The 110,462-nt window shown below is 64.9% G+C and carries 105 protein-coding genes (1 of these 105 only partly in view); 44 read left to right on the top strand and 61 right to left on the bottom strand.

Going from position 1 to position 110,462, the window contains the following annotated elements; genetic code table 11:
• The 3 genes in view from ACYQ01_RS07135 to ACYQ01_RS07125 are tightly spaced (at most 20 nt apart) and all read left to right on the top strand, a layout consistent with a single transcriptional unit that may run on beyond the window.
• Positions 1-275: the final stretch of an NADH-quinone oxidoreductase subunit H gene (locus ACYQ01_RS07135; RefSeq protein ID WP_459933141.1), read on the top strand. The gene continues 544 nt to the left of window position 1, outside the view; only the last 275 of its 819 coding nucleotides appear in the window; its start codon lies off the left edge, out of view; the stop codon is at positions 273-275.
• A gap of 20 nt (positions 276-295) precedes the next feature.
• On the top strand, positions 296-745 hold the full coding sequence (locus ACYQ01_RS07130) for an NADH-quinone oxidoreductase subunit B family protein (protein WP_459933140.1): 450 nt from the start codon (positions 296-298) through the stop codon (positions 743-745).
• 20 nt (positions 746-765) lie between these two features.
• Entirely contained in the window at positions 766-2,136 is a 1,371-nt protein-coding gene (locus tag ACYQ01_RS07125; protein ID WP_459933139.1) for an NADH-quinone oxidoreductase subunit D-related protein, read from the top strand.
• Positions 2,137-2,378: 242 nt separating this feature from the next.
• Here the strand turns inward: ACYQ01_RS07125 and ACYQ01_RS07120 are convergent, their stop codons facing one another.
• Positions 2,379-3,548, bottom strand: coding sequence for a geranylgeranyl reductase family protein (locus ACYQ01_RS07120; RefSeq protein WP_459933138.1), 1,170 nt, complete (start codon positions 3,546-3,548; stop codon positions 2,379-2,381).
• Between the two features lie 65 nt (positions 3,549-3,613).
• Here ACYQ01_RS07120 and ACYQ01_RS07115 point away from each other — a divergent pair, with 65 nt between their 5' ends.
• On the top strand, positions 3,614-4,300 hold the full coding sequence (locus ACYQ01_RS07115; protein WP_459933137.1) for an HAD family hydrolase: 687 nt from the start codon (positions 3,614-3,616) through the stop codon (positions 4,298-4,300).
• Positions 4,301-4,348: 48 nt separating this feature from the next.
• Here the strand turns inward: ACYQ01_RS07115 and ACYQ01_RS07110 are convergent, their stop codons facing one another.
• The 6 genes from ACYQ01_RS07110 to ACYQ01_RS07085 all read right to left on the bottom strand — a co-directional run bounded on the left by ACYQ01_RS07110 (position 4,349) and on the right by ACYQ01_RS07085 (position 13,041).
• Positions 4,349-4,999 (bottom strand): class I SAM-dependent methyltransferase, encoded by a 651-nt coding sequence (locus ACYQ01_RS07110; protein ID WP_459933136.1) that lies wholly within the window; start codon positions 4,997-4,999, stop codon positions 4,349-4,351.
• On the bottom strand, positions 4,996-6,516 hold the full coding sequence (gene malQ, locus ACYQ01_RS07105; RefSeq protein WP_459933135.1) for a 4-alpha-glucanotransferase: 1,521 nt from the start codon (positions 6,514-6,516) through the stop codon (positions 4,996-4,998). Before malQ ends, ACYQ01_RS07110 begins: the two co-directional genes overlap by 4 nt.
• Before the next feature lie 79 nt (positions 6,517-6,595).
• On the bottom strand, positions 6,596-7,555 hold the full coding sequence (locus ACYQ01_RS07100) for a YkgJ family cysteine cluster protein (protein ID WP_459933134.1): 960 nt from the start codon (positions 7,553-7,555) through the stop codon (positions 6,596-6,598).
• Positions 7,556-7,566: 11 nt separating this feature from the next.
• A complete protein-coding gene (locus ACYQ01_RS07095) occupies positions 7,567-10,143 on the bottom strand; it encodes a DHA2 family efflux MFS transporter permease subunit (RefSeq protein ID WP_459933133.1) in 2,577 nt (858 codons plus the stop codon).
• A 12-nt stretch (positions 10,144-10,155) separates the two neighbouring features.
• Positions 10,156-12,072, bottom strand: coding sequence for a 1,4-alpha-glucan branching protein GlgB (gene glgB, locus ACYQ01_RS07090; RefSeq protein WP_459933132.1), 1,917 nt, complete (start codon positions 12,070-12,072; stop codon positions 10,156-10,158).
• 99 nt (positions 12,073-12,171) lie between these two features.
• Positions 12,172-13,041 (bottom strand): M48 family metallopeptidase, encoded by an 870-nt coding sequence (locus ACYQ01_RS07085; protein WP_459933131.1) that lies wholly within the window; start codon positions 13,039-13,041, stop codon positions 12,172-12,174.
• A gap of 120 nt (positions 13,042-13,161) precedes the next feature.
• Here ACYQ01_RS07085 and ACYQ01_RS07080 point away from each other — a divergent pair, with 120 nt between their 5' ends.
• From ACYQ01_RS07080 to ACYQ01_RS07065, 4 genes are read left to right on the top strand one after another with little or no spacing between them, the layout of a single operon-like run.
• Positions 13,162-14,412: an EAL and HDOD domain-containing protein gene (locus tag ACYQ01_RS07080; RefSeq protein ID WP_459933130.1), complete on the top strand. Its 1,251-nt coding sequence runs from the start codon at positions 13,162-13,164 to the stop codon at positions 14,410-14,412.
• 24 nt (positions 14,413-14,436) lie between these two features.
• Positions 14,437-14,787 carry a hypothetical protein gene (locus ACYQ01_RS07075; RefSeq protein ID WP_459933129.1) on the top strand — a complete coding sequence of 117 codons (351 nt, stop codon included), beginning with the start codon at positions 14,437-14,439 and terminating at the stop codon, positions 14,785-14,787.
• Positions 14,788-14,845: 58 nt separating this feature from the next.
• Positions 14,846-16,030 carry a GNAT family N-acetyltransferase gene (locus tag ACYQ01_RS07070; RefSeq protein WP_459933128.1) on the top strand — a complete coding sequence of 395 codons (1,185 nt, stop codon included), beginning with the start codon at positions 14,846-14,848 and terminating at the stop codon, positions 16,028-16,030.
• Positions 16,027-16,950 carry a tetratricopeptide repeat protein gene (locus ACYQ01_RS07065; RefSeq protein WP_459933127.1) on the top strand — a complete coding sequence of 308 codons (924 nt, stop codon included), beginning with the start codon at positions 16,027-16,029 and terminating at the stop codon, positions 16,948-16,950. Before ACYQ01_RS07070 ends, ACYQ01_RS07065 begins: the two co-directional genes overlap by 4 nt.
• A gap of 393 nt (positions 16,951-17,343) precedes the next feature.
• Here the strand turns inward: ACYQ01_RS07065 and ACYQ01_RS07060 are convergent, their stop codons facing one another.
• On the bottom strand, positions 17,344-18,153 hold the full coding sequence (locus tag ACYQ01_RS07060; protein WP_459933126.1) for a LysM peptidoglycan-binding domain-containing protein: 810 nt from the start codon (positions 18,151-18,153) through the stop codon (positions 17,344-17,346).
• Between the two features lie 82 nt (positions 18,154-18,235).
• A complete protein-coding gene (locus tag ACYQ01_RS07055; protein ID WP_459933125.1) occupies positions 18,236-19,270 on the bottom strand; it encodes an OmpA family protein in 1,035 nt (344 codons plus the stop codon).
• 428 nt (positions 19,271-19,698) lie between these two features.
• On the opposite strand from ACYQ01_RS07055, the gene ACYQ01_RS07050 reads away from it, so the two are divergent.
• The 3 genes from ACYQ01_RS07050 to ACYQ01_RS07040 all read left to right on the top strand — a co-directional run bounded on the left by ACYQ01_RS07050 (position 19,699) and on the right by ACYQ01_RS07040 (position 23,897).
• Entirely contained in the window at positions 19,699-22,608 is a 2,910-nt protein-coding gene (locus ACYQ01_RS07050; protein ID WP_459933124.1) for an insulinase family protein, read from the top strand.
• A 150-nt stretch (positions 22,609-22,758) separates the two neighbouring features.
• Entirely contained in the window at positions 22,759-23,499 is a 741-nt protein-coding gene (locus ACYQ01_RS07045) for a substrate-binding periplasmic protein (RefSeq protein WP_459933123.1), read from the top strand.
• 38 nt (positions 23,500-23,537) lie between these two features.
• A complete protein-coding gene (locus tag ACYQ01_RS07040; RefSeq protein ID WP_459933122.1) occupies positions 23,538-23,897 on the top strand; it encodes a tRNA-binding protein in 360 nt (119 codons plus the stop codon).
• A 189-nt stretch (positions 23,898-24,086) separates the two neighbouring features.
• On the opposite strand, the gene rpsI is transcribed toward ACYQ01_RS07040, so the two are convergent.
• Positions 24,087-24,479, bottom strand: a complete 393-nt coding sequence (gene rpsI, locus ACYQ01_RS07035) for a 30S ribosomal protein S9 (protein WP_459933121.1) — start codon at positions 24,477-24,479, stop codon at positions 24,087-24,089.
• A 29-nt stretch (positions 24,480-24,508) separates the two neighbouring features.
• Entirely contained in the window at positions 24,509-24,934 is a 426-nt protein-coding gene (gene rplM / locus ACYQ01_RS07030; protein WP_459933120.1) for a 50S ribosomal protein L13, read from the bottom strand.
• A 123-nt stretch (positions 24,935-25,057) separates the two neighbouring features.
• Here rplM and ACYQ01_RS07025 point away from each other — a divergent pair, with 123 nt between their 5' ends.
• A complete protein-coding gene (locus ACYQ01_RS07025; protein WP_459933119.1) occupies positions 25,058-26,311 on the top strand; it encodes an HD domain-containing protein in 1,254 nt (417 codons plus the stop codon).
• A gap of 149 nt (positions 26,312-26,460) precedes the next feature.
• Here the strand turns inward: ACYQ01_RS07025 and ACYQ01_RS07020 are convergent, their stop codons facing one another.
• The 17 genes from ACYQ01_RS07020 to ACYQ01_RS06940 all read right to left on the bottom strand — a co-directional run bounded on the left by ACYQ01_RS07020 (position 26,461) and on the right by ACYQ01_RS06940 (position 46,038).
• Complete coding sequence (locus ACYQ01_RS07020) at positions 26,461-26,790, bottom strand: hypothetical protein (protein ID WP_459933118.1); 330 nt, start codon at positions 26,788-26,790, stop codon at positions 26,461-26,463.
• 202 nt (positions 26,791-26,992) lie between these two features.
• Positions 26,993-28,702 carry a radical SAM protein gene (locus ACYQ01_RS07015; protein ID WP_459933117.1) on the bottom strand — a complete coding sequence of 570 codons (1,710 nt, stop codon included), beginning with the start codon at positions 28,700-28,702 and terminating at the stop codon, positions 26,993-26,995.
• A gap of 93 nt (positions 28,703-28,795) precedes the next feature.
• The gene (ftsZ, locus tag ACYQ01_RS07010; RefSeq protein ID WP_459933116.1) at positions 28,796-30,217 is read right to left on the bottom strand and encodes a cell division protein FtsZ; all 1,422 of its coding nucleotides are present in this window, start codon (positions 30,215-30,217) and stop codon (positions 28,796-28,798) included.
• 64 nt (positions 30,218-30,281) lie between these two features.
• Complete coding sequence (ftsA, locus tag ACYQ01_RS07005; RefSeq protein WP_459933115.1) at positions 30,282-31,514, bottom strand: cell division protein FtsA; 1,233 nt, start codon at positions 31,512-31,514, stop codon at positions 30,282-30,284.
• Between the two features lie 38 nt (positions 31,515-31,552).
• A complete protein-coding gene (locus tag ACYQ01_RS07000) occupies positions 31,553-32,485 on the bottom strand; it encodes a cell division protein FtsQ/DivIB (RefSeq protein ID WP_459933114.1) in 933 nt (310 codons plus the stop codon).
• Positions 32,482-33,366 carry a UDP-N-acetylmuramate dehydrogenase gene (gene murB / locus ACYQ01_RS06995; RefSeq protein ID WP_459933113.1) on the bottom strand — a complete coding sequence of 295 codons (885 nt, stop codon included), beginning with the start codon at positions 33,364-33,366 and terminating at the stop codon, positions 32,482-32,484. Before murB ends, ACYQ01_RS07000 begins: the two co-directional genes overlap by 4 nt.
• Entirely contained in the window at positions 33,356-34,732 is a 1,377-nt protein-coding gene (gene murC / locus ACYQ01_RS06990; RefSeq protein WP_459933899.1) for a UDP-N-acetylmuramate--L-alanine ligase, read from the bottom strand. Before murC ends, murB begins: the two co-directional genes overlap by 11 nt.
• Positions 34,733-34,781: 49 nt before the next feature.
• A complete protein-coding gene (murG, locus tag ACYQ01_RS06985; protein WP_459933112.1) occupies positions 34,782-35,846 on the bottom strand; it encodes an undecaprenyldiphospho-muramoylpentapeptide beta-N-acetylglucosaminyltransferase in 1,065 nt (354 codons plus the stop codon).
• Positions 35,843-36,967, bottom strand: coding sequence for a putative lipid II flippase FtsW (gene ftsW / locus ACYQ01_RS06980; protein ID WP_459933111.1), 1,125 nt, complete (start codon positions 36,965-36,967; stop codon positions 35,843-35,845). The genes murG and ftsW overlap by 4 nt, the downstream gene beginning before the upstream one ends.
• Positions 36,964-38,280, bottom strand: a complete 1,317-nt coding sequence (murD, locus tag ACYQ01_RS06975) for a UDP-N-acetylmuramoyl-L-alanine--D-glutamate ligase (protein ID WP_459933110.1) — start codon at positions 38,278-38,280, stop codon at positions 36,964-36,966. The genes ftsW and murD overlap by 4 nt, the downstream gene beginning before the upstream one ends.
• A 2-nt stretch (positions 38,281-38,282) precedes the next feature.
• Complete coding sequence (gene mraY / locus ACYQ01_RS06970) at positions 38,283-39,359, bottom strand: phospho-N-acetylmuramoyl-pentapeptide-transferase (protein WP_459933109.1); 1,077 nt, start codon at positions 39,357-39,359, stop codon at positions 38,283-38,285.
• Complete coding sequence (locus ACYQ01_RS06965) at positions 39,356-40,753, bottom strand: UDP-N-acetylmuramoyl-tripeptide--D-alanyl-D-alanine ligase (RefSeq protein WP_459933108.1); 1,398 nt, start codon at positions 40,751-40,753, stop codon at positions 39,356-39,358. The genes mraY and ACYQ01_RS06965 overlap by 4 nt, the downstream gene beginning before the upstream one ends.
• Positions 40,744-42,195, bottom strand: a complete 1,452-nt coding sequence (locus tag ACYQ01_RS06960) for a UDP-N-acetylmuramoyl-L-alanyl-D-glutamate--2,6-diaminopimelate ligase (protein WP_459933107.1) — start codon at positions 42,193-42,195, stop codon at positions 40,744-40,746. Before ACYQ01_RS06960 ends, ACYQ01_RS06965 begins: the two co-directional genes overlap by 10 nt.
• Before the next feature lie 11 nt (positions 42,196-42,206).
• On the bottom strand, positions 42,207-44,186 hold the full coding sequence (locus tag ACYQ01_RS06955) for a penicillin-binding transpeptidase domain-containing protein (RefSeq protein ID WP_459933106.1): 1,980 nt from the start codon (positions 44,184-44,186) through the stop codon (positions 42,207-42,209).
• Complete coding sequence (locus ACYQ01_RS06950) at positions 44,183-44,653, bottom strand: hypothetical protein (RefSeq protein WP_459933105.1); 471 nt, start codon at positions 44,651-44,653, stop codon at positions 44,183-44,185. Before ACYQ01_RS06950 ends, ACYQ01_RS06955 begins: the two co-directional genes overlap by 4 nt.
• Positions 44,650-45,621 (bottom strand): 16S rRNA (cytosine(1402)-N(4))-methyltransferase RsmH, encoded by a 972-nt coding sequence (rsmH, locus tag ACYQ01_RS06945; protein WP_459933104.1) that lies wholly within the window; start codon positions 45,619-45,621, stop codon positions 44,650-44,652. The genes ACYQ01_RS06950 and rsmH overlap by 4 nt, the downstream gene beginning before the upstream one ends.
• Before the next feature lie 6 nt (positions 45,622-45,627).
• On the bottom strand, positions 45,628-46,038 hold the full coding sequence (locus ACYQ01_RS06940; RefSeq protein ID WP_459933103.1) for a division/cell wall cluster transcriptional repressor MraZ: 411 nt from the start codon (positions 46,036-46,038) through the stop codon (positions 45,628-45,630).
• 333 nt (positions 46,039-46,371) lie between these two features.
• Between ACYQ01_RS06940 and ACYQ01_RS06935 the strand changes: the two genes are divergently transcribed.
• Complete coding sequence (locus ACYQ01_RS06935) at positions 46,372-47,379, top strand: HD-GYP domain-containing protein (RefSeq protein WP_459933102.1); 1,008 nt, start codon at positions 46,372-46,374, stop codon at positions 47,377-47,379.
• A gap of 265 nt (positions 47,380-47,644) precedes the next feature.
• Here the strand turns inward: ACYQ01_RS06935 and ACYQ01_RS06930 are convergent, their stop codons facing one another.
• Entirely contained in the window at positions 47,645-48,127 is a 483-nt protein-coding gene (locus ACYQ01_RS06930) for a CBS domain-containing protein (RefSeq protein WP_459933101.1), read from the bottom strand.
• 149 nt (positions 48,128-48,276) lie between these two features.
• On the opposite strand from ACYQ01_RS06930, the gene ACYQ01_RS06925 reads away from it, so the two are divergent.
• Together ACYQ01_RS06925 and ACYQ01_RS06920 are read left to right on the top strand one after the other, a co-directional pair.
• Positions 48,277-48,717, top strand: a complete 441-nt coding sequence (locus ACYQ01_RS06925) for a chemotaxis protein CheD (protein WP_459933100.1) — start codon at positions 48,277-48,279, stop codon at positions 48,715-48,717.
• Positions 48,714-49,562: an HDOD domain-containing protein gene (locus ACYQ01_RS06920; RefSeq protein ID WP_459933099.1), complete on the top strand. Its 849-nt coding sequence runs from the start codon at positions 48,714-48,716 to the stop codon at positions 49,560-49,562. Before ACYQ01_RS06925 ends, ACYQ01_RS06920 begins: the two co-directional genes overlap by 4 nt.
• Positions 49,563-49,689: 127 nt before the next feature.
• On the opposite strand, the gene ACYQ01_RS06915 is transcribed toward ACYQ01_RS06920, so the two are convergent.
• The 5 genes from ACYQ01_RS06915 to ACYQ01_RS06895 all read right to left on the bottom strand — a co-directional run bounded on the left by ACYQ01_RS06915 (position 49,690) and on the right by ACYQ01_RS06895 (position 53,497).
• Positions 49,690-51,084 (bottom strand): protein kinase domain-containing protein, encoded by a 1,395-nt coding sequence (locus tag ACYQ01_RS06915; RefSeq protein ID WP_459933098.1) that lies wholly within the window; start codon positions 51,082-51,084, stop codon positions 49,690-49,692.
• Positions 51,081-51,827, bottom strand: a complete 747-nt coding sequence (locus ACYQ01_RS06910; protein WP_459933097.1) for a metallophosphoesterase family protein — start codon at positions 51,825-51,827, stop codon at positions 51,081-51,083. Before ACYQ01_RS06910 ends, ACYQ01_RS06915 begins: the two co-directional genes overlap by 4 nt.
• A gap of 22 nt (positions 51,828-51,849) precedes the next feature.
• On the bottom strand, positions 51,850-52,236 hold the full coding sequence (locus tag ACYQ01_RS06905; protein WP_459933096.1) for a response regulator: 387 nt from the start codon (positions 52,234-52,236) through the stop codon (positions 51,850-51,852).
• A gap of 116 nt (positions 52,237-52,352) precedes the next feature.
• Positions 52,353-52,697, bottom strand: coding sequence for a DVU0772 family protein (locus ACYQ01_RS06900; protein ID WP_459933095.1), 345 nt, complete (start codon positions 52,695-52,697; stop codon positions 52,353-52,355).
• Positions 52,698-52,783: 86 nt separating this feature from the next.
• Positions 52,784-53,497: a DVU0298 family protein gene (locus ACYQ01_RS06895; protein WP_459933094.1), complete on the bottom strand. Its 714-nt coding sequence runs from the start codon at positions 53,495-53,497 to the stop codon at positions 52,784-52,786.
• Between the two features lie 280 nt (positions 53,498-53,777).
• Here ACYQ01_RS06895 and ACYQ01_RS06890 point away from each other — a divergent pair, with 280 nt between their 5' ends.
• The 4 genes from ACYQ01_RS06890 (at position 53,778) to ACYQ01_RS06875 (ending at position 55,429) form a co-directional block, all read left to right on the top strand.
• Complete coding sequence (locus tag ACYQ01_RS06890; RefSeq protein ID WP_459933093.1) at positions 53,778-54,263, top strand: transglycosylase SLT domain-containing protein; 486 nt, start codon at positions 53,778-53,780, stop codon at positions 54,261-54,263.
• Between the two features lie 14 nt (positions 54,264-54,277).
• Positions 54,278-54,832, top strand: a complete 555-nt coding sequence (locus ACYQ01_RS06885; RefSeq protein WP_459933092.1) for a thermonuclease family protein — start codon at positions 54,278-54,280, stop codon at positions 54,830-54,832.
• Between the two features lie 77 nt (positions 54,833-54,909).
• Entirely contained in the window at positions 54,910-55,167 is a 258-nt protein-coding gene (locus ACYQ01_RS06880) for a hypothetical protein (protein ID WP_459933091.1), read from the top strand.
• A 4-nt stretch (positions 55,168-55,171) separates the two neighbouring features.
• The gene (locus ACYQ01_RS06875; RefSeq protein ID WP_459933090.1) at positions 55,172-55,429 is read left to right on the top strand and encodes a hypothetical protein; all 258 of its coding nucleotides are present in this window, start codon (positions 55,172-55,174) and stop codon (positions 55,427-55,429) included.
• Positions 55,430-55,548: 119 nt separating this feature from the next.
• Here the strand turns inward: ACYQ01_RS06875 and ACYQ01_RS06870 are convergent, their stop codons facing one another.
• Complete coding sequence (locus ACYQ01_RS06870) at positions 55,549-55,845, bottom strand: hypothetical protein (protein WP_459933089.1); 297 nt, start codon at positions 55,843-55,845, stop codon at positions 55,549-55,551.
• 328 nt (positions 55,846-56,173) lie between these two features.
• Between ACYQ01_RS06870 and ACYQ01_RS06865 the strand changes: the two genes are divergently transcribed.
• Positions 56,174-56,926, top strand: coding sequence for a TetR/AcrR family transcriptional regulator (locus tag ACYQ01_RS06865; RefSeq protein WP_459933088.1), 753 nt, complete (start codon positions 56,174-56,176; stop codon positions 56,924-56,926).
• Positions 56,927-57,002: 76 nt separating this feature from the next.
• Here the strand turns inward: ACYQ01_RS06865 and ACYQ01_RS06860 are convergent, their stop codons facing one another.
• Complete coding sequence (locus tag ACYQ01_RS06860; protein WP_459933087.1) at positions 57,003-57,557, bottom strand: hypothetical protein; 555 nt, start codon at positions 57,555-57,557, stop codon at positions 57,003-57,005.
• A gap of 331 nt (positions 57,558-57,888) precedes the next feature.
• On the opposite strand from ACYQ01_RS06860, the gene ACYQ01_RS06855 reads away from it, so the two are divergent.
• Together ACYQ01_RS06855 and ACYQ01_RS06850 are read left to right on the top strand one after the other, a co-directional pair.
• The gene (locus ACYQ01_RS06855; RefSeq protein WP_459933086.1) at positions 57,889-58,104 is read left to right on the top strand and encodes a hypothetical protein; all 216 of its coding nucleotides are present in this window, start codon (positions 57,889-57,891) and stop codon (positions 58,102-58,104) included.
• 157 nt (positions 58,105-58,261) lie between these two features.
• Positions 58,262-58,837, top strand: a complete 576-nt coding sequence (locus tag ACYQ01_RS06850; protein WP_459933085.1) for a flavodoxin family protein — start codon at positions 58,262-58,264, stop codon at positions 58,835-58,837.
• Positions 58,838-58,987: 150 nt separating this feature from the next.
• Here ACYQ01_RS06850 and ACYQ01_RS06845 read toward each other — a convergent pair whose 3' ends face one another.
• The 3 genes from ACYQ01_RS06845 to ACYQ01_RS06835 all read right to left on the bottom strand — a co-directional run bounded on the left by ACYQ01_RS06845 (position 58,988) and on the right by ACYQ01_RS06835 (position 61,786).
• Complete coding sequence (locus ACYQ01_RS06845) at positions 58,988-59,467, bottom strand: RT0821/Lpp0805 family surface protein (RefSeq protein ID WP_459933084.1); 480 nt, start codon at positions 59,465-59,467, stop codon at positions 58,988-58,990.
• Positions 59,468-59,531: 64 nt separating this feature from the next.
• On the bottom strand, positions 59,532-60,422 hold the full coding sequence (locus ACYQ01_RS06840; protein ID WP_459933083.1) for a DUF2156 domain-containing protein: 891 nt from the start codon (positions 60,420-60,422) through the stop codon (positions 59,532-59,534).
• Entirely contained in the window at positions 60,419-61,786 is a 1,368-nt protein-coding gene (locus ACYQ01_RS06835; RefSeq protein ID WP_459933082.1) for an MATE family efflux transporter, read from the bottom strand. Before ACYQ01_RS06835 ends, ACYQ01_RS06840 begins: the two co-directional genes overlap by 4 nt.
• A 113-nt stretch (positions 61,787-61,899) precedes the next feature.
• Here ACYQ01_RS06835 and ACYQ01_RS06830 point away from each other — a divergent pair, with 113 nt between their 5' ends.
• Positions 61,900-62,283, top strand: coding sequence for a winged helix-turn-helix domain-containing protein (locus ACYQ01_RS06830; RefSeq protein ID WP_459933081.1), 384 nt, complete (start codon positions 61,900-61,902; stop codon positions 62,281-62,283).
• Complete coding sequence (locus ACYQ01_RS06825; protein WP_459933080.1) at positions 62,276-63,895, top strand: FmdE family protein; 1,620 nt, start codon at positions 62,276-62,278, stop codon at positions 63,893-63,895. Before ACYQ01_RS06830 ends, ACYQ01_RS06825 begins: the two co-directional genes overlap by 8 nt.
• Positions 63,896-63,977: 82 nt before the next feature.
• Here the strand turns inward: ACYQ01_RS06825 and ACYQ01_RS06820 are convergent, their stop codons facing one another.
• The 11 genes from ACYQ01_RS06820 to rimO form a co-directional block, all read right to left on the bottom strand.
• Complete coding sequence (locus tag ACYQ01_RS06820) at positions 63,978-65,540, bottom strand: sigma 54-interacting transcriptional regulator (protein ID WP_459933079.1); 1,563 nt, start codon at positions 65,538-65,540, stop codon at positions 63,978-63,980.
• A 381-nt stretch (positions 65,541-65,921) separates the two neighbouring features.
• Positions 65,922-67,250, bottom strand: coding sequence for a glycosyltransferase family protein (locus ACYQ01_RS06815; RefSeq protein ID WP_459933078.1), 1,329 nt, complete (start codon positions 67,248-67,250; stop codon positions 65,922-65,924).
• 4 nt (positions 67,251-67,254) lie between these two features.
• The gene (locus ACYQ01_RS06810) at positions 67,255-68,949 is read right to left on the bottom strand and encodes a B12-binding domain-containing radical SAM protein (protein WP_459933077.1); all 1,695 of its coding nucleotides are present in this window, start codon (positions 68,947-68,949) and stop codon (positions 67,255-67,257) included.
• Between the two features lie 267 nt (positions 68,950-69,216).
• Positions 69,217-71,028, bottom strand: coding sequence for a bifunctional lysophospholipid acyltransferase family protein/GNAT family N-acetyltransferase (locus ACYQ01_RS06805; RefSeq protein ID WP_459933076.1), 1,812 nt, complete (start codon positions 71,026-71,028; stop codon positions 69,217-69,219).
• A 546-nt stretch (positions 71,029-71,574) separates the two neighbouring features.
• Positions 71,575-71,910, bottom strand: a complete 336-nt coding sequence (locus tag ACYQ01_RS06800; protein WP_459933075.1) for a hypothetical protein — start codon at positions 71,908-71,910, stop codon at positions 71,575-71,577.
• A gap of 41 nt (positions 71,911-71,951) precedes the next feature.
• Positions 71,952-72,941 carry a hypothetical protein gene (locus ACYQ01_RS06795; protein WP_459933074.1) on the bottom strand — a complete coding sequence of 330 codons (990 nt, stop codon included), beginning with the start codon at positions 72,939-72,941 and terminating at the stop codon, positions 71,952-71,954.
• A gap of 702 nt (positions 72,942-73,643) precedes the next feature.
• On the bottom strand, positions 73,644-75,176 hold the full coding sequence (locus ACYQ01_RS06790; protein ID WP_459933073.1) for an N-acetylmuramoyl-L-alanine amidase: 1,533 nt from the start codon (positions 75,174-75,176) through the stop codon (positions 73,644-73,646).
• Positions 75,177-75,178: 2 nt separating this feature from the next.
• Positions 75,179-77,002 carry a glutamine--fructose-6-phosphate transaminase (isomerizing) gene (glmS, locus tag ACYQ01_RS06785; RefSeq protein ID WP_459933072.1) on the bottom strand — a complete coding sequence of 608 codons (1,824 nt, stop codon included), beginning with the start codon at positions 77,000-77,002 and terminating at the stop codon, positions 75,179-75,181.
• 334 nt (positions 77,003-77,336) lie between these two features.
• Positions 77,337-78,266, bottom strand: a complete 930-nt coding sequence (gene sppA / locus ACYQ01_RS06780) for a signal peptide peptidase SppA (RefSeq protein WP_459933071.1) — start codon at positions 78,264-78,266, stop codon at positions 77,337-77,339.
• On the bottom strand, positions 78,253-79,983 hold the full coding sequence (locus ACYQ01_RS06775) for a 30S ribosomal protein S1 (protein ID WP_459933070.1): 1,731 nt from the start codon (positions 79,981-79,983) through the stop codon (positions 78,253-78,255). Before ACYQ01_RS06775 ends, sppA begins: the two co-directional genes overlap by 14 nt.
• 344 nt (positions 79,984-80,327) lie before the next feature.
• On the bottom strand, positions 80,328-81,617 hold the full coding sequence (gene rimO, locus ACYQ01_RS06770) for a 30S ribosomal protein S12 methylthiotransferase RimO (protein WP_459933069.1): 1,290 nt from the start codon (positions 81,615-81,617) through the stop codon (positions 80,328-80,330).
• A 79-nt stretch (positions 81,618-81,696) separates the two neighbouring features.
• Here rimO and ACYQ01_RS06765 point away from each other — a divergent pair, with 79 nt between their 5' ends.
• The 5 genes from ACYQ01_RS06765 to ACYQ01_RS06745 all read left to right on the top strand — a co-directional run bounded on the left by ACYQ01_RS06765 (position 81,697) and on the right by ACYQ01_RS06745 (position 87,677).
• On the top strand, positions 81,697-83,961 hold the full coding sequence (locus tag ACYQ01_RS06765) for a mechanosensitive ion channel family protein (protein ID WP_459933068.1): 2,265 nt from the start codon (positions 81,697-81,699) through the stop codon (positions 83,959-83,961).
• Positions 83,962-84,030: 69 nt separating this feature from the next.
• The gene (locus ACYQ01_RS06760) at positions 84,031-85,236 is read left to right on the top strand and encodes a two-component system sensor histidine kinase NtrB (RefSeq protein ID WP_459933067.1); all 1,206 of its coding nucleotides are present in this window, start codon (positions 84,031-84,033) and stop codon (positions 85,234-85,236) included.
• Positions 85,233-85,829 carry an XTP/dITP diphosphatase gene (locus ACYQ01_RS06755; RefSeq protein WP_459933066.1) on the top strand — a complete coding sequence of 199 codons (597 nt, stop codon included), beginning with the start codon at positions 85,233-85,235 and terminating at the stop codon, positions 85,827-85,829. The genes ACYQ01_RS06760 and ACYQ01_RS06755 overlap by 4 nt, the downstream gene beginning before the upstream one ends.
• 298 nt (positions 85,830-86,127) lie before the next feature.
• Positions 86,128-86,661, top strand: a complete 534-nt coding sequence (locus ACYQ01_RS06750; RefSeq protein ID WP_459933065.1) for a DUF4337 domain-containing protein — start codon at positions 86,128-86,130, stop codon at positions 86,659-86,661.
• Positions 86,662-86,690: 29 nt separating this feature from the next.
• Positions 86,691-87,677, top strand: coding sequence for a hypothetical protein (locus ACYQ01_RS06745; RefSeq protein WP_459933064.1), 987 nt, complete (start codon positions 86,691-86,693; stop codon positions 87,675-87,677).
• Here ACYQ01_RS06745 and ACYQ01_RS06740 read toward each other — a convergent pair.
• The 3 genes from ACYQ01_RS06740 to greA all read right to left on the bottom strand — a co-directional run bounded on the left by ACYQ01_RS06740 (position 87,674) and on the right by greA (position 88,861).
• Positions 87,674-87,931, bottom strand: a complete 258-nt coding sequence (locus ACYQ01_RS06740; RefSeq protein ID WP_459933063.1) for a hypothetical protein — start codon at positions 87,929-87,931, stop codon at positions 87,674-87,676. The genes ACYQ01_RS06745 and ACYQ01_RS06740 overlap by 4 nt on opposite strands.
• 27 nt (positions 87,932-87,958) lie before the next feature.
• The gene (locus tag ACYQ01_RS06735) at positions 87,959-88,171 is read right to left on the bottom strand and encodes a hypothetical protein (protein WP_459933062.1); all 213 of its coding nucleotides are present in this window, start codon (positions 88,169-88,171) and stop codon (positions 87,959-87,961) included.
• A 201-nt stretch (positions 88,172-88,372) separates the two neighbouring features.
• Positions 88,373-88,861, bottom strand: coding sequence for a transcription elongation factor GreA (gene greA / locus ACYQ01_RS06730; protein ID WP_459933061.1), 489 nt, complete (start codon positions 88,859-88,861; stop codon positions 88,373-88,375).
• Between the two features lie 223 nt (positions 88,862-89,084).
• On the opposite strand from greA, the gene ACYQ01_RS06725 reads away from it, so the two are divergent.
• Complete coding sequence (locus ACYQ01_RS06725; RefSeq protein WP_459933060.1) at positions 89,085-89,552, top strand: FadR/GntR family transcriptional regulator; 468 nt, start codon at positions 89,085-89,087, stop codon at positions 89,550-89,552.
• On the opposite strand, the gene thiE is transcribed toward ACYQ01_RS06725, so the two are convergent.
• The gene (gene thiE / locus ACYQ01_RS06720) at positions 89,515-90,186 is read right to left on the bottom strand and encodes a thiamine phosphate synthase (protein WP_459933059.1); all 672 of its coding nucleotides are present in this window, start codon (positions 90,184-90,186) and stop codon (positions 89,515-89,517) included. The two genes, ACYQ01_RS06725 and thiE, sit on opposite strands and share 38 nt — an antisense overlap.
• Positions 90,170-90,988, bottom strand: a complete 819-nt coding sequence (thiM, locus tag ACYQ01_RS06715) for a hydroxyethylthiazole kinase (protein ID WP_459933058.1) — start codon at positions 90,986-90,988, stop codon at positions 90,170-90,172. Before thiM ends, thiE begins: the two co-directional genes overlap by 17 nt.
• A 512-nt stretch (positions 90,989-91,500) precedes the next feature.
• On the opposite strand from thiM, the gene ACYQ01_RS06710 reads away from it, so the two are divergent.
• The 6 genes from ACYQ01_RS06710 to ACYQ01_RS06685 all read left to right on the top strand — a co-directional run bounded on the left by ACYQ01_RS06710 (position 91,501) and on the right by ACYQ01_RS06685 (position 95,392).
• Positions 91,501-91,668 (top strand): flagellar biosynthesis anti-sigma factor FlgM, encoded by a 168-nt coding sequence (locus tag ACYQ01_RS06710; protein ID WP_459933057.1) that lies wholly within the window; start codon positions 91,501-91,503, stop codon positions 91,666-91,668.
• Positions 91,669-91,808: 140 nt separating this feature from the next.
• Positions 91,809-91,994, top strand: a complete 186-nt coding sequence (locus tag ACYQ01_RS06705) for a ferredoxin (RefSeq protein ID WP_459933056.1) — start codon at positions 91,809-91,811, stop codon at positions 91,992-91,994.
• 3 nt (positions 91,995-91,997) lie between these two features.
• A complete protein-coding gene (locus tag ACYQ01_RS06700) occupies positions 91,998-92,888 on the top strand; it encodes a universal stress protein (protein ID WP_459933055.1) in 891 nt (296 codons plus the stop codon).
• A gap of 112 nt (positions 92,889-93,000) precedes the next feature.
• Positions 93,001-94,197, top strand: coding sequence for a cofactor-independent phosphoglycerate mutase (locus tag ACYQ01_RS06695; protein WP_459933054.1), 1,197 nt, complete (start codon positions 93,001-93,003; stop codon positions 94,195-94,197).
• Positions 94,194-94,619, top strand: a complete 426-nt coding sequence (locus tag ACYQ01_RS06690) for an acyl-CoA thioesterase (protein WP_459933053.1) — start codon at positions 94,194-94,196, stop codon at positions 94,617-94,619. Before ACYQ01_RS06695 ends, ACYQ01_RS06690 begins: the two co-directional genes overlap by 4 nt.
• On the top strand, positions 94,616-95,392 hold the full coding sequence (locus ACYQ01_RS06685; RefSeq protein ID WP_459933052.1) for an amidohydrolase family protein: 777 nt from the start codon (positions 94,616-94,618) through the stop codon (positions 95,390-95,392). Before ACYQ01_RS06690 ends, ACYQ01_RS06685 begins: the two co-directional genes overlap by 4 nt.
• 17 nt (positions 95,393-95,409) lie before the next feature.
• On the opposite strand, the gene ACYQ01_RS06680 is transcribed toward ACYQ01_RS06685, so the two are convergent.
• From ACYQ01_RS06680 to ACYQ01_RS06670, 3 genes are all read right to left on the bottom strand, one after another.
• Positions 95,410-96,357 (bottom strand): methyltransferase domain-containing protein, encoded by a 948-nt coding sequence (locus ACYQ01_RS06680; protein WP_459933051.1) that lies wholly within the window; start codon positions 96,355-96,357, stop codon positions 95,410-95,412.
• 238 nt (positions 96,358-96,595) lie between these two features.
• Complete coding sequence (locus tag ACYQ01_RS06675) at positions 96,596-97,087, bottom strand: Crp/Fnr family transcriptional regulator (RefSeq protein WP_459933050.1); 492 nt, start codon at positions 97,085-97,087, stop codon at positions 96,596-96,598.
• A 28-nt stretch (positions 97,088-97,115) separates the two neighbouring features.
• Positions 97,116-99,653, bottom strand: coding sequence for an ABC transporter ATP-binding protein/permease (locus ACYQ01_RS06670; RefSeq protein ID WP_459933049.1), 2,538 nt, complete (start codon positions 99,651-99,653; stop codon positions 97,116-97,118).
• A gap of 258 nt (positions 99,654-99,911) precedes the next feature.
• On the opposite strand from ACYQ01_RS06670, the gene ACYQ01_RS06665 reads away from it, so the two are divergent.
• A complete protein-coding gene (locus ACYQ01_RS06665; protein WP_459933048.1) occupies positions 99,912-101,390 on the top strand; it encodes a sensor histidine kinase in 1,479 nt (492 codons plus the stop codon).
• Positions 101,381-102,811, top strand: coding sequence for a sigma-54-dependent transcriptional regulator (locus tag ACYQ01_RS06660; RefSeq protein ID WP_459933047.1), 1,431 nt, complete (start codon positions 101,381-101,383; stop codon positions 102,809-102,811). The genes ACYQ01_RS06665 and ACYQ01_RS06660 overlap by 10 nt, the downstream gene beginning before the upstream one ends.
• Positions 102,812-103,411: 600 nt before the next feature.
• On the opposite strand, the gene ACYQ01_RS06655 is transcribed toward ACYQ01_RS06660, so the two are convergent.
• Positions 103,412-103,924 carry a hypothetical protein gene (locus ACYQ01_RS06655; RefSeq protein ID WP_459933046.1) on the bottom strand — a complete coding sequence of 171 codons (513 nt, stop codon included), beginning with the start codon at positions 103,922-103,924 and terminating at the stop codon, positions 103,412-103,414.
• A gap of 271 nt (positions 103,925-104,195) precedes the next feature.
• Here ACYQ01_RS06655 and ACYQ01_RS06650 point away from each other — a divergent pair, with 271 nt between their 5' ends.
• The 3 genes from ACYQ01_RS06650 (at position 104,196) to ACYQ01_RS06640 (ending at position 106,714) form a co-directional block, all read left to right on the top strand.
• Positions 104,196-104,597, top strand: a complete 402-nt coding sequence (locus ACYQ01_RS06650) for a DNA-binding transcriptional response regulator (protein ID WP_459933045.1) — start codon at positions 104,196-104,198, stop codon at positions 104,595-104,597.
• A 98-nt stretch (positions 104,598-104,695) separates the two neighbouring features.
• The gene (locus tag ACYQ01_RS06645; protein WP_459933044.1) at positions 104,696-105,949 is read left to right on the top strand and encodes a sulfite exporter TauE/SafE family protein; all 1,254 of its coding nucleotides are present in this window, start codon (positions 104,696-104,698) and stop codon (positions 105,947-105,949) included.
• Positions 105,950-105,952: 3 nt separating this feature from the next.
• Complete coding sequence (locus ACYQ01_RS06640; RefSeq protein ID WP_459933043.1) at positions 105,953-106,714, top strand: hypothetical protein; 762 nt, start codon at positions 105,953-105,955, stop codon at positions 106,712-106,714.
• A 164-nt stretch (positions 106,715-106,878) separates the two neighbouring features.
• On the opposite strand, the gene purE is transcribed toward ACYQ01_RS06640, so the two are convergent.
• Both purE and purD read right to left on the bottom strand, forming a co-directional pair.
• On the bottom strand, positions 106,879-107,373 hold the full coding sequence (gene purE, locus ACYQ01_RS06635; protein WP_459933042.1) for a 5-(carboxyamino)imidazole ribonucleotide mutase: 495 nt from the start codon (positions 107,371-107,373) through the stop codon (positions 106,879-106,881).
• A complete protein-coding gene (gene purD / locus ACYQ01_RS06630) occupies positions 107,370-108,650 on the bottom strand; it encodes a phosphoribosylamine--glycine ligase (RefSeq protein WP_459933041.1) in 1,281 nt (426 codons plus the stop codon). Before purD ends, purE begins: the two co-directional genes overlap by 4 nt.
• Positions 108,651-108,821: 171 nt before the next feature.
• On the opposite strand from purD, the gene ACYQ01_RS06625 reads away from it, so the two are divergent.
• The 3 genes from ACYQ01_RS06625 to ACYQ01_RS06615 all read left to right on the top strand — a co-directional run bounded on the left by ACYQ01_RS06625 (position 108,822) and on the right by ACYQ01_RS06615 (position 110,149).
• On the top strand, positions 108,822-109,292 hold the full coding sequence (locus tag ACYQ01_RS06625; RefSeq protein ID WP_459933040.1) for a Fur family transcriptional regulator: 471 nt from the start codon (positions 108,822-108,824) through the stop codon (positions 109,290-109,292).
• A gap of 87 nt (positions 109,293-109,379) precedes the next feature.
• Positions 109,380-109,874, top strand: coding sequence for a rubrerythrin family protein (locus ACYQ01_RS06620; RefSeq protein WP_459933039.1), 495 nt, complete (start codon positions 109,380-109,382; stop codon positions 109,872-109,874).
• Between the two features lie 116 nt (positions 109,875-109,990).
• Complete coding sequence (locus ACYQ01_RS06615) at positions 109,991-110,149, top strand: rubredoxin (RefSeq protein ID WP_459933038.1); 159 nt, start codon at positions 109,991-109,993, stop codon at positions 110,147-110,149.
• Positions 110,150-110,462 lie beyond the last annotated feature (313 nt).

Below are 110,462 nucleotides of genomic sequence, written 5' to 3'. Positions count from 1 at the left end.
CCCGGCCGGACGATTCGGCGGGATTTTCCGGCCATGCCCGGGTGCTGTTCCATGTGGCCGGCTGGTATGACACGGTGTTTCTTTTCGGACTGTGCGCCCTGTTTTGGGCCGTGAGTCCCTGGGGCATGGCCGGCGTGGTGGCCGGTGTTTTCCTGTTCTTGGCCGTCCTGGGCGTGTCGGGCGCTCGCTTGACCTGGAAGGCCTCGCTTGGGCACGTCCTGGGCTGGGGGGTGACGCTTTCGGTCCTGAATCTTTTGTGGCTGTACGCCGCCTGACCGGCGCGCCGGAGATGTCCATGCGCATTTTCAAGAACTTTTTCGGCGCGCAGCGTCGCAAATCGCCCTGGGTGGTCCGTTTCGACTGCGGCGGGTGCAATGGGTGCTCGGTGGAGGCCCTTGTCGCCCTGAGCCCGCTCTTCGGCGGACAGCGGTTCGGCCTTTGCGAGACAAATTCCCCCGATCTGGCCGACATCCTTCTTGTCATGGGCGCTCCCGGTCCCCGCACGGCGGAAGGCCTGCGCGCCGTCCGCGACCGGATGCGCTCCCCCGGGGCCGTGGTGGCCGTGGGGGACTGCGCCTTGAACGGCGGACCCTTGCGCCAAGAGCGGGACGCGGCCGGCGGCGTGGGAACGGTCGTTTCCGTCGGGATCGGCGTCCCCGGCTGTCCCCCCCGGCCCGAAGCGGTGCTCAGGGGCGTGCTGCAAGCCCTGGAGACGTTCGACCCTCGGCCGCAAGGGACTTTTTGACCCTTTTTCGGGAACGCCGCATGCTCGACAACGAATGGCCTGTCGCCGTGGAAAGCCTCCTGCCCGAGGCCCGCAGGCGCCGCGAGGAAGGGCAGAGGTTTTTGGGCCTCACCGCTTTGCGCGCTTTCGGCGGGCAGGGGCTTGAGCTCCTGTACCACTTCGACGACGCCCTTGCGGCCAGTCATCTTCGCCTCGCGGTCCCGGACGGGGAGGCCACGCCTTCCCTGGCCGGCGTTTTTCCGGGCGTCGGACTGGACGAGGCCGATTGCCGGGACCGTTTTGGCATGGTCTTTTCCGGTGAACCGCATGCGGGTCCATCCGAAACCGGCGGCGTGAAGGTCGGGTGTCTCGCGCCGTTCGGCCAGGCGCTTGTGCGGGTGGAAGTCGAAGGGGCGCGGGTGGTCCGGGCCGAGCCGATCCGGGAACTCAACGGGCGCGACCCGGAGTCGGGCATGGAGTCCCGACCTCTCACGGAAGCCCTTCCCCTGGCGCGACGTCTCTGCGGGCTGTGCTCGTATGGACACGGCTTGTCTTTTTGTCTGGGGCTGGAAACGCTGTTGGGCGTGGCCGTGACGCCTCGGGCCGAAATGTTGCGAATTCTGTGGGCGGAACTCCATCGCGTGGCCTCCCATCTCTTCTGGATGGGCCGGATGGCCCGTTTCCTGGGCTTCGAACGCCTGTTTCTGCGCTGCCTGCGCCTTCGCGAGCGGGTCCTGGCCGTGCTGGAGGCGACCGCCGGGGACCGGATCATCGCCTCCGTGGTCATCCCCGGCGGCGTGGGCCGCGACATCGATCCCGAACGGATTGCCTGGCTCGCCCAAGAGGTCGCGGCCCTGGAGCGCGGCCTGCGCGGCCTGGAAAAGCCCCTGCTCGACGACTACGTGCTGAATCTGCGAACACGCGGCGTGGGGCTCCTCCCCCGGGAACAGGCCCGCGTTCTCGGAGCGGTCGGTCCCGTGCTTCGCGCCTCGGGGTGGGAGTGGGACATGCGGGCCTTGGGCTTGGCGGGCTATGGCCGCCTCGACTTCGCCCCGTGTTGCGAGCCGGATGGTGACGTGTACAGCCGCGTGCGGGTGCGCCTGCGCGAGGCGCTCGTCTCCTGCGACTTGGCGCGCCAATGTCTGGAGACGTTGCCCCCGGGCGAAATCGTCGTGCCGGTCGCTTTGGGACCGATCGACGCGGAGGCCTGGGTCCGGGTCGAACAGCCGCGCGGCGAGCAGTTCGTCTACCTGCGGGGACATGGCGGCCAGGCCCCGGGCCGAGTGCGTTTTCGAACCGCCAGCAGAGCCAACCTCGCGCCGACCCTGGCCGTACTGCCGGGCCTCGATGTCCAGGAAGCCGGCCTTGTCGCGCTTTCGATGGATCTGTGCCAGGCTTGCGCTTCAGGGTGAAAGAAACGGGGGCTGCACGCCCCCGCCCCCCCCCGCCAGGGGGAATGATTCCCCCTGGACCCCTCGGTTGCCTGCGGGAGGGGGGCCGGTCGCGCTCGGCGTCGGACTCGGCGCGAAAATGGGAAAACGGAGTTTGCAGGGGGTATGCCTCCCTGACCCGCGTAGAACGCGACTTTTTCGCGCGCATTTGCGGGGGGCCAGGGGCGGGCTCCGCCGCTGGCCGCCGGAGGCCTCTTCGTTTTCTACACGTCCCGGGGATCGCGTTTTTTGAGCCACTTCCAGGAGCGCATGCCGTGGACCATCTCCTGGAGCTTTCCCCCTCCGCCGCGCAGGAACAGGCGCACCGGGCCGACCAGGCCGCGACTGGCGAGCCAGTAAAGCCAGTGGCGCAGGCGTTTGGACCAGAGAAGCTCGGGATAGACGAGCCGGGCCAGGGCGTCGGCGTACACGGGGCCGGGGTCTTGTCCGGTGCGCAGGGCCTGGAGGCAGGCCTGCGCGGCCAGTTCGCCCGAACGCAGGGCGTAATAGATGCCTTCGCCCAGGAGCGGTTCCACGATGCCGGCGGCGTCTCCGGCCAGCAGGGTGCGTCCTTGCCAGGGGGCGGGCAGCCAGTTGCCGTAGGGCAGGGGGTGGGCCGAGGCGGGCAACCCATGGTTTTTGGGCAAGCCCAGGAAGGCGGTGAATTCGTCGAAGGCGGCCTGAAAGCGTCCGGGCGCGGCTTTGTAGAGTCCGCCCAGGCCGATGACGATTTCGTCGCGATGGGGAAAGGTCCAGGCGTAGCCGGCTTCGTAGAAGCCCGCATAGATGGTCGGAAAGTCGGCCAGCAGGTCTTCATGCAGGCCGCGTCGCCCGTCCAACCAGGCGCGGGGGATGGAAATTTCGGCTCCCATGCCCTGGTAGCGTCGCCAGGCTTCCGGGTCGAGGGAAAAGGCCCGGCGCACCTGGCTGAGCGCGCCGTCCGCGCCGATGAGGAACCGTCCTTGAAAGGTCGTTCCGTCTTTGGTGTGGACCGTGGCGGATTCGGGCAGGGCGCGGGTCACGCGTTGGTTTTCGACCAGTTCGGCCACGGCCGAGGCCTGACGCGCGCACCAGGCGTCGAAATCGAGGCGCGAGACGAAGTGGAAGGGATAGATCAGCGGCCCTTCGGTGAGCACGGCTCCCCGGTGTCGGATGCGGTAGCCGTGGCTTATGTGGTTGATGATGTCCTGGTCGATCAGGGACCGTATGGGCTGGCCGAAGATGCGCTCCACGGCCTTGACGGTCTTCCAGGTGAAGAGGCCGGCGCAGAGCTTGCGCCGGGGAAAGGCGGCCTTGTCCAGAAGAACGGCGCGCACTCCGGCCCGCCCCAGAACCGCGGCCGCGGCGGCTCCGGCCGGGCCGGCCCCGGCGATGATTACGTCGGCGTTTCGCATATTGCCCCCAAGGCTTGGGCCTGTTACCCGTTTGCGGGACCGGAAGCAACGTTTGGGAGGCCCCCGTGTCCTTGTCCGCCGTGGTGTTCGATTTCGACGGGACGCTTGCCCGCCCCGCCTTGGACTTTACGCTCATGAAGCATCGTTTGGCGGACCTGGCCCGCGCGCGCTTCGGCGATCCCCTGCCCGAGGTGGGCGGACCGGCCCTGGAGTGGATCGAGGCCGTGACCGCCGCCAGAACGCGGGAAGAAGCCCGGTCTTTTCGCGATCAGGCCCACGGCCTTATCGCGGACATGGAGCTGGAAGCCGCCGCGCGCACGAGCCTGTTTCCCTTCGTGCGCGACGTGCTCACCCGGCTCAAGAGCCTGGGCGCGGGCCTGGCCATCATCACCCGCAACATTCGCCGCTCGGTGGACATGGTGTTTCCCGATGTTCTCGACTTTGTGGACGCGGTGCTCACCCGCGAGGACGTGGCGGCGGTCAAGCCCGACCCGGCGCATCTTCTGGCCGCCTTGGCGGTGTTGGGCGTGCCGGCGGACCGGGCGCTCATGGTGGGCGACCACCCGCAGGACGTGCTGACGGCCAGACGGGCCGGAACGCTCAGCGCGGCGGTGACCAGCGGAGGCAACGATCCGGCGCGGCTTCGCCAGTCCGGGCCGGATTTTTTCGAGCCCGATGTGGCCGCGCTGGTGGACCGGCTGGTGCGCGAAGGGCGTTTCGCGAGTCAGGCCCGGGTGCGCCGGGCGGGGTGAGTCAAGGCCGGGAAATGCGTCGCGGAAGGCCGGGGACAACGCCCGTTCTCAGACGCGTCGCACCTCGGCCAGGGCGAAAAGGCCCATGCTCCTGGCGCGCAGTTCGAAGCGCAGGCCGTTGCGGCTGGAAAGAAAACCTTCCAATCCTCCCCGTTCCATGAACGTCTTGTAGCAGGCGTAGTGCTCCCGCCCGGCCAGGCGCTCCACGGCCCGGACCCCGAGGGAATCGCGCCCGGGCCGGTTCGCGCGTCCTTGCGGCGCCGCGTAGTCGGCCACCAGGATGCGGCCTTCCGGCGCGGTCACGCGCAGGGTTTCGGAAAAAATGGCTTGGGCCGTTTCCCAGGGCTTTTCGTGCAGGGCCAGGGTCACGCAGCACACGGCCACGGACGCGTCTGCCAGGGGCAGGCGCGCGGCGTCGGCCAGAAACACCCGCCCCGGCGCGCGGCGTCCGGCCCTGGCCAGCATGGCCGGGGAAAGATCCGTGCCGAAACCGGTCCGACCCATGGCGTGAAAGGAGCGAAACTGCGCGCCCGTGCCGCAACACACGTCCAGCAGCGGTCCGCTCCGGGCGGCCCGGGCGGCCCATACGGCCATGTCGCGGCGCAAGGCGCGCAGAAAGGGCGACGTGAACGGGTCGTAGAGCGGGGCCATCCAGGCGTATTCGTCGGGAGGGCGGCCTTGGCCGGAGGGCGCGCTCATGCCGATTGCCTGGAGCGTCCCCTGCGTCCGGTGAGGTCGGCCAGGTGGGCCAAACGCGCGGCCAGTTCCGGGGAAAAAGCCTCGTCCCGGCAGCGCCAACTCCAGTTTCCGTCGGCCAGGGAGGGCATGTTCATGCGTCCCGAGGCGTCCAGGCCCAGAAGGTCCTGCATGGGCACCACGGCCAGGCGCGACACGCTCTGGTAGGCCATGCGGATGAGCGACCAGGCTGCGTCCTCGGCGGCGATCTCGCGGCCCAGGTACTCGCGCAGCACGGCGCGTCCGGTTTCGCCGGCGTCGTGTTCGAACCAGCCCCGGGTCGTGTTGTTGTCGTGGGTTCCGGTATAGACCACGCTTTCGGGAACGTGATTGTGCGGGGCGTCCACGTTGTCGCCCACGCCCGGGCCGAAGGCGAATTGCAAGACCTTCATGCCGGGAAAACCGAATCCGTCGCGCAGTTCGCGCACGTCCGGGGTGATGACGCCCAGGTCCTCGGCCAGAATGGGCAGCGTGGCGAAGTGGGTGTGCAGAGTCTTGAAGAGTTCGACCCCGGGCGCGTCGACCCAGCGGCCCTTGACCGCGGTCTTTTCCTCGGCGGGAATTTCCCAGTAGCCGGCAAAGCCGCGAAAGTGATCCAGGCGCACGAAGTCGAACAGGGTGAAGTTGCGCGCCAAGCGCTTGATCCACCAGGCAAAGCCCTGGCGGATATGGGCGTCCCAGTCGTAGACCGGGTTGCCCCAGCGCTGGCCGGTCTCGCTGAAATAGTCGGGCGGCACTCCGGCCACGAAAAGCGGCGTGCCGTCTGGCCCCAGCTTGAAAAGCGATTGGTTGGTCCAGACGTCGGCGCTGTCCTGGGTGACGTAGATGGGCGCGTCGCCGATGACCAGAATGTCGCGTTCGGCCAGGACGCGGCGCAGGGCGCGCCATTGGCTGTCGAAGAGAAACTGGACGAATCGGGTGTGCAGCACCCGGTCCGCCAGGGTCCTGCGGCGTTCGGCCAGGGCTTCGGGGTCGCGGTCGCGCAATTCGGGCGGCCACAGCCACCAGGGCAGCCCGCCGAGGGATTCCTTGATGGCCCGGAACAGGGCGAAGTCGTCCAGCCAGAAGGACTGGGTGCGGCAAAATTCGGCAAAGAGCGCGTTGGCGGACAGGCTGTCGGCCAGATGGGCGAAAGCCAGGTCGAAGAGGCGCTCCTTGAAGGCCTGGGCGCCGGAGAAGTCGGCCCGGTCAGGATCGGGGCGCGCGTGGTCGGCCAGATGGGCGGGGTCGAGCCAGCCGTCGGCCGCCATGGCTTCGGGGCTTATGAGCAGGGGGTTGCCCGCGAAGGCGGAGTCGCTCGAATAGGGCGAGTTGCCGATGAAGGGCGACGTGGGAGTGAGAGGCAGGATCTGCCAGACGCTCTGTCGGGCCTGGTGCAGAAAATCCGCGAAACGCACGGCTCCGGGGCCGAGGTCGCCCACCCCGAAGGGGGAGGGGAGGCTGGTGATGTGAAGCAAAACGCCGCATCCGCGTCTGTGCATGGAGACTCCTTGCGAAAAAGTGCCGGCCCGGCGTGGAACCGGCCGGGTCGGTCAGTGGTTGCCGAAAGCTGTCCGCGTGTCAATCCCGGCCTGTGCCGGGGGCGTCGTCTTGCCGGCGGTCGGCCTCGCTGGCCAGGGCTTCCAGGCGGGGAAGCAGGCGTTCGGTCAGGGCCAGGGTGTTGCGCAACACGGTGGTGCGGCCTCGACGGGCCTTGTCGCGCGCGGCCATGGCCTGGTCGACTTCGGTCCGGGCCATGGCGCTTTGGCGCGCGAGGGACAGCCGGGCGCGTTCGGGCGTGACGCGTCCGCTGGCCACCAGGTGGGCCAGGGCGAAGGCGAAGGGCAGGTCCATGTGCGCGCCGCGAAAGCATTCGGTCATGACCTGGGCCAGGGAGGGCAGGCCGGGAAACTCCGACACGCGCCGAACGTGGAAGAGCAGAAAGAGCGAGTCCTCGGCCAGAACGTTCTGGCGGCGCTTGAGCGCGTCGCGCATGGCTTCGTCCGTCAGGCGCCCGTCACGCCAGAACTCCGGGGCGTCCGGGGAGAAGCCGCAGGGGATCTTTTCGGCCAGGGCGTTCAGGGGCAGGTTCTGGAGCATTTCGGGAAAGAGCGCGTCCAGGGGAAATGTTTCGCACCCCAGCGGACGATTTTCGTAGATGGTGCAGGCGTTGTTTTCGTCCAGGGCCGGACAACGCGCGCCTTCGTCCGACCAGGACCCTATGGCGGCCGCGCCCACGTTCACGAACGTGGCCAGGCGATCGCCCGTGGATTTGAGTTTGCCGACCGAAAAGACCACGTCGCGGCTTTCCGGCCGGGACAGGCTGGCCTTGCGGAAGGCCAGGGTGGTGAGCAACTGGTCGTGGGTCAGGGGCAGGGCCGGCCGGTTCTTGGCAAAGTCGTCGATGTTCCAGGTCTCGACCCCGATGGTCAGCACGAGCAGGAAGCGATCATCGAAATGCAGGGCTTCTTCGAGTCCCAGGGGAATGGACGCGCGGCAGCAATGGCCGCAACGCGCACAGCGGAAACGGATGGCGGTCACTGGAAAATCCTTCAGGCTTGAGGTGGAGACGATTCCTCGGGCGCGGCCCGTCCGAAGGCCATGTGCGCGGCCGGTCCCAGTCCCAGGGCGCACAGGAGCGCCCCGGCGCAGGCCAGGGCGAAGGCCAGGCCCAGCGCGGCGCGAAAGCCGTGGGAAAAGGGGTCCGGGGCGTGGACGGAAAGGTTTCTGACCAGTTCGAACACGGCCGTGCCCACGGCCGCCCCGCAAACCAGTCCGATGTTGCGGGCCAGGGCCTGCACCGCGCCCACTTGGCCGGCCATGGAGGCCGGCGCGCAGGACATGACGATGTTGTTGTTGGGCGAGTTGAAGACGCCAAATCCCAGGCCCAGGATCATCTGGCCCAGGGAGACGCTCCAGAGGGGGCTCGCGGCGTTCAACCCGGACTGGTGGAACATGCCCATGGCCGTTAGGCTGAACCCGATCAGGGCCAGCAGGGCGGGATTGACGCGTTCCGAGGCATAGCCGGAAAGTGGCGCGGACAGGGCGGTGACCATGGGCGCCAGGGAGAGGATGAGCCCCATTTCGTGCGGCGCGAGCCGGAGTTGGTCGTGCAGGTAGAAGGGGAGCAGGATGGTGTTGAACATGGCGGCCATGTAGGCCAGCACGCAGGCCGCAAGCGAGGTGGTGAAGAGTCGGTTGCGAAACAGGGAGGGCGAGACCAGGGGGTGGGCGGCGCGCACCTCGCGCGCGAGAAACAGGGCCCCGAAGCCCAGGGTCAGCGCCAGGCACGCGCCGGATTCCGGGGAGAGCCATCCCCAGTCGTTGCCACCGCCCATGCCCAGGACCAGGGCGCACACGCTGACGGCGAAGAAGGTCGCGCCGGCCAGGTCCATGGGCTCGTTTCGCCGGGTGAGGCCCCGGGGCAGGTATTTGCCGGAAAAGATGAGGCCCATGATCCCGAAGGGGATGTTGATGAAAAAGATGGCCGGCCAGCCGAATCCGCCCAGGATGATGCCGCCCACGGCCGGGCCCACCAGGGACCCGATGGCCACCACCGTGGCCGTGAGCCCGAGCGCGCGGCCGCGCTGCGGCCCGGGAAAAGCGATGATGACGATGGCCGGAGCGGCGGCCATCATGACCGTGGCCCCCAGGCCCTGGGCGACGCGGGCCCCCACCAGGAGCCAGAGCCCGGTGGACAGGCCGCACAAGAGCGATCCCAGGGTGAAGACTCCCATGCCGATGCGAAAGAGGAGCCCCACGCCGATGGCGTCGCCGATTCGTCCGGAAAGGGGCAGCAGCATGCACACGGTCAGCAGGTAGGAGGAGACCGTCCATTGCACCAGGGAGACGTCCACGCCGAATTGGCCGGCTATGGTGGGCAGGGCCACGTTGACGATGCTGGCGTCCAGGGTGCCCATGAAGGTGGCCAGGGAACAGACGAGAAAGGCCAACCAGGGGTGTGGAACCAGGGGGTGGGGCTGGGCGGATTGTTTCGCGGCGGTTTCGCCTTCGTCCGGTTCCCCGGTTTCTGTCCGGCGCGCGGGTGTGGAGGGTGCGGCGAAGGGCGCGTCCTTGTCGGCCGGGCCGGGACTTTCCGGGGTCGTCGCCCGCGTGGCGGGGTTCCTGCCCGCCCGCTCGCAAATCGGCGGCGGAGCGGCGGGGTTCGTCGGTTCGGTTCCGGGCGGCAGGGGAGCGGCAGGCCCCGCCTGGCCCTCTCCGGCCGGTTTCCAGGGCGTCAGGCTGGGGTCCATGATCCAGCCCTCGAAGCGCACGGCTTCCTGGTCCAGGGTATGGGGACCCTGGGCGCAGGGATCGAATCCGGCCTTCAGGGCGGACTGGGCCCAGGCCGCCTGCACGGCGCAGACAAAGGCGTCGAGCAGGTCGCCGCCCCGGTCCTGTATCATGCGCTCGGCCTGTTCGGGCGTGTAGCGCACGCTGACGCCGTAGACGTGAGCCAGCTTGGGCGAAGCCAGGGAGTCCAGCAGCTTTTTGCGCCTGTCGGCCTGGTGGGCGGCCTTGGCCTTGTCGCTCTGCGATCCCTTGTATCCGTCCAGTCCGGCGAAATCCCTGGCGAAGACGCCGGGGTAGGTTTCGAACACCAAACGCGGGTCGCCGTTTGGCCGCACCGGGTGGATGTGGGCCGGGCTGCGCAGCAAGAGCCCGGCTCCGGCGTGGAACATGAGCCCCACGGGCGGCCTGTTCACGTGCTGGGGGCTTTCCGCGCCGCTCAAGGCGTCGGCGATGCGGCGGCGTTCCCGGATGGGTTTGCCGCTTCGTTTCGACGTGGTGGTGGGACAGCTTTCCAGAAACGCGACAAAGGCCTTGCGCTCCAGGGCGGTGGCGGCCTCGACGAATTCCGACCAGGTCAGCGGCCAGGCGGGAAGATTGTGCGCGCGGAAATGGTCAGGACATTCCCGGGCCAGCGAAGCCGGCTGGCCGAAGGGGAAATCCAGCCCCATGGCCCAGGGGCCCGGAGAGGCCAGCAGGTCGACCAGGGGGGCGAAGTTCCGCCAGGCATGGAACTCCTCCAGGGTGAGCGCGCCTTCGCGCAGGGTGCAACGGCAGACGGCCAGAAAAGCGTTCCTGCCCGGAGCGCTGGTGAAATCGACGCCGTAGACGGTGCGCACTCCGTCGGACCTCTAGGCCTTGGGCTTGAGGAACAGCGCGCCCAGGGGGGGCAGGGTGAGCCTCAGAGTGCAGGGCCGGTCCAGATAGGGTTCGGGCGTGGCCTCCACCTGTCCGGCGTTGCCTGTGTCGGTCCCGCCGTAGAGGGCCGCGTCGGAGTTGAGGAGTTCCTCCCACAAACCGGCCACGGGCACGCCCAGGGCGTAGTCCTTCCGGGGGACGGGCGTGAAGTTGAAGACCGCCAACACCCGTTCTTCAGGCGACTTGCCCAGGCGCATAAAGGCCAACACGCTCTGGTCGGCGTCGGCGAAATCCACCCATTCGAAGCCCTTCATGGAAAAATCGCGTTCGTGCAGGGCCGGCTCGCGTCTGTACAGAGCGTTGAGGTCCGCCACCCAGCGGGCCAGGCCGACGTGGCCGGGCACGTCCTGGAGATGCCATTCCACCTGGGCGTCGTGGTTCCACTCGGCGGGCTGGCCCCACTCCGCGCCCATGAAGAGCAGCTTCTTGCCCGGGTGACCCCACATGTAGCCGTAGAGCAGGCGCAGGCCGGCCAGCTTGCGCCAGGGGTCGCCCGGCATCTTGCCGTAGAGCGAGCCTTTGCCGTGCACCACCTCGTCATGGGAAAGCGGCAGCACGTAGTTTTCGTTGAAGGCGTACCAGATGGAGAACGAAAGCTGTCCGTGATGGTATTTGCGGAACACGGGATCGAGGCTCATGTAGCGCAGGGTGTCGTGCATCCAGCCCATGTTCCACTTCATGCCGAAGCCCAGCCCGCCCAGGTAGGGCGGACGGGTGACCAGGGGCCAGTCCGTGGACTCCTCGGCCGTGGTCTCGGTGCCGGGAAAGGTCGTATAGGCGGTTTCGTTGAGCTTGCGCAGAAAGGCGATGGCCTCCAGGTTCTCCTTGCCGCCGAAGACGTTGGGCACCCATTCGCCCTCGTTGCGGGAGTAATCCAGGTAGAGCATGCTGGCCACGGCGTCCACGCGCAGCCCGTCGGCGTGGAACTGGTCCAGCCAGTAGGCGGCCGACGAGAGCAGGAACGCCCGCACCTCGTTGCGCCCGTAGTTGAAGATGTAGCTTTTCCAGTCCGGGTGGTAGCCCTGGCGGGGGTCGGCGTGTTCGTAGAGGTGGGTGCCGTCGAAGTAGGCCAGGCCGTAGTCGTCCGCGGGAAAGTGCGAAGGCACCCAGTCGAGAATGACCCCGATGCCGGCTTGGTGCAGGGCGTCCACCAGGGTCATGAAGTCCTGGGGGGAGCCGTAGCGCGAACTGGGCGCGAAATAGCCCACGGTCTGGTAGCCCCAGGAGCCGTAGAAGGGGTGTTCCATCACCGGCAGGAACTCCACGTGGGTGAAGCCCATTTCGGTCAGGTAGACGGGCAGATCGCGGGCCAGTTCCAGGTAGGACAGGGAGTGCCAGGAGTCCTGATGGCGCTTCCACGATCCCAGGTGCATCTCGTAGATGGAGACGGGGGCGGAAAAGCCGTTGGCCTTGGGCCGATTTTCCATCCAGGCGGTATCGTTCCATTGAAAGGCGTCGTCCCAGACCACGGAGGCGGTCCTGGGCGGAATCTCCCAGGAGCGGGCGAAGGGGTCGCCCTTTTCCACGACGTAGCCGTAGTACTTCGAGGCCACGAAATACTTGTAGACCTCTCCGTGGCCCACGCCCGGCACAAAGCCCTCCCAGATGCCCGAGCCGTCCAGGCGCACGCTCAAGGGGTGGGCCTCGCGGTCCCAGCCGTTGAAGTCGCCGATGACCGTCACCTGGCGCGCGTTGGGCGCCCACACGGAAAACAGCGTGCCGGTCTGGCCTTGGTGGGTGATCGTGTGGGAGCCCAGCTTTTCGTAAAGCCGGCTGTGGCTGCCTTCCTTGAAAAGATAAATGTCGTGATCGGTGAACAGGCTGACGCCGTGGCGGACAGGTCCGGCCATGTGGGGCTCCTTGGGATGGACGTTGGCAAACGGCATACTAGCCCGAGTTGCGCCTTGCGGTAAAGAGCGGGGGAGGGCCGCCGAATCGCCCGAGGCGCCTCAGTCCCGTTTGACCCAGGCCGGCACGTGGACGCGAGCGTCGCGCATGGCCTTGTCCGCCTGGCGGCTGCCGGGGTGCAGGGTTTCGAGCAGGCTCCAGTAGGCCGGGGAGTGGTTGAGGTGACGGGTGTGGGCCAGCTCGTGGTCGATGACGTAGGCCGTGAGCGGCCGGGGCAAAAAGAGCAGGGCCGCGTTCAGGTTGATGACCCCCTTGGCCGAACAACTGCCCCAGCGCGTGCGTTGCAGGCGCACGCCCATTCCCGAATAGCCCAGGCCCAGTTCACCGGCCCGTCGGTCCAGCCAGGGAGCCAGCTCGCTTCGGGCCTGGCGCAGGAGCCAGGTTCGCAGGGACTCGGCCACGGCCGCGCGGTCCGCGATGTCGCCCCGCACTTCCAGGGTTTCGGCGGGGTCCGCGTCTTGGCCGCGAGCGGGGTCCGGGCCGCAGGGCGCACCGGGATTTTCGCCCGGCGTCCGGCTTGCGGACCCCTGCGGGGACCTGTCCGGCCACGGCTGGGCTCCGGTCGTCAGGCTCACCACCCGCACGCCCGCGCGGGCGTCGGCCCGGTAGCGCACCCGTACCAGGCGGGATACGGCCCGCAGGCGCATTTCCGCCGGCGGTTCGGGAGGACCGGCCGGGGCCGCGAGGCCGGGGGTCTTCCAGGCGGGGTCCAGGTGCTTTTCGATCCAGTCCAGACGCTGGATCAGCAACGGCTCCACCCGGTCGAGGTCGAACCCGGCCGGGGCCACGACGGTGAGCCCTTCCCCGGGTTTGATGACCAGGCGGACGCGCCTGGCCCGGGCGGAGACACGGACGCTATACGGAGGCAGCTTCACGCCCGCGAGTATGCGGATTTCGTCCGAGCGTGTCAAAGCGCTTGCGGGGCGGGACACTGCGGCCCTTGAAATGGACAGGCGTCCCGGTCTTGGGTAGAAGAAGTCCATGCCGCAATACGGCCCGCAACAAAAGGCGGGCGAAGGATTCCGAAAAACATGCCGGGCGAAATCGAGCGCAAAATCTACGTCGACACTTTTTTCGCCCGGCAGCCCATTTTCGACGCCAAACGCAAGGTTTTCGGCTACGAACTGCTCTATCGGCGCGACGCGAACGCCACCGTGGCGGACATTCGCGACAAGGACGCCGCCACCCTGAGCGTCATTTCGACGGCTCTGGTTTCTTCCCACGCCGACACGCTGGGCCGCATGGTGGCCATTCACTTTTCCCATGCGGCCATTTTGTCCGAGATGCCCCTGGCCCTGCCCGCCCAGACCACCTTGGCGGAGGTGGACCCCGTGTTTCAGGCGTCCCAGGCCCTGCTCAAGTCCCTGAAAACCCTGCGCGCCCAGGGCTACACCCTGGCCGTAAGCGGCTACCGGGCCGGCGAGTGCGATCCGGCCCTGATCGGCTGTGTGGACATCGTGTTCATGGACATTCTCGGCAAAAGCCAGGCCGAACTGTCCGGACAGGTGCTCTCCCTGGCCGGAAGCGAACGGGTGCTGGCCGCCAAGCGCGTGGAAGACCAGGAGGCCTTCAACCAGGCCAAGCGGCTGGGATTTACGCTCTTTCAGGGCTTTTTTTTCGAAAAGCCCGTGCTGGTGCCCGGGCGCACGATCCAGACGGGCAAGGCGGCCAGGCTTTCCCTGCTGGCCGCCCTGGAACGCCCGGACATGGACGTGGCCGCCCTGGCCCAGGCCATCGAGTCCGACGTGTCGCTGAGTTATCGCCTGCTCACGTTCATCAATTCCGCGGCGTTCGGGCTTCGCCACAAGATCCACTCCATTCGCCACGCGGTCACCATGTTGGGCTGGCGCAAGATGAAACGCTGGCTCTGGATGGTGGTGCTGTCCGACATCACCTCCAAGGACAAGGGGAGCGAACTTTCCGTGGTCAGCGCCATCCGGGCCAAGTTCCTCGAACTGACCGCCCACGGGCACGATCCGGCGCGTTTCGACCCGGACGCCATGTTTCTCATGGGGCTGTTTTCCCTGCTTGAACCCATGCTGGACACCCCGATGATCGAGCTGGTATCCTATCTGCCGTTGGAAAAGGACATCATTGACGCCCTCTGCGGCCATGACAACCCCTTCGCCGACTGGCTCAAGACCGCGCAGTGCTTCGAAACCGGAGAGTGGGGGAGCCTGGACGCGTTGACCCGCAAACTGGGACTCGATACCGTCAAGGCGGCCAGCGCGTATTGTGAAGCCCTGGTGTGGGCGAAATCCCTGTACGAACAGCCCGACTAGGGTAATCATCAATCGGAGGAACGCATGCGCAAACTGCTGTTGGTCGCCTTTGTCGTACTGGCCTTTGCCGGCGAAAGCTTCGCCGCCGAGAAATGGATCAACTTCGTCAACAGGGCCGACGTGGACATTCGCGGCCTGTATCTCGCCCCGGCGGGAACCGATCAGTTCTCCGACGACCTGTTGCTCAGGAGAAAGCTCAAGGTCGGGCGCGCCACCAAGCTTTCCGTGCCCCACGACCGGGGCAGCTGCCAGTGGGACATCAAGTACATGGGCCCCAAACGCATGACCTTCGTCATCCGGGACGTGGACATATGCAAGGCCGTGGAGATCCAGCTGTTCCTCAAGGACGGCAACGCCTGGGCCAACATCAAATAGCGACCCCTTGGTGCGCAATCCCTCTGCGCCGGGGGCCGCTCCCCCGGCGCGACATTCCATGAGTGCCCCGCAATCCGCCGCGTTGACCGTCTCCTACGTTCGCTCCCTGGGCGAGGTGCGCCCCGAGGAGTGGAACGCCCTGGAAGGCGCGCGCCTGCCCTTTCTCAACCACCACTGGCTCCACCTGTTGGAAACTTCGGGCAGCATTCGTCCTCAGACCGGATGGCTTCCCCTGCACTGCCTGGTGCGCCGGGACGGTCGGCTCGTGGCCGCGGCCCCTCTCTATCTCAAGGGGCACGGCCAGGGCGAATTCGTCTATGACGCCCTGTGGGCCGACGTGGCCACCCGGCTGGGGGTGTCCTATTATCCCAAACTGGTGGCGGCCAGTCCGCTCACACCCGTGAGCGGTTATCGCTTCCTCTTCGCTCCGGGCGAGGATCAGGCCCATCTGACCACCCTCATTCTCCAGGCCATGCTTCGGCTGAGCCAGGCCAACGAACTCTCCGGCCTGCACCTGCTTTTCGTGGCGAAACCCCTGCTCGACGCCTTGCGTCCCCTGGAACTGGGAACCTGGCGTCACCAGGGATTTCTCTGGAAAAACGCCGGATACCAAACTTTCGCCGACCACCTCGCCGATTTTCGCTCCGGGGCTCGCAAAAACGTGCTCCATGAACGACGCGCCCTGGCCGCCTCGGGAGTCGACGTGCAAATGGTGGAAGGCCCCGACGTTCCGGCCGACTGGTTCGCCCTCATGTACGACTACTACTCCTCCACCAATGACAAGTTCGGCGCCTGGGGCTGCAAGTACCTGACGCGCGAATTCTTTCTCGGCCTGGCGCGGCCGGAACTGGCCACCTTTCTCGTGCTCGGCGCGGCCTTTGTGCCGGAAGACGATCGGCCCGCGGCCCTGGCCCTTTTCGTCAAGAGCGACGACACGCTCTACGGCCGCTACTGGGGAGCCTCCCGGAATCTGGCCTTTCTGCATTTCGAGCTGTGTTATTACGCGCCCGTGGAATACGCCATTCGCCACGGCCTGCGCTTCTTTGATCCAGGCATGGGCGGCGAGCACAAGCCCCGGCGGGGATTTCGTTCGATCTGCTCCACCAGCCTGCACCATTTCTCCGACGCCCGCCTGACCGGAGTCTTCGACGCCAACATCGACCAGCTCAACACCATGACCTACGACCAGGTGGAAGAACTCAACGCCATGCTGCCCTACAGGAATCAGGAGCGCGGAGCATGAAACGCCTGGCGCTCGTCCTTTTCTGCCTGCTGTCGCTGTCGCCCCGAGTCCTCGCGGCCGCCACCACGACTCGGCAGCCCCAGGCGGTCAACGTGTCCGGTCAGCCAACCGCCCCGACAGCGGACGCCCTGGCGGATCAGGCCGTGCTCGACCTGCTCTTCACCGCGCAGGAGTTCCAGGCCCGGGGGGCGCTGGACGCCGCGCGGCAAACCGTCGTCCAGGCCCTGGAGAAAAGCCCGGGCGACACCTTCGCCGCCATTCGTCTGGCCCAGCTCGACGCCCTCGCGGGGAAGCCTGACAGCGCCCTGGCCCGTCTGGATACGGTGCTGGCGACTGACCCCGGAAACCTGCTCGCGGCGCTCTGGCAAGGGCACATTCTCTACGGACGGGGGCGGATCGACCAGGCGCGCCAGGCCTATGCCAAGGCGTTGAGTCTTTCCCCCACCAACGGATACGCGCATCTGGGCCTGGCCTGCTGCCTGCTGGCCGAAAACCGGGATAAAGCCGCCGTGGAAGAGTTGGCCAAGGCCCAGGCCCACGCGGGCGACGACCATATTCTGCACGCCCTGCTGGGCAAGGTCTTTTCCGGGCTGGGGCTCTGGGTAAACGCCCGCATGGAATTCGAACTCGCCCTGGAAACCAACCCCCGGCACGTGGACACGCTCGTGCGGGTGGGCGAGGTCTATCAGCGCCTGAACCTGCCCTCCCTGGCCCAAAACGCCTGGCGTCAGGCGTTGGCCCTGGAGCCCAAGAACCCCATGGCCCTGCATCACCTGCTCGCGGTTCTCGGCGACCAGGCCCTTGTTTTGCTTCAGCAGGGACACACCCGGGAGGCCGTCGTCACCTGGCGGCTCATGCTCACCTACGATCCCATCAATCCCCGCGCCCTGCATCACTTACGCGCCTTGCGCGGCAAGTAGCCCGAAAGACGAAACAGCCGTGAGACACGGGCAACGACGCTCTCGACGGTTTGGTCGGCGCCCCCGGGCTTGGCCAGGGGAGAGACGTTCTGGAACGCGGCTGCGGTGCCCGCCCTCCCGCGTCGGTTCGTCCTGGAGTCCGGTTCACTCCTTGTCCGTGCGCTAGCAACCTGTTGAAAAATTCTTGCTGGCTGCGTTGCTGCGAAACGCTCAACCCCTCAACGGATGCCCACTCCGCTTCGGGCTTGACTTTTTCTCGCGCCTTGCCAGCACATTTTTTGAACAGGCTGTACGAATCGACTTTTTGGGTGGGCTGCTAGCAGGCGTTACCCAAAACGACAAAGGCCTCCGAAGTCGAGCTCCGAAGGCCTTTGTCGCGTCGGGGGGAGGACGTTAGCGCCAGGCGCGCTTTTGTCCGGAATAGCTGAAGATTTCGCGCATGAATTCTTCCTGGACGAGTTCGTCGTTCGAGGCCTGGGCGGCCTGCGGGGTGGGGCCGAAGGTCTTGTGCACACGCATGCGATAAGTGATGTGCCCCACGTAGGGCGTGCCTTCGTAATCCACGCGCTTGACCTCGGTACCAATGGTGTCCAGGAGTATCTCGGTGTACGAGGCCACGTAGCGCCCTTCTTCCTGCTTCACTTCTTTTTTGCTCTTGTTGTATTCCGACATGCGCTGGGATTTTTCCAGCCATTTGCGGGCGTAATCGTTGAATTCCGTCTTCACCCGCTCGTAGGTGGCGTCGTCGTCGACGAACTTGCCACCCTTTTTGTGCTTGCCTTTCTTGTCGGGAGCCATGGCGGCGTCGATGCCGAAGGGGTCTTTCTTGCTTCCCTTGCCGGCCTTTTCCGCCTTGGAAGAGAGAGCGTCCTTGTCGATCTTCCCCGTGGGCTTGGTGACATCGGGCGCGGTTTTCCCGGGGATGGTCAAGACCATGCCGGGTCTGACGGCTTTGGCGTTTTTCAGGTTGTTGGCGGCAAGCAGATCCTTGGCGGAAATATGGTAGTGTTTCGCCATGCCGGCAATGGTTTCCCCTTTCTTCACGGTATGGGTGAGCGGGGGCGGCGGGGGCGGTGGGGGCGGCGGAGCCGGTTCGGCGGCCTGGACCGGGGGCGGCGGAGCCGGTTCGGTTTTGTCGCCCAAGAAGGAACAGCCGGAGACGAGAACCATCATGGCTAAAGCCGTCATCGCAAGTCGCATCATGCGCGAACCTCCTCCAAAAAAAGGAACCAGGCGGAGCCTAACGGCTCCGCCTGGTTTTGTCACGTCTTGATGCTGCGGGAGGCTAGTTCGACTTGAACTTGATTTCCACGCGGCGGTTCATCTTGCGGCCTTCGGCGGTCTTGTTGCTGTAGCGGGGGTGCAGCTTGCCAAAGCCCACGGCGGTGATGCGGTTGGTGTCGATGCCCTTCTTCACGAAGTAGGCCTTGACGGAATTGGCGCGGCGGATCGACAGCGCCATGTTGTACTTCTCGGTGCCCACGGAGTCGGTGTGGCCTTCGAGGATCACCTGGAGGTTGGCCTTCGACTTGATGATGGCAACGCCTTCATTCAGGACCGGGATGAATTCCTTCTTGATGTTGTACTTGTTGAAGTCGAAGTAGATCGAGCGGAAGATCACCACTTCGTCGTCGATGGTGTCGTACAGGGCGCACTCAACGAACTTCTGACGGGCGGCGGCGTCGCGCAGGATCTCTTCGCCCAGAGCGAAGCAGGAGCACTTGGACAGATTGGCGATTTCCTTGAGGATGCGTTCGCCGTTCTTGTTGTCGGCGAAGCTGATCACGGAAAAGCAGATCTTGTCGCCGTACTTGGCCTGCATGCGCTTGGCTTCGGCCACGGGATCGATACCCAGGTTGGAGTCGCCGTCGGAAAGGATGATGACGGCGGTCTTGCCCGACAGGCCGCCGATGACCTTGTCGAGTTCACCCAGGCCGACGCCCATGGGGGTCATGCGGCCGTAGAGGTCGTAGTCGGTCTTGATGGGGGCGATGCCCTTGTCCACGGCGGCCTTGCTGTAGGGAGCCACGGCGGCGTACTGCTTGTACGGGGCGAAGGTGGCCACGCCGGCCTTGTAGTTGAGCTCAGGAATGATCTTGTTGAGTTCGGTGGCCGTGGCCTTGGCCATCATGATCTTGGAGACGCCGCCCAGTTGGACGTAACGCTGGCCTTTGTACGAGAAGCCCATGGAGCCGGAGTGGTCGATGAAAAGAATGAAGTTGTCGACCTTGGGAACCAGCTTCTTGGCGGAAGCGGGCACCACGGTGCCCACCAGGGCCATGATGAGCATGGCCACGATGATGCGAGACTTTTGAAACATAAGTCCTCCTTACCGAGATCGAGTGAATGTTCGCCAAAATGTAGTTTCTGAGCCACCCTCAGAGCCGATGCGGGACTCACGCCGGGACTTCCCGACGTGTGGCCCAGCCCCCTACGGGGGCATGCCGAACCGGCCGCTGACCGGGCAAGCTCTAACAGCCCGGGGCGAGCCTTGAAAGGTTGTTTGCGTGATTTCGTGTGGTTACGTCTAAACTGCGTGACGCTTCACGCGAAACCTGGGCCTTTGCCGCGCGGTTCATGCCCAGCGGTTCCATGGAAAGATCGCCGTATGAGCATGAACTTTTTTTAATGTATACAGAATGCGGCTCGGACAAGGCAAGCAAAAAATGCATTTTTTCGATCCCCCCTTCCTCGCTTGGCGGAAAGGGGCCCTTGGGGTAAAACCAGGCAACCCTTTCAGGAGCATACATGTCACAACAGCGATCCTTCATCCTTCTGCGCCAGGAGCGCATCGAGGAATACGACGTCGACGCCAGGCTCTACCGGCACGAACCCACCGGAGCGGAGCTGCTTTCCCTTTCGTGCCCGGACGAAAACAAGGTCTTCGGGGTCACCTTGCGCACCCCGGCTGCCGACTCCACGGGACTGCCCCACATTCTTGAGCACTCCGTGCTGTGCGGGTCGCGCAAATATCCGGTGAAGGAGCCCTTCGTGGAGCTGCTCAAGAGTTCGCTCCAGACTTTTCTCAACGCGTTCACCTATCCCGATAAGACCTGCTACCCGGTGGCCAGCGCCAATTTGGCCGACTTCCACAACCTGGTGGATGTCTATCTCGACGCGGTGTTTCATCCGCGTATTCCCGAAGAGGTTTTCGGGCAGGAGGGATGGCACATCGAGCCGCAAGGCGAGGAATACATCTTCAAGGGTGTGGTCTACAATGAAATGAAGGGCGCCTACTCCTCGCCGGACAGCCTGCTGGCCGAATACACCCAGCGCGAGCTGTTTCCCGACGTGACCTACGGCCAGGACTCCGGCGGCGACCCGGCCCACATCCCCGACCTGACCTATCGGGACTTCACGGCCTTTCACCAGCGCTACTACCATCCGTCCAACGCCCGGTTCTTTTTTTATGGCGACGACGACCCGGAGAGCCGGCTGGCCATCCTTGAAGAATACCTCAAGGACTTCGGCCCGGGCGATCCCCGCAGCGAAGTGGCGGTCCAGGCCCGGTTCGCCGCGCCCAAGGCCGTGACTCGGACCTACGACTGCGGCCCCGTGGACCCGGCGCATCCGCCCAAGGCCTCGTTCACCCTGAGTTGGCTCCTGCCCGAGGCCCATGACAATCCCGAAACCGTGCTGGCCCTGGCCGTGCTCGAACATACCCTCATCGGTCTGGCCGCCTCTCCCTTGCGCAAGGCGCTCATCGAATCCGGCCTGGGCGAGGACCTGACCGGCGTGGGGCTGGAAGCCGAGTTGCGGCAGATGTATTTTTCCGTCGGCCTCAAGGGGGTGGACCCGGCCCAGGTGGAAAAGGCCATGACCCTGGTGCGCGACACCCTGGCCGATCTGGCCCGGGACGGACTGCCCGCTCCGGCCGTGGAAGCGGCCCTCAACACCTTGGAATTTCGCCTGCGCGAGAACAACACCGGGTCCTTCCCCCGGGGGCTCTCGCTCATGCTGCGGTCGCTCACCGCCTGGCTGCACGACGGCGATCCCCTGGGGCCGATCCGTTTCGAGGCCCCCCTGGCCGCGCTCAAGGGCAAGCTGGAGGCGGGCGAGCGGGTGCTCGAAACGCTGTTGCGCGTCCATTTTCTGGAAAATCCCCACCATGTGGCCCTGACCCTCTTGCCCGACCCGGAAAGGGGCCAGCGCCTGGCGGCCGAGGAAAAGGCCCGCGTGGACTCCCGGCTGGGAGCCATGGACCAGGCCGGGCGTACGGCCATGCTTCACCTGGCCGAACGCATCGAACGCTTCCAGCACACCCCGGACTCCCCCGAGGCTTTGGCCGCCATTCCCAAGTTGCGTCTGGCCGATCTGCCCCGTCAGGAGTCCCCGACGCCGGGCGACTGGCCTTCCGAGCAGGTGTTCTTCCACGACCTGCCCACCGCAGGGGTGGTCTACCTGGATTTGGGGTTCGACCTTTCGGGCGTGGACGGCGAAGCCCTGCCCCTGTTGCCCCTGTTCACCCGGGCGCTTTTCGAGATGGGCACCTCCCGCGAGGACTTCGCAGCCTTTCTGCAGCGCATCGCCCGCAAGACCGGCGGCATCGGCCGGGACATCCACCTGGGCGCGCTGGCCGGGGGAACGCCGGACCAGGCCTCGGCCAGGCTGGTCGTGCGGGCCAAGTCCACGCCGGACAAGGTCCGCGACATGGCGGACATCCTACGCGAGGCCTTCGCGGACGCCAACTTCGACGACAAGCGCCGGTTCCGGCAGATGGTGCTTGAATCCAAGGCCAGAAAGGAGCAGGCCCTGACCTCTTCGGGGCACGCCTATGCGGCCAGGCGTCTGCGGGCCAGGTTCCACAAGGCGGCCATGGCCGACGAACGCATGCACGGGGTGTCCTCCCTGGCCTGGCTTCGCGCCCTGGTCGCGGATTTCGACGCCCGCTGGCCCTGGGTGCTGGAGACCCTGCACGCCTTGCGCGACCGGGTGCTCACCAAGGACGGGGTGGTGGCCAACGTCACCCTGGACGCCCACCGGTTCGAGGCCTTCGCCCCGGTGCTGGGCGAGCTTATGGCGGGCTTGCCGTCCGGGGAGCGGGCCGTTTCGACCTGGCCCGGCCTGGACCTGCCCTGCGCCGAGGGACTCAGCGCTCCGGTGCAGGTCAACTACGTGGCCAAGGGCGCTCCGATACCCTTGGATACGATTTCGGCCGGGGCCATGCTGGTGGCCTGCCGCCACCTGCGCAACGCCTACCTTTGGGAACGCGTGCGCGTGCGCGGGGGAGCTTACGGGGCGTTCTGCATGTTCGACCGTTTCGCCGGGTCGGTGGTGCTGGTCTCCTACCGCGACCCCAACCTGCTGCCCACCCTGGACACCTTTGACGCGGCCGGTCCCTATCTTGAAACCCTGGACCTGTGCGACGACGACCTGGAGCGCGCCGTCATCGGCGCGGTGGGGGACCTGGACGCCTACCAACTGCCCGACGCCAAGGGCTACACCGCCTTGGCCCGCCACTTCGTGGGCGATACGGCCCAGGCTCGGCAGACGCTCCGGCAACAGGTGATGGACACGTCCCTTGCGGATCTGCGTCGTTGCGGACAGGCCTTGACCAAGGCCCTGGCCGGCGCGCCCGTAGTGGCCCTGGGGGCCGCGCCCTCCCTGGACAAGGCCGCCGAGCGGCTTTCCGGCCTTGTCGTCACCAAGGCCCTGTAGGCGGAACCCATGTTGCTGACGCACGCCAAGGCGTTGTTTCCGGATCGGCCGAGTGGCCGGGCATGGTGCGGGGGCCGGAGCGCGGACGGGGACGAAACCCTTCCGGCGCTATCGTTTCGCGCGGGGGGCTGGAGGCGGCTCGGATCCCGTTTGGCGGTTTGGGTCGTATTCGCGGCGCTTGTGTTCGGCCTGATCCAGGCGCGTTGGGCCCACGCCCAGGAGTTGGTGGTCTTCGACGACGACAGCCCTCCCTATATGTCCCTCAGGGACGGCCAGGCGGTGGGATTGTATCCTTCCATAGTGGCCGAAGCCTTCCGGCGCATGGGCGAGGCGTTGCGTCTGGAGGCCGCGCCCTGGGTGAAGGTGTTGGGCTGCCTGGAGGCCGGCGTATGCGGGGTGGGGGGGATTTCGCGCAACTTCATCCGTTCCGAGCGATTCGATTATTCGGACCCCATCTATGTGGAAAAGGTGCTCGTGTACGTTGCCGGACAGGGTTTTCCCTTCGAGTCCCTGGACGATCTGGCCGGCAAGCGGCTGGGGGTGATACGGGGCTATACCTACGGCGACGCCTTTGACAAGGCCGCGGCTTCCGGGCGGGTGACGGCTGTGGAGGGCGATTCGGACCTGCACAACTTCCAGGACTTGCGAGACGGCAAGCTGGACGCCGTGCTCTCCAGCAAGGAGAAGGCCGAGTTGACCCTGGCCCGGCTGGGTCTGGAGCGCACGGTCAGGCCCCTGGACCGCCCGATCTTCGTGGACGGGGTGTACTTGGCTTTCAACATGCAAGCCAACAAGAAGGACTTGTTGAAGCGTTTCAACGCGGCCCTGGCTTCCATGCGCGGGGACGGAACCCTGGACGCCCTGGTGGCGCGCAGTGTGCGGGTGCGCTGATCGGCCGCGCCGGTCGGCGCAACTTGAAAGGAGAGGACGTGGCTCGAGACGTGAAACCGGTGGCGGACATGGCTGAAACGTTCGACAAGCTGGAAATGCGCGTGGGGCGCGTGGTTTCGGCCACGCCCGAGCCCAGCGCGCCCAGGCCGGCCTACCGGCTGGTGGTGGATTTCGGCAAGTTCGGCACGCGGGTGAGCGTGGGGCGTTTCACCAGGCATGCGGCCGAGGACATGGCCGGACGCCTGGTGGTGGGGGTGCTCAATTTCGCCCCGCGCCAGGTGGGCGAGGTGGAATCGCAGGTACTCATTTTGGGTGCGCAGTTTCCCAAGGCCGACAGCGGCGAGGCCACGTTTCTTACCCCTGCGGCGGATGCCAAGATCGGAGGCAGGATTTTTTAGTGTGACGTCCAGGAAATACGGGCGCCCGTATTTCCTGGACCACACGGGGAAAGACAAAACGCGACACGGCCGCGTGTTCGGGGAACCGTTGCCGCGACCGTGCGCGGATTCTTCGACCTTCGCGCCGCAAACACAAAAAGGGCCGTCCCCGAAAGGGGGCGGCCCTTTGCCCATACGGGCAAGAATGGTTTAACGCTTGGAGTACTGGAACCGAGCGCGAGCGGAGCGCTGACCGTACTTTTTGCGTTCCTTGGCGCGGGCGTCGCGGGTGAGCAGGCCGGCCTTCTTGAGGGCCGCGCGCAGCTCGGGGTCGGCCTTGAGCAGGGCCCGGGAGATGCCGTGGCGCAGGGCCTCGGCCTGGCCGGACACGCCGCCGCCGTCCAGCGTGGCGCTGACGTCAAATTTGCCCAGGGTCCGGGTCAGGGCGAAGGGCTGCTTGACGATGCCTTGCAGGGCGCTCCGGGGAAAATATTCGTCGACCGGACGGCCGTTGACGAGAATCTGGCCGCTGCCGGGCTTGATGCGGGTACGGGCCACGGCGGTTTTGCGGCGCCCGGTTCCGTAGAAGAAGTCGGTGCTCATGGGAATTCCCTTTTGTCGTTTCGTGGCGGTTAGGCCAGGGGCTTGGGCTGCTGCGCCGTGTGCGGATGGGCTTCGCCGGCGTAGACCTTGAGCTTCTTGATGAGCTGCCGGCCCAGACGATTCTTGGGAAGCATACCCTTGACGGCCTTCACCAGAACGTCGCCCGGCTTGGAAGCCATCATGTCTTTCATGACGGTTTCCTTGAGGCCGCCTATGTAGCCGCTGTGGCGGTAGTACATCTTTTGGTCAAGCTTGCGGCCGGTGATCTTCACCTTGTCGACGTTGACCACCACCACGAAGTCGCCCATGTCCATATGGGGGGCGAACTCGGGTTTGTGCTTGCCGCGCAGTCTGTCGGCTATCATACTGGCCAGGCGGCCAAGCACCTTGTCGGATGCGTCAACCACCACCCAATCGCGAGTGATGTCTTTGCCGCTGGGGCTGAAAGTCTTCATTGCGTCGTATCCTCCGTCCAAATGGCAAGAGAACCCCTTTAAGGATTTGTCGGCTCCCTGTCAACACGCAAGACGGTTTTTCTCACCTTGAGCTTTGCCTTTGGTCGGGCTAGTGCTCCTTTCATGCCAAACGTAAGAAAAAGCCTGCTCCAGCTTATATTTTCCGGCTCGTCCATGCGGCGTTGGAACGACAAGAATCGGCCCGGCGAACTCATGGAGGTGGACAAGCAGGGTCACAAGATGATGGTGGCCTGGGTGCTCTTCCAGCTCAACGCCAAGAGCCTGTCCCCGGGCGAACGCACGGAATTGGCCGTGCGCATCGTGGAAGGAGGCATTTTCGACTATCTTTACCGCCTGGTCATCACCGACATCAAGCCGCCGATCTTCTATAGAATAAAAGCCGTGCCCGAACAGTACCGCGAGCTTACCGAATGGGTGCTGGCCGAACTCGAACCGCGCGTGCAGACCCTGGGCCGCGAGTTCTGGGGCCGGCTCACCGCCTCCCTGAAGGCTCCCGAAGAAAACAGCCTGGCCAGGCGTATTCTCGGCGCGGCCCATCTCTACGCCTCGGGCTGGGAGTTCGACTGCATCAAGGCCCTCAATCCCCGCGACCCCGAGGGCAAGGACATCGAGAACTCCTTTCGTCAGGGCCTGGGCGCGTACGAAGACCTGGAAGGCGTGCCCCAACTCATCGACTCCCTGTTCGGGGCCGGCAAATCCCCCATCGGCCGCTTCGCCCAGGTCTGCGGGCAGTTGCGGTTCCAGAAACGCTGGTCCCAGACCCCGCGCATTCCCGAAACTTCCGTGCTCGGTCACATGTTCATCGTGGCCTGCTATGCGTACTTCTTTTCCCTTTCGGTGGAAGCCTGTCCGGCCAGGGCGCAGAACAATTTTTTCGGCGGGCTTTTCCATGACCTGCCGGAACTGCTCACCCGCGACATCATCTCCCCGGTCAAGCAGTCGGTGGAGCGCCTGGGGGCCATGATCAAGGAATACGAGGGCATCGAACTGGAGCGGGTGATCCTGGGCCCCCTGCGTCACGACTACGCCGATCTGGTGGACCGGCTGGGCTACTTTCTGGGACTGGAGATCGGCTCGGAATTCACCGCCTGCGCCGTGGTCGACGGCCACGTGAGGGCGCTTAGCACCGAAGAACTCCACAATCGCTACAACGAGGACCGTTTCGACCCCAAGGACGGCGAGCTGCTCAAGGTTTGCGATTCCCTGGCCGCTTTCCTGGAGGCCTACACCGCCTTGCGCAACGGCATCGCTTCCGACCACCTGCAACAGGGACTCTGGCGCATTCGCAACAAGTACGCCCCGGTGGAGCTTTTGGGCCGGGTGCACGTGGGGGCTTTGTTGGCGGACTTTGACTAGGTGCAAGTCCGGCCGGGACGAAGTGAGCCCCGCCCCCCTGTCTTGGAAGCAAGAGGTTTTCGCCAGCCCCCCCCTCTCGAAAAGCCTTCCCTCGTGTTTTTCGGGCGGGCTGCGACGGCCGAGGCCGGGCGCGGAAGACGACAGGGCGTCTATCGGTATCCCCATGGGCCGCTGCGGCCGGCGCTGTAGCCCTGGTCATATCCCTGTCTGTACCCGCGCGTGTACTCCTCGGAAGACCCCTGAGCGGGTGAGGGCGGTGCGGGGGGCGGTGTGTAGACCGGATACGGATAGTAGGGGGGCGGGGCATAATAATAGGGCGAGTAGGAGTAGGCCGGATAGCTCGAAAAAAGCGGCACCGAAAGCACCAGGCTCGGACCCCACCAGCCTCTCCAGCCTCCATGCCATCCGCCCCGCCAAGCCAGGGCCGGGCTGGACAGGACCAGAATCAGCGATACGACCAGCAACAGGATGCGTCTCATGGCGAACCTCCCGCGCGACCGGCGGTAGCGGCCGAAAAACCGGTGCGGCGCGTCCGGGTCATCGGCTTTGCGCCGGGACCATACTGTGGAGTTCCTTTGCGCGGCGCTTTGGTTACGTCGGCCGGGCGAAACCGCGGCCGCGCAATCGACCGGTACTGCCTTCGGAAAAGAAAATCGCATCGCCCGGGGCTTTTGACAAGGGTCAGGGAGCGCGTTCGATCGGCGACCCCGCGTCGGTCGGAGCGGCCATGTCGCAGGCCCGGCACCGGCCGCAGGGAATGGACGGGCAGCCCGGAGTCTGGCGCCCGGCGTTGTAGAGTTCCCATTCGCGCCACAGGGTGTCGCGATCCACGCCCACGTCCACGCACTCCCACGGGAAGACTTCGGTTCGATCGCGTTCGCGGTCCAGGAACCAGGCCGGGTCGCCTTGCCAGGCGTTTTGGGCCTTGCGCCACCCTCCGAGCCGGGCGGCCAGCAGGACGAGTTCGGCCAGGGATTCGTCCCCCCTGGCCAGCAGGCCCTGCAGCCGGGCCGGGGCGGCCTGCTCGCCTTCGACCCGCACCCCGCGCAGGGGCTTGGCCATGGCCTTGAGCGCGCGCAACCGGTCTTCCAGGTGGTCTTGCGAGGCCATGGGAGCCCATTGCAGGGGGGTGAACGGCTTGGGGATGAGGGGGTTGGCCCCGAGAGTCAGGTGTCCGACGCCACGCTTGCCCGAACCCACGCGCCCGGCCTTGCAGATTTCGGCCAGAAAGCGCGCCATCTCGGCGTAATCGTCTTCGGTTTCGCCGGGCCAGCCCACGATGACGTAGACCTTCAAGTGATTGACCCCGCGCGAGGCCGCCAACTCCACGGCGCGAAGGAATTCGTCCTCGTCGAGGTGCTTGTTGATCTTGTCGCGCAGGCGTTGGCTCGGTCCTTCCAGGGCCAGGGTCAGGGTGCGCAGCCCCGCGTCGCGCAGGATATGCAAGAGTTCGGGGGTCACGCCGGCGGCGCGGACGCTCGAGAGGGTGAACTTCACCTTTTCGGTCTGAAGGTATTCCAGAAAGGGGATCAAGTCCGGCCAGTCGGTAAGCGCCGTGCCCACCAGCCCCACCTTGCGGGGGGCGGTTTCGGCCACGATGGTCTTGAGCTCCGCGACGTCGGCTTGGCGGGGCGGTCGATAGACGTAGCCCGCGGCGCAAAATCGGCAGGCGTGGGGGCAGCCCCGGTTGATCTCCAGAAGAAGGGTGTCTTTGAACTCGGCTTCGGGGCTGACGAAACAGGAGGCGGCCGGAGCGGCCAGTTTGCGGCCGTTGGGAACCAAAACCCGGGTCACCGGCGTGCGGCTTCTGCCCGGTACGTGAAAGCCGGGCCAGTGGGCCATTTCGTCCAGCAGGCGCTCTTTGTCGATGCCGGCCAGAACGCGTCGGGCCATGCGCTCCAGGGCCGGGGCGAGCCCGGCTTCGGCCTCGCCCACGAACCAGGCGTCCAGGATCGGGGACAGGGGAGCGGGGTTGATAAAGGCGAGCGGCCCGCCACCCAATACGAGAGGGTAGGCGGGCCGCTTTTCGGCCAGAAGGGGTATCCCGGCCGCCGCGAGGGCTTGGACCAGGGGCAAACCGTCCAGCTCGTAACCCAGCGAGATGGCCGTCACAGGGAACTCGCCAAGGGGGAATGACGAGTCCTCGGAGAGCGGAGCGGATTTCCCGGGGGAAAGGAAAAAACGCTCCATGGCCAACAACGCGCTGTCACAACCTAGGCGATATACCGCCTGCCAGCCCAGGGCGGATAGGGCCGTCCTGGCTGATCCGGGAAAGGCCAGGGCCACGGGGAGCCGGCCTCCGCGAAAGGGGGCTCCCGGTCCGGTCCGGCCGTAATACACAATGCGCTTGCCTACGGGCGTCTCCTTGGCGAATGCGTCGGAAGCCGCCACAGCTGAGGTTGTGCAACAAACTTATATTGTGTCAATGAACTTTCCCTTACCGACTACTGAACTTTCGTTCATGTAGCCAACGGTTTTTTTGCGCTAATCGGCCTGCATGCGGATGAAGGCCGGCACTTCGAATTCTTCCTCGTCGAAAACGAAGTCCTCGCTGCCCGGGTTGTGGGCCTTGTACTGGCCCAGTCCCGAAACATCGGAAGCGGGGCCGCGTTTGCTTTTGCGCAGGTAGGCCGGGATGGCCAAGTCGCCGGAATGGCTGGCCATAATGCGTTCGGTGCGTTCGCTCACGGGAGGCTGCGAGGTCTGAGCCTGGCGCGGCCGGGTGATGGGCGCCACGTTCTGGTCGTATTCCTGCTGAGGTTCGGGCTGGGCGAAGGTCTGCTCGGGAGCGACCTGCGCGGGCGCCGGCTGGGGGGCGGATTGCAGGGGGGGCTGGGCCGCGGGCTGGGGAGCCGGCCGGGGAGAGTTGAGCACCATCGCCCTGGACGTGGTGGATTGGGCCACCGCCGGATGCACGCTCACCTGTCCGGGGCGGGCAAGCGTGGCGGTTTCGCTTTCGATACCCGTGGCGATGACGGTAATGCGCATTTCATCCCCGGCGGTATCGTCGAAGACGGTGCCGAAGAACACTTTGGCTTCCTCGGACACGGCTTCGGTGACGGTGGAGGCGGCTTCGTCCACCTCTTCAATGGTCAGGTCCGGGCCGCAGGTGATGTTCATGAGCACGCCCTTGGCGCCGTCGATGGTCACGTCTTCGAGCAGCGGGCTGGTGATGGCTTTCTGGGCGGCTTCCTTGGCCCGGTTTTCGCCCCGGGCCACGCCGAAGCCCATCATGGCCAGGCCCATTTCGCTCATCACGGCCTTGACGTCCGCGAAGTCGAGGTTGATCAGGCCCGGCACCATGATGAGGTCCGAGATGCCCTTGACCGCGTAGAACAACACCTCGTCGGCCTTCTTGAGCATTTCGAGGAAGGTGGCCTTTTTCGAGGCCAGGGAGAGCAGCCGGTCGTTGGGAATGGTGACGATGGAGTCCACCACTTCCGACAGGGCGGCGATGCCTTTTTCGGCGGCGGCCCGGCGTTTCTTGCCTTCAAAGTAGAACGGCTTGGTGACAACGCCCACGGTGAGGGCGCCGGCTTCCTTGGCGGCCTGGGCGATGACCGGGGCCGCGCCCGTGCCCGTTCCGCCGCCCATGCCGGCGGTAACGAAGACCATGTCCGCATCGCTTATGTTTTTGCGGATCTGGTCGATGGATTCCAGCGCCGCGTCGCGGCCGCAGTCGGGATTGGCGCCGGCTCCCAGACCCTTGGTCAGCTTGTCCCCCAGCTGGATCTTGAACTCGGCCTTGGATTTGTTCAGGGCCTGAATGTCGGTGTTGGCGGTGATGAAGGTGACCCCGCGAAGCGCGGAACAGATCATGTTGTTCACCGCGTTTCCGCCGCCGCCGCCCACGCCCACCACTTTGATTCGGGCGTTGTTTTCGAAATCGATATCGTAGAGTTCCATATCTCCCCCTTCTCGTACGTGTAAAAGTTCCCCCTGATCAGAGCGACACATGCTCGTCGTCGTCCTACTTCACGTCCACGAACCATTTTCTCATGCGTCCGAGGATTCGGTTGAACACCTTTTCCTCGGAGCGGATGCGGAAGCGTTTCTCCCCGCCTTCCTTTTCCGCGCCGTACATGAGAAGCCCCACCGCGGTGGCGTACATGGGGCTGTTGACCACGTCGCGCAGCCCGCCGACACGCAGGGGCGCGCCCACTCGGGTGGGCAGGTTGAAAATTTGTTCCCCAAGCTCTTGGATGCCTTCGATCATGGCCGTGCCGCCCGTGAGCACCACGCCCGCCGCGATGGAGTTCTTGAGACCGGAACGGATGAGCTCCTGATCCACCAGGGCCAGCATTTCCTCGATGCGCGGCTCGCAGATCTCGGCCAGAACCTGGCGCGAGAGCCTACGGGGCTCGCGTCCGCCCACCGAGATCACCTCGATGATGTCGTCCTTGCGCACCAGATCGGCCAGGGCGCATCCGTATTCGATCTTGATCTTTTCCGCGCTGGCCATGGGCGTGCGCAGGCCGAAGGCGATGTCGTTGGTCAGGTTGTTGCCGCCAAGAGCCAGCACCGACGTGTGCTTGATGGAGTCGTTGGAAAACACCGCCAGGTCGGTGGTGCCGCCGCCCAAGTCCACCAGGGCCACGCCGATTTCGCGTTCTTCCTCGGTGAGCACGGCCTTGGCCGAGGCCAGGGCTTCGAGCACGATGTCGGCCACGTCGAGTCCCGCCCTGTGGCAGGAACGAATGATGTTCTGGGCGCTGGTCACCGCGCCGGTCACGATGTGGACCTTCACCTCCAGCCGCACGCCGGCCATGCCCAGCGGATCGGCGATGCCGCGCTGGTCGTCCACGATGAACTCCTGCGGCAGGATGTGGATCACTTCGCGATCGAGCGGAATGGCCACGGCCTTGGCCGCGTCGAGCACCCGTTCCTCGTCCTTGTGGGTGACCTCGCCCCCCTTGACGGCGATCACTCCGTGGGAATTGAATCCCTTGATGTGGCTGCCGGCGATGCCCGCGTACACAGTGCGGATTTCGCAGCCGGCCATGAGTTCCGCTTCTTCGAGAGCGCGTTTGATGGAGCTCACGGTCTGTTCGATGTTTACCACGACGCCTTTGCGCAGCCCCGTGGACGGCGCCGTGCCGATGCCCACCACATCGACGCCTTCGGGCGATATTTCGCCCACCACGGCGCAGATCTTGGTGGTGCCAATGTCAAGTCCGACAATGAGTTCCGAAGCCTTTGCCATCCGTTCCCCCTAAAAGATGTAGCCAGACGCTTTTCTGACTAAACGCGCTTTTCCACCCAGACTTTCCGGCTTTGGGCCGAGATGATGGCCGCCTGGTCGAGTTCCCCTCTCTTGGCCAGGTTGGCCCAAACCAGATTGATGTGCGTCATGTTTTGTTTCCAGTTGTCCACCCCGACGCACAACAGCACGTTGCGGTCCAGGAGACGGATTTCGAGCCCATAGCGCCAGGAGAGTCTGATCCAGGCCACCTGTTCCATGCCGAAGGGGGCCTTCCCCTGGGCCAGATCCTTGCGCAGGGCTTCCAACAAGCCGAGGTGACGCTCCATGCCGGCTTCCACCTCCACCTGGGGCAGAGACACGAATTTGTCCGGCCGCACCGTGTCGATGATGCGTCCTTCGCCGTCGGCGTAGCAGAGCTTGTCCTCGTACTGCACCAGGTACGAGGGGTCGCGTTCCACCACGCGGATTTTGAGGGTGTCCGGCAACACTCTGGTCACCGACGCGGACTCTATCCACGGGTTGCGCGTGAGCTGCGACTCCACCGACTCCATGTTCACGGCCAGGAGGTTCATGCCCGGAGTCACTTCCGCCTGGGCCAGAAGGTCCTCGCGCGACATACGGTTGAGACCCGCGACCTGCACGTCCTTGATGGAAAAGTAGTTGAGGGTGGTCATCCAGCGATACCCTGCCAAAAGTCCCACCGACACCGCCACCAGGCCCACGCACACGATCATGAGCGTGAACAGACGTGAGATCAGGCCGAAAACCGTAAGCTTGCCCGCCGAGGTGCGCGGCGAGCGACTGCGATTGACCCTGGCTCGCACCAGGGGCAGACGGCTTTCCCGCGCGGCCGTGCGGGCCGCCGTCTGTCTGGCCCGTTTTTCGCGGCTGACCGCCCCGTAGCTGTGGGCGTTGCGGCCCTTGGCCGCGCCCAGGCCCAGGCGTGAAGCCCCGCGATCAGGTATTTTCATGCGATGGTCCTCACTTCCAGCTCCAGCTCCACGCCGAACCTGGACTTGACCGCCTCCCGGGCCCGGGCCAAAAGCTCCAGCGCCGCGTCGGAGGTTCCCGCTCCCAGATTGACCAGAAAATTGGCGTGCAGGGTGGAAAACGCCATTCCCCCCACGCTTTTGCCCTTGAAACCGCACAGGTCGAGCATACGCCCGGCCGAATCCCCCTCGGGATTTTTGAACGCGCAGCCGCAGGTGGCGGCGTTCACCGGCTGGGTGGCCTTCTTCTTGGCCATGACCTCGCGGCAGGCCTGGGCGATGGCCTGGGAAGCGCCGCTGGCAAGGCGGTATTCGGCCTCCAGGACCAGCCAGGGGATGCTTGGTCCCACCGGAGTAAAGCTGCGATACCCGGCTTTCCACTGGTCGGGGGCAAGCCAGGTTACGCCGCCGTCGGCGGACCACACCCGCACCCGCTCCAGCACGTCCGCGGTCTGCGTGCCGTAGGAACCGGCGTTCATGGCCACGGCCCCGCCCACGGAGCCGGGAATGCCGGTCAGGTTTTCCAAGCCCGAAAGCCCGTGCGCCCCGGCCCAATTGATGAGCTTGGGCAGCAGGAAGCCGCCTCCGATGCGCACGATGGCCGCGTCGCCTTCCCGGCGGACCACCTCCGGCGACATCGCGCCAGGCAGGGTGACCAGAGCCAGGTCCAGGTCGCGGTCGGCGGCCAGCAGATTGCTGCCCCAGCCGAGCATAAGGGCGCGCGAGGCGACCTTGGGCAAGGCGTGGTCCAGTCCGGCGGCGTCCTCGGGCGAAGTCACGACGATCTCGCCTTGGACGCGCCCTCCCAGGCGCAGGGTGGTGCGCTCGGAAAGCTTGGGACCGGGCAGAACCTTAAGCGCCATGGGCCCCCTCCAGGTAGCGCGCGCCCACCTGCCAGACGTTGCCCGCGCCAAGCGTCAAGAGCAGGTCGCCCGGACGCAGCATGGCCGCAAGGGCGTGGTAGGCGGCCTCGAAATCCGGCACGAACGTCACCCGCGTCTGGGACACCTGGCGGATGCCCTGGGCCAGGCTCTGGCCGGACACGCCGGGAATGGGCTTTTCCGAGGCGGGATAGATCTCGGTGAGCACCAGGTCGTCCACGTCGTCGAAAGTCTTGCAGAAATCGCCGAACAGGGCCTGGGTGCGGCTGAAACGGTGGGGCTGGAAAAGCACCACCAGCCGCCGGTCGGGATAGCAGGCCTTGGCCGTGGCCAGGGTGGCCTTGATCTCGGCCGGGTGGTGTCCGTAGTCGTCCACCACCAGCACGCCGCCGGCTTCGCCCTTGCGTTCGAAGCGCCGGCCCACGCCGCCGAATCCGGCCAGTCCGCGCAGAACCGCGTCCTTGGGCAGACCGGCTTCAAGGGCCACGCCGATGGCGCCCAGGGCGTTTTGCACGTTGTGGCGGCCCGGATGGTTGAGCGTCACCTCGGCCCAGAACTGGCCGTCCAGCAGCACGTCGAACACCGAGGTTTCGCCGGATTTCTTCACCACGCCCTTGAGCCGGGCCTTGGGCGCGGTGAGGCCGTAGGTGAGCACCGGGCGGTTGATGCGCGAAACAATGCGGGACACGCCGGGATCGTCCAGGCAGACCACGTTGGCCCCGTAGAAGGGCACCGAGTTGCAGAACTTGATGAAGCTCGCGTCGATGGCGTCCAGGTCGGGATAGAAGTCCAGGTGGTCGGCGTCCACGTTGGTCACCACCGTGATCACCGGCGACAGGCACAGAAACGATCCGTCGGATTCGTCGGCCTCGGCGATGAGGTACTGGCCCTCGCCCAGGCGCGCGCCCGTGCCCATGGCGTTGAGCCGGCCGCCGATGATGACCGTGGGGTCGAGACCGGCCTCGCCGAAAATGTGGGCCAGAAGCGAGGTGGTGGTGGTCTTGCCGTGCGTGCCGGCCACGGCCACCCCGGCGCGCAGGCGCATGAGTTCGGCCAGCATCTCGGCCCGGGGGATCACCGGAATGCCGCGGGAGCGAGCCTCCTCCACCTCCGGGTTCTCCTCGCCGATGGCCGTGGATTTGACCAGCACGTCGGCCTGGCCCAGGTTCTCGCGGCCGTGGCCGATGTAGATGGTGGCCCCCAGCCGCATGAGACGCTTGACCACCGGCGACTGGGACATGTCCGAACCGGTCACCTGATAGCCGAGGTTCAGTAGCACCTCGGCGATGCCGCTCATGCCCGAACCGCCAATACCCACCATGTGGATTCTGTGCACCTGGGAGCGCATGCCCCGCGCAGCATGGAGTTGTCTTTCCTGGTCGCCCACGGTCGTTTCCTTATCGTGCCAATCGTTCGAGTTCGCGGGCGATGGCCGCCGCCGCGTCCGGCCTGGCCAGGCGCTTGGCCGCCCGACCCATGGCCGCGAGCCGGGACTCGTCGCCAAATATTTCCAGCACCGTCCGGGCCAGCAGGTCCGGGTCGGCGTCCTTTTCTTTCATCACCACCGCGGCCCCGGCCTTGGCCAGGTACGAGGCGTTCACGCTCTGATGGTCGGCCGTGGCGAAAGGAAACGGGATCAGCACGGAAGGCAGACCTACCGCGGCCACTTCGGCCAGAGTGGTGGCTCCGGCCCGGGCGATCACCAGATCGGCCCAGGCGTAGGCCGCGGCCATGTCGTGGATGAAGGGCTCCACCCGGACACCTTCGTGTCCCGCGTATGCGGCGCGAGTGGTTTCCAGGTCGGCCTTGCCGGTCTGGTGCCACAGGCTCATGCCTGCGGCGGCCAGCCGGGGCCAGGCCCGCGTCACCACGCGGTTTACGGCCCTGGCCCCCTGGCTGCCTCCCAAGACCAGCACCCTTCTTGGCACCACCCGCGAGGATGCTGTCTTGTCCACGGCGGCGATTTCAGGCCGGATCGGGTTGCCCGTGACGAGCACCTTGTCCTTGGAAAACGCCCCCGACACGTCCGGGTATGTCGTCAACACCCTGTTCGCCACGCGCGCCAGGATGCGGTTGGCCGCTCCGGGAACGCTGTTTTGCTCGTGCACCACGGTGGGGATGCCGCACAGTTTCGCCGCCAGAACCGGGCAGAATCCGGCGTATCCGCCGAAGCCGGCCACCACCTGGGGCTTGAAGGCGCGGACCAGGCCCACGGCCCTGACCAGGCCCACGGCCAGGCGCAACGTGGCGCCCACGGCCCGCCAGCCCCGGCCCAGCACCCCGCGCACCGGCAGGGCGTAAAATGTCAAACCAGCCGAGCGGGCCATGTCGCCCTCGGGTCCCTGTCCGCCCACGAAGCGCACTTCAACGCCCGGATGCGCGGCCCGCAACGCCTCCGCCACGGCCAGGGCGGGAAAGATGTGGCCTCCCGTGCCACCGGTGGTCAGCATGGCCCGCTTCATGCGCTGTTGCTCCTGGAGAGGTTGAGCAGGACGCCCACGCACAGAAAGCAGGCCAGCATGTTGGAGCCGCCGTAGGAGAGAAACGGCATGGCCACGCCCTTGGGCGGCACGCAGCCCGTGACCACCGCCAGATTGAGCAGGAACCCGATGCCCAGCACCAGGGCCATGCCGTAGGCGGTGAAACGGTCGCGCAGATCCGGCTGGGCCAGGGCCACGCGCCAGGCCCGCCACATGATGACGCCCACGATGAGCAGCACCACCGAGACGCCGATGAACCCCAGTTCCTCGCCGATGACGGCCATGATGAAGTCGTTGTGGGCTTCCGGCAGGTAGAAGAGTTTCTGCTTGCCCGCGCCGAATCCCACGCCCGTGATCTGGCCCGAGCCGAAGGCGTAGAACGACTGCACCAACTGGTAGCCTGTGCCCTGCGGGTCCTGGAAGGGGTCGAGAAAGGCGAACCAGCGCTTGAACCGGTAGGGCGAACTGACCACGAGCAGGGCCATGGCTCCGGCTCCGATGAGTCCGGCCACGGCCAGGTAGATGATGCGCGTGCCGCCAACCAGGCTCATGAAGAAAAAGAGCATGCCCAGGAACACTGCCCCGCCGAAGTCGGGCTGAATGAGCAGCACGGCGGCCAGGATTAGGGTGACGACGACCGGAGGGATGAAGCCCACGCTAAACGACTTCACCAGGGCCTGCTTGCTGGAATAGAAGTAGGCCAGGTAGAACACCAGCACCACCTTGGCCAGCTCCATGGGCTGGATGAGCACGGGCCCCAGGTGCATCCACCGCCTGGCGCCGCCGGCCTTGACCGAAAAGGGCGGAATGAGCGTGGCCGTCAGCAGCACGAGAATGAAGCCGATATAGACGTACACCGGCCCATAGAGCAGCTTTCTCGGGATGCGGCTCACCGCGAGCATGAGCACGATGCCCACGCACAGGAACAGGGCCTGCTTTTTGAAAAAATAGAGCTTGTTGTGCATCACGCGCTCGGCCATGACCCCGGAAGCCGACAACACCATGATGACCCCGAGCGCGGCCAGGGCGATGGCGGCCGCGGCCAGCCACCAGTCCACGCCGTGCTTGGGGGCGATGACGAAGTTGGCGTCCTTCTTGATCATTGTCTGGCCTCGCGTTCGCCGGGCAGTTGGGCCATGATGCGGGCGAAATCAGCGCCCCTGGCCTTGTAGTCGGCGTACAGGTCGAAACTGGCCGTGGCCGGCGAGAGCAGGATCACGTCTCCGGCATCGGCCTGGCGATAGAGCCTGGTCACGGCGGCTTCCAGGGTGGGTTCCCAGAAGAGGTCCACTTTGCCGGTCCAGGCCGCCTGGAAAATTTCCCGGTTGGCTCCGAAAAGTCCCACCTGGCGGACCTTGGAGCGCAGCAGATCGGTCAGCGAGGCCAAGTCTCCGCCCTTGAACACGCCGCCGGCCAGCAACCGGATGGGACGGTCCTGGCTTTCGATGGCCGCGCGCATGGCGTCCACGGTGGTGGCCTTGGAGTCGTCCACGAAGAGCACGCCGCCCTTTTCGCCCAGGCTTTCGATGCGGTGCGCCAGGGGTTTGAAGTCGGCCACGGCCCGGCGGGCCTGGTCCTCGGTCACGCCCATGGCCTTGCAGGCCAGCCAGGCGGCTTCCATGTTGGCCAGATTGTGCGCCCCGGGCAGGTGGTTGTCGGGAAAACGCCGGCTGGGCGCGAAATATACGGTGCGGGCCTTGGTGAAGGCGCGGGTTTCGAGAATGGGCTTCATCTCCAGGGGCACGATGGCCAGGTCGTCGGAGGTCATGCGCGCGAACAGGTTCAGCTTTGCGTCCAGGTATTCGGCCAGGTCCGCGTGGTAATCCAGGTGGTTGGGCGAAAAGTTGAGCAGCACGCCGACCTTGGGCCGAAAGCTCTTCACGTTTTGCAACTGAAAGCTCGACACTTCCAGCACCACCACGTCCGCCTCCTGGTCGCCTAGCAGGTACCGCGAAAGGGGCGTGCCGATATTGCCGCCCACGAACACCCGGCGGCCGGCGCTTTTGAGCATTTCGCCCACGAGGGTGGTGGTGGTCGTCTTGCCGTTGGTGCCGGTCACGGCCACCATGGGCTCGGTGACGAACCAACTGGCCAGTTCGAGTTCCGAAACCACCTGGGCGTGGGGGCAGGCCGCCAGAAAGCCGGCCAGCTTGGCCACGGGCACGCCCGGAGAGGGCACCACCATGTCGGCCCCGGCGAACATGCTTTCGGTGTGCGGGCCGAAGTCCAGGGACACGCCCATGTCGGCCAACTCGTCCCGGACGGCCGGGGACAGGGCGTCCCGGTTTCTGTCCAGCAGGCGCGTTTTGGCTCCCAGGGCGTGGAGCAGGCGCGCGGCGGCCACGCCCGAAGCGCCGGCCCCCACCACCACGGCCGTCTGTCCGGCCAGTTGTTTGTCATGCAATAGCGGGCGCATGCTTACCTCAATTTGAGCGTGCTCAGGGCCACCAGGGCCAAAAGAATGGAGAGAATCCAGAATCGGATGATGATCTTCGATTCCGGTACGCCCTTGAGTTCGAAATGGTGATGCAGCGGGGCCATGCGGAAAAACCGCTTGCCTCCCGTGAACTTGAAGTAGCCCACCTGTAGGATGACCGAGAGGGTTTCCAGCACGAACACGCCGCCCACGATCATGAGCAGGAGTTCCTGCTTGCACAAGACGGCCACGAATCCCACCGCGCCGCCAAGCGACAGCGAGCCCACGTCGCCCATGAACACCTGGGCCGGGTAGGCGTTGAACCAGAGAAATCCGAGCCCCGCGCCGGCGATGGCCGCGCAGAACACCGTGACCTCGCCCACGCCCACCACGGGCGTCACCTGCAGGTAGCGGGCGATTTGGGCGTGCCCGGCCACGTACACGAAGAGCGAGAACATGCCCGCGGTCACCACCACCGGACCGATGGCCAAGCCGTCGAGCCCGTCGGTCAGGTTGACGGCGTTGGAGGAGCTCACCACCACCAGGACGGCAAACGGCAGGTAGAACCAGCCCAGGTCCGGCTGGATGTTCTTCAAGAACGGCACGGCCAGTTTGGTGGAATATTCGGGGTCGAGCATGAGGATGAACACCGACACCGAGGCGATGGCGATCTGTCCGGCCAGTTTGGCTCGGGCCGACAGGCCCTTGTTGTGCTTGCGCACGACCTTGATGTAGTCGTCGGCCAATCCCAGCAGACCGAATCCGGTGAAGACCAGCAGACTCATCCATATATAGAGGTTGGTCAGGTCGGCCCAGAGCAGCACGCCCGCGCCGATGGCCGCGGCCATGAGCAGTCCGCCCATGGTGGGGGTGCCGGCCTTGCATTGATGGGCCTTGACGTCCTCGTGGATGTACTGGCCGCACTTGACCTTGGTCAGCCAGGCGATGACCCTGGGACCGAACACGATGGCCACCACCAGGGCCGTGGCGAACGCGTAGATGGCCCGGAACGTGATGTACCGGAAGACGTTGAAGGCCGCCATCTGGCTGGCGAGAGGCACGAGCAGGTGGTAGATCACTGGACGTTCCCGGCCTGGGCGGCCATGAAGGCGTGTGCGAACTGTTCCATGCCTTGGGAGCGCGACCCCTTGAAGAGGATCGTGCCGCCCGAAAGGCCAAGCCTCTCGAACTCGGACAGAAACGCCTCGGGAGTGGCGATCCTGGCGAAGGTGCCGCTAAAGCCGGCCTGGCCGAGGCCTTTTTCCAGACGTCCGGCCTGGGCGCCCTTGTAGAACACGGCAACGGCTCCGCTGCCGGCCACGGTGCGTCCCAGTTCCTCGTGGGCCAGGGCGCTGTAGGCGCCCAGTTCGCCCATTTCGCCAAGCACCAGCACCAGGGGCGCTCCCAGGCTTTGGGCCCTGGCCGACTCGATGGCGCGGGTCATGGACAGGGGGTTGGCGTTGTAGGTGTCGTCGATGACGGTCCAGCCGCCGCAGACGCGACAGGTATAGCGCTGTACGGGCAGGGAGGCGTTGGCCAATCCGGAAACGATCTGCTTGTCGGAAGCTCCCAGAATTCGGCTCATGGCCGCCGAGGCCAGCACGTTCTCCAGCATGTGCGGTCCGCGAAAGGGCAGGCGCGCCTCGAAGACGTCGCCTTCGAGGATCAGGCGGAAGCGTTCGCCGCCCTTGTCGTCCGGGCCGACGTAGGTGGCGTAGTAGGGCACGGCGCGCACCTTGGTGGAAAGGCCGCGCACGTCGGGAAAGGTTTCCCCGGCAGCGTCCCACAATTCCGGATAATCCATGTTGGCCAGGCCCCAGCCGCTTCTGCGCAGGGAGCCGAACAGTCTGGCTTTGGCTCGGGCCACGCCGGCCACGTCTCCCAGTCCTTCGAGGTGCGCGGGGCCCACGTTGTGCACCAGGGCCACGTCGGGCATGCAGATGTCGGCCAGTTCGTCCATGTCGCCGGGCTTGCTCACGCCCACTTCGAAGATCCAGATGCGCTGGTCCTCGCTGGCGGAAAGCACGGACAGGGGAAGGCCCAACTGGTTGTTGAAATTGCCGGGGTTTTTCATCACCGGGCCGATCTGGCCCACGATGGAGGCCACGAATTCCTTCACGGTGGTCTTGCCCACGGAGCCGGAAATAGCCGCCACCGAACCGCCGGCCCGCACCCGCCAGTAGCGGGCCAACCGGCCCAGGGCCTTGAGCACGTCGGGAACCACCAGGACCGCGGCGCGGGTGGCCACCTCGGGCAGTTCGCGCGCCGCCAGCACGGCCACGGCCCCGGCGTCCACGGCCTTGGCCGCGAAGTCGTGTCCGTCGACTCTGGTTCCGGGCAGGCAGACGAACAGTCCGCCGGGGACCACCTTGCGGCTGTCCACGCTGACCGACGTCACCTCGCGGGCGGCGTGGGCGCGGATGTTGCCGGTGGCCTGCACGGCGGCTTTGATCTCCGAGATGGTCATGCGCATCCCAATATCTCCCTCACAATGCTCGCGTCGTGAAAGGGGTGCTTCACGCCGCATATGTCTTGGTAGTCCTCGTGTCCCTTGCCCGCGATGAGCACGGCGTCGCGCGGCGTGGCCATTTCGAGGGCTTGGGCGATGGCCTCGCGCCGGTCGACCAGGGTCAGGGTCCGGCGTGCGCCGGCGAGGCCGGGCAGGGCGTCGTCGATGATGGCCTGTGGATCCTCGTGACGAGGATTGTCGGAGGTGAGCACGGCCACATCGGCCCATTGGGCCACGGCCCGGGCCATGAGCGGACGTTTCGTCCGGTCGCGGTCGCCGCCGCAGCCGAACACCGCGATCACCCGTTCGAAGTCGAGCCCGCGCAACACGCGGAGCACGTTGTCCAGGGCGTCGGGGGTGTGGGCGTAGTCCACGAACACGTTGAGGCCTTGGGTGTTGTCCACGCGTTCGAGCCGACCGGGAGCTCCGGCGCAGTCGGCCAGGCTGCCCAGGGCCGACGTCGGCAGGCCGAGCGCCAGGGCCAGACCCTGGGCGGCCAGCAGGTTGGAGGCGTTGAACGCCCCCACGAGCGGCGAGGCCATGCGCCATGTTTCGCCCGCGAACGTCATCTCCATGGAGAGCCCCCGGCCCGTGGAGGAGCGAACCGTGGCCGTGAGTTTGCGGCCGGGACCTTCGTAGGGGGTCAGGCCGTAGCCCACGGCCTGGGGAAATTCCTGGAGCAGCCTGCGTCCGCAGGCGTCGTCGAAATTGAGCACCGCCTTGGCCGGGTCGCGCAGGAAGGTGGTGAACAGACGGCGTTTGGCCTGGAAATAGGACTCCATGTCCCGGTGGTAGTCCAGGTGGTCCTGGGTGACGTTGGTCAGGGCGGCGGCGTCGAAGGCCAGGCCGGCCACGCGGTCCTGGTCCAGGGCGTGGCTGGAGACCTCCATCACGGCTCCGGCGCATCCGTCTCCGGCCATGTCGGCCAGCAGGGCGTGCAGGGTCAGGCATCCGGGCGTGGTGTTCACCGCCGGGCGGGTTTGGCCCCGCCAGCGGTATTCCACCGTACCGATCACGCCGACCGGCAGTCCGGCTCGCGCCAGGATGTGTTCCACCAGGTAGGTGATGGTGGTCTTGCCGTTGGTGCCCGTGACGCCGGCCAGCAGAAATCCGGACCGGTCCGTACCAAAGGACGATTCGGCCAGTTCGCCCAGGGCCTGGCGCGTGTCCGGGCGCACCACCAGGGCGGCTTGGGTCCGGGCGGGCCAGTCCGCGTCCGACTGGGCCACCACCCAGGCCGCTCCCTTTTCCAGGGCCTGGGGAATGAAGCGCGCGCCATCGGCGCTGGGCCCGGACACGGCCACGAACACGTCGCCCGGCTGCACCCGGCGCGAGTCGTCGCGCACGGGCAAGCCTTCCCGCACGAGGCGCTTGAGCGTGGTCCAATCCCGGGTGGTATGCTGCATCGCCATGGTCCTTATGACGCCTTGGAGAGCCACAGGGTGAAAGCCGCCTTGTCGGCGTCGCTCCAGTTCGACCCGGCCGGGGGGGCTTGCTTGCCCACCACCAGGCCGGTTCCCTTGAGCGAGGGCACCACACCCTTGCCCGCCAGGATCTCCACGGCCTTGCGCAGGGGCAGGCCCACCAGATTGGGCACTTCGGCGCTGTTGGCGGCAAGGTTCGTGGGCGGGAACGCCACGCCCATGCCTTCCGACACTTCGGAGGCTGGCACCTGGGGCGGTTCGGGCCGACGTTCCTCGGCAAGCTTCACGGTTTCGGGCAGGCGTCCCAGGTACGAAAGCGACTTGAGCGCCACCTCGCGCACGGCCGGAGCGGCGACCACGCCGCCGTAGTGGCTCGGCTCGGGTTCGTCCACCATGACCAAAATGATGTATTCCGGGTCCACGGCCGGAATAAATCCCACGAAATTGGCCAGATACTTGTTGCCGTAGCCGCCCGTGGGCTTGGCCTTCTGGGCCGTGCCGGTCTTTCCGCCGAGTTCCAGGCCGTCGATGTGGGCCTTGACGCCGGTGCCCTTTTCCTCTTCCACCACTTCGCGCATCATGAGTTGCACGTTTCTGGCCACCTGGGCGTCGAAAACCCGCACTTCGGGAGCCGAGGCGTTTTCCTGGGGCGGCTCGATCACCAGGCGCAGGGGCTTTTTCACGCCGCCGTTGGCGATGACGTGAAAGGCCTCGGCCAGTTGGATGGGGGTCACGCCGATGCCCTGGCCAAAGGAGTTGGTGGCCAGATCGAGTTTGCTCCAGGCCGAAACCGGCCGCAAAAGGCCCTTGGCCTCGCCCGGCAGGGGCAGGCCGGTGCGTTCCCCGAAACCCACCTTCTGGAAATAGGCGTTGAGTTTGCGCGCGCCCAGGTCGAGCCCGATCTTGGCCGCCCCGATGTTGGAGGACCAGCGCAGGATCTTGTTCACCGGCAGCATGTCGTAGGGGTGGGTGTCGTTTATGACCGCGATGTGCTGAAAGTTCCAGCGCCCCTTTTCGCAGTTGTACAGGGTGTCGGGACGCACCACCTTTTCTTGCAGGGCCGCGGCCACGAGAATGGGCTTCATGGTGGAGCCGGGCTCCAGCACGTCGAGCGCCAGCCGGTTGCGGGCGGCCTTCGGGTCGGCGTTGTCGCCCCCGTTGGGATTGAAAAAGGGATAGTTGGCCCAGGCCAGAATCTCGGCGCTCTTGACGTGTACCACGATGCATACGCCGGCCTTGGCGTGGTTTTCCGTCACGGCCTTGGCCAGGGCTTCCTCGGCGAAAAACTGGATCTGCGAGTCGATGGTGAGCTTGACGTCGCCGCCGTCGGTGTTGACCATCTCGCGGCCCTGGGCGTCCAGGTAGAGGCGTCTCCCGGAGGCGTCGCGCTGCACCACGTACTTGGCCCGCTTGCCGGCCAGAACCGAGTCGAAGGACTTTTCCAACCCTTCGAGTCCCTGGTCGTCGTAGCCCACGAATCCCAAAAGCTGTCCGGCCATATGCTTGTTGGGATAGGATCGGCCGTACTCCGTGGAAAGCGAGACGCCGGGCAGGCCCGCGGCCTTGATCTGGGCGGCGGCCTTGTCGTTGACCTTGCGCGCCAGGTACACGAAATTGGCGTGGCTTTGCAGCTTGCGCAGGATCGTGCGCCGGGGTTGGCCGAGTATCCGGGACAACTGGTCGGCGGTCTCGTTTACGTTGCGAATGTCTTTGGGCTGGGCCGAAACCGCGGTGAACTCCACCGACATGGCCAGACTCTGGCCGTTGCGGTCGACAATCCCCCCCCGCCGGCCCCGGTCGTACTCCGAGGCCAAGTGCTGGCGCAGAGCCTGCTCCGCGAGAGCCGGACCCTGCACGATCTGCAGAAATCCCGCCCGCACCCACAGGCACGACCACAGCAGAAAAAACAGCCCGCCCACCAGGATCAGGCGCATCCGGCTGTAGTCGCGAATCTGTTTCTGCCCTCTGCTCATGCGGGGTTTTTCCCGTCCGCGCGTTTTTCCCGCGCGGTGCGTTTCGAATCGTCCTTCTTGGACTTCTTGGTCTTTTTCCCCGGATCCTTGGCCTTGTCCGACTTTTCAAACTTGATGGGCGGACATTTCTTGCCTTTTTCCGGAATATTCTGGGCCGCCTTGAGCACCGGGGAAGCCAGTTCCTCGCCGGTCTCGGAAAGTCGCCGGATCTGTCCCGGGCGGGCCTGGCACAGGCCGTAGTCACGGGCCAGCATGCGCATGCGCTCGGGAGTGAGCAGGGTGTTGCGCTCCACCTCGAGCTTGGAGATAAGCGCCTCCTGCGCGTCGATCTCGGTCTGGAGCCGTCGCAATTCGTAGGCCATGTCCACCCGTTCGATGTTCACCCAGGTCAGGGCCAAGCCCAGCGCCAGAAAGCAGACCAGGCTGAACACCATGGAAAGCGCCCATTCCTTGCTGACACGCTTCACGTCTCGTCCCCCTCGCCAAGCGGCAGACGCAGGGCCGCGCGCAGTTTCGCGCTCCGCGCCCTGGGGTTGGCCGCCACTTCCTCCGGGCCGGCCACCAGGGGCTTTTTGGTCAAAATGCGCAGTCTGGCCTTGTGGCCGCAGGTGCACAGCGGCTGCCTGGGCGGGCATACGCATGAGGCCGCCTCGGTGCGAAACGCGTGTTTCACCATGCGGTCTTCCAGCGAGTGGAAGGAAATGACCGCCATGCGTCCCCCAGGAGCGAGGTAGGCCGGCGCCAGATCGAGAAATTCCGCCAGTTCCTCGAGTTCCCGGTTCACGGCCATGCGCAGGGCCTGAAAGGTGCGCGTGGCCGGATGGTTGCGCGCGGTGGCCCGCCATTTGGGCGGGTAGGCCCGCTCCACCAGATCGGCCAGCTCCTTGGTGGACTCGATGGGGCTCTTGGCCCGGGCGGACTCGATGGCCCGGGCGATGCGCCCGGCCTGGGGTTCTTCGCCCAGGTCGCGGATGATGTCGCGCAACCGTTCGAACGCCAACTTGTTCACCAGATTGGAGGCCGGCTCCAACCCGTCGGCGCGGCTCATGCGCATGTCCAGCGGGCCGTCGGCCAGAAAGCTGAAGCCCCGTTCGGCTTCGTCGAGCTGGGGCGAGCTTACGCCCAGGTCGACCAGCATGGCGTCGACGCTTTGCCAGCCCAACTCGGCCAGGGCCTCGGGAAAACGCGAAAACCGCATGCGTCGCAGATGAACCCGGTCCCCGTGGGGAGCCAGGGTCTCACCCGCTCTGGCGATGGCGGTTTCGTCTCGGTCGAGTCCCAGAAGCTCCACGTCTCCCCCCGAGGCGTCAAGAATGCGCAGGCTGTGCCCGCCCAGCCCCACGGTGGCGTCGAGCACGCGCCAGCCCGGGCGTACGTCCAGCAGTTCGCACACCTCCCTGACCATGACGGAGAGGTGGCGCGGGTCCGGTCCCACGCGGCCCTACAGTTGCAGCACGAAGCCGTCGCGTCCCAGCGCGGCCATGTCTGCGTCAAAGGTTTCCTCTGTGGCCCGGCGCCTCGCCTCGAACGTCTCCTTGTCCCACAGCTCGAATTTGATGCCCACGCCGGCCACGATCACGTCGCGGTCGAGTCTGGCGTAATTGCGCAGGGAGGGCGGCACCAGGATGCGGCCCTGCTTGTCTATGGTCACGTCTTCGGCTCCCGAGAGCAGAAGGCGCTGAATGTTGCGAAATCGCGTGTCCAACATGTTGCCTTGTTGCAGGGTTTGTTCGATGCGCTCCCATTCGGGCATGGGGTAGCCCGCCACGCACTTGTCGGGAGACGTGGTCAGAACGAGCCGTCCCTGGGGGGAACCCTTGAGAACTTCCTCCCGAAATTCGGGAGAAAGCATCAAACGCCCCTTCGGGTCGAGGTTTCGCTCGCTATGCCCACGAAACATGGGAGCCCCCTACACAATATCCCACTTTCTACCACATTTTTCCACTTCGTCACGCAAAGGACCGTCCATGTCAAGCGGAAAAGGGGGGGGCGCGCGGGACAGGGTCGTCGCAACGAAATGGGGAAAATTCCGGTCCGGAACGCCTCCTTTTGACAGGGGAAAAAAAGGGAAAAAATATGCCCGGATGGACAAAATTCCCTGGTGGCTCTTGCCAGTGCCACCAGGGGAAGCTATGGATTCAATAGTTGTGGAAGAACTCCCCCAAGAACCTCGACCGGAACATCCATGTCGCCAAAAAAGCAAGAATCCCTCGAGGGCCTGGAAGAAGAATACTACCAGATAAGCCCCGATATCCTTCAAAGCTTCAATAAATTTCGTCCTCCTTTGAACATTTTTCTTCTCAAGGAGGACGTGGTTCGCCTCATGCCCTATTACCGGGTGGGCGAGCGCCTGAGCAAGGAGCAGAGCGAGGAGCTCGAACGCCTGGTGGCCCAGGGGCTTATCTTCGTCTCCCGGGCGGACCATTCGGTCTACGTCAAGCACATTTCCTACCAGCTCGACCTTGTGCTCATGGATCGTCACCTCACCGAGACCGAGGTCGCCGACATCTTGCAGATCGCCCTCACCCGGCGCATGGAGGAGTTTCTCGACCAGCCGGTGAAACTGGTGGCCGACAAGCTGGTGGCCGACATCCTGGTGTTGACCGAGTACATCTGGGAAGACTTCAACCGGGCCAAGGCCGTGTCCAAACGGGTGCACACCAAGCACAGCCTGGCCAACCACAGCGTCAACTGCGGTCTGGTTGGCCTGCAAGTCTACCTCCAGGCCGCGCCGGAAGACCTGCGCACCTCGGCCAAGGGACGCCAGATCCTCGACCGCATGGCCATGGGCCTGTTCCTGCACGACATGGGCATGAGCAAACTGCCCGTGTTTCTCCGGGAAAAGACGCAGCAACTCAGCAGCGAGGAGCGGCAGAAGATCGTCAAGCACCCCCTGCTCGGGGTGGAGATGCTGACCAAGCTCGACCTGAAGATACCCGAAGTGGAGCAATGCATCCTGCATCACCACGAACGCGTGGGAGGCGGGGGCTATCCCCAGAAGCTCGCGACCATTCCCGACGCGGGCCTGTTCACGGCGGTGGTGGATTCCTACTGCGCCATGATCACGGAGCGCCCCTACGCCCCGGCCCAGGCCCCCAAGGCCGCCGCCGCGTCGCTGGGGCAGGACGCCCACTACGACACGCGCTTTTCCAAACAGCTCATGAACTATCTGGTGGCCACCCGACAGGTGTAGGCAACCAAAGAGGGCAAAGAGAACCGCGCGGCGGGGCGCCCCCGCGAGCGGGTTTTCGGTGGCTTCGACCGTGGGCGGGCGATTTACCCCCCACGGGAAGGGGCCGGGCCTTGAACGCCGGACGCGACGAACACGCCGGATGCGAGGAGCCCGGACGGCTCGTTCGTCTGGCGGGGGTGTTCGCGGGGCGGACGCCTTGGCCCTGCCACGGTTCGTCACTGTCCGGGACGGACTTCGCCCCGCCGACCGAACGACCCGGCGGCTCCTACTCCCGAACGATTTCGCTTTCCATCTGAAGGAAAACGTCCTCGGCGGAGATCACGCCGAGCACCCGTTCCCCTTCCATGACCACGGCCCAGCGCCGTTTGGTGGCCAGCATGGCTTCAAGCACCATGGAGAGCGTGTCCTGGGGGCGCAGCACGGGCACGTCGCGCTCCACCACTTCGGAGGCCAGGCGGGAAAAGCTCTTGCGGCACACCACGCGAAAGGCGTCGTCGTCGGACTCCGGGTTGGAAAACAGCAGGAGCGAATCTTCCAGGGCGCTTTTTTCCAGGAACAGCAGCAGCCACCATGCCGTCACCACGCCCCGGTATTCCCCCGTGGCCGAAGTCACCACGGCGCAGGCCGCTCCCGCCTGCTCCTTCATGGCGTTGAGCAGGAGCTTGGCGGTCTCTCTCAGATTCATGTCTTCGCGCACGGTGAGAAAGTCCGTGCGCATCACGTCCCAGGCGCGTTCTCGAAGCAGCATGAGTCCCCTCGCGTCGGTATTTGGCGGTTGCGGTCGGCGAACCCTCGTTGCCAGGACCGGTTCCTCTCCCTATAGTGCTTGAGCATTCTTGAAAAGACCTTCCCGGGGATGTTGTGGACTATATTCGGCTTACCGTCGGAATCTCCGACATGAAAATCGCCCGGAGAGCGCGCGAAGTGTTGGTCACGCACTCGCTGGGCTCCTGTTTGGGGCTTGCCGCCTACGACCCGAAAAAGGGGATTGGCGGACTCATTCACTGTCTGCTGCCCACCTCGCGCACCGCCCTGGTGGAAAACCCCTACATGTACGTGAACCTGGGCGTACCGGTCATGATTCGCCGGTTGATCAGCCTGGGGGCCTGCAAGGCCGACCTGGTGTTCAAGGCGGCGGGATGCGCCGCCATGATGCACATCATCAACGCGTTCGACACCGGGGCGCACAACTGCAAATCCCTGGTGAACCTTTTCGCAAAAAACGGCGTCACCCTGGCGGCCCAAGACACCGGCGGGTCGATTCCGCGCACCATGTATCTTTATAATGATACGGGACGCGTGGTGATCACTTCGCAGGGAAAGGAGTGGGAGCTGTGAGCGCACGCGAGGAAATACTGGCCAAAGCCACGGCCCTCCCCCAGATGCCCGTGGCCGTGCAGCGGATTTTGACCTACCTGGGCAAGTCCGACGCCGATTTTCGGCGCTTGGCCGAAATCATCGAACTTGATCCCGGCATCACGGTCAACGTGCTGCGCATGGCCAACGCTCCCTATTTCGGGTCCGCCGGTCGGGTGACCACCGTGCAGGACGCGGTGTTTCTCCTGGGCGTCAACCGGGTCTACCAACTGGTGCTGGCCTCGGGCGTGGTTCCCCGGACCAAAGGGGAGGTCAAGGGGTACGGACTGGCCCCGGGCGATCTGCTGCGTCACTCCGTGGGGGTGGCCGTGGGGGCCGAAGCCATGGCCGCGGTCCTGAGCCTGGTCGCCCCGCCGCACGTGTTCACCGCGGGCCTGCTGGCCGACATCGGCAAGACCGTCATGGGAGAATTTCTCGAACTGGACGCCAAGCCCATACTCGAACTGGCGGCCAGCCGGGACATTCCCTTCGAACAGGCCGAGCGCGAAGTGCTGGGCATCGACCATGCGGAGTTGGGCTCCCTGCTCCTGAAACACTGGGAGATTCCCGAACCGATCGTGCGTTGCGTGCGCTGGATGCTCGATCCCTGCTCGGCTCCCCTGACCGGCCTGGATATCGATCTCGTGCATTTGGGGCATGTGCTGTCATGCATGGCCGGTCTCGGCCTGGGGGTGGACGGATTGGTCTACGTGGCGTGCGACAAGAGTTTCGAACGGTTGGGCGTCACCCAGGAAGCCATGTTTACCGCCACCGAGCGCATGATCGCCGGCTTGACCGAACTGGAGCCCATGTTCCTGAACCTGTGAGGCCCTGTCCTCCGACAACGGTCTGATGGCGCCCGCGCGTCATCGCCGTACCCGCCGGGAACTCGGGATCGGCAAGAAGAGCGAAACATCCCGGAAGCGCGCCCGGAAATAAATGCGCCCGCCCTTTCTACCGCGTTTGCGCTTCGGTTTCCCCCGGCTGGCGTCCGTCGCTGACCGCCCGCACGTAGCGGCGGCAGGTGGTGTCGGCCGGGCAGAACGCGCCTTGCCAGGCGTCGGCGCACCAGGCCTGGGTGAAGGTGCGACGGTCCGCGCTCCAGAGCAGGCGCACCTGCGGATCGAACACGTCGTCCACGCAATGGTCGGCGAAGCGTCGTGGGGGAGTGAGCAGGCCGGAGAGTTCGTCCACCGTGGGCAAGCGCCAGCCGGAAAGACCGGCCAGGCGCGTCCGGTCCAGATGTTCTACATATTGGGCGGCTTCGAACCAGTCCAGGGGGTAGTCGCAGCCCGACCACTGCCACGCCAGGCCGGTGCGCCGGTCGAAGACCACCGCCCCCTGCCTGTGGAAGTCCGGGCGGGCATAGCGCAGGGGGCGAAAGAGTTCGTCCAAGCCGAACAGGCGTCTGGCCTCGTCGTCGCGGGCTTTGGCCGGGCGGTTGCGGGGGGCGTGCGCTCGGGCGTCGGGGTCCGTCTCGGGCCGGTCTTCCGGGAAGCGGTCGGGCAGGGCGCAGGCGTGGCCCAGGCGTTCGCGCCAGTGGTCCATCAAGGAGGACAGGCGCGCGGCCATGGCCTTGGCCGAGGCCGGACGCTCGGCCGGATCGGGACTCAGGGCGCTGGCGAAGAACTGGTCCCACTGCCGGTCCATGTCCGGCGAAAGGAGGCTCGGGCGACGGCTTCCCGTGGGGGGCTCCTCGGTCACGCATCCGAAAAGCAGCCGGTGGAGCACCATGGCCGCGGAATAGAGGTCGGCCTGCGGGCCGGCGCGATCCGGGTCGCGCTCCTGCTCGGGGGCGGCGTAAAAAGGGGAGCCGACCTTGAGCCCCGGAGCGTGGGCGCGGATTTCGCCGCGCAGGGCCGACAGGCCGAAGTCCGCTATTTTCACCCGGTCGGCGGCGTCCAGCAAGAGGTTCGCGGGTTTGATGTCGCGATGCACCAACCCGGCGTAATGCAGCCTGGCCAACCCGGAAAGCGTTTGCAGGACGAACCCCACGGCGCGGGGCAGGGGCTGGGGACGGCTTCCGGCTTCCACCCGCCAGCTTTCCCCCACGGTCTGGCCCAGGTCGCGGCAGAAGTATTCCAAGAGGCAATAGGGATCTTCCCCGTGTTGTCCCACTCCGAGCACCTGCACGATGTTGTCGTGCTCCAGCCGGCCCATGATGCGGGCTTCTCCCAGGAATCGGCGCAGAAGTTCGTCGCGATTCACCAGGGAGGCCAGGAATTCGGTGGGGTGAAAGAGCTTGAGCGCCGCCAGACGTCCGGTCACGGGCATGCGCACCTTGTACACCAGACCCTCGCCTCCCCGGCCGAGCAGGCCCATCACCTCGCAATCGCCGACGTGTTTCATGGTCGGTCCGGCTCCAGTCGGTCGGCGTACACGTCGGGTATGCCGGTCGCGCGGATCTTGGTCGCGGCCGCGTGCCAATCGTAGACCGTGCGCACCACGTCCAGCCGGCCGGTCGCGGACTCGTAGAGCAGAAAGGTCGCCCTGGGGTCGGCGTCGCGGGGCTGGCCCACGGCCCCGGCGTTGATCAGGTGCCGGGCGTCCGGTTCCAGCAGGATCGGGCCCGTGTCCAGGCGGGAGCGTTCCAGCTTGCCGTCGCGCAGGGTGATGCGGCGCAGCAGGTGGGTGTGCCCCACAAAACTTACCGTCTCGTCCAGGGACAGCATGGTGCGTTCCAGGCGGGCCGGACTCACCTCGTGCAGGTAGACGGAGGGGTTGTTGGGCGGAAAGCCGTGCACGAACCGGCAACCGGCCAGGCTCAGGCTGAGCGGCAGGGAGGCGATCCAGTCCCGGGTGGACGGGCGGATGCGTTGTGCGGTCCATTCCAGGGCTTGCAGCGAAATGGGATTGAACGAGCGACGAAACCCCGGGCGCAACAGCCCGAATTCATGGTTGCCTAGTATCGCCAACACCTGCTTTTCGCGCAGGAAGTCCACCACGGCGTCCGGGTCGGCGCCGTAGCCCACCATGTCGCCCAGGCAGACGACGTGTCGTTCGCGGGGGGCGCACAGGCGGTCCATTTCGGTCCAGGCAGCCAGCAGGGCTTCGAGATTGGCGTGAATGTCGGAAAAAACGGCGAACAGCATGGCGTTGTCCAAACGCGGCCGATCAGGAGGCGCGGTCGGAGTCGGTGCGTTCCAGGATGGCCAGCATGCGCACCCGGAGGGTGTCCATGTTGACGGGTTTGGTCACGAAATCGGACCGGGAGGTGTTGAGGGCGCGGCTTTTGGTGGGTTCGTCGTTGCAGGCCGAAACAAAGACCACCGGGGCCTGGGTGATCAGGCGGATGCGCTCGGCCGCTTCCACCCCGTCCATTTCGCCCTCCAGCATGATGTCCATGAGCACGAGGTCCGGCCGGATCTGGGCCGCCAGGCGTATGGCGTCCTCGCCGTTGTGCGCCACGGCGGGCACGGTGAATCCCAGTCTGCGCAGTTTCTGGCGCATGTCCAGGGCGATGATGCGTTCGTCTTCGACGATGAGAACGGCTGGTTCCATGATAGGGGCACGTGCATGCTGAATTTTCGTGCGATGACCATAAACACGCCGGCAGGGGCAGGGCAACAAAAAAGGCCGGTCCAGCCGGCCTTTTTTTGATGCAACCCGTTGAAAGATCAACCATTAAGCTCTTGCCGCAGCCAGGACTTGATCTCCGGTGTCGGCGCGTAGACCCCCTTGTTGCATCCCACTTCGTTCATGAACTTGGGGCGCAGATGCTCGGGCAGGGGCATTTCGACAAGTTCCTTGGCGTCGTCCGTGGTGCGCTTGACCAGGGAAACCATGGGCACCGTTCCCCAGGTGTTCACCACGAAATAGGTGGTGGAGTCGCTGCGATGGCGAACTGGCTTGAAATCTCCCAGCCAGCTGTTGTTTCCCCACTCCAAGTACAGGGTGACCGCGGTTTCCGGGGTCATTTCCCAATCGATGTCATATTCCTGGAAGCTCTTGAGCGATCCCATCTCCGTGTCCTCCGTAATTATTCTTTTCTTGGTTTAGATCATAGTAACCGCGAAGGGGAGAGTCAAGACCTTTTTTGTCTTATTTGCTAGACCGTGGCGCCTTCCAGGGCCAGGGCGGCGGCCTGGGCCACTGTCATGTCGCGAAGTTCCCCCGCCATGTAGAGCTCCACGGGGGTGTGGTCGGCGGCCAGGCCGGCCAGGCCCTGACGCACCGCGTCGGCGCGTTCGCCGGCCAGGGCGAGCACCAGGCCCAGGGCCAGGGCGGCCAGGGCCCGGCTGTGGGGATCTTCGTCCGACAGGGCCTTCAGGAGATCCTGCACGGCGGGCAGCACCATGGCCGGCGTCGCGCTGGCCAGCCGGGCCAAGCCCCAGTAGACGCCCCGGCGCAGCATCGGCAGTTCGAGATAGTTGTCGCCGGTTTCGCTGTCGCGTTCATCAATGTAGGAACACAGCACGCGGTGGAATTCCATGGCCAGTCCGAGTTCCGAGGCCAAAATCGAACCGAAGGCCTCGGGCACGCCCCAGGCGATGTTTCCCGACTCCTCGTTGAGACGCCACATGATCTGGCGCATGCATTCACGGGCGGCTTCGCGGCGTTGTTTCGCCAGCCGGGCCACGGTCCAGCCGAAGGCTTCCACGGCGCGCCACCGGACAAGGGGGGCCGTGTCCAGCAGGCAGGCGTAGAGCGGGCCCAGAAGAGGTTTGGGGGGATGGGCCTCGAGAAGGGTTCTGGCCTCGGCCAGATCGGCGTGGGACAAGGCGTTGAGCACGTCCCCGCGCAGAGTGCGCAGTCTACCCATAGTGTTTGCTCCTGTTTGCGGATGGGCGGGGCGGGCCCCGCCCGGTCAGCCTACCAAAAGCGCCGGTGCGCCACCAGCGTCGGGCGCGTCCAAAGCGCCCCCGGGGCCGATATTCGGGCGCGACCGGGCCGCCTTGGTGTCTTCTTTCCCTTTTTCCCAAATATCCCTATGTGGGTGGCGCTTTGGACGCGCGCTGGTATTCTGTCTCCAGCGCGCGTCCATGGGGGCGAGGCCCGGAGCCGGCCCTGGACGCGCGACTTTGATAATTGTGAGGAAACGCATGGACATCGCTTCCCTGGTGGAGTCCGCCGCCCGAGCCCACGGATTGCCCCCCGAACTGGCGGGGGCGGTGGTGCGTGTGGAATCGGGCGCAAATCCGCTGGCCTTTCGTTTCGAGCCCGGTTTTTTCAACCGCTACGTGCTGCGAAACGCCTCGGTGCGGGCCAAGCCCCCGTGCAGCCTGGAAACCGAACGCCAGGCCCGGGCCATGTCCTGGGGACTTATGCAGGTCATGGGCGAAACCGCCCGGGAATTGGGCTTCGACGGGCCGTTTCTTTCGGCCCTGACCGATCCGGCGACCGGCCTCGACTACGGTTGCCGGCTGCTGGCCAGGCTCAAGGCCCGATATCTGAAGGACCACGGCTGGCCCGGAGTGGCGGCGGCCTACAACGCCGGCTCGGTGCGGTTCGCGCCCCGGGGCTCTTTCGTCAACCAGGCGTATGTCGACGCCGTAGCCAAGGCTCTCCAAGGTCGATGGCCCAAATAAAAACGCGAATGTTGTTGATTGGTTGGCTTCTGATCCTGACGGCTTGCACATCCCAGACGGGCGATTTCGCCGGAGCCGTGCAACGAGTCCACGACGGGGACACCCTCCTTGTGGACGGCGTCAAGGTGCGCCTCTACGGCATCGACGCCCCGGAACTCGCCCAGCCCGGAGGCGAGGCCTCCCGCGATCATCTGCGCGCCCTGGTGCGCGGGGGCAGGGTGAAGGTGGTCTTCATGGACAAGGACGCCTACGGCCGCGTTGTCGGCCGGGTGTTTTTGCCCGACGGCTCGGACGTGTGCGCCGAAATGGTGCGCACGGGTCACGCCTGGGTGTATCGAAAATACTGCCGGGACTGCCGCGACCTTTTGGCCGCGGAAGCCCTGGCCCGCTGGCGGGGCATCGGCCTGTGGAGCGAAAAGGCTCCCACGCCGCCCTGGCAGTGGAGAAGACAGAAGAGGAGAAGCGCGTTTGGAAGCAAAGAAGTGGCACACTTCAAAAACTCTTTGGGTCAATGGGGCCGCTTTGGTCCTGGTGGGGCTGCAGGCCGTGATCGGCCATGCCGTGGTTGACCCCGAATTGCAGGCCGGTCTCTTGGCCGTGACCAACGCGGTGCTGCGGCTGTTCACCGCCAAGCCCCTGGCCTGACATGGAAAGCGACATCTTGCGGCCCCTGGTCAAGCAGGCCCTGCGCGAGGTTCTGGACGAAGGCGTGCCCGGTCCCGGATGTTGCGCATCGTGCGAACTCGACCCCGGGGAACACGCCCGACATCACGAGCTGTTGCGCAACGCCTTTTCCTTGCGCAAGCAGGCGCTTTCCGCCGCCGTCACTTCGCTGGTGGGCGGGGGGCTTCTGTGGCTCGGCATGGCCGCCTGGGAAAAGTTTTTGCGCGAACTGGTGCGGTGACCGCGTGGCCAGACCGCGTACGACCAAACCCCTCCGGCCGGACAAGGCCGGCGTGCGAGCCGCCAAGTTGCTCGACGAAAAGGTGCTCGACGTGCTGGAACGCCTGTTGGACGCCTCGGACGACAAGCTGCAACTGGCCGCTGCCAAGGAGATCCGGGACATCGCCCGGGGATCGGCCGAGGCGTTGGACCCGGCCGACGGCAAACCCTCGCGGGTGTTCGTGGTGACCGGCATCGAGCGACAGCCCGGCGAGGCCGAGTGACTCGGGCGGCCCTGTGGCCCGCCCATTCGAAACCCAAAAGGCCGTCGGACGGAAGTCGCGCTTTCGTCCGGCGGCCGTCGAATAATATGGCCGGGGGCTTTTGCTCCCCGGCCTTTTTTTTACCAGTGCCGATGCTTGTACCGGGGAGCGGGCGGCGGCGGAGGCGGGGGCGGCGGATAGTGTCCGTGGCGTCGCCAGTATTTGCGGGCCTGGCCGGGCGGTAGCGGGTAGGCCGGCGCATGATAGCCCGGAGGCGGCGGCGGAGCCACGTACACGGGCGGCGGGGGCGGCGGAGGCGGCCCCGCCGACAAGGTCACGCCCATGGACGGCGTTCCCACCGAGATGGAACCATAAGCCATGGCTTGCGTGGCGAAGACCGCCAGGGCCAAGGCCGTGAGAATCAGGCGCTTGATCATATCTATACCCTCCAACCCTAGGAATATCACGAATCGTGCCAAATACAATATTGCAATATTTCAAGGGGATGACAAAAAGGCGGGAAGCATTCGGTTACGAGAATTTCCCTTGCGATGACGGAAATTTCCCAGAGACGGGTACAGGACGCCCCCTGGAAATATGAGCCGAAGTGTGCGGGAAAGGAGGTTTTTTTGTCGCATGGGTCGCTCGATCGGTTATGTCGCCAGATGCCGTCGTTTTGTGATTTTCCAGTTTGTTGAAGGTGTTGGCGGAATCCGTTGTCGCGTTCGATTGACAAGAAACCGACCGGTCGGTATTTTTTGAGACATGAGCGAGGCCTGTAAAAAGAAAAAACGTCCCGAGTTGGTTCGAGCGCAACTGATGGAGGCGGCCGCGGAGATTACGGTCGAAAGCGGCCTGCCCGGTTTGTCCCTGGACCGGGTGGCCCGGCGCGCCGGGGTCAGCAAGGGGGGACTCATCCACCACTATCCGAACAAGCAGTCCCTGATACGGGGACTGTTTCAGCACGTCCTGGACTTGTTCGGAAGCGCCCTGAGGGAGCACATAGCCGCCGATCCGTGCCCGAGGAACCGATTTACCCGAGCCTACGTGGCGGTGGCGGGCCGGCTGCACGAAAAGGTGCCCGGAGGAAAGCTTTTCGGGGCGTGCGCCCTGGCCATGAGCCTGGAACCGTCGATCACCATGATGTGGAAGGAATGGTTGCGAGCGCAACTGGAACGTTTCGACGAGGATCCCGAGTGTCCGGTGCGGGAAATGCTGCGGTTCACGGCGGACGGCATATGGATCAGCGACTGTACGGGAATGTCCTCCTTGACTGACGAACGGCGAAAGCGCCTGGTCGAGCATCTCATGAGCACGGCCGGGACATGCGAAAACGAATCGGACACGGGCCGACCCGAACCGGCGCGACGCGCGGGGTCCGAAGCCAAGGCGCGCCTTCCCCGGGGGGCAGCCACCCGGCCCGGAACCGAACGGGCGGACGACATGAGGTCGCTGTGTTCCATGTTGCTGGTGGCGCATTACGAGCGGGGCAAGACCGACCTGACGTTCGCCCCCTGAGCCGTCGGGAGTGTCGCGGCGGGCGGAGCGGGTCCGGGCGCGCTGCCTCTCCCACCGGTCGGGGCCGGCCTCCCGGTCACGACTTCGAGCCGGTGTAGGTTTCCACGATGTTGGTGGTGAGCAGGGTGTTGACGGTGTCGATGGCGCTCTGGGCCTGCCCGGTCGAGAAATAGGAACTCAGAAACGACTTGTTGCTCGATCCGTAGCCCTTGAGCGTCGAGCCGCTGCTGGTGAGGGAATTGCCGCTCAGGGTGGCGCTGGTGATGTCGGACAGGCTGCCCGAAATTGCGGCGTTGGAAAACTGCTCGGCCAGGTTCTTCAGCGTGTAGGCCTGCACCGGGTCGCTGGCGTCCTCGGCGGCGGCGTTCAGGTCGTCGGCCACGCCCTTGGTGATTTCCTTGAACTTTTCTGGATCGTTGGACGAAATTTTGGAGAGTGTGGACAGCAGGGTCGCGGTCTGGGATATGGTTGCCGACGTGGAGGCCTGGCTGGAACTGGACGAGGAGTCGTCCGAATTGTTCAGGGCGTCCAACAGGGTCTGGGAGGTGGCGCTGGTCTGGGTGGAATCGACGTTCAGGGCGCCCAGGGTGGCGATGAGCGACTGGTAGTTGCTGACGGAATTGACGGCCATGGCTGTATCCTTTGCCCGGCGGGCGGTGTGTGTTCGTCGCGTGGCGTATCGGCAGGAGAGTCGCCCGCCCTGGCGGCGGAAAAGGGGAAAAAACGTCCGCCGCCCGGCGCGCGGCGCTCCCGACGTCGAGAAAGCAAGAACCGGACCGGACTGTTTTTGCCGCCGCGCCGCGCCACCCGCCGGACGGGCGGTATTGTTTTCGCGCGCCTCTTGACCTGAAGACCCGGCGGGGGCAGTCATCGCTCACGTCCAACGACGGACCTGGTCCCCGCACGGGCGTAACCAGGCACCAAACCGGGCCGGGCGCCAGCCCGCGAAAGGAGATGCGCGCATGAACGACCTCTTCGACAAGCTCTTCAAGATCGCCCTGCTGGTTATTTTGGCGGGATTTCTCTTTGTCTACGCCAGCGCGCAGGGGGTGGGACGCTACCAGTACTCGCGCGACGGCGAGTTGGATTTTCTTCTCGATACCAAGACCGGTCTCATCTACCAGGGCGGCTACATCATGAATCATCTTACGGGCAAGGAAGGGCCGGCAAAAAAATGACGCCCGAATCGGGCGTCGGTCGAAAGCGGGCGTCCGCGAAATGACGTCGGCCGTCCGGGCCGCGTTTCCCGCGTCCCCGTCCGGTTCGGCTCCCGCAGGGCGCGATTGATCCTCCCCGGTGAAACAGATATTGAGAACCAAAACGGGAGGAAACGACATGCACGTTTGCGCACTCATGGGCAGTCCGCGAAAGGACGGCAACACCAACATGCTGCTCAAACCCTTTCTGGCGGAGTTGGACCGCAAAGGGTGCGGCCATGACCTGTTCTGGCTTCACGACCTGTCCATAGAGCCCTGTATCGCCTGCCGTTCCTGCCAAGAGGATTGGAGCGTGTTCGGCTGTCCGGTGGAGGACGATCTTCAGGCCATCTTCGATTCCATCCTGGCCAGCGACCTAATCGTGCTGGCCACGCCCATCTACTCTTTTTTTTGCACGCCGCCCATGAAAGCGGTGCTGGACCGTCTGGTCTACGGCATGAACAAGTACTACGGCGACAAGAAAGGCCCCTCGCTCTGGGCCGGCAAGCGCGTGGCCATCATCACCACCTGCGGCTACAAGCCCGAAAAGGGCGCTGACCTCTTCGAAGAAGGGGTCAAACGCTACTGCAAGCATTCCCAACTGCGCTACGCCGGCATGTTGGCCGAACGCCACCTGGGCTACGACACGGTCTTCTGGAGCGAGGACAAGGGCGAACGGGCCACGGCTTTCGCCGCCGGGCTGGTCGGGGTCTGATCGGACGGGAGGGGACGCCCGGAAGGGACGTTTGCGCCGTATGCGACCCCGGGCCGCGCGACGCGGCGAGGTTTTGTCCCCAGGACGCACGGAAAAGGGCTCCGGCAGAAAAAGCCGGAGCCCTTGCTTTTGTGTTTTCGCACCCGCAGGCTACTGGCCGTTCACGATGCGCCAGGTGCCGTCCGGCTGGCGGCAGGCCGTTCCGCGTCCGGTTTCGGGCTTGCCGTCCACGTAGATGGTTTCGGTGAACTCGCGGCAGGGGGCTCCCTGGGCGTCGTAGTAGGTGTTCACCGGCCGCACGGTGTAGCGCTGGTTGGTGTTGGGGTTGGTCCACTGGGCCGGGGCGTTGTCCCGGTTGTACTCCAGGGAGTGGGCCACCTGGCGGCGGTCGTAGTCGTCCCACTGGCTGCCCAGCCAGCCGCCCACGGCCGCGCCCACAACCACGCCCATGATGGTGCCGAGCGTCTGAGCCGCCGGATCGTGCGACCAGATGGCCGCGCCGGCCGCGCCTCCGGCCGCTCCGCCGGCCACCATGCCCACGTCCCGTTTGGTGAGTCTGCCGTCTTCGGCGCAGGCGGCCAACAGGCCGACCAGGGCCATGGCGGCCGCGATTCGCTGCAAGGTTTTCATTGTGATGCACCTCGTCTTGTTGTCGTGTCGGCCGGGTTTCGCCGGTCGAGCGATTCAGGCCCTTCTAACCGGTTGTCCCGGTGATGGAAACACGGAATTTTTTGCAGAATTTCACCGGGTTGTAACTGGTTTTGGCCTTGCGCAGCCCTTCGTCCCCCAGGTCCTGCTCGCGGTTGACCCAGGTGTAGGGGCGTTTCAGGTCGGCCAGAAACATCTGATTGATGGCCTGGTACACGCCCTTGTAGTCCGAATGCCCCTTCTCGAAGTGGATGACCAGGGTGTCGTCGTCCAGGGGTTCGGCCACGGTGTAGGCCACCATGCGGCCGTTTACCCGGATGCCGCCGCCCAGCAGGTCGGGCAGGTTGTCCCACTCCTTCACCACCCGCGAGATGGCCTGGTTTTCCGCGGCCAGGGTGAGGTCGCACTCGGCTTCGCGCCATTGGCACCATTCGAGCTGCATCTGCAACACCTCTTCGATGCAGTCCGGGGTGAGGGGGCGGTAGTCGTAGGCGTAGAGCTTCTTGAACTGCGCGAGCAGGTTCTTTTTCTTGTGAAACCGGTTGCCCGACAGACGCACCAGCTCGTCCACGCTGTAGACGTAGTCCCAGTGGTCGCGGGCTTCCTGGGCCACCATGCGTTCTTCGGGCAAGGCCTTTCGCCAGATGTCCACCAGCAGTTCGGGCACGCGGGTGAGCACGCCGCCCTGGGCCAGGGTGGGGCAGTTCGTCCAGTCCATGTCCGGCCAGGGGCCCACCGGGGCCCAGTTCACGACCTCGGGAATGGTCTGGCGTATCCAGACGTGGGTGTCGCCGAAGGACCATTCCAGGCCGTAGGCTTCGGCCCAGCCCCAGAGGTTGACGAAGGAATAGTCGGACGTTCGTTGCGGGCACTTGGCCAGCCGGCGCAGGTATTCTTCCCTGCCGGACAATGTCAGGGGGGTGTAGGCCCTGTTCACGGGCGCTCCTTGGGTTTGATCATGGAATAAGCGGACCAGTTCTTGAACGTGTAGACGAGAAAAAGGGTCGACGCCTGGAACATCTGCGACAACAGCATGGAAAGCCAGACGCCCTCGGCGGTTCCCCAGGCGTGCCAGCCCAGCCACCAGGCCACGGGCAAGCGCACGCCCCAGATGGAGACGCCGAACACGACCAGATTATAGACCGTGGCCCCGGCTCCGGTCAAAGCCCCGGCCAGGATGAGTCCGGTCAGGGTGAAGGGAGCGGCCAGGATGTTGTAGCGCAGATAGAGCCGGGTCTGGGCGATTACCGCCGGATCGTCGCTGAAAATCATGGAAAGCTCGGGCAGAAAATGCCACACCGCCACGGCCACCAGGCCCATGAGGGCCAGTCCCAGGGCCCAGATGCGATAGCCCATGCGTTTGGCCTCGCGCGGGTCGCCCGCGCCCAGGCAGTGGCCCACCAGGATGGAGGCCGACAGGTTGAAGGCAAAGGCGGGCAGGAACACGCCGGATTCGATGCGCGCGCCGGCCGCGAATCCGGCCAGGGCCTCGACCCCGCCCCGGGGCAGGCCGCCGGCGATGGCCAGAAGCACCAGATAGCCCGTGTGCCATACCACCTGCATGAGGCCCGAGGGCAAGGCCACCTTGAACAGGTAGGGCGTGGCCGCCGGAATCCAGCGCCAGGGAGGCAGCATGCGCCGGCGCAACAGTCTGGCCCGGCGCATGAGCCAAAGATTGAGGACCGTGCCCGCGGTCACGGACCAGAACGTGGCCCAGGCCACGCCCCGGTAGCCCATTTCCGGCAGGCCGAACCGGCCCAGTCCCAGGCCGAAGTCCAGCCAGGCGTTGATCAGGCAGACCACGGCCATGGAAGCCAGGGGCAGTTTGACCATTTGATGGGCGCGCAGCACCGCGCTCGAAATGAGAAACACCGAGTTGGCCGGCACGAGCAGCAAAAAAATGAAGAGAATGTCTTCGGCCGGCGCCCGCACCGGACCCGGGACGTTCAAAAGGTCGAGAAACAGGCCCCGGGAGAACAGGCCGAAGGCCAGAATGGCCAGACCGAAGCCGGCCCCACCGGCCAGGCAAAGGCCGGCGTAGCGTGTGGCGCGCAGGCGCTTGCCCGCTCCCAACGACTGCGTGATGGTGGCCACCGAGCCGTTGGCCACGGCGATGGCGACCATCTGAAAGAAAAACAGGGCCTGGGAGATGAGCCCCATGGCGGCCTGGGCTTCCCGGCCGATCTGGCCGGTGACGTACACGTCCGCCACCCCGATGCAGAAATTGCACAGCATCATGAGGATTTGCGGCCACGTGAGCCGCCAAATGGAGCGGTACGGTCGGGAAAGCGCGGCGGTCATGGGCAAAGCCCACTACGGGAGGAGCCCGGCATGGTCAACCTGTCTCGGGGTCTCTTGTCTAGACCATGGCTATGTGTTAAGAATAACATAAGAGCGGAAAAGGACACTCCTGCGTGAAGACCATCACTCCCACCGTACGCCTGCGTCTGTGGCTGGAAACAGAGGACGGCATGCTCCTTGGCGTTGGACGGGCCGCCTTGCTTGCCCATATTGAAACGTGCGGGTCGCTCAACCGCGCGGCCAAGGCCATGGGCATGTCCTACCGCGCGGCCTGGGGTCGGCTCAAGGCCACGGAAGAGCAGCTCGGCACCCCGGTGGTGGCCAAGGCCGCCGGACGCAAGGGGTTCGAGCTTACCGAAGAGGGCCGCCGTCTGGCCAGCGCTTTTCGAGCCTGGCATGCCGAGGTGGAAGCCTACGCCCTGGAATGCGGCGGCAAGTATTTTCCCTGGACCATTCTCCCCTACCAGGACAAAGGAAACGACGACTCCCATGGATAGGACGGTGTGCGGCCTGCCCCGGCCGGACTTTTTGGAACGCATCACCGCGTTTCACGGTTATGCCGCCCCGGGGCTCATCGTGGGCGGCTTTTTGGTGGACGCGGCCCGGCGCAACCTGCCCGAAGGCATGCTTTTCGAGGCCCTGTGCGAAACGAGCTGGTGCCTGCCCGACGCGGTGCAGTTGTTCACGCCCTGCACCACGGGCAACGGCTGGATGCGGGTGAAGAACCTGGGCCGCTACGCCCTGGCCCTGTACGACAAGCATACGGGACACGGTTTTCGGGCCAGTCTGGACCCGGCCCGGCTGGAGGCCTATGTCGAATACCGGGACTGGTTCCTCAAGCGTCGTCCCAAGCGCGAGCAGGACTCGGATCTGCTCCAGGATCAGATCTTCGAGGCCGGGATGTCCGTTTTGCGCGTGCGGCCCGTGGTTGCGGGCCCGGGCTGCCTGGGGCACCGGGAAAAGGGAGCCGTGGCCGTGTGCCCGGTCTGCCGCGAGGCCTACCCGGCGCGCGACGGCGGGGTGTGCCTGTCCTGCGCCGGGCATGACCCCTACGTGCGGCCGGTTCTCGCCCCGAAACTGACGGCCCTGCCCGTGGAAGAGGCCTCGGGCCGCACGGCCCTGCACGACATGACCCGGGTGGAGCCTGGCGTCTCCAAGGGCGTGGCCTTTGCGCGCGGCCAGGTGTTCACCGGTTCGGACCTGTGCCGGCTGCAACGCATGGGGCGCAACCGGGTCTATGTGACGGAATCGGGGGAACCGGGCCAGGCCTTTGTCCACGAGGACGACGCGGCCGCCCGGCTGGCCGGGGCGCTGTGCGCCGGGAGCGGGCTTCAGGCCCAGTCCGGCCCGCGCGAGGGCAAGATCACCCTGTCCGCCGCCCAAGCGGGGCTTTTCACCGTGGACGTGGACCGGCTGGCCGCCCTGAACGCTTTCGGGCAGGTGGCGCTTTCCACGCTTCACGACGCCACGCTTGCCCGCGCAGGGCAATCCCTGGCCGGGGTTCGGGCCATTCCGCTCTACATCGAACGCGAGACCCTGGACCAGGCCCTGGGGCTTCTGGCCCAATCTCCGGTGCTTGCGGTGCGTCCCCTGCGCCGGGCCAGGGCCGGCGCGCTCATCACCGGTCAGGAGGTGGTCTCCGGCCTGGTGGAGGACCGCTTCGCCCCCATTTTGCGCCAAAAGCTGGAGGCCCTGGGATCGAGCCTGGAAACGGCCCGTCTGGTCCCGGACGACCCAGGGGCCATCGCGGCGGGGGTGAAGGCGCTCGTGGACGCCGGCTGCGACCTGATTTTCACCACCGCGGGCATGAGCGTGGACCCGGACGACGTGACCCGCCAGGGCCTGGAACGGGCCGGGGTGCGGGACACGGTGCGGGGGATGCCCCTGCTGCCGGGTAACATGGCCCTGGTGGGGCGGGTGGAAAAGGCGGACGTGATCGGCGTGCCGGCCTGCGCCCTGTACCACCGCGTCACCAGCCTGGACGTGCTGCTGCCCCGCGTTCTCGCAGGGGTTCCGGTCACGCGCGCCCTGGTCGCGCGCCTGGGACATGGCGGGTTCTGCATGGGGTGCGAAACGTGCGGGTTTCCGCATTGTCCGTTCGGAAAGTGAAAGCGGCCGCGCTGTGCGGCCCGTCAGGAGCCGCCGTGGGGGGCGGCCTGTCGCGCGGGGCGAACAGGGGGCGTCGGCGGCGTTACTCCAGGCTCACGCCCTGTTCGCGGCCCTTGTGCTCCACGAGGAGCTTTTCCAGGCCGAATTTTTTTACCCGGTAGCCCATCTGGCGAAGCGTCAGCCCGAGTTCCCTGGCGGCGCGCGACTGCACCCAGCCGTGACGCTCCAAGGCGGCGATGACCTCGCGCTTTTCCATGTCCTTCAGGCTTGCGGCCTGCGGTTCGGCGTGGGGCAGATGCCCGGGCGCCGCGGCCGTTGTGAAGAAATAGGGCGGAATGTCGCTCAAGTCGATGCGTTCGTCTTCGACCATGATGGAGAGCCGCTCCACCAGATTTTCCATCTCGCGCACGTTGCCGGGCCAGTCGTAGCGCACCAGACAGTCCAGGGCCTTGGGCGTGAAGGAGAGGCGGCGTCCGTATTCGCGCGAGAGCTTGTCCAGGAAATGGTTGAGCAGCGCGGGGATGTCCTCCCGGCGTTCGCGCAGGGCCGGCACGCGCACGGGAAACACGTTCAGCCGGTAGTAGAGATCTTCGCGAAACTCCCCGGCGGTCACGGCGTCGGCCAGGTCGCGGTTTGTGGCCGCGATGACGCGCACATCCACCTTGCGGGTCTTGACTCCGCCCAGGCGTTCGAACTCCCGTTCCTGCAGAAAGCGCAGGAGCTTGGCCTGTATGGAGCCGGGCAACTCGCCGATTTCATCCAGAAAGACCGTGCCCCGGTCCGCCTCTTCCAGGCGTCCGGGCTTGGAGGCTACGGCTCCGGTGAAGGCCCCTTTTTCGTAGCCGAACAGCTCGGATTCGAGCAGGTTTTCCGGCAAGGCGGCGCAGTTGACCTTGATGAAGGCGTACTTGGCACGGTCGGAGAGCTCGTGGATCATGCGGGCGGTGAGGGTCTTGCCCGTTCCGGATTCGCCGAGCAGAAGCACCGTGGCCCGCGTGGGCGAAACCTTTTCGATCATCTGGTGCACGCGCACCATGGCCTGGCTCTGCCCCACGATGAAGAAGCGCTGGTAGCTTTTGGAGAGCTTGACCCGAAGCGACAGGTTTTCGCGCTTGAGCAACTCCTCTCTGGCGCGCACCTGGCGGTTGATGAGCACGAACTGCCCGATGAGCGTGGCCACGATGGAAAGCACGCGGATGTCTTCCTCGAAATTCACCTCGTCGCCGAAGAGTCGGTCCACGTTGAGCACACCCAGGGGCTGGCCGTTGGCCACGATGGGCACGCCCAGGAAGGAAATCTGTCCGCGCTCGAAGGAGCGCGACTGGGTGCGGTCGAGAAACAGGGGTTCCTTGGCGATGTCCGGCACCACGAAGGGCTTTCCGGACTGGAAGATGCGTCCGGTCACGCCCTCGTCGAGCTTGTACACCCCGCGTTTTTTTTCCTCGGCCGAAAGACCGTGCGAGGCCAGGATGAACAGGGTGCCGGTTTCCTCGTCGAGCAGGGTGACCGTGGCCCGTTTCATTTCCAAAGTCTCCGAGAGGATATGGAGCATATCGCTGACGGTCTGGTCCAGATCCAGGGCCTGCCCGATGATATGCGCAATATCGTTGAGGACTTTGAGTTCGAGGCTGCTGGTCGGGTGCATGGGGCTCCAGGGGTTTGTGGCGAGCTTTTTTTCTAGATAAATACAAAATTGTAAATTTGCAAGAACAAAAACCCCCTTTTTGACCGGATAACGGAAGAAAGCCAATTTTGTATATTCCAATGGAGGCCAACGCGTCGGATTTCGTGAGCCCGTTCGGTCGGTTGTCGAAAAGGAAAAACGGTCCGGCCTGGGGCGATTGCCGGCGTGCGACACGTTCAACCTGGGACCGTCGCTTCCCCGAGAGCCGGAGAGTCGGATTGGGGGCGTGGACAGACGTGGGACACCCTGTATTTCCACGCGATGTCACGGATCGGGGGCAAAAGGACGGGGGCGGCGGCCAGTCTGCGGGCGCGGTTGCAAATTTGAAAAAAGCTTTCGTCTTCAGGCTGTTGCGTCGCGTCGGATGGTTTCCAGCCCGCATGCGCCCAGCAGCATGTCGAGCAGGACGCCGGCGCAATGGAACCCGGCGTATTTCCCGGCGGCTTTGGCGGAACGGAGGTCGTAGGTCTGGTGGTTTTCCAGATAGCGTTCCAGGGCTTGCGCCGCGGCCTGGGTCGAATGGCCCGCGATGAGGGTGTAGCCGCATCCGGCCAGGGCCGCCTCCCTGGCCAGGGAGGTGCGGTCCGCCACCACCAGGGGCACGCCGCAGGCGATGGCCTCCACCACGATCTGGGACGAGCGGTCCACGTACTTGGCCGGATCGTAGGGCAGGAGCAGGGCGTCGAAACTTTCTATGAGTTCGAGAAAGGAGTCGCCGGTCAGGCATCCTTCGAGGAGCCGCACCGCTTGGCCGTGTCGAGACAGCTTGCGTCGGAAGGCGTTGGTGGCGGTGGCGCATCCCAGCTGGATGGTGAAGCGCAGCCCGGGGTGCTTGGGCAGCACCAGGTTGATGATGTCGGGCAGTTTTTCCACGCCTTGTTCGCAGCGCCCTTCGCCCACGAAGCCGATGTGCAGGCAGCGGTCGGGGTCGGCCAGGCGTGCCGAGCGGTCCCCGGGGCCGCGTTGCAGGGGCACGGGATAGACGGGGCAGGGCTTTTCGGCAACCCGTTCGATCTGGCGGGCGATCAAGTCGTTGCTGGCCCCCACGTGGGCCTTGGCCTGGCCGACAAGGGGCTTGAGGGCCAGGCGAAAGGTTTGGAGCGCCAAGGCCTTGTAGGTTTCGCGCACGTGCTCGAACCCGTGGTTCTGAAAAACAAGGACCAGATGGGGGCGACAGTCCTCGGGCAGGCCCAGGTACCATGCCGCCACCCCCAGGGCGGTCTTGGGCTGGGCCGTATGCACGAGCACGATGTCCGAGGGGGAGACCGCGGGGGGGGGCAACTCCAGGCGTAGGCAATGGGTGGTGAGCTCCGCGCAGATGAGAAAGTCTTCCAGAAAGGCGCACTGATCGTCTGTCGAATAGGGGACGTAGGGCGAGGTGGTGAGCACGGGCTTGGCGCGCAAGGCGTCCACCACGTTGGGGTCGCAGTCGTGATGCACGTAGAACTCGCAGGGCAGGCCGATCTTGAGGCATTCGAGCAGCAGCCCGAAATTGTAGGGAAAATGATGGCCGTGCGGAAACCGCATGCCGTGGTCGAGCACGATCAGGCGCGAACGAAAGCCCCCTGCGTCGCCCAGGCGCAGGTCGGAGGGCAGGGGCTCGTCGCTGAGCGGTCGGTTGTTTGGCATGTCGTCGAGGGTCAGTGACGCGGCGGGAGCGGTGGCGTCCATGCGGTCATCCTTTCGCGGCCTGGACCGGGGAGTGGGCAAAGCGCGGACAAGGCGATGCGGTTGAGGCGTTTTCGGGGCGGTCCGCGCCGGGGCGGGCGGGGGAGGGGGCGCGGCGTTGTTCCAGGGCGGCGGCCCTGGCATGACAGAGGGCCGCCTGGTCGGGTCGGCCCAGGGCGTCGAGCGTTTCGCCCAGGCGGCGGCAGAGGGCGGCGTCGGCAGGATCGGCCTGCACGGCGCGGGCCAGCAGGCCCACGGCCGCGTCGAGTTCGCCGGCCCTGGTCGCTTCGTCGGCCAGGAGCGACAGGGTTTCGGATTCGCGAACGGGCGCTCGCCCGGCCGAGGCCGCCGGATCACGTGGCGCTTGGGCGGCCGGGGCGTGTTCCGAACGCGCCTGGTCGGCCAGGCGTCTGAGCTTTCGGGTGCCGTCGCTTTCGGCCAGATAGCCGTCCAGGTTCGCGCCGGCGTAGCGGGCCAACCGCCCCCGGCGCCCCAGGGCGGCCAGGGGCGATCCTTCGATTTCCGCCGTGCCGGAAACCTGCCAACTGTCGAGCGGCAGGGACTTTCTGTACCGCACGGTGTCGGCCCTCTGGGCGTCGGTCTCGCCGGGCAGGCCCACGGTGAAGGTGCCATGCACGGTGAAACCCAGGGATTTGAGGTGAAACGTTACCTCGCGGGCCAATTCCAGGTTCAAATTCTTGCCCACGATGTTGTCGATCACCCACTGGTTGCCACTTTCGAAGCCGATCTTCACCCCGAAGCAACCGCTTTCGCGCATGAGTCGCCACACGGGCCGGGAGATGGTGTCCGCCCGGCACATGGCCGACCAGGGCAGGCCGATTTTGCCCATGACGGCGCACATGGCCTCCACGTGGTCGTCGCCCAGGTTGAAGGTGTCGTCGTCGAAATAGATGCTTTCGTACCGGTAGCGCTTGACGATCTGTCCCAGAAAATCGGCCATGCGTTCGGGGCTGTATCGTCTGACCGAGCGCACTCCCGAGCCGTCGGGGTCGTTGCCGGTCATGACCGCCGGCCAGACGCAGAAGATGCAGCGAAACGGACAGCCGCGCGAGCTCAGCACCTGGGCCTGGGGAAAAACCTGCCCCTTGGGGTTGGCGTCCCAGTAGCGGTGGGCGTGCAGAGGGTCGAGGTAGGGGTGGGGCGCGTTTTCGAACTCCTCGGGGGTGAGCAGGTCGTGGGGATGCAGTCCCCCTTGACCGCTCAGGGCCTTGACGCATCCCTTTTCGTATTCTCCCTGGATGACCGCGAAAAGGGGGTGTTCGTCCAGCAGGGCTTGGCCCAGACAGGCGATGGGACCGGCGAGCAGGATCTTCGTGCGCGGCTGGCGGGCGTGAAGGCGTCGGATCAGGGCCTGGTCGTGGGGCCAACTCGGGGAAGCCGACTCGATGACGATGCAGTCGAAGTCTTCCTGGCGCAAGAAGGCGAAAAACGATTCGTAGGATTCGCGAAGCGCCAGCGAGTCGCGGAACGCCACGCGCGCCTGGGTGTGTCGGGCCGCGTATGTCGCGGCGGCGCCGAGAAAGAAGGGGTAGGGCAGATAGTCGCCGAAACGGGGACGATCCGGCCTGGACCGCACGGCCAGGGTGAAGGGCCAGCGCGATCCGGCGCGAACCCCGGCCACGGCCGGACCGGCGGAGGACGTGTCCTCCCACCAGGGGGGATTGCTGAACAGAACTTTCATGGCGGTCGCTTTGCCCGGTCATTGTTGCCGACTGGTTGAAAAAGCAAGCAATGTGCCATGGCCGACGGGCTTTGGTCTGTGCCTCGGGGAAAAGCGGCGAGCCCGGGGGATACGGACGTTGCCGTGCGGTCGGACGGGGGGAACGTTTGCAGAAAACCGGTCGGCGGGCGGTCGAAATTTCGACCGCCCGCCGTTTTGCGCGAAGGCAACGACGCCTCCGCGTCCGATTGTCGCGGTTTTCGTCGGCTCTTTGACGTCAGCGCGTTGTCACGCGCTCTTGCGGAGCGTTTCGTCGTGGTAGGCGCGAAAGGCGGCCACACCGGCCTTGCCCATGTAGCGTTCCAGCATCCTGGAGTCGGTGTTCATCAGGTCCACCACGACCAGGCCATCCAGGGCGTCGCTGAAGTCCTTGTCCACGTTGAAGGCCAGGAGCTTGCCGCCCATCTTGAGATACTGGCGCATGAGTACCGGCAGGCCGGACTTGTCCGGCTCCAGGTCGCTGACCAGTTCGGAGAGGCTTTCCGCGTCCTGGCACAGGGTGCGGGCCGCCCCGCCCAGCCAGCGGCCGCCGCGCAGGGGTTTGCGCGGCCGCACCAGGCGGGAGAGGGCGGGCAGTTCGCCCAACCCTTCGAAATAGCGGGCGATGAGTTGGCGCGAGGAAAGCTGGTACTGCCCGGTCACGCTCACCGGTCCAAAGAGCGTGCGATACCGGGGCTGCCTGGCCACCACGGCGCCGATGCCCTTCCAGAGCAGAAGCAGGGCGTTGTAGCTTCTTTGGTATTCGGGACGCACAAAGGACCGGCCCATCTCCAGGGCGGGACCGAGTTCGCGCAGGAAGGCGCCCTTGAGCCGAAACAGGGTGGACACGTAGAGCCCGCCCGATCCCAGCCGGTTCACGATTTCGTCGGTACGTCCCAGGCGATAGGCGCCGACCACCTCGCTCGTGCGTCGATTCCAGAGAAACAAGTGGGAATAGTGATGGTCGAACGCGTCCAGGTCGCAGGCCTTGCCCGTGCCTTCTCCCACCTTGCGAAACGACAGCTCGCGCAGACGGCCGATTTCGCGCAACACCAGGGGAATCTGCCCGGCCGAGGCCTCGAACACGCTGTATTCGCCATTTTCCAAAAGCAGGCAGGCGGCGGGCAGGGCGGCGACCTCGGCGGCCAGCAGCCCGGGAGCCGTCGGAGCAATGAGCGACTCCCGGCGCGTGCGGCCCACGACGGGAAGCCAGCGGCGCAGGCGGGATTTGGACGGCGCGCGTCCGAGCATCTCCACACGCAGGCGCAGGCGCTGGCTGACGGCGTCATCGTCCAGTCCGGCCAGCTTGGCGGCGGGAATGGGCGCGCCGATGCGCACATCCAGGGTCTTTTTGGCCTTGTTGACGAACTCGCGGGGCAAGAGCGCGGTGCGCAGCCTGGGATGGATGAGCCCCGCCAGATGGAACATGGGACCGTTGTTTCCGTGGAAATGCACCGGCACCACGGTGGCCCCGGTCTTGCGGATGAGCCGGGCCACGTTGGGGCTCCAGGGCGCGTCGGCCACCCGTCCCCGGCGCAGGTCGAAGGAAGCCACTTCGCCGGCGGGGAAAGCCCCGAGCAGTCCGCCGGAACGCAGCCAGCCCAGGCTCTGCTTGAGGGGCGCGATGTTGGTGCGCGTGGCCCCGGACCCGCCGAAGGGGTTGACCAGGATAAAGAGGTTGGCCAGTTCCCCGATGCGTCCAAGCAGGGAGTTGGCCAGTATTTTCACGTCCGGACGCACCCCCAGCAGCATGTCGGCCAGGATGACGCCTTCCACCCCGCCGAAGGGATGGTTGGCGACCACGACCACGGGGCCGGTTTTGGGAATGCGTTCCAATTCAAGGGGGCTGACGCGCACCCCCAGGGAGTAGATGCGCATGACCTCGCGCAGAAAATCCCGGCCTGTGCATTCCGGGGCGATGTTCTGGTAGCGTCGGTCGAGGCCGTCCAGGGCGAGCAGCCTGGAAACGGGTTTGGTCACGGCCTGGAGCACGGCCTTGGCCAGCACGTTCTTTGTGGGAGGTCTCAAGGCGAAGACTTGGCTTCTTTGCGGATTGTTCACGACGCCCTCCTCGCAAGCGATGTCTGATTCGAGGAAATAGCCGGGCCATGTCGCCGTGGAGTGAAGGATGTGTGACCGTTTTGGGAGTGGAAACGGCGCCACCCGCGTTCAGGCGCTTGGCGCACGGGGTACGGGAGGAGCGGGTGAACAATGCCCGGCCAGGGAGCGGACAATCACATTCGAAACGGACTCCGTGTGCGTGAAGAGCTGACGTGCGTGAAGCGGCGTGGCCAGAAAGGCGCGGCACGGGGCTGTCCAGCACGGGGGCGAGCGCCGCGGTGCTCCGCCCGGTCAGATTTGACCGGGCGGAGCGGGTGGTGCCGTTTGCAAAGAGGGAGGCGTGCCGAGGAGCTGCGGAAACCTGCCGCGTTTTCGCAGCTCGCAGGCGCTGTAGCAGCCCGTTGAAACAGTCGCTTCTTGCAGCCTGTTCAAAAAACTAGCTGGCAAGGCCCGAGAAAAAGTCAATTCTGATGCGGAGTTGGCATCCGTTGAGGGTTTGCTTGTTTTTCGCAGCAACGCAGCCAGCAAGAATCTTTCAACAGGCTGTTAGAGGATAAACGGGGCGATGGCGATGATGAGAGAGAGAATCTTGGAAAAAGCCTCGATATATTTTTCGGCACTTTCCAGATTCGACTTGTTTCGCTTGAGTCGCTCCGTTTCCGCTTCCAGGTCGCGTATCGCCTGTTTGACCTTGCTGTCGCTTTCGCTCAGCCTTTTGTAAAGGCGATCCACATACTTCGTGTGGATTTGGACCTGGATCGCAATCAATTTGTTCACCTCGTCCTGAGTCGTGCATTTCGACAGGGCGAGCGGCAACGCAAGTGTTGTTTCTATGTCGGCCTGGCTCAAGGCGGTAAGCGATTCAGAGGTAAGATCAGTCATGTGTTCCTCCTCGGTTGAATATTACACGGTGCGTGCAGTTGCTAGCTTGTTGTCTTGGATTCGCTTAAGATTTTTACAAATTGTTGAAGGTTTGCGGCCAACGCATTGATAGCGGCGAGATTGAGCGTCTTGCCGGAATTGAACTCTTCGTGGGCGGTAATGAGTTGCTGCAAAAGATCGAGGCAGGTGTTATAGCTGTCATCAATTGATGCGAGTTTTCTCGCAGAGAGAAACTCGAGTGCCGCTCTGATACCATTTTGCATCATTTCCTTTTGTAAACCAACGGGCTTGAAGTCCTTCTTGAGAGTGAAGTAGTTGTCGCATATGAGATCGTTCAAGAGAGGGCTGCAATCAAGCGCTCCGATTTCGAAGAGCGATTGCGTCGCGGCATACCGCTTCGCCGCAAAAACCTTTGCCGCAGTGACATATTCTTCCCTGACGTTCTTGTCTGAAAGCAGGGTGTGCATGGCCTTCAATATTGTAACGATACGTCTGCTTGAAGCCTTGATCTGCATGAGCTGTATCTCGGATGCAAGCAGTCCTCCAGCGAAGGATCCGGCCTTGATAGCCGTGTCTGTGAACGGAACTTCCTTTTTGATAAGTGTTGCATACAGATTCACTGAGGTCATCGCGCCTTCGGTTGCCGTCTGGAACTGCGTTGACGCATCGTAAGCGCACAGTGCGGTGAACGCCGTATACGTTTCGCCAAGCTTATCGAATACGGCGGCCCGTTGCGCAAGTTCCTTGTAGGAGGCCGCAAGCTTCTCTATGTCTTTATCGACATCCGCTCTCGTGGCGGTGTTTGTTGATTGGCCGTAGAGGAACTTGATGCTGACTTCCGTCTTGTTGAATTCGTCGGCAGTTACGAGGATTGCATTTTTTGCTTGCAGTGTAGAGGTTTTCCCCGTGGCCCCCATGTTTGCCGCGGCGGTGATCCTGCTTGACGCGCACCCGGACAAGGTGGCGGCAAGAAGGCAGGCGACAAGAAGGACACCTTTCAGTTTAATGTGATACTTGCTTTGTGATTTCATCGGCTTAACCTCCTCCTGTGTGTGCGTCTTCAAGATGTCGAGGCCTGGCTCCCTTGTCAAAATGACGGCGCGTTGGACGATTTGTTCGATCGCGTTGGGCCCTGTGCTATAGCGTCTCCCCTGTCAGTGGGCATGGTCATGAATATTTGTCTGAAATGACTCTGTTTTCTTTCGCCAACTCAATTGGTTCGTTTTACTTGTTAGAGTATTTCATCACTAGTCGGTAAATTTTGTTTTTGTCAATATTGATTTCAAATACTGCGTTGAAATGTGTTGCCAGGCACGATAGTTCGCGTGGTATTGCACTGGAATTCCAAGGAATAAATACTCCATCACGAATAGTGTGAGTTTCGGTATCTCTGATTCGTTCAGAAGTTGTTTTCTATAGAATCTGGAGGGTCCGTGACGAAGGGGGGAGTATTGTGTGTCCTTGTCGGGAACATGCGAAACGACCAGCCTCATCAGTCCGTTGGAACAGGCGATTTATGCAGCCTGTTCAAAACATTTGCTGGCAAGGCGCGCAAAAGAGTCACGCTCGAAGGGGAGTTGGCATCCGTTGAGGGGTTGCGTTTTTCGCAGCAACTCAGCCAGCAAGAGGATAGTTCAACAGGCTGTCATGAGCGGTCGGGGAGGCAACGCGTCTACGCGGCGGCACCGGGTGGGAAGGATCGCGGGGAGAATTGCCGCGGGCGCGGCGTCGGGCTACCCCCCGGTCTTGTGATCGAGTTTGGCCTTGTAGGCCAGCACGCCGTCGGCGATGCCTTCGGCGAGTTTTTCCAGGTAGGGGCGGGAGTTGAGTTTTTCCGCTTCGGCGGGGTTGGTGATATAGCCCACCTCGACGAGCACGGCGGGCATGTTGGCCCCCATGAGCACGTAGAAGGGGGCTTCATGCAGGCCCCGGTCGCGCTGGAGGCCGTTCTTTTTGGCCTCGGTGACCGCGCCCTGATGGGTGGAGCGGGCGAAATCGCGCGATTCCTTGAGTCGCGAGGTGAGCATGAGATCGGCCAGCAAGTCGCGCATGTCCGAGATGCGTTTGGGGTCCACGGCGTTTTCTCTGGCCGCCACGCGGACTTCCTCGGCCGTGGTGGCCAGGTTGAGGGAATAGGTCTCCAGCCCGTGGGCGGTGGGGTCGGGGCTGGCGTTGCAGTGGATGGAAAGAAAAAGATCCGCTTTCCTGGCGTTGGCCATGCCCGTGCGGTTTTCCAGGGGCACGAACCGGTCGGCCGTACGCGTGTAGAGCACGGTGATTCCGGCTCGGGACAGGCGATCGCCCACCATTTTGGCCAGGCGCAACACCACGTTTTTTTCCCTGAGTCCATTCTTGCCCTGGGCGCCGGGGTCCTTGCCGCCATGGCCCGCGTCCACCATCACGGTGCTCACGGTCAGGCCCAACTGCTCCACAAGCTTCTTGGCCATCTTGCGGCAGGCCGGGGGCAGCTTGTAGCGCGGGTTGGCGGCCCGCTTTTTCTCGGCCTGGGCGCAGACCTCCGCCTGGGCGGCTTCGGCCTTGTCCTCGGCTTCCTGTTTGGCGGGGCTTTGTCCCTTGGACCTGCGGCTCCGCTTGGACGTGGAGGCGGCCTTGGTCTCCTCCCCCTGCACATCCACCACCACGCGAAACGGGTCCTGCAGGGTGAAGACCTTCCAGGAACGCAGGTTTTCCACCTCCACCACCACCCGGATCACTCCGGGCTTGAAGGGCGACACGCGCACCCGGCGCATCAGGCCCGAGGAGACCTTCAGGTTCGAAGGCACCCGGGGCGAGAGGCGGCTGTCCTCAATGTCCACGTAGATGCGGCGCACGTTGCCCGATTTGGGGTCCGGCGGCAGCAATTGGTAGTGGTACGGCGTTTCGCCGGAAAGGCTGACCACTATGCGCGAATAATCTTTCCCCGAGACCTGTTCCACCCGTTTTATCAGGGTCAACGCGGAGAGGGCTTTTCGCTGGTCCTGGTCCGCGGGAGGGGAAGCTTTCGTGCGTGGGCTCTTCGTTTTGGACGCGTTGCGTGTGTTGGAGGGCGCGCGCGTGCGCGATTTCTTGTCGCTGGGTTCCTTTTTGTCCGCCTTTTTGCGTTCTGATTTCTTGTTGCTCGATTTCTTGGTCGAGGACTTGCCGTTGCGCGCTCGTTTCGATTTGGTCTGATCGCTGGACGATGCCGAAACCGCCTGTTCGGCGCGCCCCAGGAGCAGGCACGCCGTCAGGCAGATACAGAGAAAAACCAGCAGACCTTGGCGCACGGCTACTCCACGGTGACGCTTTTGGCCAGGTTGCGGGGCTGGTCCACGTCCTTGCCCAGATAGTCGGCCATTTCGTAGGCGAAGAGTTGGAGCGCCGGCAACATGAGGAAGGTGTTCATGGGGCCGAACACGCTGGGAATCTCCCAGGGGTGGTCGACCCGCAGGTCCAGCCCGGCGTTGGTCAGGGCGATGATCTTGCCGCCCCTGGCCTGGACTTCTTCGAGGTTGGACTTCACCTTGGGGAAGAGTTCGTCCCCGGGGGCCAGGGCGAAGGTGGGGAATTTGGGGTCGATAAGCGCGATGGGACCGTGCTTCATCTCGCCGGAAGCGTAGCCCTCGGCGTGGATATAGCTGATTTCCTTGAGTTTGAGCGCGCCTTCCAGGGCCAGGGGATAGGCCGGTCCGCGCCCCAGGTAGAGAAAGCTGCGCGCTTCGGAGTAGGTGCGCGCCAGCTCGGCCGCCTTGACCCGCATGCGCGGCAGTTCGGCCGCCAGAATGTCGGGCAGACGCAACAGGGCGCGCACGCATTCGGACTGGACGCCGGCTTCAAGCACGCCTTTTTGCTGTCCCCAATGCAGGGCGAGCAGGGTCAGAAGCGCCAGTTGCGAGCACATGGCCTTGGTGGAGGCCACGGAAATTTCCGGTCCGGCCTGGGTGTAGATCACCTGGTCGCAGTCGCGCGACACCGTGGAGCCCACCACGTTGCACAGGCCGATGACCCGTGCTCCGCGCTGGCGGGCCAGCTTGATGCCGGCCAACGTGTCGGCCGTTTCCCCGGACTGGGAAATGACCAGGACCGTGTCGTCCGGCCCCAGGATGGGGTCGCGGTAGCGCAGTTCCGAGGCGATTTCCACCCGGGTGGGAATCTTGGCCCAGGATTCCAGCAGGTACATCCCCCACAGCCCGGCGTGGTAGGAGGTGCCGCAGGCCACGATATGCAGGCGCTGGGGAGCGGGTGTGCCTTCCAGTTCGGGCAGCCTGGCCCGCATGGAAGTCGAATCCACGCGCCCGGTCAGGCAGTCGGTGATGACCCGGGGCTGTTCGAAGATTTCCTTGAGCATGAAATGCTTGTAGCCGCCCTTTTGCGCCGCCTGCACGTCCCAGGTGATGTGCTGCACGGTCTTTTCGATGGGGGCCAGGGTGGCGGTGTTCATGACTTGCCAGGAATTGGCGTCGATGCGCACCATTTCGCCGTCTTCGAGAAAGACCACTTCGCGGGTGTAGGGCAGAAAGGCCGGAATGTCCGAAGCGAGGAAGTTTTCTCCCACCCCGCAGCCGAGCACCAGGGGCGAAGCCTGGCGCGCGCCGTACAGCACGCCCGGATGGTCCAGGGAAATCACGCACACCGCGTAGGAGCCTTCCACTCGCCCCAGGGCCTTGGAGATGGCCTGGTCGAGCTTGTCCCCGGCCTCCAGATTCTTGCCGATCAGGTGGGCCAGCACTTCGGTATCGGTCTCGGAGGCGAAGGGGACGCCCTGGGCCTTGAGTTCGTCGCGCAGTTCCTGATAATTTTCGATGATGCCGTTGTGGATTACGGCCAAGCGCCCGCGCCAGTCCTTGTGGGGGTGGGCGTTGCGTTCAACGGGCAGGCCGTGGGTGGCCCAGCGGGTGTGCCCCATGCCGGTGGTGGGCGTGTAGGCGGGAAGGGTGGCCAGTTTGTTTTCCAGATTGACGAGTTTTCCTTCGCTGCGAACCACGGTCAGTTCGCGCTGCTGGACAAAGGCCAAACCGGCCGAATCGTAACCGCGATATTCCAGGCGTTTGAGGCCTTCGATAAGTACGGGGACAGCCGGACGATGTCCGCTGTAGCCGATGATGCCGCACATGCAGGGGTCCTTTGGTTGCAGGATTGACGGTCCGTATCCGGGGCAGTTTCCGAAAAAGGCGGCGTGTGTCAAGTTATCAAATGTTTAGACGGCGCGGGGAGGGGAAGAAATGCCTCCGGCGGTTCGAGGGGGCACCGCCTCGGATCGCCCCGGTTGCCTGCGGGAAGCCGATGTCGGCGCGAAAATCTGGTCCGGCGCGGGGGCGCGGGGAAAAAACAGGGCCTGTCTCTGCGTCCGGCTCGTTCCTGCGCCTTGCGGACCCATTCGGGGAGCCGGGGGGAATTCGTTCCCTCCCGGCCTCCGGAGGCTTCTTCGCTCCGCCTTCTTTTGGTTCCTATTCGGCCCGGGGCGTGCTGTCGGGTTGGGCCGAGCGCATGCCGTTGATGAAGGCCACGCCGAGCTTGCTCATGAGTTCCTCCCAGGTGGAGGTCTCTTTCTTGGGGCCTTTGATGAGCGAGGGGTTTTTCTTGGTCACGCCGGTGAGTCTCTTGAGCTCGTCCAGGGCGTCTTCCTGGCCGCCGATCTTGTCCACCAACCCGGCTTCCTTGGCGGCGGCTCCGGTGAGGGCGCGGCCTTGCAGGGCGTCGATCTTGGACGGATCGAGCTTGCGGGCCCCCGCCACGTCGCCCACAAAGAGGGCGTGGAGCTGGCCGATCAGGTTTTCGATGTAGACCTTGTCCTCTTCGGTCATGGGCCGGTAGGGCGACCCGGCGTCCTTGAGCTTGCCGGTGGCGAAGTTGTGAAAGGTCAGGCCGATCTTTTCGGTGAGTCCGGTGACCGTGGTGTACTGGCTGCGCACGCCGATGGAGCCGGTCAGGGTGCCGGGCAGGGCGTAGATGACCTTGGCCGGGCAGGCTACGTAGTAGCCGCCCGAGGCGGCCACGGAACCGAACGAGGCGACCACGGGTTTTTTGGCGGCCAGGCGGGCCACGGCGCGGTTGATTTCCTGGGATGGGCCGAAGGCGCCGCCCGGGGAGTTCACGCGCAACAGCACGCCCTTGACCTTGTCGTTTTTGCGCAATTTGCGCAGAAAGGCGACCATGCGTTCGGAATTTTCGATGGCGCCTTCAACATAGACCACGCCGAGTTTTTCGGAATCCGGCCAGGCAAGGACTTCTTCGTCCCACGAAGTGGAGGACGAGGAAAAAAAGGCCAAGGCCCCCGTGGAGAGGGCCATGGCCGTAATGAGTATGCCGAAGAGGAACAGCACCGGATGGCGCTGCCGGAAACCGAGTTTCGGCGGCGTTTGATTACTGTTGAGCATCCTCTTCTTGCTTCTGGCGCAGCAGGTCGCCCAGGTTGGAGCCGACCTCGGGGCCGGAGGAACGGTAGTCCTTGGCCTTGCGCTTGTCTTCTTCGTCCTTGAGGGCCTTGATGGAAAGCCCCAGGCGGCGTTCGTCGGCGCTCACGTGGATGACGCGGGCTTCGATGGTGTCGCCTTCCTTGTAGAGTTCGGCCGGGGTCTTGACCTTCTTGCGGCTGATTTCGGAGACGTGCACCAGGCCTTCGATGCCTTCCTCGACCTCGACGAAGAGGCCGAAGTCGGTGATGTTGGTCACCAGACCCTTGACGGTGGCGCCAACGGGGTAGCTGGCGGGCACGTTGTGCCAGGGATCGTCGGCAAGCTGCTTGATGCCCAGGGTGAACTTTTCGTTCTGCTTGTCGACGGTGAGCACCTTGGCGCGCACCACGTCGCCCACCTTGTACATCTCGCCGGGATGGCGGACCTTCTTGGTCCAGGAGATGTCGGAGACGTGAATGAGGCCGTCGATGCCGTCTTCGATGCCGATGAAGATGCCGAATTCGGTGATGTTCTTGACGGTGCCTTCGAGCACGGCGCCTTCAGGATATTTTTCGGCCACGAGATCCCAGGGGTTGGGCTTGACCTGCTTCATGCCCAGGGAGATGCGCTTCTTCTCCTGGTCGACGCCAAGCACCACCACTTCGACCTCGTCGCCCACGTGGACCATCTGGGACGGGTGGCGCAGTTTGCGGGTCCAGCTCATCTCGGAGATGTGCACCAGACCCTCGACTCCGGGCTCGAGCTCCACGAACGCACCGTAGTCGACCAGGTTGGTAACCTTGCCGGTGAGGTGCTGTTCGACGGGGTACTTGCCCGCGATGTTCTGCCAGGGATCGTCGGTGAGTTGCTTCATGCCGAGCGACACCTTCTGCTTCTCCTTGTCGAAGGAGAGCACCTTCAAGGTGAGCTCGTCTCCCAGGGCGACCATTTCCTTGGGATGCTTGATGCGCTTCCAGGACATGTCGGTGATGTGCATGAGGCCGTCGAGTCCGCCCAGGTCGACGAACACGCCGTATTCGGTGATGTTTTTCACACGGCCTTTCACGGTCTGACCTTCTTCGAGGGTGGTGAGGAGGTCACGGCGCATGGATTCGCGGCGCTCTTCGAGCAGCACGCGACGGGAGACGATGACATTGGAGCGGCGACGGTTGATCTTGAGGACGCGGAATTCGAATTCCTTGCCCACCAGGGCGTCCATGTCGGGCACGGGGCGCAGGTCGACGTGGGAGCCGGGCAAAAAGGCTTCGACTCCACCCAGGTCCACGGTGTAGCCGCCCTTGATGCGCCGAAGGATGCGGCCCGTGATGATGTCGTCCCTGGCCTGCAGGTCTTCGAGCTTGTCGAAAAGCTGCATGCGCTTGGCGCGGTCGCGCGAGAGCTGGATGGTGCCCTCGGACTCGTTCTTGCCCACAACGTAGACGTCGATTTCGTCGCCCACGTTGACGGCCACGTTGCCCTCGGGGTCCGTGAATTCGGACACCGGGATCTGGCCTTCGGACTTGAAGTTCACATCGACGAGGATGTGCTCTTTGCCCACACGGACCACCACGCCTTTGGTGATGATGCCTTCTTCCAAGTCCCCGAAGTCTTCGTTGAGATAGTTCTCCAGGGCTGCTTCGAAGTTGACCTCCATGTCAGCGGCGTTAGAAAGTTGAGACTGGTCTTGAGAGTTGTCCATAGGTTTTGTTGACCTCCAACAGGATATTCCCTCGAAAAGGATTTCGCTCCCTAACAGACTCAGGCGTTTTTGACAACCCGCAAAAGCCAATACGCACGCCTTTTCGCAAGTATTTGAGACGTTTTACGGATAAGAAAAACATGAAACGCAGGGTTGACGGAGCCTTTGGAGGGTCTTGCCGGGAAGGCGCAAAAAGGAACGTTTCCGTGTCGATCCAGTGACGAAAGCGTTCCCGCGCACAAGTGTCGGACGACTTGCGCACAGCCGGTTCGGCGCGTCCATGCCGGGTGTGCGACGCGAAAACGAATATCGGCCGTCAGGCGCTTCGGGTCTCGATCCGGGCTTCAGGCCAGGGCCACCAGGTCGTAGGTCTTGGCCTCCTCCACCTGGGCCCGGACCAACGCTCCGGGCGCCACGCCGGGGCCGGACACGTAGGTCACTCCGTCCACGTCCGGGGCCTGGAACCAGGCTCGTCCCACGTGCAGGCCGGGCCATTCCGGGTGGGGAGCGTCCACCAGGACGTCGAGTTCCCGGCCTTCGAACCCGGCCAGCCAGTCGGCCGAAAGTTCGGACTGCGCGGCCATAAGCTCCTCGCGCCGGGCGCGGCGTTCGGCCGGGCGGACCTGTCGGGGCAACGTGGCCGCGGGCGTGCCTTCCTCGGCCTGGTAGGCGAAAACGCCCAGGTGCTGGAAGCGCGCCTGGCGCACGAAATCGAGCAGGAATTTGAAATGCCGGCGGGTTTCTCCGGGATAGCCCACGATCAGGCTCGTGCGCACCGCCGCCTCGGGAAAGGCGTCGCGGATGCGGTCCAGGACCAGCCTGGGGTCCTTGGCGAAAGGTCGGCCCATGGCGGCCAGCACGTCGGGGTGGGCGTGTTGCAGGGGCACGTCGAAATAGGGAACGAAAGCGGGACCGGCCTGCTTCAGAAAGTCCAGCAGGGCCTTGGTGATGCCCGCCGGATACAGGTAGAGCAGGCGCAGCCGGGACAGTCCCGACAGGGGGAGCAGCTTTTCGAGCAGGGAAGCCAAAGACCGCTTGGGGTCCATGTCTTGGCCGTAGGCGGTCAGGTCCTGGGCCACGAGGATGAGTTCCTTGCGGCCCGTGGCCAGGGCGTGTTCGGCTTGGCGGACCAGCTCCTCCTCCGGCGAACTCTTGAGCCGGCCCCGTATGGAGGGAATGGTGCAGAAGCGGCAACGGTGCCGGCACCCCTCGCTGATCTTGAGGTAGGCGTAGGAGGGCGGGGTGGAATAGAGCCGGCCCGGGCCGCAGGGGGTCAGGCCCAGAGCCTGGGCGATGCGTTCGGGCCACAGGTGCAGTTCGCGGGTGGAGAGCCACAGGTCCACCTCGGGGATTTCGGCGGCCAATTCGGCCCCGTAGCGGCTGACCAGGCAGCCCGTCACCGCCACCAGCGGCCTGGGCGAAGCCTTGGAGGCGTCGGCGATGGCTTCGAACACGGCGGCCAGGGATTCCTCCACGGCCGGACGGATGAACCCGCACGTGTTGACCAGAACGAGCCGGGCCTGGCTCGGCGAGTCCACGGGGACCGGGGTTCCCGGCAGCGCGCCGAGCATGGCCTCGGTGTCGGTCAGGTTCTTGGGACAGCCCAGCGAAACGGTATGGACGGGTATGTTCATGAGTGTTTGCTTCCCTCGCGTCGAAAGAGTATCAGCATTGTCCGCAAAGACAAATCCCGTCGTGAGAGGTCTTCTCGCCATGACAAAGCGTCCGCTTGCCGTCGCACTCCTCTTTTTGGTCCTGTTCTCCTCGTTCGCCCGCGCCGACGACGACACCTGGAAACTCATGCTCCAGAAGGACTTCGAGGAGCTTGAGTACATAAGCGACTACGTGGACGGGGTGATTCAGGCCATGAACCCCTTGGTCAAACAGGTCCGGCAGGATGTCGCCACCCAGCGCAAAAAGCTCGACGAACTCCTGATGTTGGCCAAGGTGAGCGGATCGAATCCGCTGGAGCTGAACTCCGTGGTGGCCGGGCTGGACATTCTGTCCGGCCAGGTGGGGCAGGCCGGCGGTCCGCTTCGGCAAGCCGCGGCCGAGTTCAAGCGCTTTCAGGACCGACTGGGCGAGCTCGAAACCGAATTCACCCCCCAGGCGGCCGAGGCCCCCTCGCCGGAGTTGGCCAAGTCCCTGGCGGACCTGTTGGGCGACCTGCGCAAGCTCAAGGTCAAGCTGGCCCGGGCCAAGACCGTCCTGGACCAGGGTCTGGGACCGACGCGGGACCTGGAAAACGCCATCGCCCGCTCGGCCAAGGGGATAAGCGACCGCCTGCCCAAGGCCCGGCACGACTACTACCTGGCTTCGGGCCGGAGTCTGATCTCGGTCCAGGCCTGGACGGACGCGGTGCAACGTCTGTCCGATCTGCCCAAGTTCCTGGTCATGTACACCAACCTGTTCGACAGTGGCCGCGAGAAGCTGCTGGGTGCCTTGTGGCGTCTCGTGGGGCTTTCCGTGGTCCTTATCGGAGCCGGATACCTGGCGCTGCGCCGGCTGCGTTCGCGTCTGCCGTGGCTCGCGCCGGTTTCGCGCCCCATGGCGTGCCTGGTGTGGGCCAGCCTGGCGGCGGCGGTGAGTTGGGCCGCTTCCGGGCCGGGATTCGTGCTCGTGCGCTCGGTCACCGGAGCCGTGGCCGAAATTCTGCTGGCCAGGGCCATGCTCAGTCTGGCCTGGTTCCTGCGCGGGCTCCAGTTGGGCGAGAAGGCGCAGGGCAAAAACGCCGTGGTCATGTCCTGGTGGGTGTTTTCCCTCGCGGTGTTTCTGCAACTGCCCTGGCTGCCCCAGGCCCTTCGGGGAACCCTGTGGGTGGTGGCCATGCTGGGCCTGGGCCTGTGGAGCAAACGCCGCTACCGGGGCCCAAGCGCGAGCGCCGTGGAGGCCGTCGCCAAGCAGAGCGGTTGGGTCATGCCCCTTCTGGCGGTTCCGGCCCTGTTCGGCTGGCTGAATCTGACCCTGCTCGTGGCCATGGGGTGGTTTCTGATCCTGGTTTTTCTGCAAACCGGGATCGCGGCGAGCGAGTTGCTCATCCGGTGGCTGGACAAACCTCGTGAAAGCTCCACCCAGGCCGCGTTGTGCGCCCTGGGCGAAGGCCTGACCCCGCCGGCCGTGGGCATTGTGATGTTCGGCCTGGCCACGGGCTGGCTGTGCTCCAACCTGGGGGGATTCGCCACCTTCGCGGCCGTGCTGGATTTCGACCTGGGTCGGGGCAACCTGAGCATCGACCTGGGACGCCTGGCCGCTATCGTGTTGGGGTTCTGTCTGGCCAGGGCCCTTTCCCGGCTGGCGGACAGCGTGATCTTGCAATTGCCCTCCACGCACCCGGAAATGGAAAAGGGCGTGGCCAACCTGCTCGACACCATTTCCACCTACGTGGTTTGGGGCGGGTTCGCCATTTCCAGCCTCTATCTGGTGGGGGCCGACTTCACGAGCCTGGCGGTTGTGGCCGGCGGCCTTTCCGTGGGCATCGGCTTTGGCATGCAGCACATCATCAACAACTTCATCAGCGGGCTCATTCTGCTCTTCGGCCGTTCCATCCAGGCGGGCGACACTCTGCAAATCGGCGAGATCTGGGGCGTGGTCACTCGGGTGAACATCCGCAATACCGTGGTGCAGACCGTGGACAACGCCACGCTCTTCGTGCCCAACTCCGAACTGATCGCCCAGAAGATCATCAACTGGTCCCACCACGACCGGCGGGTGCGCAGAAGCGTGGACGTGAGCGTGCCCTACGGAGCCGATACCGTCAGGGTGCAGGACCTTCTGCTGCTGGCGGCCAAGAGCCATCCCCACGTGCTGGTCGATCCCAAACCCGGCGTGGTCTTCGCCGCGTTCGGGGAGGGCGGAATCCTGCGCTTCAAGCTGCTTCTCTGGATCGACGACGTGGACAACGCCGGGCGCACCTGCTCGGACGTGCGCCTGAAAGTGGAGCACCTTTTTCGGGAAAACGGGCTGGCCATTTCCTCCTAGGCGGACGTTCGCGAAATATCTCTTCGCGGCCCCTTGGGGAACCTGGAGAAAACCGCTACATTGGTCCACATGACAGAACACCCCTCCCGTTGCGCCGAACAGGGCCTGCTCGTGCGGGTCCTCGACCTGTTGCCCGACGGCTACATCCTGCTCGACAGGGAAGGCCGCGTGGTCGAAGCGAACCGGGTCGCCTTGGACCAGGCATCGGCCCGCAGGGAAGACTGGATCGGCAAACCCTGCTGCGACGTGCTGGCCGACCTGGAAAACGTGTGCGAATTGCCCCTGTGCGCCCCCAGTCCCTGCCCCCAGCCCAAAGGCAAGGACGCGTCGGCCGAGTCCGCGCCGGCCGAGTCCGCGGTGGAGACGCCGCTTGGCAAGGTGCAAACCCTGGTGGACGGTTCGGGGCGCATGCGCTACTTCCGGGTCGACGTCTATCCGGTGTGCGACGACCAGGGCGGGATCACCCACACCCTGGTGGCGCGTCACGACGTCACGTTGCGCACCGCCATGGAACGCCGCCTGGAACAGGCCGAAAAATTGGCCGCCATCGGGGAACTTTCCACCTACATTTCCCACGAGATCAGAAATCCCCTGTTCGCCATCGCCGGTTTCGCCAACTCCCTGCTGCGCAGCTCCAACCTGGGCGACAGGGATCGGGAGAAGGTGGGCATCATCCTGGCCGAGTCCAACCGGCTGGACAAGGTGCTCAAGACGCTCTTCGACTTCACCCGTCCCACCCAGGGCGAACAGGGCGAGGTGGACGTACCGGCTCTGGCCCGTCAGACCCTGGACATCATGAACCTGGGGTTCGAAAACAAGGGGGTGTCCGTGAGCCTTGAGGCCGCCCCCGACCTCCCGCTGGGCCGGGCCGACCCGGAATTGGTCAAACAGTGCCTGATCAACCTGCTCAAGAACTCCCTGGAGGCCATGTCTTCGGGCGGGCGTGTCACCGTGCGTTGCCTGCGCCGCCGCGACATGGTGGCTCTGGAGGTCGAGGACACGGGGACGGGCATTGCGCCGGATATCTTGGGTCAAGTGTTCAACCCCTTCTTTTCCACCAAGGACAAGGGCGCAGGCCTGGGCTTGGCCATGACCAAGAAGATCCTCGACGACCTGGGCGGCGAGGTGGAATTGGAAAGCATACCCGGCAAGGGGACCGTGGTTCGCCTTATTCTGCCGCCCGTGGAGGGCGAGACCGCGCCGGCGGCCAAGGCGCCGCCCAGGCACGACGCGATCTGGCGGGCCGGAAACGATTCCGAAAAGGAGAACGCATGATTCGAGTGGTTCTGGCCACCCGCAACCAGGGCAAAGTGCGCGAGCTGCGCGCCCTCACCGAGGGCATGGGCCTGGATATCGTCGGCCTGGACGCCTTCCCCGAGGTGGGGGAGGTCGAGGAAACCGGAGAGACCTTCCTCGAAAACGCCTTGCTCAAGGCCCGGGCCGTGCGCCAGGCCACGGGACTTCTGGCGCTGGCCGACGACTCCGGCCTGGCCGTGGACGCTCTGGGCGGTGCGCCGGGCGTGCGATCGGCCCGTTTTGCCGGCGAAAAAGCCTCCGACGCCGACAACAACGCCAAACTGCTCTCCGCCATGGCCGACGTGCCGGACGGCAAGCGGACCTGCCGCTTTGTCTCGGTGGTGGCGGCCTGCGCACCGGACGGACGCGAGCTCGTGGCCGAAGGCGCCTGGGAAGGCGCGGTCGCTCGCGAACTCAAGGGACAGGGCGGCTTTGGCTACGATCCCCTCTTCGTGGACACGGCCTCGGGCCGCACCGCCGCCGAGCTTACCCCCGAGGAAAAAAACGCCCGGAGCCACAGGGGCCAAGCCCTGGGCCGCCTGCTGGCGCGGTGGAGCGAGGTGCTGGGATAGGCGGGCGCAAGGGCGCGAGGAATAACGAAGAACCCTCCGGTGGCCAGGGGCGCCGTCCCGAAAACGACTCCGAAAAAAATTTTGTGCCTTTCAGCCCCCGCGCATTCCGCGCGTCTTGGGCCGCGGCGCGGGCGGAGGCGGCGCGCCACGCCCATGGGGTTTTCAAAGGGGGTCACCCCCTTTGACCGCCGGAGGCGTTCTTCGACCCGTTTGACCTGGGCACGCACGGAACGCCCCGATTCCGGGTTGCAACAATCATCTCCACGCCCGCGCGGGCGTGTTCGAGCGAGGAAAGATTATGGCCGAAGACAAGAAAGACAAATGGCTGGGCTACGTGGCCATGACGAGCATCATTTTTGCGGTGTGCGCCACGCTCTCCACCTTCAAGGGCGGTCAGTTCTCCACCCGCACGGTGCTCGGCCAGTCCAAGGCGGCCAATCTTTGGGCATATTACCAGGCCAAGGGGCTCAAGGGCTACATCCACGAGATGCAGAAGGACAACCTCGAGATGGAGCTGTTTCTGAGCCAGGACAAGACCGGGGCCAGACAGGAACTCTACCGCAGCAAAATCGCCGGCTACGACGACAAGATCAAGAAATTCGAGGAGCAGAAAAAGGAGATCGAGGCCCAGGCCCGGGCCGAGGAAGCGGCCATCGTCAAGACCCAGGCCCACTCGGCGAGCTTCGGCATGGCCGTGATATTTTTGCAGATCGCCATCCTGCTCTCTTCCATCTCGGCCCTGATGAAAAAAATAGGAATTTGGTACGCCAGCGTGGGCGTGGGCGTGGTGGGCATCGTGTATTTCGTCAACGGCTTCACGCTGTTTTTCTAAACGCGCCCGGCTCTCAAGGGGAACGACGCATGAGCGCTCGCGAGCAAGTCGACCGCCAGCCCGCGCCGGGGGCCGTCGATGAGACACGGGATGGGGCGGGCGGACATGGCTGCGAAAAGTCCTCGGCCCAGGCCGTGGAGCGCCTGGCCCGGACCCTGGCCGCGGTTCTGGAACAGGGTCTGCCCCAGGAGCGCGGCATGCTCGACTACGCGGCCCAGACCCACGGCGTCACCGACCTTGATGGGCTGGCCGAGCTGGTGCGCGACCGCGACGACGCCTGTGCCGGGCCGCTCTTTTGCCTGCTGTTGAGCCCCGGGCCGGTCACCCTTCGCCAGGTCGAGCCCCTGCTGGCGGAACTGCGCCTGGACGAGGCCCAGACCCGGGAAGCCGCCGAACGCCTCGAACATGTGGCGCGCTCGGCGGCGTTCGTCCTGCCCGGCGGACGCACGTTGTGGGCCGGACTGGAGCCCGGCGACGCCCGGACCTTCGTGGCCGCCCTGCGCCCGGGCCACAACGCTCCCGATCCTGTGGAGCGGGTCCTGGGCGTCAGCTACCGGGATACCGACGCCCTGGACCTGCGGGTGGCCCTGCGCCAGGCGGGCCTGGACTGGACTCCGGAGCGCGCGGCCTTTGTCGCCGCCGTCCTGGAGGGCCTAGTCCACGCCCCCGAATTGGCCGGTCCGACCTTGGACTGGGCGCTGGGATTTTTGTCCACCGTCCCTCCGCAGGGCGATGTGGAGACGGCCCTGGCCGAGCGCCGTCGCACGCTCGCGACCCTGCTTGGCCGCGCCGCCGCGACGGACGCCCTGTGGGCCAGGAACACCTTCGAAACCATGGCTTCGCAAGGGGCCAGGCCTCCCCATCTGCACGCCCCGGATTTGCGCCGCGAGTTGGCCCTGCTGGACCGTGCCGCCAACGCCTCCGGCCTGGACGCCGGCCGTGGCGCGGCCGTGCTCGAAGAGGACCTGGGCGACTGCCAGGACCCTGACGCCCTGCTGCGCCTGCTGGGAGGCTAGGGGCGGGGCGCGCCTGTTCGGCGGCTGTGGAGCGCGTACAGCCGTTTGAACCTGGAGTTTTCCGGCATGGCGGAAAGCCCTTGCAGATACGGAAAGTCGGCTTCGGGACCGGCCGGCAAGCTTGCCGCGTCGAGTGCGTAGCAGCGGGCGATATCGAAGAGCAGAAGCCGACACGGCATGTCCTTGCGGTCAAGCAGGCCAAGGTTTTTGGCGGTGGACACAAGCAGGAACAGCAGGAACGTGTCGCCGCCCACTGGGTCGCTGGACCACTGAAAATTGCATCAGCCCGGATTTGGCGGACGTTTGACCAAGGCCGCTCGAAGGGCTTCAGGCTCGTGGTCCCAAGGCTCGGCCGGGGATTGTTCTTCTGTTTGAGTGGCCTGGGTGGCCGCCATGACCTTGTCGTAGGTGACGGCTTCGGCGCGGGCGGACGGGGTGAAGGCGAGCGCGGCCAGCAGGCAGGCCAGGCACGTGATCGGGAGGTGGCTGTCCATGCGGGCTCCGTTTTCAACTCCGCGCGTGCTGCAAACACCCGTCCCTCAACCCAACCAAACCTAAAGTTTTTTGGAGATGGGGGGGTGGGGGAAGGGCCTTTTGTTCACAAAAGGTCCTTCCCCCAATTCGTTTTGTTGGGTCTTCAGGCTCGTCTGGAAGGATGCAACGCGCCGGACGATTTCCGGCGACGCCGGGGTGGGTCAGGCGCTGGGGTGGACCCCATTGAAGCGGATGGAAAGAATTTCGTAGTGGATCTTGCCACGCGGGGCGTCCACGACGATTTCGTCGCCTTCCTCCTTGCCCAGAAGCGCCCTGGCCACGGGCGAGAGGATGGAGATGGACCCCTTGGACGGGTCGGCCTCGTCGGGTCCCATCAAGGTGAAGGTCTTGACCTCGTGGGTGTTGATGTCCTCGATTTCGACCGTGGCCCCGAAGGTGACGATTTCGCCGTCCAGGGTCTTGAGGTCGATGACGTTGAAGCGGGGCATGCGCGACTGGATGTAGTTGATGCGGGCTTCCAGCATGCCCTGGCGTTCGCGGGCGGCCTCGTAGCCGGCGTTTTCGCGCAGGTCGCCCTCTTCGCGGGCTTCGGCGATGGCCTGAATGACCGCGGGGCGTTCCTTCTTGAGTTCTTCGAGTTCGTTTTTCACGCGCTCGAAACCTTCGACGGAAATGGGAATGCTGTCCATGGCGTAGTCCTCGAAGGGCGGTTGCCGCCCGTGCAAAATGATGGAGCCTGGAAACGGGGAGGCCCGTATCCAGGCAGCATGGGAATTTGGTAGAACATCGCGGCTCCCTGGTCAAGGGGGAGGGGGCGCTTGAAGTCCGGGGCCGGCTTGGCTAGACTGGCAAAGCTCCTCTTGCGGCCCGTCCGGGGCGCGCGGGGAGAAATACGCCCCTCAAAGGCCAACCATGAACGGTTCCGATACCCCCCGGGCGCGTAAAGCGCCCACTAATGCCGCCACTCTCGAGCGTCTGCGCCAGATTCTGGCTCTCAGACATCTGCTCGAACCGGAAATCGCCGCTCTGGCCGCTTCCAACGCCACGGACCAGGACATCCGGCGCATCCGCACCATCTACGACCGTCAGGCGGAAAGCGCCCAGCGCGGTGAAGACGCGGCCGAAGACGACGCCCACTTTCACCTGGCCCTGGCCAGGGCCTCGAAAAACGAGGTCTTTCGCGAAGTGGTGGCCGTGCTCTACGACATGCTGGCCGAAACCCGGGCCGAAGGACTGCGCAGTCCCGAGCGCGACCGCCTTTCCCTGGCCGGACACGAAGCCGTGGTGGCGGCCCTGGAAAAACGCGATCCCCAGGCCTGTCGCCAGGCCATGGACAGCCACCTCAAGTCTTTGGAAACGCGTTTGCTTTCTCACTCGTGAGGCGTCCTCGGGCCACGGCCAGGGCGATCTCCCGGCTGGCCAGGGCCGGGTCCTTGGCCGAGCAGATGGCCGAAACCACGGCCACGCCCATGGCCCCTGCCTCCACGGCCCGGGCCGCGTTCGACGCCTGACAGCCGCCGATGGCCACCACGGGCAAATGCGTTGCGGCCACGATTTCGGCCAGCCCCCGGGGACCGAACACCGCCTTGGCGTCGGCCTTGGTGGCCGTGGGATATACCGGCCCGGCCCCAAGGTAGTCCACGGGCATGTCGCGCGCCGCAACGGTTTCTTCCAGAGTGCTCACGGAAAGTCCGAGAATGGCCTCGGGGCCGAGCAGTTCGCGCGCGGTGAGGGGATCCAGATCGTCCTGCCCCACGTGCAGGCCGTCGGCTCCGCAGGCCAGGGCCACGTCCAGGCGGTCGTTGACGAGAAGCGGCACGCCCAGCGGGCGCAACATGGCGACCAGGGCGCGGGCCATCTCCACAAACGGACGGGTGGCCAGGGCCTTTTCCCGCAGTTGCACCATGGTCGCCCCGCCCGAAGCGGCGGCGCGGACCACGTCTTCGAGCGGCCGGCCCAGGCACAGGGCCTGGTCGGTCACCAGATAGACCCCCAGATCAAAGCGCCTGGTCATGGCGGACCACCGTGGGTGCATGGGTTCGGTCCCCGGTCGGGTCCAGGGCGTACACTTGGTCGAGAAAAGCGATCTGGAGCGATCCCGGTCCCTTGGCCCGGGCGGCCGCTTCGGCTCCGCACCAGCTCATGACCGTCATGGCCTGGGCCACGGCCTTCAGGGGGTCGGCGGTCACGGCCAGAAAGGCCCCGATCACGGCCGTGGCCGCGCACCCCATGCCCGTGACCTTGGTCATGAGGGGGTGCCCGCCGGTTATGGCGTAGCCGGTCCGGCCGTCGGTGACGAAATCCACATCCCCGCTCACGCAGACCACGCAACCCAGACGGGCGGCCAGGGCTTTTGTCGCTGGCGCGGCCTGGAGGCTTTCGTGGGCGCTGTCCACTCCCTTGGAGAGCGCGTCGTCCCCGGCCAGGGCCATGATTTCCGAGGCGTTTCCCCGCACGGCGGCCAGGGGGCGCGCCGTCACGCGCGCGGCCAGATCGCGCCGCAGGGCCGTGGCGCCGCAGGCCACGGGGTCGAACGCCACGGGGACGCCGGCCAATCGGGCCGATTCCTGGGCGGCGGCCATGCTGGCCGCGTAGTCCCGGGCCGGGGTGCCCATGTTGAGCACCAGAGCCCCGGCCAGGGCGGCCAGGTCGGCGGCGTCTTCGGGCGCGTGGCTCATGGCGGGCGAGGCCCCGAGGGCCAGCAGGACGTTGGCGGTGAAGTTGGTGACCACGTTGTTGGTGACGTTGACCACCAGCGGGGCCTTGGCCCGCAATTCGGACAGGGAGTCGGCCAGAGAGGCGTAAAACGACGTCATGGGTGGGCTCTCCTCGGTTCGCGGCCGAGGAGGGGGCGGGGCGGCCCCGCGTCCGAATTCCCTCCGGCGGCGGAAACCGCATCAGGTTCCATGGGTGTGATTTCGGTTTCGACCCGGCCGGAAAACTCCACGCGGATCGGGCGAAAACCTATACCCGGCCGTGCGCCTTGGCAAGACGGCCCGGCGCTCCCGGACGACCGTCACGGCGTGGTTTGGGCGGGGTTTGGAATCGGCGCGACGCAACGCCCATGCGTCAGGCGTTGCGTCTATCGATTGTCGCGGAAGCGAAGCGCGTGGCCGCGGGAGGTGACGGGCTGGTATTTATGCAAAAAATGGTCCTATGTATGCACGGCGCGGATTACGGCTTTGGCGCGGAAAAGGAAAAAAATGTCCATATCTCGAACTGTTGCGTGTAATACGTTGAAATTCAAAGAGAAAAAATGAATATTCGGGGGTAAAGGGCGCCGACGACCTGCCGATAGGGAAAGTGAACACTTTGCCCGGAGCCGAACGTGAACAGTCCAGCCGATTTCCCCCTCGATTCTCGCCCCCAGCCCGCCGACGAAAGCGTCGAAGATCGGGCCCGGCGCGTGGCCGAGATCAAGAAGCTGGTGCAGTCCGGCAAGTACAGGGCGGACAGCCGCGAGATTCTCTTCAACATGATGAAGACCGCCACCTGAAGCGTTTGGCCGTCGCGCCGCGTGGGCGCGCTTTCCCCTTCGTTCCCGCCCGTTTCGTTCCGCCCGCTTGACTTTCTTCCCGCATCCGCTCACCGTCAGCGCTGTGGACAAACCACGACACGTCAACCAGGAGTACTGTCATGGCTGAAGTTTATGTCGAACAGGAAGAGTGCATGGGATGTGAATCCTGCGTCGAGTTGTGTCCGGCCGTTTTTTCGATGAACGACGACGGCAAAGCCGAGGCCGTAAACGGCATCAATCCTCCGGATTGCGCCCAGGAAGCCGTGGACGCCTGCCCGGCCGAATGTATCCACTGGAAGGATTAACCGTTGCTTTCCGACCCGATCACCACGGAAAGGCATCTGCTGGTCACCGTGTCCGACGACGGCCGGGCGCTTACCGGATTACGGTTCGTGCACGACTTCTTCCAACACAAGGACAACCTGCGCTTGACGCTTTTTTCCGTGGAGCCGGGGCGTTGCGACGACGCAAGCCTGCCGGACCCGGTGGTGCGTTCGCACGGCCGGGCTCCGGCCTTTGCCCCGAACGGGGGACGGTCCAAGGTGTTGCTGGAAGCCGGAAAATGGCTGGAGGACATGGGCTTTCCCCCCGATCGGGTGGAGCTCAAGAGCCATCCTTCGAAACTGGGCCCGGTCAAGGACATCGCCGAAGAGGCCGAAAAGGGCTTTTACGACGCGGTGGTGCTGGGCCGGCGAGGGCTCACCTGGTTCAACGAACTTTTCGCCGACAGCGTTACCCATCGCCTGCTGTGGGAGGCCGTTTCCTTCCCCCTGTGGGTCTGCCGCAATCCGGCCCGGCGGCGCTCGGGCGTGCTCTTGTGCGTGGACGGCTCCGAACCCAGCCTGCGCGTGGCCGACCACGTGGGGTTTATCTTGCGCGGCCAGCCCGAACATACGGTCACGGTTTTCCAGTGCATGTCCGGGGCGCGCGGAGAACGCGCGGACGTGGAGGACTCCCTGTCCAGGGCCGGGGAAACGCTTTTGGAAAACGGCGTGGAAGCCGAGCGCATCGCCTATCTGGCCAAGACATGCTCCAGTCCGGCCGACGCCATTCTGAACGAAGCCAAACACGGGGCCTACGCCGCCGTGGCCATTGGCCGCAGCTCCGGGCGGCCCAGCGCTCTGACCAACATTTTTGGCTCCACCAGCCTCAATTTGTTGCGCAATCTGGAAGGCTCGGCGCTCTGGCTTTCGAAATGACGCGCAGCGCATGCTTTGACTTTCGCCGCAAAAGCGGCCACATTTCCTCTCTTCGCGCAAACACCGCGCCGCCCGGCCCAGCGTCGGACGGCATCCAGGCAAAAGGCAAGGCATGAAACGCAAATTCGTTTTTCTCGTGGCCGACGGCATGGGCGGTTGGCCCCTGGAGGAACTGGGCGGCAAGACCGTCATGGAAGCCGCCGACACCCCCCGCATGGATTTCATGGCCAGAAGCGGCCTGTGCGGCCTGGCCCGCACCGTACCCCGGGGCATGCCGCCGGGATCGGACGTGGCCAACATGTCCTTGTTGGGCTTTAATCCGGCACGGTTTCACACCGGGCGCGGCCCCATCGAGGCGGCGGCCCAGGGGCTCGTTCTCGGACCCGAGGACGTGGTCTGGCGGTGCAACCTGGCCCGGGTGAGCGCCCTGGACCCGAGCGGGGTCATGCTCGACTACTCTTCCGGCCACATCTCCACGGCGCAGGCCGCGCCTCTGGTGGAGCGCCTTTCGGCCATGGCCGCCGGCTCGGCTTTCGAATTTCACCTCGGGGTGCAGTATCGCCACCTGCTCGTGATGCGCGGCGGCGCCGGCAGCCCGGACGCGGCTTCGGCCCTGCGCCCGCCGCACGACATCACCGGCCAGTCCATCGCGCCGGACCTGGAGGCCCTGGAGGCCTGCCCGGCCCTCAAGCCCCTGGTGTACGACGCCCAGGCCCTGCTGGCCGATGCGCAAAATGCCACCCCGGCCAACACCATCTGGCCGTGGGGACAGGGGCGGGCCCTGACCCTGCCCGATTTCGTCGGGGAGCGCGGGTTGCGCGGGGCCGTGGTCTCGGCCGTGGACCTTATCCGGGGCCTGGGTCGCGCCGCCGGAATGGCCGCTCCCGAGGTGGAAGGGGTCACCGGCCTGCTCGACACCAATTACGAGGGCAAGGTCCAGGCGGCCTTGGATTTTCTCCGGGACGGGGATTTCGTGTTCGTGCACGTGGAGGCCCCGGACGAATGCGGCCATGCCGGAAACGTGGCCGACAAGCTCGAGGCGGTCCGACGGTTCGACGAACGCGTGGTGGCCCCCCTGCTTCGGGCTTTGCCCGACGCCGTGTTTCTGGTCACCTGCGACCATCTGACCCCCATTGCCAGGAAGACCCACGTGGACGACCCCGTGCCTTTCGTCCTGTGGGCCGAGGGCCTTGGGTCCAACGGGGCCACGGCCTTTAGCGAATCCCAAGCGGGCGCCACGGGCCTGGTGCTGGAGCGCGGCCACGACCTGTTGTCCTGGGCCCTGGAGAAGACGCAAGGAGCGCTATGAAACCGGGCGAACCGTTCCCCGAAAAGGACAGCTGGTTCGATCTGCATGTTTCCTACGGCGAGACCGACGCCATGGGCGTGGTCTATTACGGCAACTATCCCCACTGGTTCGAGAGAAGCCGAGGCAAGTTCCTGCGCGACAGGGGCATGTCCTACGCGGACGTGGAAAAACGGGGCGTGCTCCTGCCCGTGCGTGAAATGACCGTTCGGTATCTGCATTCGGCCCGTTACGACGAGCATATCCGGGTGCGCACGGGCATATCCGTCTGGGGGCGGGCCTCGGTGGTGTTTGTCTACGAGGTGTATGGCCCGCCGGACGCCTCGCGCCTGATCTGCCTCGGCAGCACCCAGCACGCCTGCGTCAGCCCGGAAGGGCGTCCCGTGGCCGCTCCCCAGTGGCTCAAGGAGGCTTGCGGAACTTGAGACTCGACTTTCACACCCATGTCTATCATCCCGCCGTGGCCGCCAAGGTGCTCAGCGCCGTTACCAACTACTACGGGGTCAAACCCACGGGCACCGGCCTGGCCGACGACCTGGAAGACTGCCTGGACCGCGCCGGCCTGGACGGAGCCGTGGTCCACGTGGCGGCCAAGGGACCGGCCCAGGTCATTCCGGCCAATAACCTGGCCATCGCTCTGGATCGCGAGCACGTGCAGTTCCACTGCTTCGGCACCCTGCACCCGCGTTTCGCCAACTTCGAGGCCGAACTCGATCGGTTGGAGCGGGCGGGCATCCTGGGCCTGAAGTTCGTGGGCGGCTACCAGGAGTTCCTCCTGGACGATCCGGGCCTCATGGCCATTCTGGAGGCCGCCGTGGGGCGGTTCGTGGTGCTCTTCCACGCGGGCGGACAGGGCGGGGAGCCGCGCAAGCTGGCCGCCATCCACAAGGCCCTGCCCGATCTGACCATGGTCTGCGCCCACCTGGGCGGGGTCTGGCAATGGGACGAGGCCATCGAACACCTGGTGGGCACCGGCGTCTATCTGGACAGCTCCTCGGTCCTGCATTCCATCACCGACGAGCAACTCTTCGCCATCTGGAACGGGCATCCCAGGGAGCGCATCTTCTACGGCAGCGACTACCCGTTCTTCGATCCCGAGCGCGAATACGTCGGCCTGGTGCAGCGCCTGAAGCCCTCGGACCACGACCTGATCAACCTGCTCACCGGCGCGTCGCGCCTGCTCGGTCTGTCCCGGTAGATGATCCCGGCCGGACTTTAGGGCTTGAGCGCCTGGAGAAAGGCCTTGGAACAGCACAGATCCTGGTCGGAGAGATCCTTCCAGCGCGGGGCGAGTCGCTCTCTGGGGATTCCCGGCAGCGTCTCCCTGAACAGGGCCAGGGGCTTGAATCCGTAGCGAAGCGTAAGGGTTTCGTAGGTCGAGCAGGGTTGCCTGTTGAGCAAAAACGTCCTGTGTCCCACGATCAGACGCCACATCCACTCCGGTATGGCCCAGTGCCCGTTCCATTGAGTGCATAGCTTGTGACAGCGCAGGTCGATGTCATGGGACATCAGGCCGCCGGGCTTGAGCCAGCGGCGACAACTGGCGAAGACCATGTCCAGGTCCTCCACGTGCTCGAGCACCGCATGGGACAGCACCATGTCCGCGAAGTTCTCCGGCACCACGTCCGCGCTTTTCCAGGGGGCGACGTAACGCAGCATGCCCGTGTCGGCGCGTCCCTTGGCCAGGGCGGCGACATGCTCGCGGATGTGGGCCAGTCGCTCCCGCGCCAGGCACGCGGCCAGGTGTTTTTCGCTGAGAATGCGGTGGGGAAAACGCCGTTTGTCCAGAAAGTCGTCGTAGTCCGGCCAGTCCGTCCGGGGGCGTCCGGTCCTGTTTTTGTAGAGTTCCACCAGGGCGTCGAACAGTTTGAGGCATCCGCTGGTGTCGGCGTGTCGGGCGATGTCCACGCCGACGTAGGTCTTCACTCCGCTGATCAGGGCCGCGAATCCCACGCCGAGCGAGTCTCCGTGTCCCAGCTCGACCAGAGTCTCCGGGATGGTCGTCCAACCGCTCCGCCAGGCCAGGCTCAGGTGTTTCAGCCACACGTTGTAGCAGGCCCTGGGGTCGTTCCCCGAGCCGACCTTGCGCCGGGGAAGGAGAAATCGCGACCCGGGCAGATAGGAAACCAGGCCTCGAACGAACGGCTTCAGACGAATGAGCATGGGCGCCTCCAAGATCCGAGAGCGGTGTCGACGTGGCGCTGGCGCAGGTCGACGCCGGAAGGCGAATCCTTGCGGTATGCCTGTGAGCTTAACAGGAAAAACGGACACAACGCAACGGGCGCGGTCTTTGTGTTGGCGCGCGGGAGCGGTTTGTCGCGCGCCGGCGAAAGGGCGCGGCGCGCGTGGCCTTGTCGCTGGGGAAGGGAAGCCCGCGCGTCGGCTTGTGGCGGACGCCACGCTAGAGGCTGATGCCGAACTCCCGGCTGAGGGTGGTGAAGTCGTCCGGGCGGCGGCGGATGAAGTCCTCTTCCCAGGCGAGCACCTGCCGGGTCAGGGCGGTGAGCAGGGCCGGCCGCAGGGCCGGAAAGCTGTCGCAGGCCTTGTTCAGGGCCTCTCCGGTCACGGTGAGGGTGATCAGCTCCGTGGCGGCCCGCACGGTGAACAGGTTGGTTCCGCCCACGGCCAGCACCAGGGCTCCGAAGTTGTCGCCGGGACCCAGTTCGCGCACCGGGACCGGCCTGGCGCCGAGTTCGCGCACGGCCAGGGCGCGGCCGCGCCGCAGGTGGTGGAACGCCCTGGCGTCTTGCCCCTGGACGGCCAGGGTTTGTCCCTCGGCGTAGCTTTCGACTTGGGACAGATAGGCGAGAAGCTTGAGGGCTTCCGGCGGCGAACCGGCGAAAATCGGCAATCCCCGCAAGATGTCCAGGTGTTCGCTGTAGGCGCAGGCCATGTTTCCGGTCTCCCGGGACACGGCGGCGTCAGGTGCCGGATTTGGCGCCTGTGACGAGTTCATGGAGCACCCCCTTGGCGGCCATGAGCGTTGCGTAGTCCCCCACTTCCACGATTCGTCCGGCCTTCATGACGGCTACCTTGTCGTAGCCCTTGATGGTGTCCAGACGGTGGACCACGGCGATGGCCGAAGCCTTGCCCTTCCATTTGCTTTCCAACAGATTCTGCACGCGGGCCTGGGAGGCGTTGTCCAGGGCCGAGGTGGCCTCATCGAGCAGGAGCAGTGGCGGGCGGCGCAAAAAGACGCGGGCCAGGGCCACTTTCTGGCGTTGTCCGCCCGAGAGGCGGTCGCCCTGCACGCCCACCGAGAAATCCAGCCCCAGTTCCACGATGCGTTCGAGCATGTCTTCTTCGATCAGCAGCATGACGATGGTCTGGTTGATGCGCTCCTGGTCGGCCGGGTTGTCGCTTTTGAGTTTGCCAAAGAGAATGTTGTCCAGCAAGGTGTGGGAATGGATGTATTCCTCGCGCCGGTAGAAGCTCACCGCGCCGGGTGCGTGTTCGGCGATCCAGCGGGCGAAGGCGGCCCGGCCTTCCAGCACCGCGCGTTCGGCGACCTCGGACAGCGCGGCCAGGGTGTGGCGGGCCGGCACGAAACGCAAGGCCAGGGTGACCAGCCGACGCCGGTCGTCGTCGCTGAGCGTGGAGGCGTCGCGGTCCAGGCGCATGGCCAGGGCCGCGTAGTCTTCGAATTCCTCGGGCTCCATGGGGGTCTTGTCGAAAAACGACGGGTCCCGGCTGGGCACGTTGCGCAGGATGTCCACGGTGCGCCAGGTGAGCAGGCGTCCCAGTTCGAGCAGGGGATCGGCCAGCCCCGCCTGTTCGAGAAATTCGAGAAAGTGGCGGTTGCAGGGCAGGTTTTCCGGTAAAAAGGCGTCGTCCTCCGGGCTGCCGAACACGATGTTGGCCGCCAGGCTGGAGTGATGCAGGTAGCGGTCCTCGTCGAAGAACTCCACCAGGCCGGCCAACTCTTCGGCCCGGGTGTGGGCGTAGGACTTGCGGATGCGGATGATCTTCTTGACCAGATGTTCCTTTTTGCCCTTGCGGAACACCGTGTTCAGGCCGAAGCGCAAGACGTCGAGAAACAGGCCCACCTGTTGGGTGACTTCGATGAGGCGGTCCAGGCTGGGGCGCACGCTCTCGAACTCGACGCCCTGGGCCACGGCCTGGGCTTGGACTCCGTAGAGCAGGTTGTCCTCTATGGACCCGTCGAACACGAAGGGCCGTTGGGGCACGTAGCCCATGTTGGCCGCAACGTCGTACTTGGTCATTTCCACCACGTCATGGCCGCCCAACTTGGCCTTGCCGCGCTGGTAGCGAAGAATCTGGGCCAGGCACAGCACCAGGGTGGACTTGCCCGATCCGGAAAAACCCACCAGCGCCAAGTGCTGGCCGGGCTCGACGACAAGGTTCGCCCCGGAAAGCAACGTGGCCCCGCCGGGTACGGTGACGATCAGGTCTTCCACGTTCACGGACCCGTCCAGGGCCAGGGGGGGGCGGGGCTCGGCCGGGGCCAGGGCGAATTCGCAGTCCTCGGCGAAGTATTCCATGACCCGGTTGTAGCTGACCTTGGCGTCCTGGTAGGTCTGGAAGAAGTCGATGATTTCCTTCCAGGGGTCGTAGAGCTTTTCGTTGGCCGAGAGAAAGGCCACCAGCGCGCCCAGGTCCAGGCGGCCGTTTATGGCCAGGTAGCCGCCCACCAGAAAGAGCAGGAACGGTCCCAGGGCCTGGAAGAAGTTGTTGGTGTTCTTGACCGCGAACTTCCAGAGGTTCCAGCGCAGGCGGATGCGGAACTGCCGGTCCGTTATTTCGGAAAAGCGTTGGTTTTCCACCCCGAAGGAGGCGTTGGCGTGGATTTCGTGCACGCCGGACACGGTTTCGCCGATGCGTGTGGACATGGCCCGCCCCGCGTCCACGCGTTTTCGGTTGGCGGCGTTGACGCGCTTTTGCATCATGGGCACGAACACCAGGGCCAGGGGGTAGATGGCCATGGAGATGCCGGCCAGCAGGGGGTTCAGGTAGAAAAGGTATCCGGCGAAGGCCAGCAGGGTGAGCAGATTGGTCACGGGCACGGCGATGGACTGGCCTACGAAGTCGCCCACCGTGGCCACCTCGGTGACCAGCGAGGACACGATCATGCCCGGGGAGGCCTTGCGGAAGAACCCGATGGGCAGGGTGAGAATGTGGGCGTAGAGTTTTTTGCGTATGTCGGCCAGGGATTCCTGCCCGATGTAGGCCTGGAGCGAGTTGATGACGAACTTGAGCGTCGAGGCCGACACCACGGCCGCCAGGTAGTAGGCGCAGTAGGTGACCAGCAGATGGACCTTGTGTCCGCCGATGGCCTCGTTGACGATTTTTTTCTGCATTTCCAGGGGAAACACCCGCACCGCCACCGTGACCACGATGACCCCGAGCAGCAGCGCCTGGAGTTTGAGATTGCTGGTGAGCACCCAGGAAAACAGGGAGCGCTCGTAGATCCTTTGGGGCGGCTTGAAGAAAGGGGACATGGCGTTTTCTGGGGTTGGGGTTGGCGCGGGGTCCTTGTGCCCAGAAATTTGCGGTTTTGGCAACCGTGGCGTCGGGGCTTGTGTCCCGATCCCTGGCGCATGGCGACGTCTTCGGTATAGAAAGCAAGGTATTGCAAACTGTTGCGAAGTTTTCGCAGGGAGCCGTTTCGCCCCGGCGACCCGGTTGGCCCTGGCCGGGAACCGGACGGAAACAAAGGCCCCTGTTGACATCGTTTCGTGCCCCTGCAAGAGGAGGCCATGCGTCTTCAATTCTCGCTTCGACTACGCATATTCGTGGTGCTCGGCCTGCTGATGGCCGTCACTGTGGGCGGCGGCGGTTTCATGCTCTGGTATGGAGTCAGGCTGCAGGGATTTCTGGCCGACATTTTCGATCGCCAGGTGCTGGCCCTGGAGGCGGCCATGCGCCTGGAAAGCTCCCTCGCGGCCCAGCGCGGCTACCTGACGTATTATTCCCTGGATCATGACAAGAAGTGGATCGCCAAGCTGAGCGAACAGCAGAACGCCTTCGAGCATGACCTGAACCGGGTGCGCGCCCTTTCCGGGGGCGAACGGTCCCGCCAGCAGCTCGACGTCATCGCCCAGAGCTTCATGCGTTTGACCATGGAGCGCGAACGCGTGGTGGAACTGCTCGACGCCGGCGACCGACCGGCGGCAAGCGTGGTGCATGTGGCGGCCAGAGCCCGATTCGACAGTCTCATGGGCCTGTGCGACGCCTTCATGGAGAGTCTGCACGAGGCCCTGGCCAGCGACCGCGACGACGGGGTGAACCTGCTCAAGCTGGTCAATGCGTTGGGCATGGCCTCGGTAATCTTCACATTTTTGCTGGGGTTCGGGCTCGCGGTGGTGTTGTCGCGCCAGATTTTGGCGCCCATCCGGCGCATGGCCCAGGACCACGACGAACCCGTGGGGCCGGACGAAGTGGCCGCCCTGGAAAACCGCGTGCACGGTCTCATCGAACGGGTGGGCCAGGCCAAGGCCAAGCTGGAAAAAAGCCAAGCCCACCTCCAGGCCGCCGAGCGCATGGCCACGGTGGGGCGCATGGCCGCGGGCGTGGCCCATTCCATCAGAAATCCCCTGACCTCGGTGAAGATGCGGCTGTTTTCGCTCAACCGCTCCCTGACGCTTACGGCCGTGGAGAAGGAAGACTTCGAGGTTATTTCGGACGAGATCAAGCATCTTGACGGCATCATCCAGAATTTTCTCGAATTCGCCCGTCCCCCCAAGCTCAAGCTGCGCCGGGTGAGCCCTTCGGAAGTGGTGGACCAGGCCGCGCTGTTGCTCGACCATCGCCTGCGGGGCCAGGGCGTGAACCTGGTGGTGGAGCGCGAGGAGCTTTTGCGCCCGATCCTCATCGACCCTGAACAGATCAAGGAACTTCTGGTCAACCTCTTCACCAACGCCATGGACGCCATGGAAGGACGCGGCGTCCTGGTGGTCACCGAGGAAGAGGGCTTCCTGGACGCCATGGGGCGGGTGGCCGTGGTGTCCGTGTCCGACAGCGGGCCGGGCGTGGCCGAGGAACACCGCGACGAGGTTTTCGAACCGTTTTTCACCACCAAGGAGGACGGCACAGGCCTGGGCCTGCCCATTGCCCGGCGCATCGCCACCGAGCACGGGGGCACGCTTGCGCTCTCCCAGAGCAAGGTCGGCGGGGCCAAGTTCACCCTGACCCTGCCGTTCGACGCCGAAGTACAGGGAGGAGCCCGGTGGCGCTGATTCTCATTGTGGACGACGATCCCCGGTTGCGCGACAGTTTCGCCCGACTGCTCGTGCAGGACGGACACCAGGCCCTGACCGCGCCTTCGGGAGAGGAGGGCGTCGCCCGCGTGGAGCACGACCGGCCGGACCTGGTGGTCATGGACGTGCGCATGCCGGGAATGAGCGGACTCGAAGCGCTCTCGCGCATGAAGGCCAAGGACCCCGGGGTTCCGGTGATCATCATGACCGCCTACGGAGCCACGGATACGGCCATCGAGGCCGTGAACAAGGGCGCGTTCGACTACATTCTCAAGCCGTTCGACATCCCCGAGATGCTCACCCTGATCGGCCAGGCCCTGGACGCCTCGTCGCGGGCCAGAAAGCGCGAGGGCGAACCGGCGGCCAGCGTGGACGAACCCCAGGTGAACCTGGTGGGCCAAAGCCGGGCCATGCGCGAGGTGTACAAGCAGTTGGGCCGTGTGGCCGCCACCGACGCCACGGTGCTGGTGCAGGGCGAGTCCGGCACGGGCAAGGAGTTGGCCGCCCGGGCCCTGTGGAGCTATTCCCCCCGCAGGAGCAAGCCTTTTGTGGTGGTCAATTGCGTGGCCATTCCCGAGACTCTCCTGGAAAGCGAACTCTTTGGCCACGAGAAGGGGGCCTTTACCGGAGCCAACCAGCGCCGGGCCGGCAAGATCGAACAGGCCCGGGGCGGCACCGTGTTTCTGGACGAAATCGGCGACATGCCACCGTCGATCCAGGCCAAGCTCCTGCGCCTTCTGCAGGAGAAGCAGATCGAGCGTCTGGGGGGAGGGGCTCCCGTCAGCGTGGACGTGCGCATCCTGGCCGCCACCAACCGCGACCTGGACGCGGCCATGGCCGAGGGCCGTTTTCGCGAGGACCTGTACTACCGCCTGAAGGTGGTGACCATCACCCTGCCTCCCCTGCGCGAACGCAAAGAGGATATTCCCCAACTGGCCGAACACTTTCTCAGTCTGCACGCCTCGCGCATGCATCTGGTCAATCCCGGCGTGTCGCCCGACGGACTGGTGGCCTTGGCCGAGCACAGTTGGCCGGGAAACGTGCGCGAGCTGGCCAACGTGCTGCAAAAGACCCTGATTTTCAGCCGGGGCCTGCCCATCAGCGACGCCGACGTGCAGGCCGCCATCGCCGGGCGCGCTCCCGAGCCCCGGCCCGAAGGCGAGGACGCCCTCAAGGCGTGGGTGCGCCGGGCCGTGAACGACGCCGGCCCCAACCTGCTGAGCGAACTGACCGACCGCTTCACCGGCATGGTGGTGGCCGAGGCCCTCAACGTCTGCGGGGGCAACCGCTCCAAGGCGGCCCGGTTGCTGGGCGTTTCGCGTCCCACCCTGTTGGCCAAGATGGACAAGCTGGGTCTGGTCGTCGAATCGAGCGTGCGTACCTGCGACGCCCCGGGGTGAGACCGCGCGCCGGGAGCGTGGTCGTGTTCGTCTCTTTCGCCCGGTTCGTCACGGGAGCGGCGGGGCAGTCCGCGCGGACCTGATGCGCCAGGCCGCCTGACCCGGCCGGGACCCGCGCCCGGAGCGTCCCCCGCCTCTTCGTCGCCCTGAACCGCCCGCTTGGCCGGCAAGGCGCGTTGGCCCGGAATCCTTTCCTCCCCGTGGTTTTCCTTCCCGATCCGCCCCGTTCGTGGGAGCGGGAGTTCCCGCCCGTGTCTGCGTTTTCGTCACTTCGTCCACGCCTTGGCCGCGCGGTCCGTCCGCGATCAGGCCGTTCCAAACGCCTCGTCTCGCGGCCGTTTAACAGCCCGTTGAAACAGTCGATTCTTGCAGCCTGCTCAAAACACTTGCTGGCAAGACGCGAGAAAAAGTCAAGCCCGAAGCGGAGTTGGCATCCGTTGAGGGTTTGAGTCTTTCGCAGCAACGCAGCCAGCAAGGATTTTCCAACAGGCTGTTAACAATACTGCTGGCAAAGCGCGCAAAAAGTCAGGTCCGAAGGGGAGTGGGAACTCGTGGGTCTGCATTTTTCGCGGCAACGCGGTCAGCGCGGAGTGGAGGGCGCTACGGCGCGAACCGGCCCATGACTGCGGTCACGCTCATGGACGGAGTCAGCGCGTATCCCGCAGTGAGGCCCAGCAGGGGCAGGCCCTGGCGGGCGAGCGCCACCAGGGGGGCCTGGGCCTCCAGGGAGAAGTCCAGATACCCGGGGCTGTAGGACGGCCCGCAGGGGGCGAGGGTCCCGAGTTCGGCCTTGAGCTGGCGCATGGTCTTGTCCGCCAGGAAGGCCCCCATGCGCTCCAGGGCGTAGCCGTCGAAGGCCCGGGAGTCGGCGAAGAGTTTGGCGGCGTGGTTTTCCAGGTCCGGCCCCAGGGTGGCGGCCAGGACCCAGACCCGGTCGCAGCCCCACAGACGGTGCATGAGCCGGAGGCTGGCCCGGGCGTGGGGGGCGAAACGGTCGAGAAAGTCTTCGCGTTCCAGATCCTTGGCAAAGGTGGTGGGCTGGGCGAGGCGGAGGGCTTTCTGCCAGAGCCCGGCCACCCGGTCGGCGACGGGATCGGTCGGGGCCACGCGCAAGGCGCGCAATATCCGTTGAAAATCGTTGCGCTGCGAAGACATGGCGGGAGGGTAGAAGCTTTCGTCCCCTAGGACAAGTCCGGGGCGAGGAAAATGCGTCATTGAATACGACTGAAAGAGTCTGTTTCGGGAAAAGGAAAAAAGAAATGGACGAACTGTAAAAAAAATTGACACCAAAAACGCTTCCTCCAGGAACAGGGAAAATAATTAGTAAGTTATATTAGGGTGTTGCAAATTGTGCATTTCGGCACGAGCTTTGCCTAAGGGGAACATGCCCATGGAAACCATGACCACCCACCCCATCGTCGTCCTGGCCGAACGCAATCGGCACGTGCGGGACTTTCTGCGCCGCGAGTTCGAGCGAGCCGGCTACGCGGTAAAGACCTGCGCCTTGGGATGCGAAGCGGGGGAAATGGCCATGTCCGGCGGCGACGTGCTGGTGCTCGACCTGGACGCGGCCGACATCGACCTTGGCGGCGTGATCCGCCGGGTCTGCGCCCGCAAGCCCGGTTTGCCCGTGGTGGTGCGCGCCCACAGCGCCGAGGAGGCCGAAGGCTGTCTGTTGGAGGGGCGCACGGTTTTCGTTCCCAAGGATCAGGACCCGGCCCGACTGCTTCGGGCCGTGTGCCGGATTCTTGAGAACGCCAGAAAGTCGGAAGGATGCGGGAAATAACGATCGCTTCGACGCAGCCGCAAGGCCGCGCGAAAGGGGTCCCCGCTGGAGAGTCGGTCAAAGGGTAACAGGCTTTAACTCAAGTGGAGGTCTTTGCAGTGAACTTCTTTCGAAACGTGTTCGAGTTCTTGATGGCCGGTTCGAGAGCCCACGCAAAGTGGGACTACGAAGTGTCCATGAACATCGTGAAGAACAGGAAGAAACTCCTGTTCCTGGCTTTGCTGGTCCTGCCCATCTTGGCCTTCACCTGCGTCGAGGCGGCCGATGTCATCGGCGGCAAGCGGGCCTACATGCCGGCGCACTACACAACCACCATCTTTCTCGCTTCCATCGCGGTCGGCTTGGCCGCCGGTCTCATCACCGGCTGCATCGGCGCCGGCGGCGGCTTCATCATCACCCCGGCCCTGATGGCCGCGGGCGTCAAGGGCATCCTGGCCGTCGGCACGGACTTGTTCCACATCTTCGCCAAGGCCATCATGGGCACCACCGTGCACAAGAAGCTGGGCAACGTCTCGGGCAAGCTGGCGGTCAGTTTCCTGTGCGGATCGGTGTTCGGCGCAATAGGCGGCGGCGCGATCAACAAAGGACTGTACAACGCCGACCCGCTGCTTTCCGAGCTGTTTATCTCCGCGATCTACTCGGTGCTGCTGGGTTTTCTCGGCTTCTACGCCATGTTTGACTTCCTGAAGACCAGCAAGGGCGGCGGCGGCGGCGACGCCCACGGCGGACCTGCCGGCGGCGGCGTTCCGCCCCTGGGTCTCAAGGTGCAGTCGCTCAAGATTCCCCCCATGGTCACCTTCGACGAGGACTTCGTGCCCGGCGGCCGCCAGATTTCGGCCTGGGTCGTGGCCTGCGGCGGCGCCTTTGTCGGTCTTCTGGCCGCCATCATGGGCGTGGGCGGCGGTTTCGTGACCTTCCCCATGTTCGTGTACGTGTTCGGCGTCTCCTCCATGACCACGGTGGGCACCGACATTCTGCAGATCATCTTCACCGCCGGTTTCGCGGCCATCAAGGAATACGCGATCTACGGCTTCGTGTTCTACACCCTGGCCATGGGCATGCTCATCGGATCGCTTTTGGGCATCCAGGTGGGCGCTCTCACCACCAAGGTGGTGTCCGGCGTGCAGATCCGCGGCTTTTACGCCATGTCCATCCTGGCCGGTTTCATCAACCGTGTGACCACCCTGCCCAAGAAGTTCACGGAGCTTGGCTACGTGTCCCTGCCGCCTCAGTTCAACAACACGATCGAACAGATCGGCATGTGGGTGTTCTGGATCGTCGTGGGCTTGTTCGGTGTGTGGGTGTTCGCCAAGTTCTTCGTCAATATCGGCAAGCTGCGCGGGGAGGAGTAGATCATGCTTATCGCCAACAAAGGTGCTTTCTCTAAGGGGTTTCTGTTGCTGATCACGTTCGTGGGGGTGTTTCTCTACATCATGTCGCCCTCATTCAACGGAAGAACCGGACTGCAGTTTTCCGATGATTTCTTCAACATGCTGTCCAAGCATTCCGCCGACTACTTCCCGGAAGTGAAGACGGTCGTGGACAAGCTCAAGGGCAAGGTGGTGAGCGTCAACGTGGTGGTCGCCCGTCCTGACATCAAGGTCGAGCCCGATGCGGCCAAGGGACAGGAAATCGCCAACAAGGACGCCCAGACTGAAGCCGCGGCCCTCGTCGCCGCCGGCGCCCAGGTGGATGTGAAGGACAATGTCATGAGCATCAAGGCGGACCTCGGCGTGGTGACCGGATACGCCATGAACAAGTCCTTGCAGGTGTTCAACGTCAAGGGTGAGGAAGATCTGCAAAAGCCCGAAAACATAGAAGCCCGCAAGCAGATCAAGGTGCTGTGGAAGGCTTTTGGGGCCATGATCAAGCCCCTGCAGCGCGAAAAGTACATTCCCGAAGCCAAGGCGCTCGACACCGTGATGCGCAAGGCCATCGAACCCGCCTATAACTTCTACGGTGTGGACGGCGAGCCTGTTTCCAAGAACATCCCGCTGCTGGTGGGCCTGCTCGCCTTCTACGTGCTCTACACCCTGTGGTACGGTTTCTCCATCTTCTTCATGTTCGAAGGCCTGGGGCTTTCCATGTCGAAGGCCAAGGTCAAGAAGGAAGCGTAAGCACAGGCGAGAAACCCGGTAAACAAACAAACCCCCTCCCGCCAGGCGGGAGGGGGCTTTGACATTTCGCGGCAGTACGGACCCTGGCGCGTCGCCTGGCCGCGACCACGCGAAAGCGTCAGAAGCGGCGACCGGGATGCGCCGGCGCGCAGGACCGAAGGCGATTATTTCCCGGATTCGATTTTATGAGCGGCCTTTTCCACCTCGTCGACAAATCCGCGCCGTGCGGCCCGGATGCGTTCGGCCAGGTCGGGGTCGCCCAGGGCCAGAATCTGGGCGGCCAGCCAGGCGGCGTTTTTGGCCCCGGCCTTGTCCAGGGCCACGGTGCCCACGGGAAATCCCGGCGGCATCTGCACCGTGGCCAGCAGGGCGTCCATGCCGCCCAGGGGCGAGGCGTTCACCGGCACGCCGATGACGGGCTTGATGGTGCGCGCGGCCACGGCCCCGGCCAAATGGGCGGCCATGCCGGCGGCGCAGATGAAAACCTGGCAGCCTTCGGCTTCCAGACGCGCCACCAGGGCCTCGGTGCGTTCCGGGGTGCGGTGGGCGCTGGTGACGGTGAAAAGATGCGGAATCTGCAAGCTTTGCAACACTTCGGAACAGGGGCGCATGACGCCCTCGTCCGAAGCCGAACCCATGAATATGGCGACCTTGGTCATGCTTGGCTCCTGGCTATGCCCTTGGCCCCGATGTCGGAGCGATGAAACGCGTTCTCGAAAGTGACCTTGCCTACTGCCTGATAGGCCCGCCTCTGGGCGGCGGCCAGGTCCGAGTCCAGGGCGGTGACGCCCAGAACCCGGCCTCCGCTGGTGACCAGGGCGTCGCCTTCGCGTTTGGCCCCGGCCACGAAGACCTTCACGTTGGCGTCGGCCTCGGCGTTTTCGATGCCCGAGATGGCCATGCCTTTGGGGTAGTTTCCGGGATAGCCCTCGGCCGCCATGACCACGCACAGCGCGGTCCGGTCGGTGAAGCGCAGGGCGGAAGGATCGAGGCGTCCGGCGGCGCAGGCCAGCATGGTTTCCGCCAGGTCCGACTCCAGGCGCATGAGCAGGGGTTGGCACTCCGGATCGCCGAAGCGCACGTTGTATTCGAGCACGAGCGGGCCGTTTCCGGTCATCATGAGTCCGGCGTAGAGCACGCCCTTGAAGGGGTGGCCCTTGGCGGCCAGGGTCTTGAGGATGGGCGTGATGACCAGAGCGGTCATTTCCTCCCAGCGGGAGCGGGGCAACACCGGAGCCGGACTGTAGGCCCCCATGCCGCCGGTGTTGGGACCGGTGTCGCCGTCGAACACGGCCTTGTGGTCCTGGCAGGAGGGCATGGGCGCGGCGCGTTCGCCGTCGCAAAAGGCCAGGAACGAGGCTTCCTCGCCCAACAGGCAGTCTTCGACCACAACGCGGGCTCCGGCCTGTCCGAAGACTTTGCGGACCATCATTTCGTCCAGGGCGTCCAGGGCCTGTTCACGGGTTTGGGCGACCACCACGCCCTTGCCTGCGGCCAGGCCGTCGGCCTTGATCACCATGGGCAGGGGGCGACTCTCCACATGGGCGCGGGCCGCCTGGTGGTCGTCGAACACGGCGAAGTCGGCCGTGGGCACGCCGGTTTCGCGCATGATTTGCTTGGCGAAGGCCTTGGACCCCTCGAGCTGGGCCGCGAAGGCGTTCGGGCCGAAGCAGGGAATGTTCGCTTGGGCCGCGGCGTCGGCCAGTCCGGCCACCAGGGGGGCCTCCGGTCCGGGGACGATGAGGCCCACCGCGTTTTCCCGGGCGAAGGCCATCAAGGCCTGGACATCGGTGTCCGAAATGGGGACGTTTTCGCACAATCCGGCGGTGCCGCCGTTGCCCGGTGCGGCGTAGATTTTGTTCACCAGGGGGCTTTGGGAAAGTTTCCAGGCCAGGGCGTGTTCGCGTCCGCCCGAGCCGACCAGCAGGACGTTCATGGAGCCTCCTTCGCGCATGCTTGCGCGTGGGGTAGCGCAAGTGCGGTTCGAAAGCAAACGCTTCTCCAATTAACCTGGAATCATTACTGATTGCTACTTATTACCTTTTTCGTTTGACATAGGAGACAAGGAATGCCAAGGAGTAACGAAAAAATCGCAACGAGACGCATCATGCACCACACACACGCCATCGCCATGGACTTCGAGTCCGCCCTTGAGCGCTTCAAGGAAATGTCCCAGGAACAGGGACTGCGCCTGACCCACCAACGGCTGGAGATCCTGCGGGAGCTCGTGGCGGCCAAGGACCATCCCAGCGCCGAGACCGTGTTCAACCGGGTGCGCCGGCGGTTGCCCACCATCTCGCTCGACACCGTGTATCGCACCTTGTCCACCTTCGACGAACTCGGCCTCATCATGCGCGTACCCGTCACGGGCGACCAGGGCCGTTTCGATGCCGATACCAGCCCCCACCACCATTTCGTTTGCTCACGCTGCAAGTCGATCTATGATTTCCTCTGGGAAGATTTCGATCATCTTACCTTGCCGAGCGATTCGTCTTCGTTGGGGAGGGTCGACGACAGGCGCGTTGTGGTGCGCGGTGTCTGCCAGAATTGTCTGGCAAAGACCGGTTCCACGATGTAGGCAAAAAAGCTTGACGGAACGTCACGTTGTGATTTACCTTCCAAACAAGAAGTTTTACTAAAAAATAGAAATTCTAAGGAGACGGATATGTCCAAGAGCTACGAGCACCTGAAAGAGGCTTTCGCCGGTGAGTCCCAGGCCAACCGCAAGTATCTCGCTTTTGCCAAGCAGGCCGACAAGGAGGGCTTTCCCCAAGTGGCCAAGCTGTTCCGCGCCGCCGCCGAGGCCGAGACCGTTCACGCCCATACGCATTTGGCGGCCATGAAAGGCATCGCCAGCACGGCCGAGAATCTCAAGACCGCGGTGGAAGGCGAAACCTACGAATTCGAGAGCATGTATCCCAAAATGATCGAAGACGCCGTGGCCGAAGGCAACAAGCAGGCCGAACGCGCCTTCCGCTACGCCAACGAAGTGGAAAAGGTTCACGCCGCTCTTTACCAGAAGGCTCTGGCCGATCCCGCCGGGCTCACGGCGACCGAATACTACATCTGCCCGGTCTGCGGCTACACCTGCGAAGACCACGCCCCGGACAAGTGTCCCGTGTGCAAAGCCATGGGCAAGGCCTTCTACAGCGTGGGCTAGTTTCCGCTCTTTGCGCCCGGCTTCGACTCGGACCCTTGATCGTCCGTGCGAAAGAACGCAGGGTTTTTCATGCCTGCAAAAGGTCCGGGCGAAACGACTCACCCAAGGAGTTCGAGATGGATAAATGGGAATGCCCCTGTGGCTACGTCTACGATCCCGCCGAAGGCGACGCCGAATCCGGCATAGCACCGGGGACCGCCTGGGAAGACCTGCCCGATGACTGGGTCTGCCCCAAGTGCGCCGCAGAAAAGGAATATTTTGAAAAGGTCAAGTAGCGGCCGGGGGAGAAAAAACGTGCCTCCGGCGCCCGGGGGGAATGCGTTTCCCCCCGACCCCCCTCCATCGGAGGCAGTGGTTCGAAGTCCGCGCCGGTAATGTGACGGACGCGAAAATTGGGGCCAGCTCCCGGCTTTGCCGGGAACTGGCCCCAATTTTTATGACTTTCCTTCGCGCCGGGCGGGACCATGTACGAGCGTCTGTCGTCTCGCGGGCCACTGGGGAGCCCCGAGGGGGTCACCCCCTCGGGCCGCCGGAGGCTCTTCGCGCGTTCATTCGCCGTATACTGTTCTTCTCTTCCATTACACCTCA

The organism is Fundidesulfovibrio butyratiphilus (assembly GCF_054657235.1).
The sequence above is the reverse complement of the archived record's forward strand: the minus strand, read 5'-3'. Positions and strand labels throughout refer to the sequence as shown.

What these genes read in the sequence shown, in the direction of transcription:
- ACYQ01_RS06915 (WP_459933098.1), bottom strand. Translation starts at nt 51,084, where the DNA reads ATGAAACACGTCGGCGATTGCGAGGTGATGGGCCTGCTCGGCCGGGGA.
- ACYQ01_RS06625 (WP_459933040.1), top strand. Translation starts at nt 108,822, where the DNA reads ATGCACCACACACACGCCATCGCCATGGACTTCGAGTCCGCCCTTGAG.
- ACYQ01_RS06895 (WP_459933094.1), bottom strand. Translation starts at nt 53,497, where the DNA reads ATGGGTAGACTGCGCACTCTGCGCGGGGACGTGCTCAACGCCTTGTCC.
- sppA (WP_459933071.1), bottom strand. Translation starts at nt 78,266, where the DNA reads ATGCTCAACAGTAATCAAACGCCGCCGAAACTCGGTTTCCGGCAGCGC.
- ACYQ01_RS07025 (WP_459933119.1), top strand. Translation starts at nt 25,058, where the DNA reads ATGCCAAACGTAAGAAAAAGCCTGCTCCAGCTTATATTTTCCGGCTCG.
- murC (WP_459933899.1), bottom strand. Translation starts at nt 34,732, where the DNA reads ATGCGCTCCCAGGTGCACAGAATCCACATGGTGGGTATTGGCGGTTCG.
- ACYQ01_RS06620 (WP_459933039.1), top strand. Translation starts at nt 109,380, where the DNA reads ATGTCCAAGAGCTACGAGCACCTGAAAGAGGCTTTCGCCGGTGAGTCC.
- glmS (WP_459933072.1), bottom strand. Translation starts at nt 77,002, where the DNA reads ATGTGCGGCATCATCGGCTACAGCGGACATCGTCCGGCTGTCCCCGTA.
- ACYQ01_RS06955 (WP_459933106.1), bottom strand. Translation starts at nt 44,186, where the DNA reads ATGAGCAGAGGGCAGAAACAGATTCGCGACTACAGCCGGATGCGCCTG.
- ACYQ01_RS06800 (WP_459933075.1), bottom strand. Translation starts at nt 71,910, where the DNA reads ATGACTGATCTTACCTCTGAATCGCTTACCGCCTTGAGCCAGGCCGAC.
- ACYQ01_RS06725 (WP_459933060.1), top strand. Translation starts at nt 89,085, where the DNA reads ATGAACGGTTCCGATACCCCCCGGGCGCGTAAAGCGCCCACTAATGCC.
- murD (WP_459933110.1), bottom strand. Translation starts at nt 38,280, where the DNA reads ATGCGCCCGCTATTGCATGACAAACAACTGGCCGGACAGACGGCCGTG.
- ACYQ01_RS06845 (WP_459933084.1), bottom strand. Translation starts at nt 59,467, where the DNA reads ATGAAAACCTTGCAGCGAATCGCGGCCGCCATGGCCCTGGTCGGCCTG.
- ACYQ01_RS06960 (WP_459933107.1), bottom strand. Translation starts at nt 42,195, where the DNA reads ATGCAGCATACCACCCGGGATTGGACCACGCTCAAGCGCCTCGTGCGG.
- ACYQ01_RS06940 (WP_459933103.1), bottom strand. Translation starts at nt 46,038, where the DNA reads ATGCTTTCTCCCGAATTTCGGGAGGAAGTTCTCAAGGGTTCCCCCCAG.
- ACYQ01_RS07055 (WP_459933125.1), bottom strand. Translation starts at nt 19,270, where the DNA reads ATGTTTCAAAAGTCTCGCATCATCGTGGCCATGCTCATCATGGCCCTG.
- ACYQ01_RS06890 (WP_459933093.1), top strand. Translation starts at nt 53,778, where the DNA reads ATGGACATCGCTTCCCTGGTGGAGTCCGCCGCCCGAGCCCACGGATTG.
- ACYQ01_RS07120 (WP_459933138.1), bottom strand. Translation starts at nt 3,548, where the DNA reads ATGCGAAACGCCGACGTAATCATCGCCGGGGCCGGCCCGGCCGGAGCC.
- ACYQ01_RS06810 (WP_459933077.1), bottom strand. Translation starts at nt 68,949, where the DNA reads ATGAAAGTTCTGTTCAGCAATCCCCCCTGGTGGGAGGACACGTCCTCC.
- ACYQ01_RS06675 (WP_459933050.1), bottom strand. Translation starts at nt 97,087, where the DNA reads ATGGCCTGCGCCTACAGCGAACACCTGGACATCTTGCGGGGATTGCCG.
- malQ (WP_459933135.1), bottom strand. Translation starts at nt 6,516, where the DNA reads ATGCACAGACGCGGATGCGGCGTTTTGCTTCACATCACCAGCCTCCCC.
- murB (WP_459933113.1), bottom strand. Translation starts at nt 33,366, where the DNA reads ATGGCGCTTAAGGTTCTGCCCGGTCCCAAGCTTTCCGAGCGCACCACC.
- ACYQ01_RS06765 (WP_459933068.1), top strand. Translation starts at nt 81,697, where the DNA reads ATGACAAAGCGTCCGCTTGCCGTCGCACTCCTCTTTTTGGTCCTGTTC.
- rplM (WP_459933120.1), bottom strand. Translation starts at nt 24,934, where the DNA reads ATGAAGACTTTCAGCCCCAGCGGCAAAGACATCACTCGCGATTGGGTG.
- ACYQ01_RS06815 (WP_459933078.1), bottom strand. Translation starts at nt 67,250, where the DNA reads ATGGACGCCACCGCTCCCGCCGCGTCACTGACCCTCGACGACATGCCA.
- ACYQ01_RS06900 (WP_459933095.1), bottom strand. Translation starts at nt 52,697, where the DNA reads ATGGGATCGCTCAAGAGCTTCCAGGAATATGACATCGATTGGGAAATG.
- ftsZ (WP_459933116.1), bottom strand. Translation starts at nt 30,217, where the DNA reads ATGGAACTCTACGATATCGATTTCGAAAACAACGCCCGAATCAAAGTG.
- ACYQ01_RS06680 (WP_459933051.1), bottom strand. Translation starts at nt 96,357, where the DNA reads ATGCTCATTCGTCTGAAGCCGTTCGTTCGAGGCCTGGTTTCCTATCTG.
- purD (WP_459933041.1), bottom strand. Translation starts at nt 108,650, where the DNA reads ATGAACGTCCTGCTGGTCGGCTCGGGCGGACGCGAACACGCCCTGGCC.
- ACYQ01_RS06745 (WP_459933064.1), top strand. Translation starts at nt 86,691, where the DNA reads ATGAGCGCTCGCGAGCAAGTCGACCGCCAGCCCGCGCCGGGGGCCGTC.
- ACYQ01_RS07050 (WP_459933124.1), top strand. Translation starts at nt 19,699, where the DNA reads ATGTCACAACAGCGATCCTTCATCCTTCTGCGCCAGGAGCGCATCGAG.
- ftsW (WP_459933111.1), bottom strand. Translation starts at nt 36,967, where the DNA reads ATGATCAAGAAGGACGCCAACTTCGTCATCGCCCCCAAGCACGGCGTG.
- ACYQ01_RS06860 (WP_459933087.1), bottom strand. Translation starts at nt 57,557, where the DNA reads ATGGCCGTCAATTCCGTCAGCAACTACCAGTCGCTCATCGCCACCCTG.
- ACYQ01_RS06935 (WP_459933102.1), top strand. Translation starts at nt 46,372, where the DNA reads ATGTCGCCAAAAAAGCAAGAATCCCTCGAGGGCCTGGAAGAAGAATAC.
- ACYQ01_RS07060 (WP_459933126.1), bottom strand. Translation starts at nt 18,153, where the DNA reads ATGATGCGACTTGCGATGACGGCTTTAGCCATGATGGTTCTCGTCTCC.
- ACYQ01_RS07000 (WP_459933114.1), bottom strand. Translation starts at nt 32,485, where the DNA reads ATGAAAATACCTGATCGCGGGGCTTCACGCCTGGGCCTGGGCGCGGCC.
- ACYQ01_RS06795 (WP_459933074.1), bottom strand. Translation starts at nt 72,941, where the DNA reads ATGAAATCACAAAGCAAGTATCACATTAAACTGAAAGGTGTCCTTCTT.
- ACYQ01_RS06650 (WP_459933045.1), top strand. Translation starts at nt 104,196, where the DNA reads ATGCCCATGGAAACCATGACCACCCACCCCATCGTCGTCCTGGCCGAA.
- thiE (WP_459933059.1), bottom strand. Translation starts at nt 90,186, where the DNA reads ATGACCAGGCGCTTTGATCTGGGGGTCTATCTGGTGACCGACCAGGCC.
- ACYQ01_RS06690 (WP_459933053.1), top strand. Translation starts at nt 94,194, where the DNA reads ATGAAACCGGGCGAACCGTTCCCCGAAAAGGACAGCTGGTTCGATCTG.
- ACYQ01_RS06670 (WP_459933049.1), bottom strand. Translation starts at nt 99,653, where the DNA reads ATGTCCCCTTTCTTCAAGCCGCCCCAAAGGATCTACGAGCGCTCCCTG.
- ACYQ01_RS06760 (WP_459933067.1), top strand. Translation starts at nt 84,031, where the DNA reads ATGACAGAACACCCCTCCCGTTGCGCCGAACAGGGCCTGCTCGTGCGG.
- purE (WP_459933042.1), bottom strand. Translation starts at nt 107,373, where the DNA reads ATGACCAAGGTCGCCATATTCATGGGTTCGGCTTCGGACGAGGGCGTC.
- ACYQ01_RS07110 (WP_459933136.1), bottom strand. Translation starts at nt 4,999, where the DNA reads ATGAGCGCGCCCTCCGGCCAAGGCCGCCCTCCCGACGAATACGCCTGG.
- ACYQ01_RS06820 (WP_459933079.1), bottom strand. Translation starts at nt 65,540, where the DNA reads ATGCACCCGACCAGCAGCCTCGAACTCAAAGTCCTCAACGATATTGCG.
- murG (WP_459933112.1), bottom strand. Translation starts at nt 35,846, where the DNA reads ATGAAGCGGGCCATGCTGACCACCGGTGGCACGGGAGGCCACATCTTT.
- ftsA (WP_459933115.1), bottom strand. Translation starts at nt 31,514, where the DNA reads ATGGCAAAGGCTTCGGAACTCATTGTCGGACTTGACATTGGCACCACC.
- glgB (WP_459933132.1), bottom strand. Translation starts at nt 12,072, where the DNA reads ATGGCCGGACCTGTCCGCCACGGCGTCAGCCTGTTCACCGATCACGAC.
- ACYQ01_RS06695 (WP_459933054.1), top strand. Translation starts at nt 93,001, where the DNA reads ATGAAACGCAAATTCGTTTTTCTCGTGGCCGACGGCATGGGCGGTTGG.
- ACYQ01_RS06880 (WP_459933091.1), top strand. Translation starts at nt 54,910, where the DNA reads ATGGAAAGCGACATCTTGCGGCCCCTGGTCAAGCAGGCCCTGCGCGAG.
- ACYQ01_RS06705 (WP_459933056.1), top strand. Translation starts at nt 91,809, where the DNA reads ATGGCTGAAGTTTATGTCGAACAGGAAGAGTGCATGGGATGTGAATCC.
- ACYQ01_RS06965 (WP_459933108.1), bottom strand. Translation starts at nt 40,753, where the DNA reads ATGCGCATGACCATCTCGGAGATCAAAGCCGCCGTGCAGGCCACCGGC.
- ACYQ01_RS06905 (WP_459933096.1), bottom strand. Translation starts at nt 52,236, where the DNA reads ATGGAACCAGCCGTTCTCATCGTCGAAGACGAACGCATCATCGCCCTG.
- ACYQ01_RS07125 (WP_459933139.1), top strand. Translation starts at nt 766, where the DNA reads ATGCTCGACAACGAATGGCCTGTCGCCGTGGAAAGCCTCCTGCCCGAG.
- ACYQ01_RS06910 (WP_459933097.1), bottom strand. Translation starts at nt 51,827, where the DNA reads ATGCTGTTCGCCGTTTTTTCCGACATTCACGCCAATCTCGAAGCCCTG.
- ACYQ01_RS06825 (WP_459933080.1), top strand. Translation starts at nt 62,276, where the DNA reads ATGGATAGGACGGTGTGCGGCCTGCCCCGGCCGGACTTTTTGGAACGC.
- ACYQ01_RS06850 (WP_459933085.1), top strand. Translation starts at nt 58,262, where the DNA reads ATGCACGTTTGCGCACTCATGGGCAGTCCGCGAAAGGACGGCAACACC.
- ACYQ01_RS06665 (WP_459933048.1), top strand. Translation starts at nt 99,912, where the DNA reads ATGCGTCTTCAATTCTCGCTTCGACTACGCATATTCGTGGTGCTCGGC.
- ACYQ01_RS06865 (WP_459933088.1), top strand. Translation starts at nt 56,174, where the DNA reads ATGAGCGAGGCCTGTAAAAAGAAAAAACGTCCCGAGTTGGTTCGAGCG.
- ACYQ01_RS06855 (WP_459933086.1), top strand. Translation starts at nt 57,889, where the DNA reads ATGAACGACCTCTTCGACAAGCTCTTCAAGATCGCCCTGCTGGTTATT.
- rpsI (WP_459933121.1), bottom strand. Translation starts at nt 24,479, where the DNA reads ATGAGCACCGACTTCTTCTACGGAACCGGGCGCCGCAAAACCGCCGTG.
- thiM (WP_459933058.1), bottom strand. Translation starts at nt 90,988, where the DNA reads ATGACGTCGTTTTACGCCTCTCTGGCCGACTCCCTGTCCGAATTGCGG.
- ACYQ01_RS07020 (WP_459933118.1), bottom strand. Translation starts at nt 26,790, where the DNA reads ATGAGACGCATCCTGTTGCTGGTCGTATCGCTGATTCTGGTCCTGTCC.
- ACYQ01_RS06755 (WP_459933066.1), top strand. Translation starts at nt 85,233, where the DNA reads ATGATTCGAGTGGTTCTGGCCACCCGCAACCAGGGCAAAGTGCGCGAG.
- ACYQ01_RS07065 (WP_459933127.1), top strand. Translation starts at nt 16,027, where the DNA reads ATGAAACGCCTGGCGCTCGTCCTTTTCTGCCTGCTGTCGCTGTCGCCC.
- ACYQ01_RS07070 (WP_459933128.1), top strand. Translation starts at nt 14,846, where the DNA reads ATGAGTGCCCCGCAATCCGCCGCGTTGACCGTCTCCTACGTTCGCTCC.
- ACYQ01_RS07080 (WP_459933130.1), top strand. Translation starts at nt 13,162, where the DNA reads ATGCCGGGCGAAATCGAGCGCAAAATCTACGTCGACACTTTTTTCGCC.
- ACYQ01_RS06750 (WP_459933065.1), top strand. Translation starts at nt 86,128, where the DNA reads ATGGCCGAAGACAAGAAAGACAAATGGCTGGGCTACGTGGCCATGACG.
- ACYQ01_RS06640 (WP_459933043.1), top strand. Translation starts at nt 105,953, where the DNA reads ATGCTTATCGCCAACAAAGGTGCTTTCTCTAAGGGGTTTCTGTTGCTG.
- greA (WP_459933061.1), bottom strand. Translation starts at nt 88,861, where the DNA reads ATGGACAGCATTCCCATTTCCGTCGAAGGTTTCGAGCGCGTGAAAAAC.
- ACYQ01_RS06870 (WP_459933089.1), bottom strand. Translation starts at nt 55,845, where the DNA reads ATGATCAAGCGCCTGATTCTCACGGCCTTGGCCCTGGCGGTCTTCGCC.
- ACYQ01_RS06615 (WP_459933038.1), top strand. Translation starts at nt 109,991, where the DNA reads ATGGATAAATGGGAATGCCCCTGTGGCTACGTCTACGATCCCGCCGAA.
- ACYQ01_RS06930 (WP_459933101.1), bottom strand. Translation starts at nt 48,127, where the DNA reads ATGCTGCTTCGAGAACGCGCCTGGGACGTGATGCGCACGGACTTTCTC.
- ACYQ01_RS07130 (WP_459933140.1), top strand. Translation starts at nt 296, where the DNA reads ATGCGCATTTTCAAGAACTTTTTCGGCGCGCAGCGTCGCAAATCGCCC.
- ACYQ01_RS06925 (WP_459933100.1), top strand. Translation starts at nt 48,277, where the DNA reads ATGAAAATCGCCCGGAGAGCGCGCGAAGTGTTGGTCACGCACTCGCTG.
- ACYQ01_RS07075 (WP_459933129.1), top strand. Translation starts at nt 14,437, where the DNA reads ATGCGCAAACTGCTGTTGGTCGCCTTTGTCGTACTGGCCTTTGCCGGC.
- rimO (WP_459933069.1), bottom strand. Translation starts at nt 81,617, where the DNA reads ATGAACATACCCGTCCATACCGTTTCGCTGGGCTGTCCCAAGAACCTG.
- ACYQ01_RS06835 (WP_459933082.1), bottom strand. Translation starts at nt 61,786, where the DNA reads ATGACCGCCGCGCTTTCCCGACCGTACCGCTCCATTTGGCGGCTCACG.
- ACYQ01_RS06775 (WP_459933070.1), bottom strand. Translation starts at nt 79,983, where the DNA reads ATGGACAACTCTCAAGACCAGTCTCAACTTTCTAACGCCGCTGACATG.
- ACYQ01_RS06735 (WP_459933062.1), bottom strand. Translation starts at nt 88,171, where the DNA reads ATGGACAGCCACCTCCCGATCACGTGCCTGGCCTGCCTGCTGGCCGCG.